The sequence below is a fragment of the Achromobacter spanius genome (assembly GCF_039673305.1).
Lineage (GTDB): Bacteria > Pseudomonadota > Gammaproteobacteria > Burkholderiales > Burkholderiaceae_B > Achromobacter > Achromobacter spanius_F.
Genome location: NZ_JBDJLJ010000009.1, coordinates 56,500 through 164,008, shown reverse-complemented (window position 1 = coordinate 164,008; position 107,509 = coordinate 56,500). Strand labels below are relative to the sequence as shown.

The window sequence follows — 107,509 nt, the reverse complement described above, 5'->3', positions numbered from 1 at the left end:
GGCTTCCCGACCCCCCGCGGCTCCAGCGCCCGGCCTTGGGGGGGGTTGGGGGGCCCCGCGGGGCTCCGCTTCCCCCCCCACGACAGGCAGGCGAGCAACGCAACAGGCATCCGGGAGGGCAAGGGGGTAGCGGTGGAGAGAGGCATGGTCTCGTCCTGCAAGAGGGAACAGGCCCTAGCGTATGCCTGGCACACACATGGCGGAAGACGCAGCATTTGCACTGAATACCTGCATGAAACGCCATGTCATGGCCTACCATCCGCGCCGCGCGCATGCTACGTTTGCCGCATGAATCCGCCCGACCTCAATCTGCTGATCACCCTGGACGCGCTGCTTGCGGAAGGCAGCGTGGCGCGCGCTGCCCGGCGTCTGCGACTTAGCCCGTCCGCCATGAGCCGCGCGCTGGCTCGCCTGCGCGAAACCACCGGAGACCCCTTGCTGGTGCGCGCCGGGCGCGGCCTTGTCCCCACGCCCCGGGCGCTGGAACTGCGCGACCGCGTCAGCGTGCTGCGACGGGAGGTGCAAGCCGTGCTGAGCCCGGCGCATGTCCTTGATCCTGCCCGCCTCGTGCGCACGTTCACGCTCCGGTCGAGCGACGGCTTCGCCGACACCTTCGGCCCCGCGCTGCTGGCCCGCATCGGCGAGCAAGCGCCCGGCGTGCGGCTGCGCTTCATTCAGAAAGCGGACAAAGACAGCGCCCCGCTGCGCGAAGGCGCGGTGGACCTGGAGACGGGTGTGGTGGGCGATTCCGCCAGCCCGGAGCTACGGACGCGCGCCCTGTTTCAAGACCGCTACATCGGCGCGATGCGCGCCGGCCATCCGCTGGGCAAGGCCAATGTCACGCTGGCGCGCTTTGTGGCAGGCCGCCACGCCCTGGTGTCGCGCCGCGGCCTGGACACAGGCCCCATCGACGACGCCCTGAAGCGGCTGGGACGCGAACGCGAGATCGCGACCATCGCCGGCGGCTTCTCGACCGCCCTGGCGCTGGCCAGGGGATCGGACCTGATCGCCACGGTGCCCGAACGGCACACCGGCGCCATGCGGGAGGGCATGCGCAGTTTCCCGCTGCCCTTCGCGATGCCGCCGTTCACGGTATCCATGATCTGGCACCCAAGAATGGACGGCGACACCGCCCATCGCTGGCTGCGAGGCTGTGTCATGCAGGCCTGTGGCAACCCTGCCGCCGAGTAGCCGGGGCTCTGCGCAGGCCCCGGCCCTGGCGAACCCTATTGCTTGGGCGCGCTGGCCACCAGCGCATCGAACTTCTTGTCCAGCTCCGCCAGCGAATCGCGGATGTGCGCCCGGCGCTCCTTGATCCACTTGTCCTGCGCGGCGAGCTGCTCGCGCGCCGCTTTGATCATGCGGTCCATTTCCTTGGGCTGCGGACCGCCGCTGGTGGCGCGGTTCTTCACGATGGCCACCGGGTCCAGCGTCGAGCGGAACTCGGCTTCGCTCATCGGCAGGTCGGTCCCGTACTTCGAACCCTTCATCGCGTCGGCATAGATGCGCCGCGCCTGGTCATACGGGAAGTCCAGCGGCTTGATGTTGTTGGACTTGGCGTACGACACGACCTCCGACGCGAAGTGGTGCCCCGCGCGGAACGGCAGCTTGTATTTATGCATCAGCACGTCGGCCAGTTCCTGCGACGCCGTCCAGTCGCTGTTCAGCTCTTCCAGCGCGCGTTCCGGGCTGATGACCATGGCCTTGAGCACGCGGTCCCAGCGCTTGAGCGCCGAGATGCCGCTGTCGACCATCGCCGAATTCTGCTTGACGTCCTTGGGGTCGCTCATGCCCGGCGTGATGTTGTGCGTCTGCAGGACGGGGCCCATGGCCAGCGTCACCGCCGTGGACGCGTCGCTGCGCGTGTCGTTGAGCAGGCCGGGATTGCGCTTCTGCGGCATGGCGCTGGACACGTAGGTGTTGCCGCCGCCTTCTTCCAGCAGGATCCACGGGCGCGACTGCGCGTACTGGGTCATCACGTCTTCGACGAAATTGCCGGTGCGCAGCGCGATGCTGGTCACGATGGATCCGACTTCCACCGGCTGGTCCATCGACGAGATCTGCGAAGCGTCGTAGGCGTTGTCCACCAGCGCCTCGAACCCCAGGTATTGCGCCATGCGCTTGCGGTCCAGCGGCCAGCTCGTGCCGTTCAGCACCGTGGTTCCCATGGGCGAGCGGTCGATGCGGACATAGGCTTCGCGGATGCGCTGGGCGTCGCGCGCCAGGCCCGCCGCCTGGCCCAGCAGATAGTGGCCATAGCTGTTGGGCTGCGCAGCCACCCCGTTCGTGTAGTTGGGCACAATGGTTCCGGCGTGCTTGGCCGCCAGCTCCACCAGCGTGGTCGACGTCGCGTTCAACTGGTCGGCCAGTTCCAGCAGCTTGTCGCGCAGGATGGCGCTGCGGTAGGTGGCGTGCATGTCCTGGCTGGAGCGGCCCGCGTGCAGCAGCGTGATGTCCTCGCCCGCGGCCTTGATCAGCAGGGGTTCGAAGGTAATGACGCTGGCCGGCCGCTTGGCGCCCGGCTGGTTGCCGTCGCTGATCACCTTGGCGACGCCGGCCGCCAGCCGGGGAGCCATGGACTTGTCCAGCAGGCCTTCGTCGGTGTTGATGACCGCCGTGGCCTTGTTCATTTCGCCGAGCCAGAAGAAGGGATCACGGGGCGGGGACTGCTGCGCGGTGGCGGCGTTCGCGGTCAGCGATAGCACCAGGGCGGCGCCCAGGGTGGGAAGAAACTGTCTCATGGCGTTCTCGTTATAGGGGTGGCCGGACAGTGTATCCACGCACCCCGCGCCGGGCCATCCTGTATTTCACGGATGCAGGCGCAAAAAAACCGGCCCCCGAGGAGGCCGGTCTTCTTCCTGCGGGGCAGGCGATGCGCTTAGAAGCGCCAGCTCACGTTCACGGTGCCGGTGTTCTGGCGGTTGCCGTCGCCGAACTGGCCGGAATAGGCCAGGCCGAGGGTGGCGTTCTTGCTCATCGCCAGGTCCACGCCCAGTTCCAGGACCGCCGCGTCGCGCGCCAGCGGGTTGCCGGCCACGGTGAAGGGCTGGCTGCCGTCGAACGACATCGTGGCTTCCGGATTGACGTCGCCGTAAGCGTGGCGCCATCCCAGCATGCCGCGCAGGCGGCCGGCCGTGTCCTTCACGTCGAACGTGGTCTGCGCACGCAGGCCCAGCGTCGTCGTGCCCACGTTGTTCGTGCTGCTCTTGCCGCTGAGCGCCGCGTCGCCGCCCGATTCCGAGAAACCGCGGGTGCGCAGGTCGCTGAAGTCCGCGCCGAAGAACGGTTCCAGCGTGATGCGGTCGGTCAGCGGGATCGCGTAGCCCACGTCGGTGAAGACCTGGCCGGTGCTGGCGCTGTAGTCGGCCTTGAGTTCCTGGCGCTCGCCCGCGGCGTTGATGTTGCGCTTGCTGTCGATGTCGTGCCAGGTGTAGGCCAGACCGGCGGTGAAGTTGATCTTGCCCGAGCCGGCCTCGAACGACTTGCCGCCGTACAGGATCGCGCTGTAGCTGTTCACGTCGGACTTCGCGGAACGATCGTCCACCGTGATGCGGCTGTCGGTGTAGCCGAACGCGCCGCCCAGGCGCCAGCCGTTGCCCACGCCGTGGTCGCCGCCGATGAAGATGCCGACGTCGCGTTCACGCGACTTGGCCACGTTGCCGTTGCCGTCCATGGAGCGCCAGTTGCCGAAGACCTGCGCCCACATCGGCTGCGCGGCCGAGCGCGGCAGCATGGACGCGTCGCCGCGGCCCACTTGCGCCGTCGGCGGGCCGGGGATGAAGCCGGCGTTCATGTTGGCGCGCAGTTGCGCCGTGGGCAGGCTGGCAACGTTGTTGCTGACGTTCTGCATCGCGGTCACGCTGCTGCCGAACGATTCGCCCGACAGGTCGGCGAACACGCCGGCCGGGGCGCCGTTGGGCAGGTTCATCACACGCGTGTACAGCGAGCTGGTCTTGGGCAGGGTTTGCACCGCGTTCGCCGCCGAACGCTGGTTGCTGGTCACGGCCAGGTCGGCGAATTCGATCGGACGGGTTTCGCCGCCAGTGTTGCCGGGGCTGGGCTTGGAATCCGGTTCGGTCGGCACTTGCTTCAGGTCTACCGTCAGCACCACGTCGTTGCCTTGATGGCTCAGGGTCGGCTGCAGATAGGCAAGGTTGCTGGACAGGCTGTCGAAGTGGCCGTTCAGATTGCCGGCGGACAGAATGGTGTAGCTGGTCGAGGGAGCATAAGTGCCGCCTTCACCCACGTGCACCACCGACCCCGCCAGATTCGCCGTGCCCGTGACGTTCACGCGATCGCTCTTGCCGTCAGGCGTGGCGTCGACCCGGTAGGTCGAGCCGGGGTTGAAGGTCAGGTCGCCGTTCACCGTCAAGGTGCCGATCTGCGGCGTGGTGGGGATAACCGCTACCATCGCGACCGGAGCCAGGCTTGCGCTCGCCATCATCACGTGGCCCGTCGACACCGCGGTGCCCGGCGACAGCGTCGCGCCCGATTCCAGCGTGGTCATGCCGACGTTGCCGGTGCCGGCCAGGGTGCCCTTGACCGTCAGCAGGCCGTTCAACTTCGTTCCGGAAAGCGTCAGCGTCTTGCCCTCGGCGACGTTCACGGCGCCGACCGTGATGGTGCCTTGGGGGGTGAAGTCGGTGTTGACGTTCAGCGTGCTGATGCCGCCGGAACTGGCCATGAGCCGGCTGTGCTGATTGTCGTCCCCGGTGATGGCGCCATAGACGGTGCCGCCGTCAAGGTTCAGCGTGGAAGTGCCAAGCAGGACATCGCCGAAAATCGTGCCGCTGTTGACGACCGTCATCGACAGGTTGGCGCCAGCGACGTCCACGGCAACGCCATCCATCTTGGACATGATGGTGCCATTGTTGACGATGCCGCCGTTCACCGTACCGCTGGAAACCACGATGCCGGCGTCGATGTTGCCGTTATTGACGATCTTGCCGACGACCGTGCTCGACGAGACCACTTCGATGCCAACGCCAGCGCTGTAGTCGCCCGTGATCCGGTATTCGTTGATGATGTCGCCAGTAACCGTGGCGCCATCCGAAAGGCTGATGCCAAAGGTTTTGCCAGTGAGCTGCCGGGTGGGCTGATTGATGATCGAACCGAAAATGGTCGACGTTTGCACCTTGATGCCGCCATACGGGCTCCAGGACCCTGCCGGCCACATCAGACCGTCATTGATGATGTTGCCATTGACCGTCGAATTGCCCACCACGTTGATAGAGGTATATCCCCCGATGTTTACGATGTCGCCGGGCTCCGATCCGTTGTGCAGGATGTAGTCGAGGCTCTGCGCGAAGGCAGTCGACGTGGCCAAGGGCGAAAAACTCAGGCTGAGCAAAACGGCAATGCGGGTAAGCGGAAAGCGGCGAGACATTTTGTATTGACCATGTAAATTTCGTTTCTGAAATGTACCGATCATTGCAATGCCAAACCTGAGCAAATCTGAGCGGTTTGTAAGATTTCCGACTTCGCGCTGTCAATTTCCGCACAATTCCCGCCAAAACCTATCTTTTACATCTATTTCCAGCAATTCTTGACTTCCCTTGGCCGGAAACAAAAAGACGCTTTTGCGCAACAATCACCCGCCGCCCGTGCGCGAGCTCTCTTAACCCCCTCCCTCCCCGGGAGACGTCGCTGCGCGTATCGTCGAACACGTCCGGACGTAAAAAAGGCCGGCCCCTACGGAGGCCGGCCTTCTTCCCGCGACGGGAGGGAAACGCTTAGAAGCGCCAGCTCACGTTCACGGTGCCGGTGTTCTGGCGGTTGCCGTCGCCGAACTGGCCCGAGTAGGCCAGGCCGAGGGTGGCGTTCTTGCTCATCGCCAGGTCCACGCCCAGTTCCAGGACCGCCGCGTCGCGCGCCAGCGGGTTGCCGGCCACGGTGAAGGGCTGGCTGCCGTCGAACGACATCGTGGCTTCCGGATTGACGTCGCCGTAAGCGTGGCGCCATCCCAGCATGCCGCGCACGCGGCCGGCGGTGTCCTTCACGTCGAACGTGGTCTGCGCGCGCAGGCCCAGCGTGGTCGTGCCCACATTGTTGGTGCTGCGCTTGCCGCTGAGCGCCGCGTCGCCGCCCGATTCCGAGAAACCGCGGGTGCGCAGGTCGCTGAAGTCCGCGCCGAAGAACGGTTCCAGCGTGACGCGGTCGGTCAGCGCAAACGCGTAGCCCACGTCGGTGAAGATCTGGCCGGTGCTGGCGCTGTAGTCGGCCTTGAGTTCCTGGCGCTCGCCCGCCGCGTTGATGTTGCGCTTGCTGTCGATGTCGTGCCAGGTGTAGGCCAGGCCGGCGGTGAAGTTGATCTTGCCCGAGCCGGCCTCGAACGACTTGCCGCCATACAGGATCGCGCTGTAGCTGTTCACATCGGACTTCGCGGAACGGTCATCCACCGTGATGCGGCTGTCGGTGTAGCCGAATGCGCCGCCCAGACGCCAGCCGTTGCCCACGCCGTGGTCGCCGCCGATAAAGATGCCGACGTCGCGCTCACGGGACTTGGCGACGTTGTCGTTGCCGTCCATGGAGCGCCAGTTGCCGAAGACCTGCGCCCACATCGGCTGCGCGGCCGAACGCGGCAGCATGGAGGCGTCGCCGCGGCCCACTTGCGCCGTGGGCGGGCCGGGGATAAAGCCGGCGTTCATGTTGGCGCGCAGTTGCGCGGTGGGCAGGCTGGCGACGTTGTTGCTGACGTTCTGCATCGCGGTCACGCTGCTGCCGAACGATTCGCCCGACAGATCGGCGAACACGCCAGCCGGGGCGCCGTTGGGCAGGTTGAGGACACGCGTGTATAGCGAGCTGGTCTTGGGCAGGGTCTGCACCGCGTTCGCCGCCGAACGCTGGTTGCCGGTCACGGCCAGGTCGGCGAACTCGATGGGGCGGGTCGCGCCGCCGGTGTTGTCCGTGGTGCCGGAATTGCCCGTGCTGCCGCCATTGTTGATGGGCTTGGAATCCGGTTCGATCGCCACCTGCTTCATGTCGACCGTCAGCACCACGCTATTGCCCTCTTGACTCAGCTTCGGTTGCAGATAGGCCAGGTCGCTCGACAGGCTGTCGAAATGGCCGTTCAGGCCGCCGTCCGCGGTCAGGATGGTGTAGCTGGTCGAGGCGGCGTACGAACCACCCGAGCCGATGTGCAGGACCGAACCCGCCAGATTGGCCGCGCCCATGGCATGCACGAAGTCGCTCTTGCCGTCGTGCGTGGCGTCGACGCGATAGGTCGAAGCAGAATCGAAGGTAAGGTCGCCGTTGATCGTCAAGGAGCCGACCGGCGTCTTGTTGGTGCCGGGCGACAGCGTCGAGCCCGCCAGCATCGTCGTCGGGCCCACGTCGCCGGAACCGGCCAGGGTGCCTTCGATCGACATCAGGCCCTTCACCTCGTACTTGGCCAGGGTGAGCGTCTTGTTCGCTGCGACGTTCAACTGGTTGACGGTGATCTTGGCGGTCGGCGCGAAGTCCGTGTTGACGTTCAGGATGCCGCTGCTGCCCGTAATGGCCCCCGTGATGGTGCCGCCGTTCAGATTCAGGGTCGACTCCCCCAGTTTCACGCCGCCCGCAATCGTGCCGGTATTGGTGATGACCAGCGGATACGTCGCGTTTCCGACATCCACCGCCACGTCGTCGATCTTGGGTTCGATGGTGCCGGTGTTCAGAATGCCACCCATCACCGAACCGCCGTCCACCACGATGCCGGCCTGGAGCGTGCCCGTGTTGACGATGCGGCCAGACACCACACCGCCGCCGGTGATTTGCACGCCCACGCCGGTTCCATAGCTGCCCGTGATACGGCCATCGTTCACGATGTCCTCGGTTACCCAGGCGTTGCTGAGGACACGGATGCCATAGTCTCCGGTCAGTTGGCTGCCGACCTGATTCACGATCGAGCCGTGCATCGTCGCGGAGTCCACCAGGATGCCTGCGCCGCCGGTGGACGATTTCCACAACGTGGCGGCGTTGATAACGTGACCGACCCGCATGGCGCCGTTGATGAGGCTGATTGACGAGTAGGCACCGGTGTTTTCGATGTTGCCGGCTATCGGCAAGTGGTGGTCGAGGATGCCATCTTGAACATAGTCCACACCGATTGCGAACGCTGAAGGCGTGGCCAGGGGCGAAAAACTCAGACTCAACAACAGGGCAATGCGGGTAAGCGGAAAGCGGCGAGACATTTTGTATTGTCCATGTAAATTTCGTTTCCGAAATGTACCGATCATTGTATCGTCAAACCTGAGCAAATCTGAGAGATTTGTAAGCCAGCACCAGAAAGGCGGACAAATACCAAAAGAAGCAGGATTTAAAGCGCTAAATTCCAGAAATTGAACGCGATCATCGAAAAGCAAGCAAGAAACAAATAGATGCTTTAACGCAACAATTGCCTTCCCAGAGATGTAAATCCCTACTCCAGCTTATCGCGCTCAGGCCGCGCGCCGGTGCGGCAGACTCAAGTTGAAGCACACCGGCTCATCCCCGCCTGCGGACGTCAGCGACACCGCCCCGCCAAGGCGCTCGGCAATCGAACTGACCAGATACAGGCCCAGGCCCGCCCCCGGATGGCGCAGCGCATTCTGTCCCCGATAATATTTCTGGAAAAGCCGCTCTTGTTCGGCCGGCACGATGTGACTGCCCGGGTTGGAGACGGCAATGAGCAGGAGCGCGCCTTCCGCGCGAACGTCCACGCGCACCGTCCCGCCATCGGCGCAATGCCGGTCCGCGTTGGCCAGCAGATTACGCAGTGCGATGCGCAGCATGCCCGCATCGCAGTCCAGGACATGCCTGTCCGGATCGGCCGGCTGGTAGTGGCACTGGACCCGACCAGGCGGATATTCGCCGGCCAGATCCGCCAGCAACGCTGGCAGATCGCATTGGGACAGGCGCAGCGCGGCCCGCGGTTCGCGCATGCGGTCATCGGTCAGGTATTCGTCCACCAGCGCCAGCAGCCGCGTCGCTGCGTTGCGGATGTTGGCGCAGCGCGCCAGGCTTTTCTCAAGCGGGGCAGCCAGATTGCGGCCAAGCTGCTGGGCCGACGTGGTGATGATCGCCAGCGGGGTGCGGAATTCGTGCGACACCATGGCCACGAAGTCGCGCTGTTCCTCGAAGACCCGACGCTCCTTGTCCAGCGACGTGCGCAGCTCGCCTTCCAGTTCCACGCGGCGCTCGATCTCGCTCTGCATTTCGGCCGTGCGCAACGCGACCTCGCGCTCCAGCCAATGGCTGTGCTGGCGCGCCAGGTCCGCCGCCAGATTGGCCTGCTGCAGTTCGCGGATGCGCCGCTGCCGCTCATAGCGCCCGACGATGAACAAGCTCAAAAGCAGCATGTGCAGCATCGTGCCCAGGGTGGACACGTACTCCGTGAAGGCATTGACCGGCAGGACGCCCAGGTTGCGCAGGAACGCGATCAGCACGCTCAGGTAGAACACCCCGAACGCCAGCGCGAAAAAGCGCGCGGGACGCCAGCCCCGCTTGAGCAGATACGCCCCCAGCACTGAAAAGCCGACGATCACCAACAGGGCCAGCGCCTGGACGGGCTGCATGCCCTGGCCGTAGCGCCCCGACACGACCAGCAGCCCGCAGACGATGGCGATGCCCCAGAACAGGCGCTCGAGCCAACGCACCGCCCGCGGATACAGCGCCGCCAGGTTCAGCTGGCGGAACGCGATACGCAGCGCGATGGGCAGGCTGATGCAGATGCCGACACCCAGCAGCCGGTCGCTCCACGCCACCGGCAGGCCCGTCAACTGCTGCACCAGCCCCAGCGACAGCACTTCGTTGAAGACGCAGTTGCCGATATAGGCCAGGAACAGCCCGCTCATCGGCGCCCGGGTGACCAGCCAGAAGGCGGCGTGCGCGCAGATCAGCAGCAGATAGAAGCCGAAGTACAGCCCGAACAGCAGCCCTTCGCGGCGCGACTGGTTGTCGAACGCCAATCGCTGCCAGACCTCCAGGCGCGTCGCCAGCGCATTCTTGCTCTGCAGGCGCACCAGGATGACGTACGCCCCCGGCTGCGGCGGATTGAACTGGATCACGGGGCTGCGGTAGTCCACCGGCCAGTCCCTGCGCGCCACGTCCTCGCCGCTGCGCCCCAGCAGCGTCCAGCCGGGCACGGCGCCCACCTCCCTGCTCACATACACCCGTACGTCGTCCAGCAGCGAATTGCTCAGGCGCAGCATCCAGCCGCCCTGCGGGATCTGGTCCACCTGCACCGGCAGCCGCAGCCAGACCGTGGCGGGCGTGAAGCCCGCGCTCAGGTTCGAGGGCAGCGCCATCCACCCGCTGGCGTTCGCCGCGCCAGCGGCGTCGAGCGAGCCGTCCGGATCGTTCAGGCGTTCCAGATGGCCCCCGGCGTCCTCGACGCGATCGCGGCCATCAAGACGCAACGGCTCGGCGCGCGCCTGTCCGGCCACCGCCAATACGCCAGCAAGCACACACGCCAGCAGCGCCAGCCACATGTTTGCCGTGGGGTAATATTTCCGTTTCATCCGTCGCATCAAGCCGCATTTCCCGTGCAACCCGGCAGATTACACCAGCCCCTCCGGCAGCATCGCGCAGGCATCCCATGCCTGAAGTGATCCTCCTCGAAGACGAACCCGTGCTGCGCCAGGAACTTGGCGAGTTTCTCGAAGAGCTGGGCTACGCCCCCGTGTGCGTATCCAGCCTGCAGGAGTTCGACCAGCGCTTCGACCCCGACCGCCATCACCTGGCCGTCATCGACATCGGCCTGCCCGACGGCTGCGGCCTGGACCTGATCCAGCGCCTGCGCCGCGACGGCCAGAAGGCGGGCATCGTCGTGTTCAGCGCGCGCCAGACCGGCGCCGACCGGATACAAGGCCTGGGCATGGGCGCCGACCACTACCTGGGCAAGGGCTGCGACCTGGACGAACTGGCCGCCACGCTGGCCGCGCTGGTGCGGCGCCTGGAGCTGCCGCAACCCGGCGCGAGTCCGGCGCCGAGCTGGCTGCTGGACATGGGCCCGCGCCGCCTGCATATTCCCGGCTCGCAAGCCATGCCGCTGTCGCAGCAGGACCTGACGGTGCTGCATTGCCTCATGAGCCAGCCCGGCGAAAACATCAGCCGCAGGCAGATCATCGAGGCCCTGGGCGCCGACTACCTGGACTACGACCAGCGCCGCCTGGACACGCAGATGCGCCGCCTGCGCCGCCGGGTGGAAGACCTGAGCGGACAGACGCTGCCCGTGAAGACGCTGCGCAGCAGCGGCTATTGCTTCTACCAGCCGGCGCAGGTCCGGGGCTGACAGGCTGCGCTACAGCGGCGCGGGCTCGCCCCGCAGCCGGATCTCGGCCACGGTAAGGTCGCCGCGCTGATCCAGCGAGAACTCATACCGGTCCGGATATCGCAACGCCAGGCGGCGGCAAAGATTGCCCAGGCCCCCGCCGCTTTCCACCAGATCGAAGGGCGCCTGCAGTTCGCCGGGATTGGTCACCTCGATAAGCAGCGCGTCGCCCTGCAGCCGGGTGCGGATGTGGATCACGAATCGCTCATGCTCGGATCGCATGCCGTGCTTGATCGCGTTTTCGGCCAGCCCCTGCAGCGTCATGTGCGGAATGTTGATCTTCAGGGTGGCCGGGTCGATCTGGCAGCGGCAATCCAGCTTTCTGTCAAAGCGCAGGGCCTGGATGCGGATATAGGCCTGCGCCGCTTCGATGTCTTCCTCTAGGCGGCACAGCCCCCGCCCGCGCCGGTCCAGCGAATAGCGCAGGTAGTCGGCCAGGCGGCGCGTCATCTCCTCCGCGACGTCGGGCCGGTCCCCGATCTCCGCGACGATGGTATTGAGCGAATTGAAGAGGAAATGAGGCTCCACCTGCCATTGCAGATGTTCCAGTTCCAGCTTCAGCGAACGGGTCTCGGCCTTCATTTTGTGCAGGCGTTCCGTGCGTGCCGCCAGTTCCGCCGACACGCCGAAGTAGATCAGCGTCCAGATGGACAGGATGCCCATGTAGTAGATGAAGCCCAGCCAGTACTGATTGCCGGGGATCTCGCGAATGCCGGACAGGAACAGATGATTGATGGCGTACGCGATCGAGGCCAGCAGGGCCGAGGCGCCCACGCACAACACGACCGAGCCCGCCAGCACCAGGACCGGCTCGCGGGGCCTGGCCGGCAGGCGTCCGTGCATCATGGCGGCCGCGCTGGTCAGGACGAAAGCCAGGGGCTCCAGCGCCAGCGTGAGCCAGAACGCCGCGACGGCATTGCCGAACACCGCCAGCCGGATGAAGTAGCCCACGAACGCCAGGAAAATCCAGCCCACCACCTGGGCGCGCCAGAAGCCGGGCGCGGATTCGCCCTGGCTGAGTTCCCGCCCGATCGATGTCGAAATCATGGATGCGCCATCCCAAGATGCCATGCCCTGGCGCCCGGCTTTCCGGACGCGGCGTATGGCCGTATATTTACCCGCGGACTGGACCGAAAGAATACACTCGCCAACCTTCCTACAAAGGCCCCATGCTGCGCGTGCTGATCATCGACGACGAAGCGCCGGCGCGGCGCTATCTGCGCCGCCTGCTCGAAGCCGCCCCCGCCGTTGACGTCGCGGGCGAGGCGTCCTCCGTCGAGCAGGCGCGCAGGCTGATCCGGGACCACAACCCGGACGCCATCTTCCTGGACATAGAACTGGCTTGCGGCACGGGCTTCGATCTTCTCGAAGGCCAGGACTGCGCGGCCTCCGTCGTGTTCGTCACCGCGCATGACGGCTACGCCGCGCGCGCCTTCGATGTCGAGGCCGTCGACTACCTGCTCAAGCCGGTCTCGCCGGAACGCCTTGCCCAGGCGCTCGCGCGGCTGCGGCCCAACACCAATGGCTACCTGTCCATGCGGACCCGGACGGGCACGCGCCTCATGAAAGTCCAGGAGCTGACCCTCGTGCAGGCCCAGGGCGACTACGTGCGCCTGTGCAGCGCCGCCCACGCGAACGAGCTGATGCACATCACGCTCAAGCGCCTGGCGGAACAACTGCCCTGCCCGCCCTTTTGCGCCTTGTCCCGCTCGGTCATCATCAATCTCGAACACGTGTCCCAGCTCGAGCAGCGGCCCGGCGCGCAAACCGAGGTCCTGTTCAACAACGGCGTCGAACCCATCACGCTGGGCCGCGTGGCGTCGCTGCGCCTGCGGCGCGCGCTGGCCTAGACGCGCCACGCCGGCGTTCAGAACGGCACCGAAACCTTCAGCGCCGCGCTGTTGCTGCGCACGTGCTGCGAGAACTGGCCTTCGTACTGCAGGCGGAAATCCACGGCGCCCGCCTTCATGACCTGCAGGCCCGCGCCGATCCTGCCCACGACATCGTCGATGGGAAGCGAGGTGTCGAACGAGCCCGTGCCCGCGGGCGCGCCGCGCAGCCGCGCGCTCGAGGCCCAGTCGTTCTGCGACAGGAAGGACGCGCCCGCGTACAGGAAGGGACGCAGCATCGCGCCGTTGCCCAGTTCCGCGCGGCCGCCGACTTCGATCATGGGCGACACGCCCATGATGAACTTGTCGCTGCTGTCCACCGACAAGGCCAGCGGATTGGACCCCGATTCCGTATAGCCCGGCATGCGGCTGTAGCTGAAGTCCAGGTCCACGTACGGCTTGACGTACAGCGTGCTGTAGGCAAACGTCCGGGCGGCGCGCAGCCGCGCATTGAAGCCGTAGACGTCGGGCCGGCTGGAGACGCTTTCCTGGTAGCCCGCGATGTCGATGTTGCGGTCCATGCTGTAGCCGCCGTAGCCGCCGCCCAGCGCGGCCGAGAACACCCATTGGCCTTCCTCGCGCTTGAGCACGATGCCCGCATAGCCGCTGTCTCCGGTGCCGCGGACGCTGCCGTCGCTCGCGCGCACGCGGCTGTTCTCATAGGCCATGGCGCCGCCAAGGAACCAGCCCGGGCTCACCTGGCGCTGCCCGCCAAACTGGTAGGTGACCGTGTCGTAATCGAAGCCCGACGTGCCGCGGCTGCCGTCCTGGCGGGTGCTGCGTCCGCTCACCTGCCCCCAGAAGCAATTCTGCTCGCCCGTCATCGCGTCGGCGCCGCCGAACGCGGGGCAGGACATCATGGCGCTGGTGAACTGGCCCAGGTTCGCCGCCGACTGCACCGCCGGCGCCAGGGTCACGCCCGGCGACAGGTTGGCGACGCTGTCGCGGTAGGCGCCGGCGCCCTGGCGCGAGGCCAGGTCCAACTGCGCGAAAAGCGGCGCCAGCGCGGAGTTTCCGCCCATGTCCCAGATGCGCTGCAGATGGCCCGCGACCTCGGTCTGGTTCGACTTCAGCGCCATGGACGGCGCATTGAAATCCGCCGACTCGACGCGGATGCGCGTGTCCTGCCCGGCCTGGCGCGTTTCATAGTTGAAGACCGGGCTGTCCACGGCCGTCAGCGCGCCCCGCACGTTGCCCTGCACGCTCAGCACGGCCAGTTCGCGACCGGGCAGCAGGGCCTGCGGCAGTACGTCCATGCCGCCCGCCAGACTGGCGTCGCCCTCGACGACCATGCGCGAGGACCGCAGCGCATCGAAGTCCACGTCGGCGCGCAGCACGCCGCTGCGCGACTGCGTCAGGTCGCCGCTGACAGTCAGCGTCTGGAACTGGCCGGGCCTGCCGATCACGATCAGCCCGTCGTTGCGGACATCGGCGTTGTAGGCGACGGCGTCGGTGGCCAGCGCGCCTGCGTGGTTGTTCAGTGTGCAGGCGCTGCCGCCGTCGGCATTGCTGCACAGGACGCTGCCCGCAAGCGTGCCGTAGTTGTCGATGTTCAGCACGTTGCCCAACGAGGCGCTTCCCAGTCCGTCGTAGCGCACCGCCACGCCCGACAAGGCGCCCAGCGAGCCCCCCTTATTCACGGTGAGCCGGTTTTCCTTGCCCGCTGCGATCCACACCCCGCTGCCCGATCCCGATCCGCCCTGCACCTGACCGTTGATCGTGACGATGGCCGGGCCCTCGTAGTAGCTGCCGCTGTTGCTCTGCGCGAAGATGCCGGCCGATCCCGCGCCCGTGGCCTGCAGCGTGCCCCATTGCTTGACCACCACGGCGCTGCTGGTGCCGCCGGCGCCGATGGCGCCCGCAAACCCGCCCTGCGGCCCGCCGGCCAGCCCTCCGCCCCCGCCGATCGACTGCGCGACGATGCCGTGCGCGTTGTCGCCGCGGGTTGTCAGGTTGCCGTTGAAAGAGACGCTGACCATCTCGCCCGACCCGCCGTCGGAATCGGGCGTGATCGACTGCCTGGCAAATCCCTGCCGATTGAACTGAATGGCCTGGGACACGTCGCCCACGATGCCGCCGCCCCCGCCGATGGACTGTGCGACGATGCCGTGCGCCCCGTCGCCGCTCGTCGTCACGGTGCCGCTGAGGTCCAGCGTGACATTCCATCCCGAGGGGCCGAAGCTGTCGGTCCGCTGGCTGCCCAGCTGGATTGCGCCCATGCCGCCTGCGCCGCCCGAGGTCGCGATGCCGCCGCCTCCGCCAATGGACTGCACGACGACGCCCATCGCCCGGTCGCCATAGGTGCTCAGATTCAGGCCGGTGGATACGTTGATGATGCCGCCGCTGCCGCTGCCCGTGGTGTTGCCCGCCGACATGCTGAACTGCTGGCTGCCGGGATTGGCTGCCGCGCCGGTGCTGCCGGCCATGGCGATGCCGCCACCGCCTCCGATCGACTGCACGACCATGCCGTAGGCGTTGTCGCCCTGGGTGACGATGTTGGCCCAGCTTCCGCTGGCGATGGTCACGGAACCGCCGTCGCCGTTCGTGCCGCCCAGCGTGATCTGGCCGCGCGCGCGGGGCGAGCCGGAACCGGCCATGCCGCCGCCGCCGCCGATCGACTGCACCACAATGCCCGCCGCGCCGTAGCCCGCGGTATTGAAGCTGTTGCCGCCGTCGTCGTTCAGCCAGGCCGTAATGTCGCCGCCCGCGCCGCCATTGCCCCCGCGTCCGCCCACCGCCAGCGTCACGTTGGACGTGGACACGCTGGACGACACCGTGGACGCGCCGCCCGCGCCGCCGCCGCCGCCGATGGACTGCAGGACGGCGGCATCGGCGTAGTCGCCGTAAGTCTGGGTGGAGGCGCCCAGCACGGCCGGCGCGCTGGCGCTGCCGATGGCCCCGCCGGCGCCGCCCGCCCCGCCGCTGCCGCCGACGTAGACATCGAATTTGTAGGTGGTGCCGGCGTCATCCACCGGCGACAGCGCGGACGTCGAGCCGCTGTCGCCGCCCACCGCGCCGCCCAGTCCGCCCGAGCCGCCGATGCTCTGCGCGAGCAGGCCGTCGGCATCGGCGCCGTAGGTGACGATCTTGCCGTCGCTGCTCAGGGCGAGCGCGCCGCCGTTGCCGCCCGCGCCCCCGCCGCGGCCGACCTGGACGGAACCCTCCAGATCGGTGCTGTCGTCTTCTTCCGACGCCTGCACCTGCAGGCCGACCTGCCCGCCCTGCGACGCGCCGCCCCCGCCCCCGATGGACTGCACCAGCGCGGCGCGCGCGCCGTCTCCGCGCGTGGTCACCGAGCTGGCCGCGTCAATGGACAGGCTGGCGGTGCCGCCGTCGCCGCCCGAACTCCCGGCGCCGCCCAGCGCGATCGTGATCGACACGTTGGCGTCCATGTTCGCGCTGCGCCCCGTGGCCGAGCCCACGCCGCCCGCGCCGCCGCCCCCGCCCACGCTCTGCACCAGGATGGCGTTGGCCGAATCGCCCGATGTGGCGATGCTGCTGCCCTTCATGACGAACGACGCCGCGTCGCCCGTGTTGCCCGCGCCGCCGCTGCCGCCCAGCGCCGACTGCAGAGACCCGCCGACGGATTCGCCGGTGCCGATCACGGTCGACGTGGCGGACGCGCTGCCGCCCACGCCGCCGCCCCCGCCGATGGATTGCACGATCACGCCCTGCGCGTTCGCGCCCTGCGTATCGATGACGGCATTGCTCAGCGTGGCCGAGGCCGTGGAGCCGGCGCCGCCCGCGCCGCCCGTGCCCCCCATGGCGAAGCTGACCGCCACGCCGAACGACGCCGACTCATCGGGCACGGCCACGGTCATCGCCTTGGCCACCGACGCGCCGCCGGCTCCGCCGCCGCCGCCCACCGATTGCACGATCACGCCATGCGCGTCGCTCGCCCCCGTCGTCACGGTGGCGTTGGACACGTTGGCTGCCGCCGTGCCGCCCGCGCCGCCGTCGCCGCCGGTGCCGCCCACGGCGACCGCCATGGAAAAGCCCGGACCCGCGTCATAGGCGGACGCGGCGCCGCCCGTGCCCCCGCCGCCGCCGATGGCCTGCGACACGATGCCGTAGGCATGGTCGCCATTGGTCTGGAGCAACAAGCCGTCCAGGCTGGCCATCGCGTAGCCCCCCGCGCCGCCGCCCCCCGCCGTGCCGCCGATGACCGCCACGCCGTTGGCGCCGCCGCCGTCGCCGCCGCCTCCGCCGATGGACTGCGCCAGGATGCCGATAGAGTCCGATCCGTAGGTGCTCAGGTTGCCGTTCTGGCTGACGCTCACCGTGCCGCCGGCCACCGCGCTGCCGCCGCCGCCCCCCAACGCCACCAGGCCCGCGCTGGGCCCCGCCGTTCCGCCGCCGCCGCCGATGGCCTGCGCAACGATCCCATGCGACGAGGCGCCGTAGGTCGTGATGGTGGACAGGCTGTCGATCTCGACCGTGCCGCTGGCCCCGCCGTTGCCGGCATCGGACCCGGCGTTGCCGAACATCTCGAAATTGCCCGACGTGGCGCCGCCAATGCCGCCCATCGACTGGGCCAGCATGCCGATCGAGTAATCACCCTGGGTCGTGATCGTGCCGCCGCTAACCGCGGCCAGGGGGTCGCCCGTCGTGATCTGCACCAGGCCGCCGGCGCCGCCAACGCCGGCGTTTTCGCCCTTGAAATCGATCAGGCCGCTGCTCTGGTTCACCCCGCCGCCCGTGCCTCCGTAGCTGCGCGCGGCAATGCCGTGCGACTGCAGGCCGTTGGTGGAAACGGTGCCGGCGTTCACCACGGCCTGGACGCTGCCGCCGTCGCCGCCATTGCCGCCATTGCTCTTGTCGTAGCCGACGCCGCCATTGCCGCCCTGGCTGATCACGCTGACCCCGGGCAGGTAATTGCCGCTGGTGGTCAGCGACGAGCCGTAGTTCAGGACGACGGCGGCCAAGGCAGTGCTGGTGCCGCCCGCGCCGCCGATTTCGCCGCTGGTGTTGGTCATGGTGAGCGGACCGGCGCCGCCGTCTCCACCCTGCCCGACCACTACGATGCCGCCGGACAGCGATGCCGCGGACGTCGGCGCCTGCACGGAATTGCTGGAGACCGATATCTGCCCGAAATTGACCGCGCCCACATAGCCGAACCCGCCGCCGGCCCCGCCGTTGTCGCTGCCATCGTTCGAAGCGTAGCCGGCGCCGCCCTGGCTGGTGGCGTATAGTCCGCGCACGCCGCCGGTCAGGGGATTGCTGGTCGACCCACCGGGGGCATCGACGGAGACCTGCACTGTCCCGCTGTTGACGGCCATTGTTACGCCGGTGGGCGTTGCGCCGCCGCCGACCCCGCCCAGGCCGTTTTCCCGACCGCCCGCGCCGCCGATGGATTCCGCCCCGACGCCCCAGGCGTAGCGGCCCGCGTTGCTGGACGACACGGTGACCGAACCGTTGTTGGTCACATAGACGATGTCGCTGTTGCCGCCATTGCCCCCGACCTGATCGCCGGTCGGATCGTCCATCTGGTTGCCGCCCGAGCCGCCGATGCTGGCCCCGTAGATGCCGACGCCGCCGTAGGGAAGCTGCTGCACCAGGACATCGCCGTTGTTGGCGATGTTGACCTGCGACCCGTTGCCGCCCCCGCCGCCGTTGCCGCCCCCGATGACCGTGTCGGGCGGCGTGCCGCCGGTGCCGCCCACCGACGCGCCATAGATGCCGAACTGCGCGCTGGCGTCGTCCCAGATGCCCGGCGCGGCGCCTTGCGCGGTTTCCGTGGGCGAACCGTTGGATTCCACCGATTGGTTGTTCGTGATGGTGATCAGCCCGCCCCAGCCGCCGAGGGTGCCGGTGTTGTCGCCGTCGGGCGATCCCGCGCCGCCCTGCAAGCGCACGAAGAGCGCCGCCTGCTGGGGATTGGGGCCCAGATAACCGTTGTTGACCACGATGTAGTTGCCGCCATAGCCGCCCGAGCCTGTGCCGCTGCCTGCGGGGCCGGTGTAGTCGATGGTCAGGTTGCCGCCATCCGAGGCGCCGACGGTGCACGTGGTGGCGGCAGTCGACGAGGTCGGCGGCGGGCAGTTGACATCGGCCACGGCGGCCTGCGCGAACAGGAGTCCGGCGGCGGTCGCCGACAGGGACGAAATCCGGCCCAGTTGCGGGCCGGTGGCGCGCAGGCCCTGCCCAAGCAAGTTCGCGACGCCCTTGCGGGCCGGCGCGGAGGCGGTCAGCTTCTTCATCTCTAATCCTTTGCGGGCCGACGGGTCGGCGACATCGAAGACGTATCGATTTTTATCGGCACGGCAAAGGGAGACTGCTTTTTTTCGACGAAACGTCGTTTTGACTCGGCAAAACGCGCTTGCGCGACTAGTGAGACATCAAATGTTCTATTTTTTATACAAATAAAGTAACAAAATAATCCTGACGCTCCGCCTCGAGGACGGCGGCCCGGCGCCGGCAGCAACCCGAAATCGCACTGCGGTTGCAGGTGGCGGTCCCAGCGCTCGCCCTTGCGTGCCCGCGCATTCAGGAAGAACGGCTGCCGCCCCGTCATGGAGCGGCTCCCTAACGGCAGACATCCAGACCGGCAAGACCGACGCCAGCCGCTACGCCCTGCGCAACACTGCCACCGCAGACCGCCCGAAAGTGGTCTGCCGCAGCTTGAAAATGCGGCCTGAAACGCCATGCCGCCTTGATCTAGACTCCTGCCTTGGCCCCGGCCCGCGCATTGGCCGGTCCCTTTCCCAAGCGTGGAGTGATTCATGAACACATCGCCGGCAGCCCTGCGCCCCGCCGATTTTCTCCTGCCGACCGTCGCGGCGCTCATCTCGGTGCTGGTCAACTACGGCGGCACCTTCGTGCTGGTGTTCCAGGCCGCTGAACTGGCGCGTCTGACGCCCGCCCAGACCGCCTCGTGGGTGTGGGCGGTGTCGGTCGGCGTGGGCGTCACGGGCGCGTGGCTGAGCTGGCGCTACAAGGCGCCGATCATCACGGCCTGGTCCACCCCGGGGGCCGCCTTTCTCGCCACCGTGATGCCGTTCACGCCTTACGGCGAGGTCATCGGCGCCTACCTCGTTTCCGCGCTGGGTTTCGTCGCGCTGGGCTTGTCCGGCGCCTTCGAAAAACTGGTCCGCATGATCCCCGGCGGCATCGCCGCGGGCCTGCTGGCCGGCATCCTGCTGCAGTTCGGCGTCGGCGCGTTCGGCGGCGCCAGCGCCGATCCGCTGCTGGTCATCATGCTGGTGGTGTCCTATGCGCTGCTTAAGCGGTTCACGTCCCGCTTCGCCGTGGTCGGCATCCTGGCCATCGGCCTGGCGCTGCTGATCGCGCAGGACCAAATCGACTTCTCGGCCGTACGTCTCAGCCTGGCCGCGCCCGTGTTCGAGATGCCCCGGTTTTCCCTGAATGCCCTGCTTGGCGTTGCGCTGCCGCTGTTCGTCATCACGCTAACCGGCCAGTACATGCCCGGCATGCTGGTGCTGCGCAATGACGGCTACAAGACCAGCGCCAGCCCGATCCTGGTCGCCACCGGCCTGGGGTCGCTGGTCATGGCCCCGTTCGGCGCGCATGCGTTCAACGTGGCGGCGATCACCGCGGCCATCTGCACCGGCAAGGACGCGCACGAAGACCCGCGCAAGCGCTACCTCGCGGGCCTGGCCTGCGGATGCTTCTACATCCTGGTGGGGACCTTCGGCGTCACGCTGGCCGCGCTGTTCATGGTGCTGCCCAAGGCGTTCATCACCACGCTCGCCGGGCTGGCCCTGCTGGGCGCCATCGGCGGCAGCCTCGCCAACGCAATGGCCGACGCGCGCACCCGCGAGACGGCGCTGATCACCTTCCTGGCGACCGCCGCGAACATCACCCTGCTTGGGGTGGGCGGGGCGTTCTGGGGGCTGGTCGCCGGCCTGACGGCGCACCTGCTGATCCACGGCGGCCACCGCACGCTGATCGGCGGCGCGCTCAAGCCCTAAGGCCGCTTCAGGGCATTGCGCAGCTGCAGCACCGCGGCTTCGATCTCGTGCCCGGCCAGGGCCGCGTAGCCCAGCAGCCAGCCCTGCACGCCGTCCTGGCCGGCGTACAGCCGGCTGAGACCGGGCAACGCCAGCCCGGCCGCCGCCGCCCGTCGGATGGTGTTTTCTTCCGACCATCCCGGCTCCAGCAGGCAGGGAATCTGAAGCCCGCCCGGCGGCCGGACCGCGACCGCGATGCCGGCAAGATGGCTGGCCACCGCATCCAGCAGGGTCTGCCTGCGCGACGCGTACAGCTTTCGCATGGCGCGGACGTGGGCGTTGTAGTGCCCGTCTTCCATGAAACGCGCCAGCGTCAGTTGCAGCGCCTGCGGCGTATGGCCGTCCATAATGCTGCGCGCGCGGGCGAATGCGTCGACCAGCGCCTGCGGCAAGGCCATGTACCCGATCCTGAGTCCCGGATAGAGGGTCTTGCTGAATGTGCCGATATACAAGGTCCGGTCGTGACCGTCCACGCCCTGCACGCAGGCGGTCGGCAGTCCGTCGTAATGGAATTCGCTGTCGTAGTCGTCTTCGATGATCCAGCCGCCCTTCTGGTCCGCCCAGCGCGTCAATTCCAGCCTGCGCGCCAGCGACAGGGTGGCGCCGGTGGGATACTGGTGCGACGGCGTCACGTAGACGCAGTTGGCGCCGCTGCGATCCGCCCGCAGCAGGTCCGTGCGTATGCCCTGTGCGTCCACGTCGATCGGCACCACCTGCGCCTGTGCGGCCTCGAACGCCTTCCTGGCGCCAAAGTAGCCGGGGTTCTCCATCAGGATGGGGCCGCCGGCGTCCACCAGCAACTGCGCGCACAGGAACAGCGCCTGGCGGGTGCTGCTCAGCACCAGGATCTGGCCGGCCGACACCCGAGCGCCGCGCTCCAGGTTCAAGTAGGCGGCAATCGCCCTGCGCAGCGGCTCCGTGCCCTGCGGATCGCCGTGCAGCAGCACATGGCCGCGATGGTCCTTCATCACCTGGCGCTGCAGGCGTTCCCAGATGTCCGTCGGAAAGGTTCGCGTCTCGGGCAGCCCCGTAGCGAACGCCCTGACCGCCTGCTGGTCGGCCACGCCGCCGCTGTCGTGGACCCCGCGGCCGCGCCGGCTCAGGCCCGGGTCCGCCGCCACGGCCGCGCGGGCCGCGTGCTGCGACCTTGCACGCCTGCGCCGCGCCCCCAGCAACTCGGCGCCCACCGTCTCGGACACGTAGCTGCCCGAGCCTTCGCGCCGCACAATGTAGCCGTCGCGATGCAGCTGGACATAGGCATTCTCGACGGTGTCGCGCGCCACGCCCAGCGAAGCTGCCAGGCCCCGTGTCGCCGGCAGCTTCATGCCGGGGCCCAGCGCGCCGTCCAGGATCAGCGCGCGCAACGCGCGCTGAATGCGCTGGTGCAGGTCCAGCGGCTGGAACTCGGCATCGCCCATCCGCATCTTCAGCGTGTCGAGTTGGAATGTGGTTGCCATGCGGTCTGCCTGAGGTATCGGAACTGCCCACATCGGGCAGTCCATATTACCCGGGCGCCGCGCGCCTGCCACGCAGCCCTCAGCCCAGATACTCCACGTTCCCGCACACCGAGATGCTCTGCCCGCTGATCATGGCGCCCTCGTCCGAGCACAGGAAGGCGACCTGGTTGGCCACATCCTCGGGGCTGGTCATGCGGCGCAGCGACACCTTTTCCACCAGCTGCTCGCGCATCTCGTCGTTGCTGACGCCGCCTGCCGCCGCCCGGGCGGCGATGATGCGCTCGACCCGATCGCCCGAGACAACGCCCGGCAGCACCGAATTGACGCGGATGTTCGACGGCCCCAGTTCCATCGCCCAGGTCTGCGTCAGGCCGGCCAGCCCGAACTTGCTGGCGCTGTAGGGTGTGCGCAGGGAAAAGCCCAGGCGTCCCGCGACGGAAGAAATATTGACGATGGATCCGCCGCCGGCGGCCCGCAGCAGCGGCGCCGCGCTGCGCGCGCACAGGAACGTGCCGGTCAGGTTGACGTCCAGCGTGTTCTGCCAGGCGTCCAGCGTCGTGTCCTCGAGGCGGCTGGTCGGGCCGGATACGCCCGCATTGTTGACCAGCACGTCCAGCGCGCCCCAGCGCCCGGCCAGCGCGGCGAACATTGCCAGCACCTGCGGCTCGTCCGACACGTCCGTCAGGCTGGCACTCAGGGCGGGCAGGCTTTCCCGCGCCGCCCGGAGCGCCTGTTCGTCCACGTCGCAGACATGCACGTCCGCGCCCGAGTCCAGGAACTTGCGCGCGATCGCAAGCCCGATGCCCTGCGCGCCCGCCGTGACCAGGACGCGCGCGCCCTTCAATGATTCGATCATGTCCTTCCCCGATGGATGGATTGCGCCGGCGCGGCCCGCGCCGCGCCGGCCGGGTGATGCATCAAAGCGCGAACTCGGGGCGAATGCCGCTCTTGAGCGGCAGGCCCATGATCTCGCGCGCTTCGGCAGGCGTGGCGGGCTCCATGTCCAGTTCACGGATGATGCGCACGATGCGCTCGGTCAGCTGCACGTTGGTGGCCAGCTCGCCGTGCCGGTAGTACAGGTTGTCTTCCAGCCCGACCCGCGCGTGGCCGCCCAGCAGCAGCGCGCTGATATTGGCCTCGAGCTGCGACGGCCCGATGCCGCTGACGCAGAAGACGCTGTTGCGCGGCAGCAGGTCCACCATCATCTGCAGGTGCCGCGGCGAGAACGGCATGGCGTTCTGGAAGTTGCGGTGCACGTTCATCACCAGGTTGATGAAATGCGGCCCCTCGTCCAGGTCCTCGTTGATGAGCGTCGTCACGTCCTGCAGGATGTGCGTGGGACTGAAGACCTCCCACTCGGGCTTGATGCCGCGCGCCTTCATGCCCGCCGCCAGTTCGCGCCCCTTGCTGAGCGGCGTGTTCATCAGGTATTCGCGGTCGCCGAAGGCCAGGTTCAGCGTGGTGGCGTCCAGGGTGCACATCTCGGCGCCGGCATCCATGCCCTTCAGGCGCTCTTGCCAGAGAATCTCCCAGGTGCCCGGCGACGTCTCCGCGACCATGTCGCCGTGCACGCCGCCCCCCGTCGAGTTGTTCAGGACGATGTCGCAGCGCTCGCGGATCAGCTGGTTCATCCGGCGATAGACCGAGGCGTCGCAGGTGGCCAGATCGTCCGGACGCCGCGCGTGCAGGGCCACCACGCTGGCGCCCGCGTTGTAGCAGCGGTAGACGTCTTCGGCGATCTCCGCGGGCTGCGTGGGCAGGTGCGGGTTCTGGCTTTTCAGCGCCATGCCCCCGGTCGGGGCGATGGTCACGATCACTTTGCGTTTGGCCATGAGGGCTCTCCTAGGATTTCCAGAGCGCGCAGCGGCTCTCGGACTGCTTCGTGAAGGCCTCGTTGCCATCGATGGCCTGCAGCACCGTGAAGTAGTCCCAGGGCTCCTTGGACTGTTCCGGCGACTTCACCTGCAGCAGGTACATGTCGTGCACCACGCGGCCGTCCGGGCGGACGACGCCGTCCCTGATGTACATGTCGTTCAGCTTGTTGCCGCGCAGATAGGCGAGCACCTTGTCGGCGTCGTCCGTGCCCGTGGCCTTGACCGCGCGCAGGTACTGCAGCGCCGCCGAATAGTCCGCCGCCTGCAGCGACGAAGGCATGGCCTGCCGTCGTTCGAAGAACTTGCGGGCCCAGGCGCGGGTGTCGTCCGACGCGTTCCAGTACCAGCTGTCGGTCAGGTACATGCCCTGCGCCGCCGGCAGCCCCATGGCGTGGATGTCGTTGATGAACATGATCATGCCGGCCAGCTTCATGGTCTTCGTGATGCCGAATTCATTGGCGGCCTTGATCGAATTCGTGGCGTCCGCGCCGGCGTTCGCCAGGGCCAGGATCTCGGCCTTGCTGCCCTGCGCCTGCAGCAGGAACGACGAGAAGTCGCTGGCGGCCAGCGGATGCTTCACCGAGCCCACGACCGTGCCGCCTCCCGTCTTGACGACGGTGGTCGTGTCGGCCTGAAGCGCGTGGCCGAACGCATAGTCGGCCGTCAGGAAATACCAGCTCTTGCCGCCCGCCTTGACCACGGCGGCGCCCGTGCCGCGGGCCTGCGCGACGGTGTCGTAGGCGTAGTTCAGGGTGTAGGGCGTGCATTGCTCGTTGGTCAGCGCCGGGGCGCCCGCGCCCACCACGATGATCGGCTTCTTCTTGTCGGCGGCCACCTTGGACATCGCCAGCGCGGTGCTGGAATTGGTGCCCCCGATCAGCATGTCCAGGCCGCGCTGGTCGAACCATTCGCGGGCCTTGGCCGAAGCCACATCCGCCTTGTTCTGGTGGTCGGCGGTCAGCAGTTCGATCTTCTTGCCGTTGATCTCGCCGCCCATCTCCTCGATCGCCATCTTGATGGCCTCCGCGCCGCCGGGGCCATCCGGTCCCGAGTACACGCCGGACATGTCGGTGATGAAGCCGATGCGGATGACATCGTCCGAAACCTGCGCCTGGGCGGCGGTGGCGTGCAGGAGCGTCATAGTCATACCGCAGGCGATCGCGGTGGCGGACATCATGCGTGGCATTGACAACATACCGGTCTCCTCTTATGGTTTTTGGCCCGAAGGGCGTCAATCATTCTGCGGCCCGGCCGCCCCTCGGACAGTCATCATGTTGACAAAGGCGCCTAGGGTTTACCTGGGCGGCATTCCGTAACCAGACAGGGGACGACCATGCGGGGACAGCCTGCCCTGGCGGGCAACGACGCGTCATGCGCGAGCCGGCGGCTCGCGCACTGCCCCGTGGACCGCATGCTGGACGTGGTGCCCTGGTACAAGGGCCTGCCGGAACTGGAGCGCAGCGTGGTCCGCTCGGAATTGCGCACGGTACAGCTTGCCGCCGGCGAATACCTGTTCCGCGCCGGCGCGCGCTCGCCCGGCTGGTATGGCGTGGTGGAAGGCCTGGTGAAGTGGTCGTCGCCCGGCACCGACGGCCGGACGCTGTCGCTGGCGGGATTCAGCACCGGAAGCTGGTTCGGCGAGGCCACCATGATCCGCCGCGAGCGCTTCGAATACGAAGTCGTGGCCCTGCGGCCCAGCCGCGTCGTGATCCTGCCCCGCGACACCTGCGAACGGCTGTGGAACAACAACATCGAATTCACCAAGGCGCTGATGACGCACCTGGCGCAGCGGGTGAACTGGCTGATGGGCTGCTACACCGGCAACGTGCTGCTCGACGTCGACACCACGGTGGCGCGCGCCGTCGCGGCGCAACTGGACGCCGAGGTCCACTCGGGCACCCAGGGACGCCTGAAGATCTCGCAAGAGGAAATCGCCAGCCTGTGCGGCGTGTCGCGCCAGCGCTGCAACGCCGCCCTGACCAAGCTGGCCCGCGCCGGGGTGCTGCAAACGCACTACGGCGGATTGACGGTGCTGGACCAGGATGCGCTGTACCGGTTTGCGAAAATCAGCATCGAGCCCACGGCGCAGCCCCGTTCCTGGCGCTAGTTCGGCATAATTGCTCCGCGCGGGGATCGGAATACCGCGCCCTTCGCAGAACTGTTCTGCATATCGACGGGGTAATCGCCAGGTCCGATAGAACTTATCATCGGCTTCTGAGATAACCCAAGGCCGGCCCCCAAACGCCGGCCGACCCGGCCGCCAGCGTCAAAAAACATAGAGTCCGGCCCGCGGAAGGCACGGACCTGCATGGCGGCGGGAATCTGGAGAGAGACAACAATGCACACGCTCACGCGCCGCGGCTTCATCGCGGCCGGCACCCTCATGATGCTTGCCCGGCCGCTGCGCGCCGCGCCCAAGCCCGTGACCATCATCGTTCCCTACGCAGCCGGCGGCCCCAACGACAACTTCGCGCGCCTGCTGGCCGAAGGCATGGGCGCGGAGCTGGGCCTGAATTTCATCGTGGAGAACAAGCCCGGCGCCAACGGCATCATCGGCGCCACCCAGGTCGCGCGCGCGCCCGCCGATGGCGGCACGCTGCTGATGGGCGGATCCGGACCCGTTTCCCTCAACATCCTGCTGCGCCCCAGCCTGAGGTACGGTTTCGACAGCTTCGAATCCGTGGCGATGATGTTCGACGGCCCGCTGACCATCACCGTCCCGTCGACGATCGGCGTGAACTCGATCGCCGACCTGGTCGCCTACGCCCGGCACGAAAAGCGCGCCCTGACCTATGGTTCCCTGGGACCGGGCAGCGTCACGGACCTGTACGGCCTGATCCTGTCCAAGGCGCTCGACATCCCCCTGACTGCCGTCCCCTACAAAAGCACGCCCACCAGCCTGATCGACCTGATCACGGGGCGCAACGATCTTTCCTACATGACGCCCATCGCGCTGGCGGACCACCAGAAGGCGGGCGCGGTCAAGATCCTGGCGCTCACGACGGACCAGCGCGACCCGGCGCTGCCCGAGGTCCCGTCCGTCGCCGAACTGGGCTATCCGCAGCTCAAGGCCAGCTACTGGACCGCCCTGCACGCGCCCAAGGGCACGCCCCCCGACATCATCCAGGCCTATTCGGCGGCCGCCATCAAGACGGTCCAGTCCGACAGCTTCCGCAAACTGCTGGCCACCAACGGACAGATCGAAAAGGCCGGCGGACCGCAGGCGCTGGAGGCGCAGCTCGAATCCGACCGCCAGTACTGGGGCAAGGTCATCAAGGAAAACCAGATCGTCCTGGACTGATGCGGCGTGCCGCCCCGAAAGCGGCGTCCGTACAAACAACACAGCCCGCCTATGGCGGGCTGTTTCGTTGATGGCGCACCGGGTTGCCGGCTACTGCAGCAGGGCCGGCGCGATGCGGTGCGTGGCCGCGTTGAAATTGATCACGGGCGGCGCCTCGCGGCAGGCGGTCCGGCGGATCTTGCCGACGATGAGGTCGTGCGTCCCCAGCATCTCGGTGCAGACGATATCGCATTCGATGCTGGCCAGCGCGTCCGGCAGGACGGGCGCGCCATGCTCGTTCATGACCCATCCGCCCTGGGCGAAGCGCGCCTCGCCCTGCGGCTTGCTCAGGAACGCCTGGATGACTTCGCCGTGGCCTTCGCCCAGGATGTTGGCGACGAATCGTCCATTGCGCAGCAACGGTTCGCGCGCCGACGAAGTCTGCTGCACGAAGAAGCCCACCATGGGCGGATCGGCCGAGATCGACGTCAGGCTGGACACGATCATGCCGGCGATCTGCTCGCCGTCGCCCGTGCTGACGGCGCTGATGCCAGCCGGCAGCGACCGCATCGCCGCCTTGAAGTCGTCGACGGACACCACTTCGTCGCGCTCGTTGACGACCATGTGCGCGCGGATCTCGCCCCGGTCATCGACCCAGCCGTGCCGCGCCGCGTAGTCCACCATCGCCGAGAAGCCGGCCTCCCACGCCGGGTCGCCCGCGTGCTGCGACAGGAATCGCAGCACCGACGGAGACAGCCGGACATGGCCCTCGTCCTCGCGCCGGCCGATCCGGGCGATGGCCCGCTCCAGGCGCTCGGCGGGCTGGGGGTCCGCCATGACATCCAGCCGGCGGAAATCCGCCGGGTCGCGCAGCGTGATCGCGCCGGCGTTGCTCAGGTAGATACGCATGTCGCCCTCCTTCAGGCAAGGACTGTCGAACTGCCGACTTCCTTGCGGATCGCGGGAATGATCTTGTCGCCCCAGAGCTCGATCTGCTTGAGCATCGTCTTCTGGTCGAAATCGCCCAGCTGGGTCTGCAGCGCGATGTGCTTGGGCCGCAGGATGCTGATTTCCTCGAGCATCTTGTCGATGACCTGGTTGACCGAACCCACCGGCAGGTTCTGGCGCAGCTGCTCGAACGTGGGATCGGTTTCCGACGGGACTTCCTTCACCATGTAGCCGTCGTCGCTCTGCGCTCGCCGGAACTTCAGGCTTTCCGAAATGCGGCGCTGGAAGCGCGCGCAATCCAGATAGGCATCGATCTCGGCCTTGTTGTCCGAGGCGTAGCCGCAGCGCAGGAAGCCGAACTTCACATCGCGGTCCAGGTCCTTGCCGTTGTCCTCGGCCACTTTTTCCAGCCTGCCGCGCAGTTCGGCGATCGCGTCATTGCCCTTGAGCAGCGCCGTCACGAAGAGGTTGTGGTTCTCGCGCACGCCGCGGCTCAGCGTCACCGGGTTGCCCGACGTGATCCACAGCGGCGGCATCGGATCCTGCACGCACCGCACCGCGATCGAACTGGGGGGAATCTTCAGGAACTTGCCGTCGTGCTCGAAGATCTTCTGCGTCAGGCCCTTGGGGATGACGTCGAGGAACTCGTTGAAGATGGCGCCCGAATCCTCGATCTTGACCCCGAAGCGATCGAACTCGAACTGCTGGTAGCCCGAACCGACGCCAAGTTCCAGGCGGCCGTTGGACACCGTATCCACGAAGCCGACTTCGGCCAGGAAGCGCGCCGGGTGATACAGCGGCAGGATGCACACCGCCGTGCCCAGCCGGATGCGCTTCGTCTTGGCCGCCGCATGCGCCACCGTCATCAGCGGCGAAGGCGACAGGGAATAGTTGTTGAAGTGGTGCTCGGCGTACCAGGCCGTGTCGAATCCGGCCTGCTCGGCCACCACCGTCTGCTCGATGGAGTTGTTGATGACTTGCGTGGAGGACTGGTGGTAACCTCGTTGCTGCGCCAGAATGAATACGCCGAATTCCATGGGGTCTCCTCAGTTATTTGCATGAATCCTTGAGGAAATTCTAGAGGCCGGTAGTCATGGGCTGGAATACAAGAAAAGCGGCGTTCTGTGCTGCATAAAGTGGAGGAATGATGGACAGACTGCGCGCAATGGAGCTCTTTCTGTCGATCTCGAAGACCGAGAGCTTCTCGGAAACCGCGCGCCAGTTCGGCATCTCGGCCACCTCGGTGTCGCGCATGATCACCGACTTCGAAAGCGAACTGAACGTCAAGCTCCTGCTGCGCTCGACGCGCCAGGTCGTGCTGACCGAAGCCGGCCAGGAATACGCCCGCCAGCTGGAAACCATCCTCTGGAACATCAACGAGGCGCACCGCAACATCACCGAGATCCGCGCCGCGCCCAAGGGCATCCTGCGCGTGCATTCACGCATGATGTTCGGCCTGGGCGTGCTGCCGCAACTGGTGGCCGCGTTCCGCGAGGCCTACCCCGAGATCCACATTGAACTGGTGCTGTCGGAAGCCAAGACCGACCTTCGGCGCAACAACTTCGACATCGATTTCCGCATCTCGCCGCCCGTCGAGGCCGGCCTGAAGCGGCGCATCCTGTTCAAGAGCGAACGCTACCTGGTGGCCTCGCCCGCGTACCTGGCGTCCCGGCAGATTCCCCTGCTGCCCGCCGATGTCGCGCAGCATGACTGCCTGGCGTACCTGCTGCCCGGCGACCAGTACTGCTGGCGCTTCAAGCAGGGCGACACCATCGAGGAAGTGCTGATCAAGCCCCGCCATGTCACCAACAATGGCGTGGCCCTGCTCGAGCTGGCGCGGTTGGGCGAAGGCATCGCCCTGCTGGACGACTACACCGTGCACCACGACATCGAGCGCGGCACGCTGGTCCGGCTGTGTCCGGACTACCGCGTCACCAACACGACGTTCGAGGAAGGCATGTACGCCACCATCCTCGATACCGCCATGATTCCGGTGAAGATCCGGCTGTTCCTGGATTTCGTCGCCTCGCACGTGTCGGGCGCCGAACTTCGGTTCGCGGCCTACGGCAAACCGGCGGCCGCCAGCGCGGACTGACTCAGGGGCGGATCGCGCAGCGCGCCCTGGGCGCGCCCGCATGGCCCGCGCCGCGTATCCGCAGCAGCGCGCCATCCAGCGGCCCGTCCGCCGACAGGCGCCCGCTGTCGCTGATCGACGTGACGTACAGGTCCGTCAGCCCCTCTCCGCCAAAGCACAAGGACGCGGGGTGCTTGACCGGCAGATCGATGCGCACGTCGAGCCTGCCTTCCTGGTCGAACCGCGCGACCGCGCCCGCATGGACCAGCGCGGTCCACAGGCCGCCCGCCTGGTCGAAGCAGCAGCCGTCCGGCGCCGAATCGAAGGCGCTGGTGTCGACGAAGACTTCCCGGTCCGACAAGCGCCCCTCGCCGTCGATCCGATAGCGATAGATCCGGCGCGCGGCGCTGTCGCAGACGTAAAAGCTTTCTCCGTCCGGATGCGGCGCCGGGCCGTTGACCACCCCCAGGCCCTGCGCGATCCGGTCGAGACGCCCGCGGGTGTCCAGGCGGTACAGGCCGCCCAGAGGCGGCTCGCCGTCTTCCCGGTAGATATGCATGGTGCCCGCCACGAAACTGCCGTCGGGCAAGGGCGCGCCGTCGTTCAGCCGCAGGTTGGGGTGGCTGTCCCCGATACCCGCGAGCGTGCGCAGGCTGCCATCGGCGGGCCGGTACAGCGCGAAGGTTTCTTTCAAGGCCACCACCAGTTCATCGTCGCCGTTGAGCGCGAAAGAGCCCAACGGGGCGGGCAACCGCCAGCTTTGCACGCTGCCCGAGTCCGGCGCCACGGCCAGGATCAGGCCCTTGCGGCAGTCCGCCATCCATAACAGTCCCCGCGCCGCGTCCCAGACCGGGCACTCGCCCAGCGCCGCGCGCACGTCGCCAATACGTTCGATCTGCATCCGCCGCCCGTCTCCGTCTCGTTCGTCTTTCAGACGATTTCGCCTCTCATGGTATCGGCTCGGGGCAGGCGCGAATATGCCGCTTTCATGCAGAACACAACCACCATTTTTGGCGTAGATCGCGCGCATACCCCCTCCCTAAAATCAAAAAAAATCCGGCGCCCCTGGCACGGATGGACGACAAGACGGGTCAATCCGGCCCCAGGAGACTTACGATGCAGCATGCCTTTGGCGCTATGCGCCCCCCTGTTTCTTTCCAGTCGAACGAGGTGCGGGCATGAGCGACACCCCCGTCAAGTTCGAGGTCAGCGAGGGCGTCGCCCTGGTCACGCTGAACAACGCGCCGGTCAACGCGCTGAACCGCAACATGCGCCGGCGCATCGTGGCGATCTTCGATGAAATCTCCGAGCGCGACGACATCCGCTGCGCCGTGCTGACCGGCAGCGGCAGCGTCTTCTGCGCCGGCGCCGACCTGAAGGACCGCCCCAACGCGGACATCGCCGGCGATTTCCTGGAGCACAACCGCATCACCCGCGAAACCGGCAACGCGATCAAGGAATGCGCCAAGCCCGTGATCGCGGCGGTCAACGGCGCGGCGCTCGGCGCGGGCCTGGGCCTCATGGCGGCCTGCGACATCATGTACGCCTCGGACAACGCCACCTTCGGCATGCCCGAGATCAATGTGGGACTGGCCGGCGGCGCGTCCATGCTGCGCACGCTGTTCGGGCGGTCCACGCTGCGCCGCATGTTCTATACCGGCCAGCGGCTCAGCGCGCACGACCTGCTGCGCCGCAACGTGCTGGAAGACGTGCTGCCGCCCGACCAGCTCCTGCCAGCGGCCCTGGCGCTGGCCCACGAGATCGCGTCGAAAGCCCCGCTGGCCGTCCTGTACGCCAAGCGCGCGGCCAACATGGTCGATCTCATGCCGCAGCGCGACGCCTACCGCTTCGAGCAGGACTTCACCATGGCGCTCGCCAAGACCGAGGACGCGCGCGAGGCCCGCATGGCGTTCCTGGAGAAGCGCCAGCCCCAGTTCAAGGGACGCTGAGCATGGCCGCAGAATCGCAACGCCCCGGCCTGGGGCTGGCCGCCTTTTTCGAGGCCCGCGGCATCGCCGTGGTGGGCGCGTCCGACGACATCACCAAGATCGGCGGCCGTCCGGTGCACATGCTGATCAAGCATGGCTATTGCGGCGCCGTCTATCCCATCAATCCCAAAGGTGGCGCCATCCAGGGCCTGCCCGCCTACGCCTCGGTGCGCGACACGCCGACCGCGCCGGAGCTGGCCATCCTGGCCGTGCCCGCCGCCGCGACGCCGGCCGCGCTGCGCGACTGCGCCGCGCGCGGCGTGAAGGCGGCGATCGTGCTGTCGGCCGGCTTCGTCGAGGCCGGCCCGCAAGGCGCGGCGCTGCAGGCCGAACTGGTGCGGATCGCCCGCGACAACGGCATGCGCATCCTCGGGCCCAACTGCCTGGGCACGGTCAACGTGGCCGAACGCCTGATCGGCTCGTTCTCCATCGCGCTGGAAGAAAACATGCCGCCCGTCGGCCATGTGGGCATCGTGTCCCAGTCCGGCAACGTGGGCAGCCACACCATGCAGAGCGTGGCGCGGCGCGGCATGGGCGTGAGCCGCTTCATCGCCACCGGCAACGAGGCGGACGTGGACGCCGCCGACGGCATTGCCGCGCTGGCCGAGGATCCGGACACGCGCATCATTCTCTGCTGCATGGAAACCTGCCGCGACGCCGGCAAGCTCATCGACGCGCTGCGCATGGCGCGCGAACGCGGCAAGCCCGTCATCATCCTGAAGATCGGCTCCACCGAGAAAGGCCAGGCCGCGGCGGCGTCCCACACGGGCGCCCTCACCGGCTCGGATGCGGTAATCGACGCGGTGTTCCGCCGCCACGGCGTGCTGCGCGTGCGCTCGGTCGAGGCCCTGATCGACATCGGACACGCCGCTTCGCTGCTGATGCCCGACCGCCTGCCCCGCAACGACGCGGTGACGCTCGTCGCCGCGTCCGGCGGGTTCGGCATCATGATGGCCGATGCGATGAGCGAAGCCGGCCTGGCCCTGCCCGCGCTGGCGCCCGACACGCAGCGCCGCATCCTCGAGGCCGTGCCCACCGCCAGCACCGGCAACCCGGTGGACGCCTCCGCGCAGATGTCCAGCCGCCCCGACATCCTGCTCAAGATGCTGAGCGCCCTGCTGGACGATCCTTCCGGCGGTTCGCTCGCGCTGTTCATGTCGCTGTCGCTCTACAACACCCGGCTGCGCGGCATCTACCTCGAAGCCTTGGCCCAGGTGCGCGCCAGCCATCCCGACCGTCTGCTCATGGTCATCAGCCAGGGGCCGGCCGACGCGGTGGAGCAGATCAACGCGCTGGGCATTCCGGTGTTCTCCAGCATCGACGCGGCCGCCACCGGCCTGGCAGGCCTGGTCACGCTGGGCCGCCTGCAGTCCGCGGACCACGCCCAAGCCCGCCCGTCCGCTGCCGAGCCCGTGGACCCGGCCGTGTTCCGCAACGAATTCCACGCCAAGCAGGCGCTGGGCAAGGCCGGCATCGACGTGCCCCGCGAAATCATCGCCCGCGACGCCGACGACGCGGCCCGCGCCGCCGAAGCCATCGGCTATCCCGTCGTGCTGAAGATCGCGTCCGAGGACGTCGCCCACAAGACCGAAGCTGGCGGCGTGCAGCTCAACCTGGACGACGCCGCAGCCGTGCGGCAGGCCCATGCGCAGATCCTGGCCAGCGTCGCGCGGCACGTCCCCGGCGCCCGCATCGACGGCGTGCTGGTCGCGCCGATGGTCCGCGGCGGCACGGAGATGATCGCCGGCATTTCGCAGGATCCAGTCTTCGGCCCCATCGTCATGGTCGGCATGGGCGGCATCTACGCCGAGGTGCTCAAGGACGTCGCGGTCCAGGCCGCCCCCGTGACCGAGGACGAGGCCGCCGCCATGATCCGCTCGCTGAAGATGTTTCCCATCCTGGACGGCGCGCGCGGCCAGGCCAAGGCCGATATCGCCGCCGCCGCGCGCAGCGTGGCGCGCCTGTCGGAATTTGCGTTCCGGCATCGCGACGACATCGCCGAGATCGACATGAATCCCATCCTGGTGCGGCCGCAGGGCCAGGGCGTCGTCGTGCTGGACGCCCTGATGATCCCCCGCGCCGCGCCCGCCCATTGAGGACAGACATGCAATTTGAACAACACGTGGCGGTGCCGGACCCGGCCGCCGGACCCGAGGCCTACCGCCAGCATGCGCGCACCTGGCTGCGCGCCAACCTGCCGGACTTCATGCGCGCCGACAGCCTGGAATGGCGCGCTCCCACGCTGGCCGAAAGCAGCGCCTGGGAAGCGGCGATGTACCAGGCGGGCCTGGCCGGCATGACCTGGCCCAAGGCCTATGGCGGCCATGGCCTGACGCTGCGCGAGCATCTGGCGGTGAACAAGGAAATCGGCGCGCTGCCGATGCCCGAGAGCGTGAGCTCGATCGGCAAGGAACTGGCCGGCCCCATCATCATGGCGGTGGGCACCGAGCAGCAGAAGCAGGACTTCCTGCCCGCCATCCTGGCGATGCGGCAATACTGGTGCCAGGGGTTCTCGGAACCCGACGCGGGATCCGACCTGGCGCGGCTGCGCACCAAGGCCGTCCAGGAAGACGGTCACTGGCGCATCAACGGCCAGAAGATCTGGACCAGCGGCGCGGCCAAGGCGCATTACTGCCTGCTGCTGACGCGCACGGGCACCGTGGCCGACAAGCACCGCGGCCTGCTGATGTTCGCGGTGCCGATGGACACGCCGGGCATCCGCGTCGTGCCCATCAAGTCGATCGACGGCAAGGAATCCTTCGCGGAAGTGTTCTTCGACGACGTGGTCGTGCCCGACAGCGCGCGCCTGGGCGCGCCCGACGAAGGCTGGAACGCCGCCATCCGCGTGCTGTCGATCGAACGTGCCACCAACCGCATGTACCGCCCCTGGCGCTTCGAATGCGAACTGCGCCAGCTCATCGCCGCCTGCAAATCCGACGCCCGGCTTGCCGCGGCCCTGGATGACGGCTACGTGCAGCGCCGCGTGGGCGACCTGGCCTGCGAGATCGACGGCATGAAGGGCCTGGTCGAACTCACGGTGGAACGCATGCTGCGCGGCGAGACCATCGGCGCGCGCGGCTCGCTGACCAAGCTGTACTGGTCCGAATGCCACCAGGCCTTCGCCGGCCTGGCGCTGTCGCTGCTGTCGCAGGTCGGCCCGCAATCCAGCCCCCTGGCCCGGCGGGCCCACAAGGCCTTCACCACGGCCTATCTCTTCTCGCGCGCCGAGACGATCTACGCCGGCACCACCGAAGTCCAGCTCGACGTCATCGCGCAGCGCGTCATGAATCTTCCCAAGGACCTGACATGAGCAACGAAGAACTGCGGCCCGAGGAATTCGCTCAGGCCGCCGAAGCGGCCATCGCCGACGCCCTGACCCGCCAGGACGCCCACGCCATGGTCCAGGTGCTGGCGCAGGCCGGCCTGTGCGGCGTGATGGCGGCCGAAGACGACGGCGGCCTGGATCTGGACCTGGCCTTTGCGCTGCCCATCGCGCACGCGGCCGGCCGCCTGCGCCTGCCCTTGCCGCTGGCCGAGCAGATCCTGCTCGCCCGCGCGCTTGCCGGCACGCCCCAGGCGGCGGCCCTGGCCGCGGGCGAACGCCTGGCCGCCATCGCCTGGCAAGGCAGCCTGCAGGCCGGACACGTCCGTCTGGACACCGGCCGCGCGGACTGGGTCCTGGTGGCCGACGGCGACGGCGCGGCACTTGTCGGCGCCAGCGCACTGCCGCGCGAAGAACAGGCCGCGCTGGATCCCGATCATCCGCAGACATGGATCGCGCTTGACGGCGCCCCCGTGCTCGCGCGCCTGGATAGCCGGTCCTGGACCGCCCTGCAGCGCCAGGCCCACCTGCTGCTGGCCGAATTCGCCAACGGCGCGGCCGAAGGCGCCCTGCAGGCGGCGGCGGACTACATGGCCACGCGCGTGCAGTTCGGCCGGCCGCTGTCGGCCAAGCAGGCCGTGCGCCACCTGCTGGCGCGCATGCGGCTGCTGCAGGACGTCTCCAGCGCCGCGATACGCCGCGCCAGCCATTGCGACGAATACGGCGGCCCGCGCGACACCCGGCCGGCACTGGCCGGCGCGCTCGCCAACGCCGCCTTCGTCATCGAGAAGGCCATCCACCTGCACGGCGGCATGGGCTTTACCTGGGAACTGCCGCTGCACCACGCGCTGCGTGCGGTGCGCAAGCTGGACGCGGCATTCGCCGGCCAGTCGCGCGACATCGGGCGCGCCTACATTCAATCGGTTTAGGAAGACACCATGCAACAAGATCTAGCGGGGCGCGTGGCGCTCGTCACCGGCGCGGGCGCCGGCATCGGCCGCGCCACGGCGCGCCTGCTCGCCGCGCGCGGCGCCACGGTCGGCATCAACGACCTCAAGCAGGAACTGGTGGACGAATCGGTGGCCGACATCGTCGCCGAAGGCGGCAAGGCCTTTCCCGTGGTCCAGAACGTGTCCACGCGCGAAGGCATCGGCCAGGCGGTAAGGCAGGCGGCCGAGCATGGCTCCCGCCTGGACATCCTGGTCAACAACGCGGCCTGGGTCCGCTACCAAAGCGTGCTCGAGATCCAGCCGGAGACGCTGGAGCGCATGCTGGATATCGGCTTCAAGGCGGTGATCTGGGGCATCCAGGCGGCCGCCGAGGTCATGGACCCCGAGCGCGGCGGCGCCATCGTCAACGTGGCGTCCACCGCGGCCCTCAAGTCCGCCCCGAATTCGATCGTGTACTCGGGCATCAAGTCCGGCGTCCTGGGCGTCACGCGCGCCGCGGCGGCCGAACTGGGCGCGCGCGGCATCCGCGTGAACGCGGTGTGCCCGTCGGCGGTGCCCACCGAAGGCACGCAGCGCAACCGCAATGCCGAGCGCGATGCGCGCCGCGTCGCCAGCACGCCCATGGGCCGCCTGGGCACGGTGGACGACGTGGCCGGCGCCATCGCCTTCCTGGCCAGCGACGAAGCCCGCTTCATCACGGCGCAGGCGCTGGTGGTGGACGGCGGCATCACCTTCACCACGCTCTGATGGATACCGTCCTGTTGACGGGCGCCGCCAGCGGCATCGGCCGGGCCACGGCGGTGCGGCTGGCGGGCCTGGGCCATCGCTGCGTCCTGGTGGACCGGAACGCGCCGGCGTTGCAGGCGCTGCACGCGGAACTGCCCGCGCATGCAGGGCAGGACCACCTTGTGCGCGCGGTCGACCTGACCGACGCGGACCAGATCGCCGCGCTGGCGGACGGCATGCCGCGGCTGGACGCCCTGCTCAACAACGCGGGGATGACCGACAGCAGCAACCGCCCCACCGTGGAGCAGGCGCCGGAGGACTGGCAGCGTCTGCTGGACCTGAACCTGCGCGCGCCCGCCCGTCTGGTGGAGACCCTGCGCGCGCGGCTTGCGCCCGGTGCGCGCGTCGTCAACGTCGCCTCCGGCGCCGGGCTGCGCGCCATTCCCTGGCGCGGGGGCTACAGTCCCAGCAAGGCCGGCCTGATCGCGCAGAGCCGCGCCCTGGCGCAAACTGATCCCGAACTCTGCGTCGCCGTGCTCTGCCCCGGCTATGTCCGCACGGAACTGGTGGCGGGCCTGATCGCTTCCGGCCGTCTCGATCCGGCCCGCGCGGTCGCCAAGATCCCGCTGGGCCGCCTGGCCGACCCCGAGGAGATCGCCTGCGCCCTGGCCTTTCTTGCCAGCAGCCACGCGGCGCCGCTGGCCGGCGGACTGCTGTGCGTGGACGGTGGATCTTCCGTCTTTGGCGGCAGCCAGACTTACGCGGCATCGGCTGGCGAATGCCGTGTTCCCCTCGATACGCCGCTGGCCCTGACCGTTCGCGGCGACTGGCCGTCGCCGATCGGCAATGACGTGCCCGACGGCTATCCCGCCGTGCTGGATGCGACCGTGCTGTCGAGCCCTCCGGGACAACGCCTGGCGGCCGTGCTGGAGGCCGCGCGCCGTTTCGGCGTTGACGGACCCGGCAGCCTGACCTTGCTGCTGCCCGGCGGCGCGGACCTGGCCTGGGACGACGCGGGCGATCACGCCGCGGCACGCATGCTGGTGGCCTCGCTCGCCTGCGAATGGGGGCCCGGCGCACGCCGCATCAACGCGGTCGAAGTCGCTCCCGGCACGACGCCCGAGGTGCTCGCGCCGCTGCTGCGCTTCGTCGCGGGCGCCCAGGCGCAATACCTGACGGGACAGACGCTATGCAGCCGCTGAACGACCTGGAGGCGATCAAGGCGCGCTTCATCGCCGCGCGCGGCTATTGGCGTCCGTGGACCGAGGCGCTGCTGCGCGGCAATCCGGCATTCCTGGTCCACTACGCCGATTACGCGGGCTATCCCGCCCGGACCGGCCCGCTCACGCCGCGCATGGTGGAACTGATCTACGTGGCGCTCGATGCATCGGCCACGCATCTCTACGAGGCGGGTCTCGCGACGCACCTGCGCCTGGCCCGCGAGGCCGGCGCCACCGACGCGGATATTTTCGGCGTGCTGCACCTGGTGACGTTGCAGGGGCTGAGCGCGGTGCTGAACGCCGCCGACCTGCTGCACGAGGCCGCGCCGCTGCCGGCGCTGGCCATGGGCGATCCCTTGCGCGCGCGCATCGCCGCGCTATGGCCCGAGCAGTCGGACAGCATGCTGCGCCTCGCGGCGCAGGATCCGGGCTACGTGGCTGTGCTGCTGGACTTTCTTGAGGGCGGCGCGCCGCCCGGCGGCCTGGACAACGCCGAGCGCCTGCTGGTGCGGATTGCCCTGCACGCCTGCTTCACCCATGGCGACATGGCCACCACCCGGGCGCTGATCGCCGAAGGCCTCGCACAGGGCCTGCCGCGTGCCGGCATCCTGCAGGCCATCCAGCTGGGCGCGCATCTGGCGGTGCACGGCGCGGCGCTGGGCGCGACCGTCCGCGCGCGGTCGGAACCGCCTTCTCAGTAGGCCTGGTTGGCGCGGCGTCAGACAGCAAGCCGGTCCAGCACCGACCACGACGCCCGCGCCTCGATCGCCTCGCCCGCGGCCAGGCACAGATCTTCCCTGAAGCGCCCCGCCGCCAGCTGCACCCCCACGGGCACGCCCGCCGACATGCCGACGGGCACCGACAGCCCCGGCAGACCCAGGATCGCGGTGGAAATGAGCGGACTCTGTGCGCGCAACATGCTTGCCATGGCGTCCTCGCCCTGCTGGTCCTCATCGATCCGGAAAGGCAGTTCGAACGACACCGGCATCAGCAGAACCGGATAGCGCTCGAAGAATTGGCCCCATTCCCGCAGGATGGTCGTGCGCATCGCCATCGCCTTGATGAAGCCATCCTTGTCCAGGCGCGGCGCGTGCGCCAGCATGCTGCGGTAGGCGCGCTGGATGGCCGCATCGCCCGCGCGCTCGATTTCACGGGCCATGGAACCCGACGCCTCGTTCATCAGCACGCTCAGCCAGAGACCGGCGGCCTCGGCGAATCGGGGCGGCTCCGCCTCTTCCACGTCGTATCCCGCATCCCGCAGCCACGCCGCGGACCGCAGCAGCGCGTCGTCCACCGCCGCATCGGCCTGGAACCCCGCCGCGCCGCGAAACAGCGCCACCCGCCTGCTGTCGCCCGGCCGCCGCAGGTCCAGCGGCGCGGGAGACCACCACGGGTCGCGCGAGTCGCCCGCCGCCATCGCCGCCAATCCCAGCCGCAGGTCGCCCACCGACCGGGCCAGGGGCCCCTGGGTCGCGGCCAACTGCGAGGCCACCGGACGCTCCGACAGCTGGCTGGCGTTGTAGCCCGGCACCCGCCCCTGCGACGGCCGAAGTCCCGCGACGCCGCAGGCATAGGCCGGATACCGGATCGATCCGCCCTGGTCGCTGCCATGCGCCAGCGGGCCGAGGCCCAGGGCGGCCGCCACGGCCGCGCCGCCGCTGGAGCCGCCGGGCGTGCGCGTCGCATCGAACGGATTCACCGTGCGTCCGTGCAGATCGTTGTCGGTGAACCAGCGCCACGAGAACGCGGGCACGTTGCTGCGGCCGATGACGACGGCGCCCGCCTTGATCCAGTTGTCGACGGCCGGATTGTTCTCGCTGGCCGTCAGGTCCCGATAGGCCGCCACCCCGTTGGTCGTCGCCGTGCCCGCCAGGTCCGCGTTGGCCTTGATCGTCACCGGCACGCCGTGCAGCATGCCCAGTTCCTGCCTGGCCAGCGCCGCGGCGTCGGCCGCGTCGGCGGCGCGCAGCGCCTGTCCGGCGTAGATTTCAGTCAGCGGATTGAACGCGGGATTGACCTGCCGCGCCCGGTCCAGGCAGCTCTGCACGGCCTCCCGGCTCGACACCTCGCGGTTGCGGATGGCGTTGGCAAGATCCTGCGCGCTCCAGCGCCAGAGTTCGTTCGTCATGATGTCTCCTTGTCGACAACAACGCGGTCAGTCGGCCGACGCCCCCGATTGCTTCACCATGGCCCCCCAGCGCGGAATCTCGGTCGCGATGAGGCTGGCGAACTGCTCGGGCGTGGACGGCGTGGCGTCCACCGACAGGGTTTCGTTCAGCTTGAGCACCGCCGGGTCCCGCAGCGCCTTCGCGATGGCGGCGTTGAGCTTGTCGATGACTGGCCTGGGCGCCCCCGCCGGCACCACGATGCCGCCCCATGACACCACCTCGAATCCCTTCAGCCCCGATTCGTCCAGCGTCGGCACGTCCGGCAGCACCGGCACGCGCTTCAGGCTGGTGGCGCCCAGCACCTTCACCTGCCCCGAGCGGATGAAAGGCAGCACGCCCGCCACGTTGTCGATCATCACGTCGAGCTGCCCGCCCGCGATGTCCACCACGGCCTGCTGGCCGCTCTTGTACGGCACGTGCAGCATGGTGGTGCCGGTTTCGCTCTTGAGCATTTCCCCGGCCAGGTGGGCGCTGGACCCGACGCCCAGCGACCCCACGCTGACCTTGCCCGGATGCTTCTTCGCGTACGCGACCAGCTCCTGCACATTGCTTGCGGGCAGGTCGTTGCGCGCGATCAGCACCAGCGCATTGCTGATGGCGAGGCTGACGGGCGCAAGGCTGCGCTGCGGGTCGTACGGCAGCTTCGCATACATGCTCTTGTTGATCGCCAGGGTCACCAGGTTGCCGAAGCCGATCGTATAGCCGTCCGGCGCCGAAGCGGCCAGCGCCTGCGTGCCGACGATGCCGCCGGCGCCGCCGCGGTTGTCCACGATCACGGGCTGGCCCAGTTCGCGGCCCAGCGCGTCGGCGATGGGGCGTAGCACCACGTCGGGGCCGGAGCCGGCGACATACGGCACGATGAGCTTGATGGGGCGTTCCGGCCATTCGGCGCGGGCCGCGCCGGCGCCCGTGGCGGCGCACAAGGCCAGCAGGAGCGATAAGGCGCGGCGGATACGGCAGGGGAAGATCGGCATGGCTTTCTCCTTGAGGGCTACGCGGGCTAGGGCCCGGTTTCTTGTCGCCGTCAAGATTAGGGATCGCCCGCGCTGCGGGGAAGGCTATATTTTTGTTAAGGTGACAACCGCTGGTTGTCAGCGTTGGAGCGCACGTGAAGGACCATCAACTCCGGGCGTGGCTGAAAGTGGCCGAACTGCGCAGCATCCGCGCCGCGGCGCGCAGCCTGCACCTGAGCCAGGCCGCGGTCACCAAGGCCATCAAGGAACTGGAAACCGAACTGGACGCGCCGCTCCTTACGCGCAGTTCGCGGGGCATCGCCATCACCGAATGCGGCGAACATCTGACGGTGCGCGCACGCCTGGCCCAGGCCCAGCTCACGCTGGCGCGCCAGGACATCCGCCAGTTGCTCAGCGGCGCCCAGGCCCGCGTGGCCGTCGGGGTCACCCCCATGGTGATGCTCAGCGTCCTGCCCGACGTCCTGAACGATTTCCGCGCCAGCATGCCCGCGGCCAGGGTCAAGGTCTCGGAAGGCCTGCTGGCGTCGGTCCAGCCCGCGCTGCGCAACGGCGCGCTGGATTTCGCGGTGGCCTCGCGCATGATGGACGGCGGCGGCGGGCACGAATTCGAATTCGAGGAACTGCGGCCCCTCGAATTCATGATCGCCTGCCGGCGCGGCCATCCGCTGGCGCGCGCCCGGCGCTGGGAAGACATCCGCGGCTGCGAATGGCTGCTCAACGTATCGGGCGGCAGTCACACCGAGGCCTTCCTGCAAGGCCTGCGCGATCACGGCCTGCCCGCGCCCGATCGCGTCATCGACTGCGATACCTTCGGCGTCATGTGGAGCCTGATGACCCGCAGCGACGCCCTCATCATCTGCCCCGCCGGCATGCTCAACGTCAAACCCTATGGCGACGAGGCCCGGCGCATCCGGGTGGACGTGCCCATGCCGATCGCCAGCGTCGGCATCATGACCCTGCAGGGCACGCCGCTGTCGCTCGCGGCGGCGACGATGGCGGACCTGTTCCGGCGGCGCGTGGCGCGGGCGACGCTGGACGGATAGGGCCGGAACCCGTCAATTTTCAGGGGCCGGATTGCTCGCTAATTTTTTGTATGCAAAAATATACAAAACAACGACGAGACAACCGTGCCCATCCCGAAGAGCAATTCGCAGGCCTTTGCCGCCTACAACGAGATCAAGCGCCGCATCCTGGCCGGCCTGTTCACGCCCAGCGACCGCCTGCGCGAAGTCGAAGTCGCCGACCTGCTCGAGATGGGCCGCACGCCGGTGCGCGAAGCCCTCAAGCGCATCCAGGACGAAGGGCTGATCACGCATGAGCCCGGCCGGGGCATGGTGGTCACCACGATGGACCAGCAGGAAGTCGGCGAGCTCTATTCCATGCGCGAAGTGCTGGAGGGCGCCGCAGCCGCCTTCGCCGCGCGCCATGCCACCGAAGCCGACGTGGCCAACATGCAGGCCATCCTGGACGAAGGCGACCACGGCGACCCCGTCGCGCAGAACCTGCGCTTCCATGAAGCCATCTACAGCGCCGCGCACAACCGCTATCTGATCCGCTCGCTGCAGTCGCTGACCGAAACCACCTACCTGCTCGGACGCAGCACGCTGAGCTCGCCCGACCGGGCCCATCGCTCCAATGAGGAGCACCAGGCCATCGTGGACGCCATCCGCGCCCGCGATCCGCAAGGCGCGCAAGACGCCGCTCAACACCACATTCACCAGGCCCTGCTGGAACGCCTAAAGATGCTGCGCCAGGGTTAGCGCGGCCGTCGATCGGAGACAAGTCGATGACGAAGTTCAACGTATCCCCGCAGCGTCTGCTGGCGGGGCTGGCCCTGCTGTTGCCCGCGCTTTGCGCGCCGGTCGCCGCGTCGGCCGACACCTACCCCAGCCGTCCCATCACCCTGGTGGTGCCCTTTGCGGCGGGCGGCGGCACGGACAGCATCGCGCGCGACATGGCGCGCACGCTGGCGGACAAGCTGGGCCAGACCGTCGTGGTGGAGAACCGCGGCGGCGGCGGCGGCTCGATCGGCGCCGCGCTGGTCGCCAACGCCCGTCCCGACGGCTACACGCTGCTCTTCGCCACGTCGACCTTCGTGACCAACGCCGCCGCCGGCATCAGCACCACCTATGACGTGCGCAAGTCCTTCGCGCCGATCGCGATGCTGGGCCGCGGCCCCTTGTTCGTGGTGACGGCCAAGGACCTGAAGCTGCAATCCATCGCGGATCTGCGCCAGCTGGCATCCAGGCCGGACGCCGACCTGAACTTCTGCTCGGCCGGCAACGGCAGCATCAACCACCTGGCCGGCGAACTGTTCAAGCAGAAGACCAGTGCCGCGATGACGCACGTGCCCTACAAGGGCAGCGGCCCCGCCACCGTCGACCTGCTGGCCGGACGTGTCCAGGTGTTCTTCGCCACCGTGCCCACCATTCTTTCGCAGGTGCGCGACCAGCGCGTGGACTTGCTGGCCGTCACCGGCAAGACGCGCTCGCCGTTGTTCCCGGACACGCCCACCGTCGCCGAAGCGGGCGTTCCCGATTTCGACATCACGACGTGGTGGGGCGTCCTGGCCCCCGCCGGCACGCCGCCCGAGGTCGTGGGCAAGCTGAACCAGACCATCAACGCCGCCGCGGCCGACGCGCTGGTCAGCGACCGCCTCAAGCACGAAGGCGCGCAGGCCATCAGCGGATCGCCCGAGGACTTCGGCCGCGCCCTCGCGGCCGAGCTGGAAATGTGGCAAGGCGTGGTCAAGAAATCCGGCATGGCGCTGGACTGAAGCGCCGGGCGCAAGAACACCAAGGAGACAGCATGCAGCACACCCCTCATCCCTTCAGCCCGGCGCGCCGCCGCCTTCTGCAAGGCGCGACGGCCACCCTGGCCTTGACCCTGGCCGGCGCCGCGCGCGCCGCGGACGCGTATCCGTCCAAGCCCGTGACGATGATCGTGCCCTACGCCCCCGGCGGACAGGGCGACGTCTTCGCGCGCATCCTCGCCGAGCGCCTGGGCACGGAGTTCAAGCAGAGCGTCATCGTCGAGAACCGCCCGGGCGCGTCCGGCGCGGTGGGTTCCCGGATCGTGCTGCGCGCCCCCGCCGACGGCTACACGCTGCTGCTGGGCCAGACGGGCGAAATCGCCGTCAACCCCTACGCCATGAAGGCGCTGGGCTACGACCCCCTGCGCGAATTCGCGCCGGTGATCCTGGTGGGCGACTCGCCGCTGGTGCTGGCCGTCCCGGAGAAATCCCCCTACGCCGACCTGGCCGCCCTGATCGCCGCCGCGCGCGCCAAGCCCGACGCCCTGGCCTATGCCTCGTCCGGCACCGCCACGCCCGGCCACCTGGCCGCGGCCGCGCTGGCGCTGGGCACGCAGACGCGCATGATCCACGCGCCGTACAAGGGCGCGGGCCAGGCCATGTCCGACCTGCTGGGCGGCCACGTCGACTTCTTCTTTTCCAGCGCATCGGCCGCCATGCCGCACATCAACAGCGGCCGGTTGCGGGCGCTGGCGGTATCCTCCAAGGAACGCCTCGGCATCCTGCCCAAGGTCCCGACCATCAGCGAGGCCGCCGTGCCGGATTTCCAGTTCAGCCTGTGGGGCGGCGTATTCGCGCCCGCGCAGACGCCTCCCGCCGTCGTCGAACTGTTGAACGCAAAGCTCAACGCCATCCTGGCCGAGCCCGCGATCAAGTCGCGGCTGGAAGGCGATGGCGCCGCGGTGCGCCCGAACACGTCGCAGGAATTCACCGCTTTCGTGCGCGGCGAGGCCGCGAAGTATCAACGCCTGGTGCAAGCCACCGGAATCCAGGTCGAGTAGGCCTGACCGATCAACCCAACAGGAAAAATCCCCATGAAAATCGTTGTACTCCCCGGCGACGGCATCGGCCCCGAAACCATGGCGGTCGCCGTCGACGTGCTGCAAGCCGCGTCGCGCCGCTTCGGCCTGGACCTTCAGTTCGACCACGACATCGCCGGGCACGACAGCCTGAAAAAGCACGGCGCCACGGTCACGCCCGCCCTGCTGGAAAAGGTCAAGGCCGCCGACGGCCTGATGCTGGGCCCCATGGCCACGTACGACTTCAAGGACGAGGCCCGCGGCGAGATCAACCCGTCGATGTACTTCCGCAAGAAGCTCGACCTGCACGCCAACATCCGCCCCGCGCGCACCTATCCGGGCATGCAGGCGCGGCTGGGCGAATTCGACCTGGTGGTGGTGCGCGAAAACACCGAAGGCTTCTACGCCGATCGCAACGTCGAATCCGGCGGCAGCGAAATGCTGATCACCCCCGACGTGGTGGTGTCCCTGCGCCGCATCACGCGCCAATGCTGCGAACGCATCGCCCGCACCGCCTTCGAACTGGCCATGACGCGCAACAAGCACGTGACGATGGTGCACAAGGCCAACGTGCTGAAGCTGGGCGACGGCATGTTCCTGGAAATGTGCCGCCAGGTCGCCCAGGAGTTCCCCGAGGTGCGCGTGGACGACGTCATCGTCGACGCAATGATGGCGCACGTCGTGCGCGCGCCGCAGCGCTACGACGTCGTCGTCACCACCAACATGTTCGGCGACATCCTGTCCGACCTGACCGCCGAACTGTCGGGCAGCCTGGGCCTGGGCGGCTCGCTGAACGCCGGCCGCGACTACGCGATGGGCCAGGCCGCGCACGGCTCGGCGCCCGATATCGCCGGCCAGAACATCGCCAATCCGATCTCGCTGATCCTGTCCGGCGCGATGCTGCTGAACTGGCACGGCCAGAAGACCGGCCAGCAGAAGTTCCTGCAAGCCGCCGCTGCCATCGAAGCCACCATCGCGGACACCATCCTGGCGCAGGAATGCACGCGCGACGTGGGCGGCAAGCTGGGCACGCGCGAAGCCGGCGCGGCGTTCGTCGCCCGCCTGCAGGCGGCCTGACCATGACCGCGGCGCCGCTGCCCGCCAACGCCTGCGACTGCCACGTGCACGTGGTGGCGCCGCAGGCCGACCATCCGATGCTGGCCGACCGGCACTACACGCCCGGCCCGGCATCGACCGCCGACCTGCAGGCGCACCTGGACCGGCTGGGCCTGGCCCATGCCGTGATCGTGCAGCCCAGCATCTACGGCACCGACAACGCCCTGCTGGTCGACAGCCTGCTCGCGCTCGATGGTGCCGCGCGCGGCGTGGCCGTCGTGGACGACGACGTCGCCGACACCGAACTGGCCCGTCTGCACGACGCGGGTGTGCGCGGCTTGCGCGTCAACCTGGAGAGCACCGGCGCCAGCGATGCGGCGACCGTCAGCCAGGCGCTGTCGGCCTGGGCCGGCCGACTTGCCGGCCAGGGCTGGCACCTCCAGGTCTACGCCTCGCTCGACGCCATCGCCGCGGCCGCGCCCGCGCTTGGCCGCCTGCCGGTGCCCGTGGTGCTGGACCACTTTGCGATGATCCCGGCGCACGTATCGCTGGACGATCCGCGCGTGGGGCAGGTGCTGGACCTGGTGGGCAACGGCAGCGCCTACGTCAAGTTGTCGGCGTCCTACCGGGTCTGCGGGAATCCGGACGACCCCGTCCAGGCCGCCCGCGTGACGGCCCTGGCGCGGACCATCGTCGGCCGCAATCCCGAGCGCGCGCTGTGGGCCAGCGACTGGCCGCACACCAACCGCGAACCGGGCAAGCGGCCCACGGAGGTCAGCGCCTACCGCGACGTTCCGGCGGCGCGCCTGCTGGGCGAACTGGACGCGTGGCTGCCGGACGCCGACCTGCGCCGGCAGGTGCTGGCGGCGAACCCGGCGGCGCTGTATGGTTTCTAGTCCTTGGCAGCGGGGGCTGCCTGTTGCGAGCAGGCGCGCAAGACAAGCTCACGCAGCCTTCGCTTCGATTTGCGCCGTCAGGGACGCAAAGACGGCCGCAACCAGCAATAGCGTCGCGCTCGCCAGGAAGGTGCTCTGATAGCCGCTGTGGTCGAACAGCATGCCGCCCGCGGTGGAGCCCAGCGCAATGGCCATCTGGACGACGGCCACCAGCAGGCCTCCACCGGCCTCGGCGTCATGAGGGAAGGTCTTGGCCACCCATGCCCACCACCCCACCGGCGCGGCAGTCGCAGTCAACCCCCAGACGCCCAGCAGCAGCGCGACGACGATCGGCATATCTCCGAAAACGATCAGCGCCACGGCAATCGCCGCCATCACGACGGGAATGGCCACAAGGGTCTGGTAGAAACCCCGCTTGAGAACACTGCCGATGAGGATGGTGCCGACAAGCCCGGCTATTCCGATCGCCAGCAACATGAGCGAGAGCGCCGGCACCTGCACGTGCGTCACCGTTTCCAGAAATGGCCTCACATAGGTGAACAGCGCGAACTGCCCCATGAAGAACAGGCTGCTGGCCGCCATGCCCACGGCGACATGACGACGCCTGAACAGCGCAAACACCTTGAAGAACTGGCCGACGCCCGCCGCGCGCACGCCTGCAGGCATCGAAGGCAGCGTGATCCATTGCCAGCCCAATGCGATCAGCGCCACCGGCACCAGGCACAGGAACGCGCCGCGCCAACCGATGACCGAGCCGAGGTACGCGCCCAGCGGCGCAGCCACCACCGTGGCGAGCGCGTTGCCGCCGTTCAGGATCGCCAGCGCGCGCGGCACCTGCGCAGCGGGAACCAGCCGGATGGCCGTGGCCGCCGACATCGACCAGAACCCGCCGATGACGACACCGATCAGCGCCCGGCCCAGCATATAGATGAAGTAGTTGCCTGCCAGCGCGACGATGGCGCCGGACAGCCCCATCGCCGCCGTCAACGCCATCAGCAGCGACTTGCGATTCAGGTTGCCCGCCAAAGCCGAGATGAAGAGGCTCGTCAAGACGGCAAACGCCCCCGAGATGGCAATGCCCTGCCCGGCCATGCCTTCCGTCACGTGCAGATCGGCCGCGATCGGCGTCAGCAGGCTGACGGGCAGGAACTCCGAGGCCACCAGCGCGAACGCGCACATGGACATGGCGAACACGCCGCTCCAGGAAGCCGGGCGCGCCTGGGCGCCGTGCTGGCCGTTCGCGCTTTCAATGGCAGTACTGGTCATTAATGATCTTCGATGAATCAAACAGGAGACGCCGCGCGCGCCCGTAAGGGGCGCACGCGGAATAGGGTCGTAACGCGGGGCCTGGATGCCTTATGCGGGCCTGGCCAGATGTTTCTGGAAGAAGGCGTCCAACTTGTCCCAGGGAATCAGGCCCACGCGGTCGTAAAGATCGACGTGACCCGCGCCCGGGACCCAGACCAGCTCCTTCGGCTCGGTCGCTCTTGCATAGGCGTCCTCGCTGAATTCCCTGGAATGCGCCTGGTCGCCCGTGATGAACATCAGCGGGCGTGGGGAAATCGATTCGATGTCGTTGAACGGATAGAAATTCACGAACCGGACTTCACTGGTCAGCATGCGGTTCTGCGTCTGCTCGAGCGTGCGGCCTGCGGGGATGGCGATGCCGCGCGATGTGCGGTAGAACTCCCAGAATTCGCGCGTGACCGGGTCCGCGTCCGCATCCAGGCGCACGGGCAGATAGTTCAGGAACTGCCCCTGGCCGGTCGTGAACTCGTCAAAGCGCTGCGCCGCCGCTTTCGCGAGCATCGCCTTGCGCTGCTCCAGCGACACGGAATGCTTCAGGCCGTTGCGCGTCACGGCGCCCATGTCATACATGCTGACCGTGGCGATCGCCTTCAGGCGTGGATCCATTTTGGCAGCGCTGATGGCAAAGCCGCCGCTGCCGCAAATGCCCAGCACGCCGATGCGATCGCGGTCCACCAGCCCGCCCGTGCCCAGATGGTCGACCGCGGCGCTGAAGGCTTCCGAATACATTTCCGGCGCAACCAGATTGCGCGGCTCGCCCTCGCTTTCTCCCCAGAAAGGCAGGTCGATGGCCAGCGTGACGAAACCCCTTTCCGCCAGCTTCTGGGCGTAGAGCATGGAACTCTGTTCCTTTACCGCGCCCATCGGATGGCCGACGATGATGGCGGGCGCCCGGCCGTTGCGGGCCAGCCCATTCGGCGTGACCAGATTGCCGGCCACCTGCATGCGGTACTGGGTCGTGAAGGTGACCCGCTGCACGGTCACCGTATCGCTCTTGTAGAAATTGTCGGCGTCGGTCGGGGCGTGGGATGCCTGCTGCGCATTTTCGCGGTAGTTGGCGCCGAAGGCGGGAGCCGCAGCGGCGGAAAGCAGGCCCAGCGCGGCGAGGCCGCCCCCGGCCGCCTTGATGAAGGTGCGACGGCTGTCATCCCCGGCGCTCCGGTCCTCGGTGGCGACGCTGCTGGAATCGAATATCTGGCTCATGACGGGAGTTCCCTTGAAAATCATGCCCAGATGTTGAAGGATCGCCGCCCGTCTGATTAGGGGGTGTAATCTTTATGCACCTGTGAAAAAAATTCAGCAATGACACACGCCAAAGTCAACGACCTGCAAGCCTTCCTGGCGGTCGCACGCGACCAGAGCTTCACGAAGGCCGCCGCGAAGCTGGGCGTCACGCCCTCCGCGCTCAGCCACACGCTGCGCGCGCTCGAGGAACGGCTGGGCGTGCGCCTGCTGGCGCGCACCACGCGCAATGTGGCCCCCACGGAAGCGGGCCAACGGCTGATGCTCGCCATCGCGCCGCTGTTCGACCAGATCGCCATCGAAGTCGACGCGCTGGGCGAACTGCGCGACAAACCCCGAGGCACCCTCCGCGTGACCTGCACGGACGATTCCATCGAACTGTGCCTGCGGCCCATGCTGGCGACGTTCCTGCAGGACTATCCGGACATTACCCTGGAGCTGTACGTCGACTACGGGTTCACCAACGTGGTCGAGGAACGCTTCGACGCAGGCATACGCCTGGGCGAAGCCATCAGCAAGGATATGATCGCCGTGCGCATCGGCCCCGATTGGCGCCTGGTGGTGGTAGGATCGCCTGCATATTTCGAGCGGCATCCGGCGCCCGCCACGCCACACGACCTGACCGGGCTGCCCTGTGTCAACATCCGGCACCGGCCGTCTGGCTCCGTCTACGCCTGGGAGTTCGCAAAAGACGGCCAGGCGTTTACCGTCAAGGTCGAAGGGCAGCTTGTCTTCAACAGCATCATGCATGTCCTCAATGCAGCCGTCGATGGAATAGGCCTGGCCTACATTCCGGCGCCGCTGGTGGCGCCCTACCTGGCGGACGGGCGGCTCAGGGAAGTGCTGGCGGACTGGTGCCCGACTTTCCAGGGCTTTCACCTGTACTACCCCAACAGGCGCCAGGCGTCCCCCGCTTTCACGGCATTTGTCGACGCATTGAAGTATCGCTGAGGAAACACGCCGCCAAAGGCCGCCGCCTGCGCGCGCGCGACCTGCCCGCCGCCAGGCATCAACCCAGATTCCGGAGTCTCTGCCTTGTTCCGCAGATTTGAAAACCAGCTCAACCCCTTCCCGCCCGAGAACCTGCCCCTGCCGCCAAAGGGCTTCTTCGCGTTCATCTGGTTCTGCACGCGCGGATCGCGCGGCTACATCGCCGCGCTGGCGGTGCTGAGCGCCGCGGTCTCCATCTACGAAGCGTGGCTGTTTGCCTTCCTGGGGCAGATCGTCGACCTGCTCGGCGTCTGGCACGCCGGCCAGCCCGCGTCGGCGCACGAGCGCCAGGTGCTGTGGGGCATCGGCCTCGTGCTGCTGGCCAGCATCGTCCTGGTCAGCCTGCGCACCCTGGTGCAGCACCAGATCCTCGCCATCAACCTGCCGCTGCGCCTGCGCTGGGACTTCCACCGCATGATGCTGCGGCAAAGCCTGTCGTTCTTCTCCGACGAATTCGCGGGCCGCGTCACCACCAAGGTCATGCAGACCGCGCTGGCCGTGCGCGAAGTCCTGCTCACCTTCTGCGAAATCGTGCTGGGCATCGCCGTCTATTTCTTCGCCATCGTCGCGCTGGCGGGCGGGTTCGACGCGCGCCTGATGCTGCCCTTCATCGCCTGGATGGCGCTGTACGGTTTGACCATGCTGTACTTCGTGCCGCGCCTGGGCAAGGTCAGCAAAGACCAGGCGCACGCACGTTCCTCCATGACCGGCCGCGTCACCGACGCCTATACCAACATCACCACCGTCAAGCTGTTCTCGCACACCAACCGCGAAGCCCGCTTCGCGCGCGCCGCCATGGAGGACTTCAAGGAGACCGGCTATCGTCAGATGCGCCTGGTCAGCCAGTTCGAAATCTTCAACCAGGTGCTGGCCACCTCGCTGATCTTCTCCGCGGGCGGGTACGCCCTGTGGCTGTGGCACGGCAGTGAAATCGGCACGGGCGCCGTCGCCGCGGTCACCGCCATGGCGCTGCGGGTCAACGGCATGTCGCACTGGATCATGTGGCAGATGACCTCCCTTTTCGAGAACATCGGCACCGTGCAGGACGGCATCGGCACCCTGACCCACCCGCCCAAAGTGCAGGACGCGCCCGATGCGGTTGCGCTGCGCGTCACGCGCGGCGAAGTCGAATTCGACAACGTCTTCTTCAACTACAACAACGAGCGCCAGGTGCTGGACGGCCTGAGCCTGACCGTGCGCCCCGGCGAAAAAATCGGCCTGGTCGGCCGCTCCGGCGCGGGCAAGTCCACGCTGATCAACCTGCTGCTGCGCTTCTACGACGTCGACCGCGGCACGATACGCATCGACGGGCAGGACATTTCCCGGGTCACCCAGGACAGCCTGCGCAGCGCCATCGGCATGGTCACGCAGGACACCTCGCTGCTGCACCGGTCCATCTGCGACAACATCGCCTACGGACGCCCCGACGCGGATCCGGCCGAAGTCCAGGCGGCCGCGGCCCGCGCGCAGGCCGACGAATTCATCCAGCAACTGAGCGACAACCACGGCAACCGCGGCTACGACACCCTGGTCGGCGAACGCGGCGTCAAGCTCTCGGGCGGCCAGCGCCAACGCATCGCCATTGCCCGCGTCATGCTCAAGAATGCGCCGATCCTGCTGCTGGACGAAGCCACCAGCGCGCTCGATTCGGAAGTGGAAGCGGCGATCCAGGAAAGCCTGGATGAAGTGATGGAAGGCAAGACAGTGATCGCGATCGCGCACCGGCTCTCGACAATCGCCGCGATGGACCGGCTTATCGTCATGGACGAAGGCCGCATCATCGAACAGGGCAGCCACGCGGAACTGCTGGAATTGGGCGGTGTCTATGCCCGTTTGTGGCGCCACCAGAGCGGCGGGTTCCTGGTCGAGGAACTCAGTCAGTAAATACAGCCCGCCCCAGACGGTCCAGGGAGTCAGATGGTTTCGCATATATGGGGTCTGCTGGCCGCCGCCGCGCTGGCGGCCAGCCTTTATGTCGGCGTCAAGCGGCCATTCCGGTTCAAGGACAACGGAACGGGGCCGGACTACCGGCCCTCCGCGGCGGTGTCGGGCGCGTTGATGACGGTTGCGCTGCTGGGCCTTGTCATCGCGTTTACCGTGGACTGACGTGAATCTCCCAGGCACGCCGGAGATAAATTTAGTTGCACTTTATTAGGGACGCAGTACAAGACCGATCGGATAATCCGGGCGCTATTCGAAAAGGATCTTTATTTTGAAGTTGAAAGCTGCACTCCTGATTTCCGCCCTCAATGCCCTTGCAATCGTCCCCGCCCACGCCGAGCCCCAACGCTCGGTCGACGCCCGGACCTTCGATATCGCCGGCGTCAAGACAGGCATGGGCTACGACGAAGCGGTCGCCGCCGCCGCCAGGAATTTTCACGTCGGCAAGAATGAAATCAAGGCGGGATACGCGACGAACAACCTCGTCACGAACACCAAGATGCCGATGAATTTCAGTTATGAAAAGGACGGGGTCAGGCTGGTGGTCCACTTCGAACCGCGCGTGACCGCCGACAACCAGGGTCCTTTGGCCGTGTCCCTGATCAGCTACGAAATGCCCTGGACCCCCGCCAACAAAGACGCCATGGGCCAGGCGGCTCTGGAAAAGTACGGCAGGCAGTCCAACTTTCCCAACAACCTGAATCTGGAGTGGTGCCAGAAGCCCAGTTCCAATCCGGGAATGGGCTGCTCGACCGACATGACGCAGGCAGTCTTGAAATACAGCGGAGTCAGCATTCAACTCCACGATCCGGCCTGGACCAATGCGCGGGTTGAGTTTGTCAATCGGTCGAACTCCAGGAAGCCCAGCTTTTAAGGCTGCGGGATTTCCGCCAACGAAGACTGCACATGCAACGACGCCTTCTGAATGCCTTGCTGATTGCCCTCATCGCCAGCTTCGGCGTCCTTGCGGACCCGGCGCACGCCCAGGCCCCATCGACGCCCACAGTGCAGTCTGCCGAAGGGCGCCCCTACGAGATCGCCGGCAGCGAGGTGTGGGACGTGCCCGACCCGGTCTCGGGCCGCGGCTACCAGGTCTTCGTTGCTTTGCCCCCGTCCTACGCGAAGCAGCCGCAACGGCGCTATCCCGTGCTGTATGTGACCGACGCCGATTACGCGTTCCCGATCATCCGCCAGTTGGGGCGGCGATTGAACGTCGAAGGCCCCCGGATCGAGGAATTCATCCTGGTCGGCCTGTCGTATGCGAAGGGCGAGGACGGCGGGGTCAGCCGCCAGCGCGACTACACGCCCACCCCGAACGGTCCAAGCACGGCACCCGCCAATGCAATCCACGGCCAGGCGCGCGCCTATCAAACGTATCTGCGCGATCAGGTAAAGCCATTCATCGCCGCCCGCTACCGGGCCGACCCTGCCAAGGCAATTTTTCTCGGCCACTCCTACGGCGCCCTGCTTGGAACTCAGATCCTCTTCACCGAACCCGGCCTGTTCAACGGCTATATCCTTGGCAGCCCGTCTCTCTGGTACGACAAGCGGCATGCCTTGAAGCTCGAAGCGCGCTACGCGACGCGACATCAGGACCTGACGGCGAACGTCTATCTTTATGTCGGCGCCTACGAGGCCCTGCGCAAGGGCGACCGGCGCTACAACCAGACCGTGGACATGGTCGCCGACAACCAGGCTCTGGAAACCGCATTGCAGAGCCGAAAGTATCCGGGCCTGAAGCTGAAGTCGGCGGTCCTGAACGACGAGGACCATCTCACCGTCGCGCCGCGCGGCTTCACGCAGGGCCTGAAATATCTGCTGAGCGTACGCTGAACCCGCGCAGGGAACGGACAAATCGTCCCGTCAATCGTGCGGGCGCGCAACGGATGGGCTCGCGCTAGATCGCGGGCCCCTTCAATTCGATCTGATTGCCGTCGGGATCGAAGCAATAGATCGACAGCCCCTCGCCTTCGGCGCCGTATCGCATCACGGCCTTGTCCGCGGCAATGCCGAAAGCGTGCAGATGCGCGAGGATGGCGGTTTCATCGAATGGGTCCACCCGCAGGCAAAAGTGGTCGACATTGCGTCGTTCTTTGCCGGGGGCTCCCCCGCCTGCGGCGCCCAAGGGGCCTTGCACGTCGACCAGATCGATCATGGATCCGCCCGCGCCCAGGTGGATCATGGCGTACTTGTCGTTCTTCTTCTTGATCGAACAGCCCAGCACCTTGGTATAAAAGTCCACGCTGCGCGCCAGGTCCTGCACCCTGAGCACGACATGATCCAAGTGCTTGATCTGAAATACCGGCATGATGCTCCTCCTGGGTCGAAATGGTGTCGGACCGGGCACAGCCCAGTCCGTCCGACACCGTAACGTCCCCAGGCGAATCAGACAAGATTCGTCCGGACGGCAGCGCGCTGGCCCGCTGCCGCTGATGCGCCGTCGGCGCGTCAGTTGGGTTTGATCGCCACCTTCAGCACGTTGTCGCGCTGGTGCGCAAACAGATCGTAGGCCTCGACAATGTCGTCGAGCTTGTACTGATGCGTGACCATCGCGCCAAGATCGACGCGACCGGACTGGATCACGTTCATCAGGCGGCGCATGCGCTCCTTGCCGCCCGGGCACAGCGCGGTGTTGATCTTGTGATCGCCCAACCCTGCGGCGAATGCGCTGACGGGGATCTTCAGGTCTTCGGAATACACCCCCAGGCTGGACAGCGTGCCGCCGGGCTTGAGCACGCGTAGCGCCGACTCGAAGGTGCTTTGCAGGCCCAGCGCTTCAATCGCCGAATCCGCCCCGCGTCCTCCGGTAAGGCGCATGACCTCGTCGACGACATCGCACTCACGGAAATTCAAGGTCACGTCCGCGCCCAGCGCGCGCGAGACCTCCAGGCGATGGGCGTTGCCGTCCACCGCGATGACGGTGGACGCGCCCAGCAGCCTGGCCCCGGCCGTGGCGCACAGGCCGATGGGGCCCTGCGCGAACACCACGACGATGTCGCCGATGCGGATGTTGGCGTTTTCCGCGCCCTTGAACCCGGTGGACATGATGTCCGGGCACATCAGCACCTGCTCGTCGGTCAGGCCGTCCGGCACCGGCGCCAGATTGGCCTGGGCATCCGGCACCAGCACATATTCGGCCTGGGTGCCGTCGATCTTGTTGCCGAAGCGCCAGCCGGCCGTGGCCTGGTAGCCATGGCAGCCGCAGAGGCCCTGCGCGGCAAGGTAACTGCCGTCCTGCGATGCGACGCCGTCCTGGGCCGCATACGAGTTGAAGTTCGGGCAGATCGCGCCGGCGATGACGCGTTGCCCCTCTTGGTACCCGGACACCGCGCTGCCCAGCTTTTCAATGACGCCGACGGGCTCGTGGCCGATGGTCAGTCCGGACGCCACGGGGTATTCGCCCTTGAGAATGTGGATATCGGTCCCGCAGATCGTGGTCGTGGTGATGCGGATGAGCGCATCATTGGGACCGACGTCGGGAATCGGCTTGTCGACGACGTCGATACGGCCCGGTTCAACAAAGACAGCGGCTTTCATCATCATGGCCATGAGAATCTCCTGGAAGCGCTCGACTGAGATTTTCCAGCGTACCGCGTCTGCGCGCCTCCCAGGCAATCCATTGTTTGCGCCATGTCAACGGCAATGGCTTTGCCCGGGGGTCGCGATGGCCTAGGGCCGGCCAGCCGCCGTGATCACGATCTCCACACGCCGGTTCTTGGCCCTGCCTTCGGGCGTCGCGTTGCTGGCGACCGGGCGCGCTTCGCCGAACCCCTGCGCCGAGATCGAGTTCGACGGCACGCCTTTGGAAATCAGGTAGCGCGCCACATTGTCCGCGCGGGCGGAGGACAGCTCGAGATTGGAGGGAAAGTGCGCCCTCAGTTCCGGCCCGATGGGCTCGTTATCGGTGAACCCCTGGACGACGACCTGTTTACCCTGCAGGTTGGAAAGCGTGGGCGCTATCTTGGCAAGCGTCTGCTCGCCTTTGGGACTGAGCCTCCACCCGCCTTCGGGAAAGAGGATCTGGTTCACCATGGTCACCTTCAACTCATTCTGCAGTTGCGTGATCTCCACCCGATCGCCGCTCAATTCGGTCGAGAGCTTCTGGTTGAGGGCGGAATACTCCGCTGCCAACTGCGCCTCCTTGTCGTAGGTCTGCTTTGTCACACAACCCGAAACCGCCAGCACCGCGCACAGCGCCAAGATAGTCTTGCGTAGCCTCATTGCGATCCTCCATCAGTTGTAAGCCAAAAGAATGAGGCGCAGCCTCGCTCCGGCTATGTAATATCCCAAGGCACATCACATCCGATTTCTGCCGGGCCAGAGGCGTAGGCAGGTTCTCGCAACCACATGCGAAGAATAGGCATAAGTGAATAACGTCACCACTCATATGACGCCAATCCTCGGCCGCCCAGACCGGAATTACGGCGCGCACGTGCCTGCGGTGAAATCGGTCATGGTATTGGCCGGGGTGTCCGGACTGGTAAGGGACGCTTTTGGGGACAGCGTCCTGCGCCAGGCCAAGCAGGCGGTGATGCTCGACATCGAAGCTATCGAGGGGCATGAGTGCTTCATCCCCCAGGTCATGGTGACCGATTTTCTCTGGGAAATTGAAAGGCGTTCCAAGGAAGTGAACCTGGGCCTGCTGGCAGCGCCCGTCCTTTCAGTGAAGAACTATGGAAGCTGGGGCAAATATATTCTTGCCGCCGACAGCCTGGGAGAAGCGCTGGCGCGGGCGGCGACGTCGCTGAACTTTCACAGCACGGGCGACAGGATGCAGATCGTGGTCGACGGGGCCATCGTCAGGATCTGCTTTGTTCATGCCACGCGCGGGCGTAGAGGCTATTCGCACGTTGCAAGCGGGACGGTGTCGGTAGTATGCAGCATATTGCGTGCCTACCTGGGCGCGGGCTTTCTGCCACATCGGGTTGAACTGGATGTCCCCCGCCCGCCGACCTGTACACACTTCGAAGATGCGTTTCGTTGCCCGGTCCTGTTCGACGCGCCCACGATAAGCATCTGCATCGACGCGCCGCTGTTGAAGCGCCAGGCGCCGGCGCGCGACCCGCCCGCCCTCATCACCATCGAGGACGTGGCGAGGTCGCTTTCCCAACCTGTCGGCTTGGGCAGTTACCTGGGCGTGGTCGCCTGGCACATTCGCGCCCAGGTCCAGGCCGGTGTCGTATCCATCGACAGTACCGCCAGGGCGATGGGCACCAGCGTGCGCACCCTGCAACGGATACTGCGCCGCGACAACGGCGTCGACTTTCGCGAGCTCGCCAACGCCGTCCGCCTGCGACGGGCCGAAGAGTTGCTTCGCGGAACCACCGTCTCCATTACGCAGATCGCCATGGACTTCGGTTATTCGTCGCCGGCCAACTTTTCCCGCGCGTTCAGGAAGGCAAGCGGCCTGGCTCCGCACGAGTACCGGCAGAAACTCCTGGTCAAGTAGCGCCGCCCCTGCCGCAGCGCCTTGAATCGGGCCGCATCTTCAAAAGCGTATCGTCAAGCCGGCCATCGGGCCTTGCAGCACCGCGTCGAACTTGAAGCTTCCCTGGCTGTAGTCCACGCCCACGGCGCGATAGCCGATGGCCGCCGAGACGTTCTTGCTGATGTTGTATCCCAGGCCCAGGCCCACGTCCCAATCCGCCTCGGCCCCGCCCGCGCCGACCAGGCCCCACCCCGTGATGTAGAACTTCTGGCTAAGCATGTAGTTTCCCCGCACGCCCACCAGGGCATCGACCCAGGTGGCGCCGTCGCTGCGTTTTCTGCCATTCAGGAATGCGCCGTTCAGCGTGACGTCCATGTCGACCGACCAGACCCGCAACCCCGCGACCACGTCCAACTGGTGCGGAGAGTTCTCCAGCACGGAATAGCCCACGCCAAGCAGGCCGGCAAAGGTCGACGTATTCACGTCCGCACTGGTGGCCAGGATGCCTCTCGGGGTGTCTCCCCGGGTGCCGATTTTTGTATAGATCAGGTCTCCAAAGATGCTGTAGCGCCCCTTGCGCGCATCGGCGATCAGCATGGCACCGAAGTCGAGGTCATCGAACAGCTTGTCGAAGTCCGCCTGAATGTCGATGACGGGCAGGCGACGTTCGGAAACCTTGCCGGATAGCCCCGCCGCCCAGAAGTAAGGCGTTACCGAAAAAGACCATTCCTCCTGCGCTGGACTGGACGCAGCGCCGGCGGCCCCGCTTTCGGCCGCGGCGCCGGGCGTCGCATAGGCCAGCCCGCAGATCAAGCAGCTTACGATCTTCTTCATTCGCACTCATCCGATGCGCGGACACGGGGGATGTCATCCGCCGTGTCCGCAGGATCCCGGCCGGTCAGCCTGGCGGTCGTCGATTGCCTGATCAGGTCGTCCGTCTTACCGGCGGTATGGTCCAGGAGCCGTTGATGATCGAAGGATCGCTTTCATTGGGCCAATAGAGCCTCATCATCAGGATGAACTTCCCTTTGGGCGCCGGCAACCAGTTCGACTCCAGATCGGGGCCCGGCGACTCGTTCTGAATGAACAGATCGATCGAGCCGTCCGCCTTCGCCTTCAGCGGCTGGCGGGCGCTGATGGAGTAGCGGTTCAGCGGGTTGTCCACAAAGAAATAATCCGCGTCGTACATCGTCAGCGACCAGAACCCGGCCACGGGCGGCGTAAGCCCCTTCCTGAACGTCAACACATACTTCTCGGATCCGTCGTACGCCCGCTTCACCATGCCGTTGTCGGACCTCAGGGAGGTCGGATAGATAGCGTCCTGCGGGCGGTTGGCGCCCAGCCCGATGGCCGTGATCAGGGCCCGCTGAAGATAGTTGGTGCCGTAAATCCCCGTCTTCGTGGTAAAGCCCCAGCCGTCGATGTCCTGGATGTCGCCGTCGCTATCCTTGAAATGGCCCATGATCCTTCCGAACGCGGCGGGCGGCACACGCTTGGCAAGATCGGCGTCGAACTTGCGCTTGTCGAAGTCCTTGCCGGGCACGATGCCGATCGACGCGAGCTTCTCCAGCATGGGAGCGTCCGCCGCGGAAGGAGGATTGCGTTTCAGCAGTTCGGCAAACAGCGAGAAGTACTCGATCGCGTCCATCCTGTTGACCTGTTCCCGAACCGACATCTTCATATCAATGGCGGGGTCCACCCGTCCCTTGGGCGCCTGCCAATCCTTTCCCCAGGCGCTGAGCGGACACAGCTTCACGTCGTCCTGAAGCTTGTGGACCTTTGCATAGTCTTCCGGCGTTCCCGCGCAGTAGATACGACCCAGCAGCCAGACGATGCTGGTGGGCGACTTGTACTGCGCCATGCCTTGCGGCACCTTGCCCTCCCATCCCGGCCCGGTCACCACGAAAGTCTGCGCCCCGGTGCCAGTCGTGCGCTTGCCGGGCACGTCGAAGACCGTGGTCCAGCCGTCCAGCATCGGGAACAAAGCGTACCGCTCCTGCATGTCCGGCAGGCTTACCACCCAGGGCTCATCGCCCACGTCGAAGAACGCCGTCGTGTAGAGCGTGTCGGCATTGGGCGCGGTCACGTCCCGGAATTTGGCGTCGGGATATTGCCGCAATTTGATCAGTTGCCCCATGGGCGCCCGGGTGCCCTTCGGCGCTTCCACGTTGGTAATGACCCTTCTGGTCAGTTCCATCGTGACAAGGGGATAGGCGTAGACATAGGCGCTGATCGCGGTCGTGAACTGGTCATCTGCCTCGGGCAGATCCGTCACAAGGCCTTCGGCGCCCGCCGATGAGGGCAGTGAGGCCGCCGCCAGCAAGGCAACGCCGGCAGTGTTGAACTTTCGACGTGATAGCTTCATTCGAATGCTCCGACAAATGAGGGGGGGTAAAGCTGATCGGGACAAACTTCAGAACGCATTTCCAAGCCGCGGGTTCGAATGGATTGCTCCGCCCATCCGACGTGAAGCCACGGCACGTTTCATCTACTTTTTTTCTGGATTCGTTCGCCGTTCCACGCGTCCAAGGGATGCGAACCGGGGCGCAATCGCTTGATGAAAAGACTAATGACGCCTTTGGTGCACCGCCACTCATTTTGCGCCAGGCGTGACAAGCGGAAGTCGCGCCCCACACACGGGCGGCGCAAGCGGATGCACTCCACGGGCACGATGGGCCGGCGGATCCAACCGGCAAATGTGGGGGTTTTCGCCAATCAGATTTGGCGTGAAATGAGTCGCGCCGCCGCGGGGCTTGTCGCTACGCTTCTTACGAGGGTGCGGCGACCGTCCCGAATCCTGAAACCCGCAAGCCTTGCCCGAACATACCCGGTTGTCCTGAACAGAGGATTGAATGCCATGCATATCAAAAAGCTGTTGGTGATGATGGTGCTGAGCGGCGTTGGCCTATCGGCGGCGGGAACGAGCTTGGCCCAGGATGCCATTGCATCGCCCGCGGCCAAGCAGATCGGCGTCGGCAAGCCTCAGATCGAACCGGCGCTCATCGTGCTCAACTCTCGCGGCGCCCAGTTGACGGACGGGAAACTCGTTCTGTCGGGCATCTCGGCGAATTCCATCATGTTCGCGGACAGACCCGTCCGAGCGGCAGGCCACGTGCTGACAACGCAGCTGCTTGAAGAATGGGCCTCCGGAAAAGACAGCTTTGCCGCCGATCCCCCCAACGCCACCGTTTCCGTCCTGAGCAAGAACGGAGCGGCCGTCGTTGACGCGGTGGTGACATTGAAGTCCCCAAAGCTCGAAGGCGATAACCTCGTTTTCGCGGTGGAGGTTCTGGAAGGCGACCTGGCGGGCGCGGAAGGCCCGGCATCGATCTTCATCGACATCATCGGCATGCCGTTTACGCCGTTGTCGTTCGCCGGGGTCGCGCGGCGCACCGCCTACCGCAGCGCCTGGTATGCAGGAGCGGCGGCCAGGCCCTATTACGCGCCCCCGCGCTGCGGCTACTACCCGTTGCCGCCCTGCTATTGAGACCGGGCCAAAGAGGCCAGGCCAGGGCATGGATGCCGTCCATTCCGGACGCACAATCGCTCCCGGCAGGCTGCCGGGGGCTGCCGAAATACCAGGGGAATCAGGGATGGAGCGGGTGAAGGGAATCGAACCCTCGTATGAAGCTTGGGAAGCTGCCGTTCTACCATTGAACTACACCCGCTCGGGTGTCGTGCCGCGGCCGTGAGCCGGGCAGAGCCGCGATTATAGCGCGGCTTTTTTCAGGTGGGGCAGCCAGGAACCGCCGCCCCTTTTTGACGCGATGCCGCCGGAATCAGTTCGCCGTGATGTTGGCGGCCTTGACCACCTTGCCCCAGCGGTCCAGCTCGGCCTGGGTATAGGCGCCCAATTCCTTCGGGCCCATGAAGATCGCCTCGGCGCCCTGCTCCGCGGCCTTCTTGCGGAACTCGTCGCTCTTCATGATCTTCTGGATTTCACCCGCGATCTTGTCGACCACGGGCGCCGGCGTGTCCTTGGGCGCGTACATGGCGAACCAGGACGAGACGATCAGGTCGGGGTAGCCGGCCTCGGCGGCCGTCGGCACGTCGGGCAGCGACGGCAGGCGGGTGTTGCCGGTGACGGCCAGGGCGCGCAGCTTGCCGGCGGCGATCTGGCCGAGGAGCGGCGGCGGCGTGGTGATGGTCATGTCCACGGCGCCGCCCAGCAGGTCGTTCAGCGCGGGGCCGGTGCCCTTGTACGGGATATGGGTGATCTGGGTGCCGGCCATCTGGTTCAGGAGTTCGGTGGCAACCTGCTGCAGCGAGCCGTTGCCGGACGAGGCGTAGTTCAGCTTGCCGGGGTTGGCCTTGGCGTACGCCACCAGTTCCTTGAGCGACTTGATGGGCAGGTCGGGACGCACCACCACCACTTGCGGGGCGGACAGCACGTTGGCGACCGGCGAGAAGTCCTTGATGGGATCCCAGCCCGCGGCGGGCGTGACGTGCGGGGTAATCACCTGGAAGCCCGAATACTGCAGCAGCAGCGTGTAGCCGTCGGGCTTGGCGCGGGCCACGGCCTGCGCCGCGATGCCGCCGGAGGCGCCGGGCTTGTTCTCGACGACGACGCTCTGGCCCAGCGCCACGCCCAGCGGCTGGGCGATGAGGCGGGCGGCGATGTCGGTGGTGCCGCCGGGCGCCGCGGACACGATCAGCGTGACGGGGCGGTTGGGAAAGTCGGCCTGCGCGCTGGCGGCGCCAGCGGCAAGGGTCAGGGCAATGGCAGCGCTGGCGCGCAGGGCGAAGGGCAGGCGGGATGAGGCCATGCGTTGTCTCCTGGATATTGTTATCTATGGGGTGGTGTCGGGTACTGCGGGCACTTCAGATGACGCGGCCGCTGCGGATATTCCAGCGACCGCGTGCAAATTCGATACGTCGGCGAACGCGGGTCCGTTCAGACGGGTCAACGCGTCAGGCATTGGCCGCCGGAAACCGCTCGGCCAGCCATGCCGGCGGCGCATGCAAGGCCAGCCGCGGCCCCGCTTGCAGCAAGGCATTGGACAGGTCCCGCTGCACCAGCGCGGGCAAGCCGCGCACGATGGCCAGCAAGGGCTCCAGCGACACGCCGGTCTCCACGCCCATGCAGGCGAACATATGGACCAGTTCCTCGGTGTTGACGTTGCCGCTGGCGCCGGGCGCATACGGACATCCGCCCAGCCCGCCGGCGGCGGCGTCAAAGCGCGTGATGCCGGTCTGCCAGGCCGCGATGGCGTTGGCCAGCGCCATGCCGCGCGTGTTGTGCAGGTGCACGGTCAGCGCGGCGCCAGGCAGGCGCGTCGCGGCCTGCTCGCACAGGCCGGCGACCTGCGTCGGAAACGCCATGCCGGTGGTGTCGCACAGCGTGATGCCGGCCGCGCCCGCGTCGACCAGACGCGCGGCCAGGTCCAGCACCGTGTCCGCGGGCACCTCGCCGTCGAACGGACAGCCGAAGGCGGTCGACAGGGATACATTGCAGGGCGCGCCGGCCTTGGCCGCGGCGGCGAGCACCTGGGACAGCTCGGCGAACGACTGCTCGCGGGTCATGCGCAGGTTGGCGCGGTTGTGCGTTTCGCTGCAGGACATGACCAGATTCATCTCGTCGGTACCGGCCTCCAGCGCGCGCTCCAGCCCGCGGACGTTGGGCACCAGCGCGGTATAGATGACGCCGGGACGGCGGCGGATGCGGCGCATGACGTCGACCGCGTCCGCCAGGGCGGGTATGGCCTTGGGCGAAGTGAAGCTGGTGACTTCGATGCGGGCAAAGCCGCAGTCGGACAAGGCGTCGACGAAGGCGACCTTGTCGTCGGTGGGCACCATGGCTTTTTCGATCTGCAGGCCGTCGCGCGGACCGACCTCGTTGATCTCGATGCGGGCGGGTCCGTGGTTCATGCGATGACTCCCTTGGCGCGCAGCGCGGCGCGCTGCTCATCGGTCAGGCCCGCGGACGCGAGCACGGCGTCGGTGTGTTCGCCCAGCGTGGGCGCGCGTTCGCGCACCGCGCCGGGATTGGACGACAGGTAGGGGAAGACGGCGGGCATTTCGACCTGCACGCCCGCCGCCGACTCGATCGACGTGATGGCGTTGCGGGCGCGGTAGTGCGGATCCTTGGCGATGTCGGCGACCGAATAGATGCGGCCGGCGGGCACGCCCGCTTCCAGCATCGCGGCCAGCACGTCGTCAATGTCGCGCTGCTGCGTCCACGCGCCGATGGCGGCGTCGATCTCGGCAACGCGCCGGGCGCGGCCGTCGTTGTGCGCCAGCGCCGGGTCCTGGCCCAGGTCATCGCGGCCGATGCGCGCCATCAGGCGGGTGTAGATGGCGTCGCCGTTGCCGGCGATGAGCACGTAGCCGTCCTGGCACGGATAAGCGTTGGACGGGGCGATGCCGGGCAGCGACGCGCCGGCGGGCTCGCGCACCGCGCCAAACACGGAATACTCGGGCAGCAGGCTCTCGCTGAGATTGAAGAGGCTCTCGTAGAGCGCGGTGTCGATCACCTGCCCCACGCCGCCGCGCGCATCGCGCTGGTACAGCGCCATCATCACGCCCAGCGCGCCGTGCAGGCCGGCGATGGTGTCGCCCAGCGACAGGCCGGCGCGCACCGGCGCGCGGCCGGGCTCGCCGTTCAGGTAGCGCAGGCCCGCCATGGCCTCGCCGATGGCGGCAAAGCCCGGCTCCCGCGCCTTGGGACCGGTCTGGCCGTAGCCCGAAATGCGCAGCATGATGAGGCGCGGATTCAACTCATGCAGGGCTTCCCACGACAGCCCCCACTTTTCCAGGGTGCCGGGGCGGAAGTTCTCGATCAGCACATCGGCTTCGCGCGCCAGGAGGCGCACGATGTCCTGGCCTTCCTGCTGCCGCAGGTCGACGCAGACCGACTGCTTGTTGCGCGACTGGGCTTCCCACCACACCGAGGTGCCCTCGTGCAGCAGGCGCCACTTGCGCAGGGGGTCGCCCTGGCCGGGCGGCTCGATCTTGATGACCTGCGCGCCAAAGTCCGCCAGGGTCTTGGCCGCGAAAGGCCCCGCAATGAGTTGCCCCAGTTCCAGCACACGAATGCCGGCAAGAATCTGCCCTGCCATATCGCCTCCCAGGCGTGTCCAACCGTATTGATGGACGGCAGTGTGCGCGCAAAGCGCCCGGCAGCGGAATGGACAATCGGGGAAAGGGGCATTCCCGGAACGAGAAACCCCGGGCAAACCCGCCCTCAGTCTTCGCCGCGCAGATGGGCCAGCAGCAGGCGCGCGGCCACGGTCAGGGTGTCGGCGTCGCGCACGCCCAAGAGCAGCCAGCGGCGCGCCCATTCATCGGTCAGCGGAATCAGGCGGATGGGCATGGAGCGCGCGTGCGGCTCGGCGGCGATGCGCGGCAGGATGCCCACGCCGCGGGTGGCGGCCACCATGCGGCAGATGGCGTCGAAACTGCGCACCTGGATGCGCAGCCGCATCGCGCGGCCCATGCGGCCGCTTTCTTCGGACAGGCGGGTCGCCAGGGACGTCGCGGGCGGCAGGCCGACGTAGTCGTACGCCAGCGTGTCGGCGAAGGCCACCTGCGGTTCGGCGGCCAGCGGATGGCGCTGCGGCACGATCAGCACCAGTTCGTCCAGCCGGTACGGAAAGGTGGCCAGACCGTCGGCAGGCGTGCGGTCGGCGAACACGCCGATGTCGGCGCGGTTTTCCAGCACCGCGGTGACGATGTCGCTGCTGTTCTGCTCTTCCAGATCGATGCGCACGGCGGGATGCTCGTCCATGAAGGCGGCCAGGTCCTCGGGCAGGAACTGCGTCAGGGACGAGGTATTGGCGGCGATGCGCACCTGCCCGCGCACGCCCTGCGCAAAGTCCGACAGGGCGCCCGCCATCTGCTCCACTTCCTGCAGCACGCGCAGCGCGTGCACCAGGCAGGCCTGGCCGGCGTCGGTCAGTTCCACTCCGGCGGCGTTGCGGTACAGCAGGGGGCTGCCCAGCGCCGCTTCCAGGTCGGAGATGCGCTTGCTGGCCGCGCCCACCGCCAGATGCGACTGGCGCGCGCCCGCCGAGATGCTCCCCTGGCGCGCCACGGAAACAAACAGGGCAAGCGTGACGAGATCGATGCGGGCAAAGTTCATGAAAAGGGCCTACGGCGCAAAGGGGGCCGGGGCTGAAACTATAGCCGGAGCCTACCGGGATAAATCCGTCCCTATTTTAGTCCCTATGGCCGACTCCACGCCCCCGGACCTGCCACTACAATTCGGGCTATGAATACGAACAGCCCCGCGAACAACCCCGCGGACACGCCCGCGAATCCGCCCGTGACTCCCTCCGCAACGCCCGCCGCCGACGCCGCGCCCGCCCCCGTTTCCCCGGAAACCCAGGCCGCGCTGGCCAGCACCGCCCACGCGCCCAACAGCCCGGGCGCCACCCACATCCGCAGTTTCGTGCATCGCCGCGGCCATATCACCCAGGGCCAATTGGCCGCGCTGGAACGCCTGATGGGCCAGTGGTCCATCCCCTACGCCCCGCGCCGCCTGGACCCGGCCGCCGCCTTCGGGCGGCAGGCGCCGACCGTGCTGGAAATCGGCTTCGGCATGGGCGAGACCACCGAAAAGATCGCGCTGGCCCGCCCGGACGACAATTTCCTGGGCGTGGAAGTCTTCAACGCGGGCGTGGGATCCCTGCTGCGCCGCATCGAGGATTCCAGCATCCAGAATCTGCGTATCATCCAGCACGACGCCGTGGAAGTGGTGCGCGACATGATCGCTCCCGATTCCCTGGCTGGCGTGCACATCTATTTTCCGGATCCGTGGCCCAAGAAGCGCCACCACAAGCGCCGCCTGATCCAGCCCGCCTTCATTTCGCTGCTGGCCAGCCGCATCGCGCCGGGTGGCTATATCCACTGCGCCACCGACTGGGAAGATTACGCGGTGCAGATGCTGGAAGTGCTGGGCGGCGAGCCGCAACTGAAGAACACCGCGGACGGCTATGCGCCCCGCCCCGATTACCGCCCCCTGACCAAATTCGAGACACGCGGCCTGCGCCTGGGCCACGGCGTCTGGGACCTGATCTTCAAGCGAGTCGCCTGATGCTCTATCCGCCGATCGAACCCTACCGCCAAGGCATGCTGGACACCGGAGACGGCCACCAGATCTATTGGGAAATGTGCGGCAACCCCAACGGGAAGCCCGCCGTATTCCTGCATGGCGGGCCCGGCAGCGGCTGCTCGCCCGTGCACCGCCAGCTGTTCGATCCGCAACGCTACAACGTGCTGCTGTTCGACCAGCGCGGCTGCGGCCGTTCGCTGCCGCACGCCAGCCTGGACAACAACACCACCTGGCACCTGGTCGCCGACATCGAGCGCCTGCGCACCGAAGTCATGGGCGCCGAGCAATGGCTGGTGTTCGGCGGATCGTGGGGCTCGACGCTAGGGCTGGCCTACTCCGAAACGCATCCCACGCACACCAGCGAACTGGTGCTGCGCGGCATCTTCGGCCTGCGCCGCGCCGAGATCCAGTGGTTCTACCAGGAAGGCGCGTCGTGGCTGTTCCCCGACCGCTGGGAAGAGTACCTGGCGCCGATCCCCGAAGACGAACGCGGCGACCTGGTCACGGCCTATCACAAGCGCCTGACGGGCGATGACCCCGCCGAACAGCTGCGCGCCGCCAAGGCCTGGAGCAAATGGGAAGACAGCACGATCACGCTGCTGCCCAGCCCGCGCCATCAGCAAAGCCACGCGGCCGACCGCGCCGCGCTGGCCTTCGCGCGCATCGAGAACCACTATTTCTTCAACGCGGGCTTCATGGAAGAAGGCCAGCTGATCCGCGACGCGCACAAGCTGCGCGGCATCCCCGGCACCATCGTGCAGGGCCGCTACGACGTCTGCACGCCCGCGCGCACCGCATGGGACCTGCATCGCGCGTGGCCCGAAGCGCATTTCCATCTGGTGCCCGACGCCGGCCACGCCTTTGACGAACCCGGCACGCTGGCGCGCCTGATCGCCGCCACCGACGCCTACGCAAAACAGTGAGGAGAGACCTGTCATGCACATCACCCTGAACGGAGACGCCCGCGAGTTCCCGCTGGACACCACGGTGAACGAACTGCTCGAAACCCTGGGCTACGCCGGCAAGCGCGTGGCCGTGGAACGCAACGGCGAAATCGTGCCCAAGAGCCTGCATGCGCAAACCGCGTTGTCGGATGGCGACCAAATCGAAATCGTGGTCGCCGTGGGCGGAGGCTGACGCCTGCATTTGCGGCGCATCCGCGCCCCGACGCAACGCAAAAAAAGGCCGCTGACAACAGCGGCCTTTTTGCATGCAGCCCCCCGTACGAGAGGGCGTAAACCCACGGATACCAACGCCCTTCGAAGTAGCCAGCAATGTTGCGTAGTCTGGCAAGAGGCTAGCAACCTGTTACACGTTAACCCCTCGTCGCCCGGCGAATGTGCGAGTCATAATCGTTCCTGCTGGCGTCCTACCGTTGTCCTGTTGCTGTTCTGGCGTTGCACATTGCCCATCCGGGCAGAGGAGGCATCATGAACACTGCGGTCATCATCAATCTGATCATCCAGCTTGTCGCCGGCGCAGCCGGGGGCAATGGACTGGGCAAAATGCTCCAGCAGTTCAACCTGGGCACCGCGGGCAACACCATCGCGGGCGCCATCGGCGGCCTGGCGGGCGGATCCTGGCTGGCCCCGATGATTACCGCCGGCGCCGGTGCGCTCGCCGCGGGCAATACGGGTCTCGATCTTTCCGCGATCGCAAGCAGCGTGGTCGGCGGCGGCATTGGCGGCGCCGTGCTTACGCTGATTGCCGGCATCGTGAAAAAAATGCTTGTGGGCCGCGCGCCCTGACTGTGCCAGGTTTTCTCACCGCAACATCGATAAAGGAAACACTATGGGTCTGCTCAATTTCATCAAGGACGTTGGAGAAAAGCTCTTCGGCGCCAGCGAGGCCAAGGCCGCGACGGCGGACGAACTGAAGAAAGAGCTCGATAAGCACGGCCTGAACGCGGATGGCCTGCAAATCTCGGTGGACGGCGACAAGGTCACGGTCGCGGGCGAGGCGCTGAGCACGGAAGACGCCGAGAAGATTTCGCTGGCGCTGGGCAACACCGTGGGCGTGGCCGCAGTGGACAATCAGCTGAAGGTCAAGCAGGCCACGCCCGAAGCCAAGATGTACACGGTGCAAAAGGGCGACAACCTGTGGAAGATCGCCGAGGCGCAATATGGCAAGGGCCAGGGCGCCAAGAACACGCTGATCTTCGAAGCCAACAAGCCCATGCTGACCAGCCCCGACAAGATCTATCCCGGCCAGGTCCTGCGCATCCCGCCGCTGTCGTAAGCGGCCCCCATGCGGACAACCCGGAGAACACCCATGCGTTTTCCGGTTTGTGTCGCGGCGCGGCGCCCCCTGCCTGCCGCGATTGCTTGGCCAGACGCAATGTCTGGCCATTTTTTTTGAGTGATGGCCGGGGCGGCGCTGGTGGGAGGGGTAAGCCAGAGAGGGAAGAGCCGGCGCTGGTGGGAAGGTGTCTGACACCCTTGTGGCACAACCGTGGACTGGAGAGCATCTCGCGCGGGTGTCAGACACCGCACGAAGGCGGGGCACAGCCCCCTCGGGGGGCAGCAAGCGAGCGAAGCGAGTGCGGCGTGGGGGCCATGACTACAGCGTGGGGGCCTCTTCTACTACTTCATCCCGAACCGGCCCAGCCCCTTCATGCCGCCCATGGCGCGCATCATCTTCGCCATGCCGCCCTTCTTCATCTGCTTCATCATGCCCTGCATCTGTTCGAACTGGGCCAGCAGGCGATTGACCTCCTGGACCGGCACGCCGGAGCCGGCGGCGATGCGGCGCTTGCGCGAGGCCTTGATCAGTTCGGGCTTGGCGCGCTCGGCGGCGGTCATGGAGTTCAGGATGCCTTCGGTGCGGCGCAGCTGCTTTTCAGCCTGGCCGCCCTGCAGCTGGCCCGCGGCCTGCTGGAACTGGGCCGGCAGCTTTTCAAGCAGCGAGCCCATGTCGCCCAGCTTCTTCACCTGGCCGAGCTGGTCGCGGAAGTCGTTGAGGTCGAACTTGTTGCCCGACTTGATCTTCGAAGCCAGCTTCTGCGCTTCGGCGATGTCGATGTTCTTCTGCGCCTGCTCGACGAGCGACACGATGTCGCCCATGCCCAGCACGCGCTGCGCCATGCGGTCGGGGTAGAAGGGCTCCAGGCCGTCCAGCTTTTCGGACACGCCGACGAACTTGAGCGGCTTGCCGGTAACGTGGCGCACCGACAGGGCCGCGCCGCCGCGGGCGTCGCCGTCCAGCTTGGTCAGCACCACGCCGGTCAGGGGCAGCGCGTCCGCGAAGGCGCGCGCGGTGTTGACCGCGTCCTGGCCCTGCATGGCGTCCACCACGAACAGCGTTTCCACCGGCTTGACCAGGTCATGGAGCGCGCGGATTTCGCGCATCATGGCCTCGTCGATGCCCAGGCGGCCGGCCGTATCCAGGATCAGCACGTCATAGTGGTGGCGGCGGGCGTGGTCCATCGCGCCGCGCGCGATGTCTTCGGGCTTCTGGCTGGGGTCGGACGGCAGGAAGTCCACGCCGACCTGCGCGGCGACGGTCTTCAGCTGGTCGATAGCGGCCGGACGGTAGACGTCGGCGGACACCACCAGCACCTTCTTCTTGCCGGTCTTGCGGCCGTGCTGCGTATGCTGGCCTTCGGAGAGCCAGCGCGCCAGCTTGCCGGTGGTGGTGGTCTTGCCGGCGCCCTGCAGGCCCGCCATGAGGATGACGGCGGGCGGCTGCACCGCCAGCGACAGCTCGTTGGAGTCGGCGCCCAGGTCGCCGCCCATCAGGGCGGTCAGTTCTTTGTGGACGACGCCCACCAGGGCCTGGCCGGGGCTGAGGCTGCCGGCGACTTCTTCGCCCAGCGCCTTGTCCTTCACACGCGCGACGAACTCGCGCACGACGGGCAGCGCCACGTCGGCTTCCAGCAGCGCCATGCGCACTTCGCGCAGCATCTCCTGGGTGTTGGCCTCGGTCAGGCGGGCTTCCCCGCGCAGCGTCTTGACGACGCGCGACAGGCGTTGAGTTAGGTTATCGAGCATGAGAGGCGTTTCCGCTTAAACTAGTTGATTGAACGGTGGCCGCAGGCGCGGATTCTGCGCTTTCGGGTGGCATGCACCCCAAGGCCCCATCCAGACAACGGTTTCTATGTCACTAGGCATTGTATTTCACACGGCGGCTGCCTTGGCGTACGCGGTGCTCGGGGGGTCGCTCTGGATCCGCCTGGCCGGCGCCGGGGAAGTGGAACAGACCGGCAAAATCGCCCGTCTGTGCCTGCTGGGAGCCCTGGTTCTCCATGGAATCGGGCTGCAACAATCGATGCTGGGCGCCCAGCATCTGTTCATCGGGTGGGCGCTGGCCCTGTCCGCGGCCATCTGGCTGGGCATGGTGGTCTTCTGGCTGGAAAGCCTGCTGGTGCGCATCGACGGCCTGCAACTGCTGCTCCTGCCCGCCGCCGCCATCGCCAGCGGCCTGGCCGCCCTGTTTCCGCAGGGGCAATTCGTGCCCCACGCCCAGGATCCCTGGCTGCGCGCGCATCTGCTCATCGCCCTGGCCGCCTATGGCCTGATCACCATCGCCGCCCTGCACGCCATGATGATGGCCCTGCTGGACCGCCACCTGCACCGCCCCCTGGACGCCCCCGCCGAGCGCAGCATCGTCGGGCGCGTGCTGGACTCCCAGCCGCCGCTGCTGGTGCAGGAACAGCTGCTGTTCCGCATCATCTGGATCGGCTTCATCGTGCTGACGCTGGCCGTGGGGTCGGGTTCGATCGCATCCATGAAGCTCACGGGCAAGATCCTCCCGTTCGACCACAAGACCGTCTTCACCCTGCTGTCCTGGCTGACCTTCGGCGTGCTGCTGGCGGGACGGCACATCTGGGGCTGGCGCGGCCGCGTCGCGCTGCGCTGGACCCTGACCGGTTTTGGTTTTTTGATTCTGGCGTACACCGGCAGCCGGTTCGTGCTGGAAATGATTCTGCATCGAGGCTGACGTGGGCAAGTTGCTGTTCTGGATCGTTCTGATCATCCTGGTGCTGTTCGTCGCCCGCATCGCCGGCCGCATGGCCGCCCAGCGCCAGCCCGGCGCGAAATCCGGCCCGGGCAGGAAACAGGCCCCCGCTCAGCCCAAGCCGCTGGAATCCATGGTGCGCTGCGCGCACTGCGGCATCCACCTGCCCCGTTCCGAGGCCCTGCTGCAGAACGGCCAGACCTGGTGCAGCGCCGACCACGCGCGCCTGGGACCGGCCAAGCACTGAGCCTGGCGCGGCCGCTTTGCGCCGGCCGGCGCACAAGACGGTCCGCCGGCTAGGGCAACGCGTGGGCGCACGGCATAATGCATGTCGGAATCCTCACGTGCTCCCTTCCTATGCCCTTGCTTCTGGATCGACATGGCTGGCTGGCGCCGGCTTCGGGCGTTTCCCTCCTGCCCTCGCCCAACTGCGACGCCCGCCCCGCCGGCGCGCAGGTGTCCCTATTGGTGCTGCACAACATCAGCCTGCCGCCGGGACAATTCGGCGGCCCCGAGGTCGCCGGCCTGTTCCTGAACACGCTGGATTACGGCTCGCACCCGTGGCTGGAACGCCTGCGGGGCCTGCGCGTATCGGCGCACTTCTTCATCCGCCGCAACGGCCGCATCGTCCAGTTCGTCTCCACCGAGCGGCGCGCCTGGCATGCCGGCGTGTCGCGCTTTGCGGGCCGCGAGCGCTGCAACGATTTTTCCCTGGGCATTGAACTGGAAGGCACTGACACCCTGGCCTACACTGACGAGCAATACACGGCGCTGCGCAGGCTGACGCCGGTGCTGCGCGCCCGCTACCCCCTGGTTGCCGCCTGGGGACACGAACACATCGCCCCGGGCCGCAAGACCGACCCCGGGTCCGCCTTCGACTGGACGCGCTTTGCGCGCGACAGCGGTTTTGCACGGCGGCAGTTGCCGCCCGTCTGACACTTACAAGGATTGGCTATGTTGAAGATCTGGGGACGCCTGACTTCCGTCAACGTTCAGAAAGTGATGCTGGCCGTGCGCGAGCTGGCCCTGCCGCACACCTTTGTCCAGGCCGGCGGCCCGTTCGGCGTGGTCGACACGGCCGACTACGCCGCCAGGCTCAACCCCAACCGCCTGGTCCCCGTCATCGACGACGGCGGCTTCGTGCTGTGGGAATCGAACGCCATCGTGCGCTACCTGGCCGCGCGCTACGGCGTGGGCACGCTGTGGCCCGAAGACGTCTGCCTGCGCGCCGACGCCGACCGCTGGATGGACTGGCAGGCCACCGAATGGCAGCCCGCCATGGGCCCGGCCTTCCTGGGCCTCATCCGCACGCCCGAAGACAAGCGCGACAAAGCCGCGATCGAAAACTCCATCAAGCGTTCGAATGCGCGCGCCGTGATCCTGGACCAGGCCCTGAAAGGCCGCGAGTTCATCGCGGGCCGCCACCTGACCATGGGCGACATCGCCCTGGTCAGTTCCGCGCACCGCTGGCTGGCGCTGCCGATCGAGCGCCCCGATACGCCGGCGCTGTCGGCCTGGTACCGCCGCGTCATGATGCGCCCGGCGCCGCAGGGCGTGCTGACGCTGCCGCTGGAATAAGCCCGCGGCCTATTCCACCCAAGGCGTCTGCGCCCAGATCTGGCGCAGGCGCGCGTCGTCGCCCTTCAACCGCTCCTGCCACTGCGGCCCGTCCACGTAGTCCATCTCTGTGAACTGCTGCTTCATCTGGGCCTGGAATTCCGGATTGGCGGCCACCTTGCCCAGCGCGCGGCGCAGCTTGTCGGCCACCTCGGCGGGCAGGTCCTTGGGCGCGACGATGCCGCGTTCCGACGCAAACACCAGGTTCACGCCCAGCTCCTTGAACGTCGGCACGTCCGGCCCCAGCGGCGAGCGCTTGTCGCTGGCCTGCGCCAGCACCCGCATGTTCTTGCCGTTATAGGGCATGACCTCGCCCAGGTTCAGGCCGCCGATGACCGTGTGACCGCCCAGCACCGAACTGCGCAGCGGCCCCGCGCCGTTGTAGGGCACGTGATTCAGCTTCGTGCCGGTCAGGGACTGGAACAGCACCAGCGCCAGATGGTCGTCGGTGCCCACGCCCGTCGACCCGTAGCTGACGGCATCGGGCCGTTCCTTGGCCGCCGCGATCAGCGCTTCCAGCGTTTTATAGGGACTGTCGCTGGCCACGCTGAAGGCGCTGGGGTCGCGCACCAGGTTGGCCAGATAGGTGAAGTCGCCGCCCGTGAAGCCCGCCTTGCGCTCGATCGGCAGGGACACCAGGCCCGGCATGTTCGTCATCGCCAGCGTGTAGCCGTCAGGCTTGGCGCGCGCCACGTAGGACAGCGCGATGGCGCTGGACGCGCCCGGCTTGTTCTGCACCACGACGGTCGTGCCCAGCTCCTTTTCCAGGAAGACCGCCAGCGAACGGGCCGTCAGGTCCGTGCCGCCGCCGGGCGCAAAGCCCACCACCAGTTCGATGGGTCGGTCGGGCCACGCCCACGCGGGCAGCGCGGCGCACAGGCCCGCGACGGACAGCGCGGCGCGCGCGAGGGTCTTGCACGATAAGAACATTTTTTTGTCTCCAGACGATGGGTATGTGATCGGGCCGAACGGCCGTCAAGAAAAAGGCGCGGCGCGCAAGGGCAAGGCGCCATCCGCCTCCGCGGACAGCACCTTGCCGGGATTCATCAGCCCTTGCGGGTCCAGGGCGCGCTTGATCCTGCGCATCAGGTCCAGTTCCACGGCGCTCTTGTAGCGCTGCAGGTCCTGCACGCGGCGCTGGCCAATGCCCTGCTCGGCGCTGATGGAACCGCCGGCCTCATGCACGCGGTCATGGACCAGCCGCTGGATATCCGCTTCCCGCGCGCCGTCCGGCGGCAGCAGGTTGTAGTGAAGATTGCCATCGCCCAGATGGCCGAATACGCGCATCGCCACGCCGGGAAAGACCGCGGCCAGCGCGTCGTCGGTGGCCTGCACGAACGCCGGAATGCGCGACGCGGGCAGCGAGATGTCGTGCTTGACGCACGCCTTGGCCTGGGCAAGCGCCAGCGTGATGCTTTCGCGCAGATGCCAGAACGCGGCGCTTTGCGCGCCGGACACCGACACCGCCGCGTCCAGCGCCTCGCCCGCCTCCAGCGCGGCGGCCAGCACGGCCTCGAGGCGTTCCTGTGCATGCTGCTCATCCTCGCTGTCCGACACTTCCAGCAAGGCGCACCAGGCGTCGCCCGGCAGATCGGCGAACGGCAGGCGCTGCTGCGGAAACGCCCGGACCACGTCGTGCATGCAAGGCGCCGACATGACCTCGAAGGCGGTCAGCGCCGCGCCGAAGCCCGCGCGGGCGCGCTGCAGCAGTTGCAGCGCCTGCGGCAAGCCGGGCACCGCGATCAGCGCCGTGCGCTGCGCGCGCGGCAGGGGAAAGAGCTTGAGCACCGCGGCCGTGATGACGCCCAGCGTGCCTTCGCTGCCGATATACAGGTCGCGCAGGTCGTAGCCGGTGTTGTCCTTGCGCAGGCCGCGCAAGCCGTCCCAGACCTCGCCCTGCGGCGTGACGACTTCCAGGCCCAGCGCAAGCTCGCGCGCATTGCCGTAGCGCAGCACCTGCGTGCCGCCGGCATTGGTGGCCAGGTTGCCGCCGATGGTGCAGCTTCCCTGCGCGCCCAGCGACAGCGGGAACAGGCGGCCGGCCTGGCGCGCGGCCTCCTGCACCGCCTGCAGCACGCAGCCGGCCTCGACGGTGATCGTGTCGTTGTCCAGGTCCACGGCGCGCACGCGGTTCATGCGCGCCAGCGACAGCACCACGGCCGAGGCGCTGGCGTCGGGCGTCGCGGCGGCCACCTGGCCGGTATTGCCGCCCTGCGGCACCACGGGCACGCCAGCGGCCGCGCACAAGCGCACCACCTGCGCGACCTCGCCGCTGTCGCCCGGACGCAGCACAGCAAGCGCCCGGCCGGTGACCGTCCGGCGCCAGTCGGTCAGGTAAGGCTCGGCGTCCGCGCCCGTCAGCACGTTCGCCTCGCCCAGGCAGGCCATCAGCTCCGCCAGCAGCGCGGCCCGCGTCATGCCTGCATCTCCCAGTCGGGCACCGGCGTGCGCAGCCGGCCGCTGCGCAGGAATTCCGTCACGTTGTCGTAGACCAGTTCCGCCATGGCCGCGCGCGTCTCGCGCGTGGCGCTGCCCACATGCGGCATCAGCGACACCTGGTCCAGTTCCGCGAACTCGGCGGCGTCCGTGGGCTCCTGCTCCAGCACGTCCAGCCCGGCGCCGCCCAGTTCGCCCGCGCGCAGCGCGGCCAGCGCGGCGGCCTGGTCCACCACGCTGCCGCGCGCGATATTGACCAGGATGCCTTGCGGACCCAGCGCGCGGATGACTTCCGCATTCACGAGATGCCGCGTGGCGGCGCCGCCCACGCAGGCAATGACCAGGAAATCGGCCCAGGCGGCCAGGTCCGTCAGCGATGCTTCGTACCCGTACGAGGACTGCGGCCTGGGACTGCGGTTGTGATAGCGCACTTGCATGTCGAATCCCGCGCCCCGGCGCGCGATGGCCTCTCCGATGCGGCCCAGCCCCAGGATGCCCAGCCGCTTGCCCGACACCCGGGTCGCAACCGGGAACTGCCCCAGGGCGCGCCATTGACCCGTCTTGACGTAGCGGTCGCCAACGGCCGTGCGCCGCGCGGCCGACAGCAGCAGCGCCCACGCCAGGTCGGCAACGCAATCGTCCAGCACATCGGGCGTGACGCTGACTTGGATGCCGCGCTCGGCGGCCGCGCGCAGGTCCAGCGTGTCGTGGCCGACGCCCCAGCTGCACACCGCCTGAAGGTCGGGCAGCGCATCGAACATGGACCGCGTGAAGCCGTGGCGCACCGAGGTCACGGCCACGCGCAGGCCACGCAATTCGTCGCCGAACGCAGCCAGGCCGCGAGGATCGCGCCAGGCCTGCAGAACGCGGCAACTGGCCGCCAGCCGTTCATCGAACCGCGGACCCAGCGAGGCCACCTGCACCACATCGTAGGCGGCAGTCACGCACGGCCTCCGGGGCTGGCGGGGATGTAGTTCGCGGCCGCGGCGGCCTCGGCGAACGACAGGCCGTCGCGGATGCCGCGCTCCACCCGTTCGTCCACTTCCAGCGCTTCCCGCGCGGCCGCCAGCACCTCTTCCAGCCGCGCGCGCGGCACGACGACCAGGCCGGTATCGTCGCCGACCACCAGATCGCCTTCCGCCACCCGCACGCCGCCTATCGTCACCGGTTCGCCCATGGCCTGCAGCCGCAGCCGCGTCTTGCCGGTCAGGGGCGTGACGTGGCGGCTGGCGAGCCACAGCCCGGTCGCCTGGATCTCGTCGACGTCGCGGCAGGCGCCGTCGATCACCACGGCGGTGGCCTGACGCCGGAAAGCCGCCAGCGAGGCGATGCCGCCGAAGGTGGAGATGCAGGTCCCGCCCGCGTCCACCATCAGCACGCGCCCCGGCCCCGTGGCGGCGACCAGCCGGCCCACGGCGAAGTCGGCGCGGTCGAAATCCCCCAGCCCGCCCCAGACATGGCGCGCAGTCGCGGCAAAGCCGGCGATGCGCCCCTGCCCGCCCCGGCGCGCGATGCCCTGCACCACGCCCGCAATGCCCAGCGTGTCCATGGCGTCGGCCCAGGTGCTGGTGCCGATGGCGGCGCAGCGCGCCAGCAGGTCTTGATCGGTATTGCTCATCGTGTGTGTACTCCCGTCGGAAAGGCCCGTGCGGCCGGTCAGTCGATCTGCGCGCCCGAGAGCTTGACGCCCTCGGCCCAGCGCTGCGCCTCATCATTGATGAATGCCTGGAACTGCTGCGGCGAGCTGTTGTTCACGTCCCCGCCCATGTCCTGCAGCTTCTTGGTCATTTCGGGCGTGGCGACGATCTTGGCGACGTCCTGGTAGATCTTCTGGCGCAGGTCGGCGGGCATGGTGGACGGCGCGAACAGGCCGAACCAGGTGGCCGCCTCGAAGTTCTTCATGCCCGCTTCCGCCATGGTGGGCACCTGCGCAATGGCGTCGACGCGGCGCGGATGCGCCAGCGCGATCGCCTTGAGCTTGCCCGACTGGATGTGCGGCAACGCCGCCGACAACGTAACGAACGCCATCTGCACCTGGCCGCCGATCAGGTCGGTCAGCATGGGCGCGTCGCCGCGGTACGGCACATGCACCAGCTTGATCCCCGCCTTGGCCTTGAAGAGCTCGCCCGTCAGGTGCTGCGGCGTGCCGTTGCCGGTGGAGGCCATGCTCAGCCCCTGAGGCGCCGCCTTGGCGTAGGCGATCAGTTCGTCCAGGTTCTTGACCGGCAGCGACGGCGCCGTCACCAGCACCAGCGGAATGGTTGACGTGAGCGTCAGCGGCGCGAAATCCTTCAGGGGGTCGTAGTTCAGCTTCTTGTACAGACTGGCGCTGATGGTGTGCGCCGCCGTCGTCATGTAGAGCGTGTAGCCGTCGCCGGGCGACCGCGCCACGGCTTCGGCGGCCACGGTGGTGCCCGCCCCCGGGCGGTTATTGATGATGACCTGCTGGCCCCACGCGGCCGGCAACTTCTCCGCGATCAGGCGCGCGATGACGTCCGTGGCGCCGCCGGGCGGGTATGGCACGACCAGCGTCACGGGCTTGTCGGGATAGCCCGCGGCAAGCGCGGTCCCCGCGCCCAGCGCCAGTCCCATGGCGATGAATACGCCGGCAATACAGTTGCGCTTCTTCATTGTCCTGTCTCCTGTGGATGTTGTTGTCGTGACTACTGAAGTACGTACTCGGCCTCGAGCATGGGCTGGCCCGTCGGATCCAACACCCAGCCGGGCGGCTTGGGCTTGTCGTTGCGCCGATGGACCTTGGCCTTGTCGGCCGCGACGGTGATGGGGGTGGGCATGTCCGGCGCGAACGGCCGACTGCATCCCGCGAGCGTCGCGAATGCCAGCGGATTGGCGCGCGGCGCCACGCCTGCGGCCGGCAACAGGGATGCAATCTTCATGGTCATGTCTCCTCGTGTGCGCATCGCGTCCGCTTTCTGTCGTGCGGACGCTGATGCCTTTCACTGCCTTGCCCCGGCGCTCTGCGGCGCCGTGTGGCGGGTTCCGCCTGCGCACAGGCGGAACTTGCGGTTTAACCGGCTTCCTGCGCTTCACGCCAGGCCAGCAGCCGGCTCACGCCTTCCGCCATGCTGACCTTGGGCTGCCACCCGATGTGCTGGCCCGCCAGATCGTGCGGAATATGGAACGCGCCGCCCGACGTGAGCCGCACGGTGCCGGGCGGGTCCGGCTTGATCTCCGGCTGCAGATCGCTCTTGCAGTAATCCAGCACCAGCCGCACCAGTTCGCCCGTGGTGATGGGCGCGGGGCCGGACACGTTCACCGCCACGTCGGTGGCCGTGCTCTGGAAGGCCGCCACATTGGCGCGCGCCACGTCCGAGACGTGCACGAAGTGCTTGGTGTCGGTGCCGTCGCCCGGCAGCACGGGGCGCTCGCCCTTGCGCACGCGGTCGTAGGTTTCCATGATGTACAGCGAATTGGCCGCGCGGTAATGCTGCCGTTCGCCGTAGACCGTCGAGTAGCGCAGCACCACATAGTCCAGCCCGGCCTTCTGGTGGTACTGGCGGCAAAGCTGTTCGCCCATGATCTTGGACGCGCCGTACAGGATGGCGGCCGGCGGCGCGCCCACCGAGTGGAACGGGCCATTCTCGACCAGCGCGCCGGCAATCCCGGTGCCATAGCCGTAGACGGCGTTGGACGACGCGAAGACGATCTTTTTCACTTTGTTGGCGCGGCAGGCTTCCAGCATGTTCTGCGCGCCGCGGATGTTCACGTCCACCGCCTGCCACGGCGTCTGCGCAAAGCCCAGCGTCATGTACGCCGCCAGGTGCAGCACGCCGTCCACGCCTTCGGTGGCCGCCAGCAGGTCGGGCAGGCGCATCAGGTCGCCGCGCACGACTTTGACGCGCGGATTGTCCTGCAGGTGGGCGATGGCCTCGGGCGTGCCGAAGGCAAAGTTGTCCAGCAGGATCACTTCCTTCGCGCCGGCCGCCAGCAGCGCGTCGGCGGTGTGCGAACCCACCAGGCTGGCCGCGCCGGCGATCAGGATGCGGGAGTCGGCCAAGGACAGCGCCGCGCCTTTCTTTTCAGTCGTCATGTTTGTTCAAAGTCCCAATGGTTTGTCGTGCATGCCCCAGTACAGGCTCTTGACCTGGCTGTAGAGGCGCAGGCCGTGCAGGCCTTTCTCGCGCCCGATGCCGCTGGCCTTGAAGCCGCCGAAGGGGGTCGCGATATGCGATTGCTTGTAGGTGTTGATCCAGATGGAGCCGGCTTCGATCTCGCGCGCCACACGCCAGGCGCGGGCGTAATCGCCCGTCCACATGCCCGCGGCCAAGCCGAAGGCCGTGTCGTTGGCCTGCCGGATGACGTCGTCCTCGTCCTCGAACGGCAGCGCCACCAGCACCGGACCGAAGATCTCTTCCTGGCAGACGCGCGCGCCGTTGCCCAGGCCGTCGATCACGGTGGGCAGATAGAACCAGCCGTTGGCCAGTTCGGCCTGCGTGGGCGCCGCGCCGCCGACCAGCACGCGGCCGCCCTCGGCGCGGCCGATGTCCACGTAGCCCGCGACCTTGTCGCGATGCGCGCGCGACACCAGCGGGCCCATCTGCGTGGCCGGATCGTCGGGCAAGCCGACGCGGACCTGGCGCGTGCGCTCCACCAGCGTATCCATGAAGCGCTTGTAGATGGACTTCTGCACGAACAGGCGCGAACCCGCCACGCAGCTCTGGCCCGCCGAGCCGAAGATGCCCGACACCACGCCGGCCACGGCGCGGTCCAGGTCGGCATCGTCGAACACGATGTGCGGCGATTTGCCGCCCAGTTCCAATCCCACCGGGATCAGGCGCTGGCCGGCGATGCCGCCGATGGCGCGGCCGGTTTCGGTGCCGCCCGTGAACGACACCATGCGCACGCCGGGATGCTTGACCAGCGCCGCGCCCACGTCTTCGCCGTGGCCGGGCAATACGGTCAGCAGGCCTTCCGGCAGGCCGGCTTCGGCGCAGATGCGGGCCAGCTCCAGCGCAAGCTGCGGCGTTTCCTCGGACGGCTTGATCAGCACGGCGTTGCCGGCGGCCAGCGCGGGCGCGGCCTTCTGCGCCTCGTTCATGATGGGCGAATTCCACGGCGTGATGGCGGCGATCACGCCGAAGGGCTCGGCCAGGGCCATCGAGAAGTACTCGCCGCGCGGCGAGGTCATCTCGTTCTGCCAGGTCTCGCACACGGCCGCGTAGTAGCGGAAATGCCCGGCCGCGCTGTCGACCATGTTCAGGCATTCCTTCCATGGCTTGCCGCTGTCCAGCATCTGCAGGCGGGCCAGCGGCTCGCGTTCGGCGGACAGGCGCCGGCCTATCTCATACAGCGTGGCCGCGCGCTGGTCCGGACGCAGCTTGCGCCAGGGCTTGTGCTGCCAGGCGTCCCAGGCGATGGCGACCGCCGTGTCCACGTCCTGCGGGAGGGCGCGCGTGACGATGCCGGCAATGCTGCCGTCGGCCGGGTTGATGGAGGTGATGACGGCGTCGCCGTCTTGGCTCAGGCGCCAGTTGGCGCCCAGCCGGAAGGGCTTGTGGCTTGATGCGTCCATAACGTCTTGGAATCCGGAGGGGCTTCGGTAGACGTCATCATCGGCCGGTCGATTATTAGACACAAATAGATATTTATCCAATATTCTTAGCCTATGGCTATCAATATCAAATACCGGCCCCTCAAGGCCTTTCTCCTGGCGGTGGACACGGGCTCGTTCACGCACGCGGCCAATCACCTGGGCGTGACGCAACCGTCTTTCACGGCGCTGATCCAGGACCTGGAGGAAGTGCTGGGCCTGCGCCTGTTCGAACGCACCACGCGCAGCATCAGCCTGACCTCCGCCGGCCAGGATTTCTATGCGCGCGTGCAGCGGCCGATCGCCGACCTGGAGGAGGCCTATCGCAGCCTGGCGGACCTGGCCGCGGTGCGGCGCGGCAACGTCGCGCTGGGCGCCCTGCCGTCCACCGCGCTGAGCCTGCTGCCCGCCGCGACGGGCACGCTGCGCCAGGCCCATCCCGCCCTGAAGGTGCGCGTGGTGGAGGCGCACAACGACGAACTGGTGGCCCTGCTGCGCACCAACCAGATCGAATTCGCGGTGGCCGCGCAGGCCGAACCGGCGTCAGACCTGATTTTCACGCCGCTGGGCGAGGACTGCTTCTGCGCGGTCTACCCCGCCGGCCACCCGCTGGGCGACGCGCCCGGCATGCTGCATTGGCGCGATGTGCTGCGCTACGACCTGATCCTGCTGTCGCAGGGTTCCCATGCGCGCCAGCAGTTCGACCGCGCGGTGCGCGACGAGGCCGACGCGCCCGCCACCGCGCTGCGCTACGACGTGACCCACATGGGAACGGCCGCGGGCATGGTGCGGCAAGGATTGGGGGTAAGCGTGCTGCCCCGGCTGGCGCTGCCGGAACTGAACCTGTCCGGGCTGCGCTGCACGCCGCTGGGCGACGCATCGGCGCGCCGCTACATCGGCCTTTTGCATCGGCGCGACCGTTCGCTGTCGCCGGCCGCGCAGGCCCTGGTCGCGCAACTGGAAAGGGCCATGGCGGACATCCAGCAGCGGCTGCTGCCATTGCCGCCGCTCACGGCCGATAACTGAAGGGCATTGTCGCGCGCGATAGGACATGAGGCGTCACGGATGGATTCGTAAGGATCGTTGAGACGCCATCGCGCCAGCCTGTTTCCGAGAATTGTCAGGCTGTTCCTGACACAAAATAAGATTCTTCTCATATCCGAAGATCGGTAGGTATGCCCTAATGGCGGCGCATTCCATGCGCGTCCCTTGCCATCCCCTATTCGCGGCGGACGCATTCCCCTTTAGGCGGACTGGACGCTCACCGCGCGGCGGGCGAAGGCCTGTCGTCGCCGGGAGCACGTCATGCCTTCTCAATCCGATCTGCGCTTCACCTTTGCTGCGGGAAGCGAGTCCTTCGAAGTGGTCGAGTTCACTTTGCAGGAAGGGCTTTCGCTGGCCTTCCTGCTGCAAGTGGACTTGGCCAGCGCCAATCCCGCCATCGACTTCGGCAAGGTGCTGGACCACGCCGCCCTGCTCACCATCTGGCACGGCAACACGCCCGTGCGCTACGTGCACGGCGCTGTGTCCTCCTTCGTTCAGGGCGAGACGGGCTTTCGCCGCACGCGCTACTCCGCCGTCGTCGAGCCGCGCCTGGCGCGCCTGAAACTCAGCGCCGACTGGCGCATCTTCCAGTCCCTCACCGTCCCGCAAATCGCCTTGGTGGTGCTCAGGGCGCATGGCCTCACCCAGGACTACGAGCAGCGCAATACTACCAAGCACCGGCCGCGCGAGTACTGCGTGCAGGCCGGCGACACCGATTACCAATTCGTCGAGCGCATCATGCGCGAAGAGGGCTTCTTCTATTCCTTTCGCCACAGCGCCGAGGGTCACCAACTCGTCCACAGCGACCGTCTGTTCATACACGGCCGCGTGGGCGACGAGCCCGTGCAATACAACCCCACGCCCGGCGGCGACCAGCCCCAGCCCGCGCTGCGCCGCTTCGCCTACGCCGAAAACGTGCGCACCGCGCGCCAGACCCAGCGCGACTACACCTTCCACCACCCTCGCTATACCCACCAGCACAGCCGCGACGGGCAGGACCTGGACCACCAGGGACGCCGTTACGAACGCTATGACTACCCCGCGCGCGCCAAGTTCGACGAGACCGGAAAACCCTTCGCCGAGAACCGCCTGCGCGGCCGCCGCCGCGATGCGCGCATCGCGCAAGTCGAGGGCGATGACCCGAGGCTGCAGCCGGGCATCTCGTTCACGCTGGCCGGCCACCCGCGCGAGGACATGAACCGCGGCTGGCGCCCCGTACGCATGGTCCACCGCGGCACGCAGCACACCAGCCAGGCCGAGGACAGCGCCCAGGCGCAGGTCGGCATCCACTACCACTACGACGCCGAACTGGTTCCGGACGACGCCGAGTGGCGTGCGGAACCGCTGCCCAGGCCGCGCATCGAGGGGCCGCAGAACGCCATCGTGGTCGGCCCCCCCAACGAGGAAATCCATACCGACGAGTACGGCCGGGTCAAGGTCCAGTTCCCCTGGGACCGCCAGGGCAAGCAGGATGAATACAGTTCCTGCTGGATTCGCGTGTCGCAAAACATCGCCGGCGCCACCTGGGGACACATGGCCATCCCACGCGTCGGCCAGGAAGTCATCGTCTCCTATTTCGACGGGGATCCGGACCAGCCGGTCATCACCGGCCGCGTGTATAACCGCTTGCAGTTGCCGCCCTATGAGCTGCCGAGATTCAAAGACTTGGCAACGGTCAGGAGCAAGGAACACAAAGGCAATCAAGCGAGTGAACTAAGGCTGGATGACACTCCGTCTCAAATCAGCGCCGCGCTGATGAACGATCATGGCGCCAGCCACCTGCACCTGGGCTACCTCACCCATCCCCGCCCCAACGGCGGCGCCCCGCGCGGCGAAGGCTTCGAACTGCGCACGGATTTGCATGGTGCGCTACGCGCTGCGCAAGGCTTGCTTTTGACTACTGAGACGCAAGCCAATGCCCAGGGGGGCCAGCTTGACCGCACTGCAATCGTTGCCGTTCTGGAGGCGGCACTACACCTGGCGCGCAGCCTGGGCAACTATGCGGGCGAGCATCAGGGCATGGCCCATGATCACGAGCCGCGCCAAGCCTTGACCGAATCGGTACGAGACCTCGGCCAGGGCGCCAATGACCAGGCCAAGGGCATTGGCGAAAGCACTGAGCCGATCATGGCCCTCTCCGCAGCAGCCGGAATCGCAGCCGGAACGCCCCGCTCCATCGCCTTTGGCGCGGGCGAGCATCTGGATGCCGCCGCCCAGCGAAATCTGCAGCTGACGGCGGGCGAGCGCGTCGTCGTGAACGCCGGCGACGGCCTCGGCACCTTCGCGCAGCGCGGGGATATGCGCCATATCGCCCATATGGGCCAACTGCTTTTACAGGCCCAACACAACAATATCCACATCGAAGCGGAAAAAAGCGTGGAGGTTCGCGCTAACAACAACCATGTCACGTTGTCCGCCGAGGAACACATCACCCTGCTGTGCGGTGGAGCCTATATCAAGATGGCGGGGGGCAACATCGAAATGGGCATGCCCGGTGCCTTCACTGTCAAGGCGACGAACCACAGTTTCAAGGGGCCTGGAACGATGGTGCCCACGCTCGGCAAGTTCTCCGGCCTGCCCGGTCCCTTTCAGGAGTACTTCGTATTGCGCGACGCGAGCACAAACGAGGTCCTGCCAAACCAGGCCTACGAGATTGTGCGTGCCAGCGGCGGCATCGTGCGTGGGCGCACCGACGATCACGGCCGTACGCAAGTCGTCACCAGCGACACAAGAGAACCCCTGGAAATCTCGGCCATACCGGATCCGGATGACCTCTTGCATCTGAATGCCAGCTACTGGGATGGCGCTGGCGACTATTCGCTGGATTTTCTGCGCAACCCCGCCAAGGAGAAAGGCTGAACCATGGCCCCCCAAACACCACGTACCGGGCCAAAAAACCCGGGGGCAAGTACCCGAGGCTCCACCAAACCTGATGCTTCAGGCCAAGTGCTGCCCGTGACCAACCCGCTTGACCTTTGGTACCTGTGCGAGAAGGCACGCTATGCCAGCGCCAATCCGTACAGGCGTTCTGGCGACGAGGCCCCCATGTATCAACGCACCGTCGCGCTGCTGATTCGGGCAGACAACGAACTCTTTGAATATCGCTGGCCTTATTGCGCCGAAGTGGGCTACGACATGACCAAGACGCCGCCGGCTCCCATCATGAGCAAAAAGCATCCGCATCGGCCGAGCGCCTTTCCGCTATCTCAATACAAGCGGATCAGCAGCCACCACTTTCCGCAGTACAGCAGTCTTGAGGTCATTGTGGACGTATTGAGCCTAGATGAGCTTGAGAAAATGATTCCAGTGCCGTTGCCGTCGAACGCCGATAAAGGCATCTGGCAGGATGTTCAGAAGGTGGGAAAGGGGTTGCTGCGGATTCCTGATGTGGTGAGGGTCATCAACCATACGACGAGGGGTAATCCGCAATACAGCCAGCCCAACCTCGCTGGCGTAATTGAAATGAAGTTTGGAGGAGACTCACTATCTGAAGAGCAGGCAAAGGCCTATGAGCGTATTGCGGGCGATAAATTCAAGTTTCGATTGCTTCATGCCGGCCGGTGCGACAGAGCCGACAGGCGCCAGCGTCGAGAATGGATGACTGCTGCGCAGAAGGAACCCGTCTACAAACCCGTGTCGCAGGCACTTTCCCTCCCTTTGCGAGCTTCAGCCGATCCACACGGTTTGATCGTCGGGCTGATTGATGCAGAGCATCAGGCTGCCCGACGAGTCCTGGAAGTCAGTCCACCGCCTTCGGGAACCCCCGTGATGAGTGCCAGCCCTGATATGCGAGAGGCGAATGCTCGGGCTGCGCGGGCACACGCACAAATTGAAATGACGCTTGCGGCTCCGTTCTTCATTGTGGGTGCCGCAGGCATTGGCACTGACATGGCCACCGTTGCAGGGGGCAGTGCTGCGATCTCCGGGTCAACGTTGACCGCTAGCGCCGGCCCACGAGTGGTGCACTACGGCCGCCTTGTCGCCTGGGGCCGTTTCATCGGAGGGACAAGTGCGGCGGGAACCACTGTGACTTATGCCCAATCGGAAGACGGAAGCTCCGCCCCCGTACTGCGTCCCGAACTTCAACGTCAATGGGACGCCTATCAGGAGTGGGAGGCCAGTCAACGTTATCAACCGCGTACGGAACAGCTGTATCTGTTCTGGCCCGATGCACCGGAAACTACAAGATGACTGATTTCTTCAGCCAGTTCGACGCCGAACGCTGGACTTTCACCTTCATGGATGAGGACGACAATACGCTACCCGTCCAACAGGTCGGAATTGTGGCCATCTTTAGTCTGATGGATGCCTACCTTCCAGTTCGCCGCAAGGGCATTGCCGATGCGTTCTCTCTGTACCATGAACTCTACGGCGATAGGCTCATGGGGGGGTACAGGGAAGATAAGCGCATGATCGTTCGCCCTTTCTCCAAGATGGGCTTTGAAGCCTATCGAGACTACATTGTGAATTCCAGCCCCATGGATGTTGTCGAGTTCAAATGTATGTCTCGGCTAGGCTTGGGACATGTAAGCGATTACGCATTCAGCGTCTACTCGCCTGCTGGCTGGTTTGAGAGCGTGCACAAAACGTTTACTACGGTCCGACTTTACTTGCCTATCGAGGAAATTCGAGGCGTAGGAAAAGCAAGATTTGAGAGCTTTCTGCTGAAGTGTTGTGCCCTGCTTCGCCCCCTCCACGGTGCCGCAGGCTTAGGCATTCAGCAGTGCCACGATTCCGAAGACTACGAGACCATCGAATACGAAATTGCTTGGGCCTATAGGGGTATCGATATCTGCGGAGCAACGGGCAATGAAGCATGGCGCGAGGGTTACTGCAATCTCAACTGGTATACCTTCCTGGCCCATCATTGGGTTGCCACCCTGGGCACGCCCGAGGAGTTGAAGACCAAGCTCAACGACGACCGCATTGCGCTCCTTCCCTACGAATGGGGCACCGCCATCCGGGCAGGCGATTGGCCGGCGCTTGGCAAAGCCCAGACAGACCCGCGACCCGAGCTGTACGTGAAGGTCAACAACGCCATCCGCGCGTTGCGGGTGCAGGACATCGGTTCGCTGCACTACGGCTCCATCGCGGGCGAAGTGCGCTTCAATCCGCTGACCAGCAACCTATGGTTGCGCCGTTTCGATACCCCGCAGGAAATCAAAGACGTGATCGACGAGTCTGGCAAGGTCAAGACCAGCGAGCGCCACTTTCTGCGCATGCCGTCGGGCACGCCCTGCCCCTGGCCAGGCATCTGGATATGCGAAGAGGAACCCTCGCAAGGAAGGCAGCGGTTCATGCACAACGATCCGTTGCCGGAAGTGAACGGAAGAGCGGTTACCTGGCGCCTGGTCCAAGCGCTGTAGGAAGGGAGGCGAACAGGAGCTGGCAGTCATCCGCAAAGGCGGCAGCCTGATCGCCATTGACTCGAAAGGAAGCGTTGGCGGCCAGGTTTCAGCCGCGCTCCACCTTCCAGCCCAGTTCCGCGGAAATTCCCGCCGCCGCGCCCTGCACGACGGGGACCATCTCGCGCATGCGGTCCAGCGACATGTACGGCACGGTGCTGGACACGCTGATCGCAGCCACGATGCCGCTGGACGCATCGCGCACGGGCGCGGCGACGCAACGGATCGAGGGCTCGTTGTCTTCCAGGTCAAAGGCGATGCCCTGCGCGGCGTAGTCGCGCATGCGGTCGCGGAACGCCTCCCAGCCCTGCAGGCCGCCCGGCGCGCGCGACGACACCGGCGCGCCGACGCGATGCAGCGCTTTCCATTGCGGCTCTTCGGCATCGAGCAGCAGCGCCTTGCCCACGCCCGTGGCGGCCAGCGGCATGCGGTGCCCCACGCGCGAACGCATTTCGAGCCCCTTCTTGCCCGGGATCTTTTCCAGGTAGAGCACTTCGTTGTTGTCGCGCACGGCCAGGTGGATGGTGTCGCCCGTCAGGTCGGCCAGGCTGTCCAGATAGGGACGCGCCAGCGTCGCCATCGGGAAGGCCTCGCGCGCCTGGAAACCCAGTTCGATCAGCTTCGGGCCCAGCACGTAGCCCACGCCGGGCAAGGCGCGCAGATAGCGTTCCTGCACCAGGCAGCTGGCCAACCGGTGCGTGGTGCTGCGCGCCACGCCGATGCGCGCGCAGATTTCCTTGAGGTCGCGCGCGCCATCGGCGACGGCCTGCACCACGGCCAGGCCGCGCATCAGCGTCTGCGTGCCGGCGGGCGCGGCGGAATCGGGGTCCAGGGTGGGCGGTTGATCGGGATTCGGGGAAGTGGCGGTCATGAAATTGAAGCGGTGAGGCGGCAGGGTCCAGGCGCAAGCATACCCGGCGCCGCACGCCGGAATGCCCGGAAACACGGGATATCCGGGCCGCAGCGGCGCGTCTGCGTTCGCTGCCCGACCCGATTTTATTCCCTGTATGTGGGATTTAATTCTATATTTTGAGATTTTTCAAGCGCTGATCTAGAATTTTTCGCATCGCCCGCGCCGCGCCTCCAAGCGGCCCGCGGGCTTCAGACAACAACGACCGCGACATCCGCCCGCACCGCGCCCACCCGGCGCGACGCGGGGCAACCGGATACGCGGCCAGAGACGAGACAGACTCTGATGACTACCGGATCGCCCGCCCGTGCGGCTCTTATCGCGCTGGACTGGGGCACCTCTTCGCTGCGCGCGTATCGCCTGGACGCCACGGGCCGCACGCTCGACACGCGCCATCTGCCCTGGGGCATCATGCGCCTGCCCCAACCGTTGCAGGACGGCGCCGCCACCACCGCGCTGTCCGGCTTCGAGCTGGCTTTTGAACAGGCCTGCGGCGACTGGCTGCGCGCCGAACCCGGCCTGCCCGTGATCGCCTGCGGCATGGTCGGCAGCGCCCAGGGCTGGAAGGAAGCCGCCTACCTGGACGTGCCCGTGGACCTGGAACGCATCGGCACGCTGCTGACCGTCGTGGACCGCGAGGGCGCCACGCCCGTCCACATCGTCCCCGGCCTGATCCAGCGCCATGACCTGCCCAACGTGATGCGCGGCGAAGAAACGCAGGTCTTCGGCGTGATGTACGACCAGGCCGGCGGCGACGCCGAGAGCGTGCTGATCGGCCTGCCCGGCACGCACTCCAAGTGGGTCAACGCCCGCCGCGGCCGCGTCACCCACTTCGATACCTTCATGACCGGCGAGGTCTACGCGGCGCTGCGCGGCCACACCATCCTGGGCCGCACCATGGCGGACGCCGCCAGCGCCGACATGGCCGCCTTCGAGCGCGGCGTGAAGGTCGCCGGCGCCCCGGCCGGCCGCGCGGGCGTGCTGTCCACCATCTTCAGCACGCGCGCGCTGGGCCTGACCGGCGAGCTGGCGTCCGAGTCGCAAGCCGACTACCTGTCCGGCCTGCTGATCGGCCATGAAATCGCGGCGCTTGCCGACATGCTGCGCCAGCAGGGCGAACTGCCCCGCATCGTGCTCTGCGGCGAACCCGCGCTGTGCCGGCGCTACATCCTGGCCATGGAGCATTACGGCCTGGGCACGCCCGAACAGGCGCAGAACGCCACCGAACGCGGCCTGTGGCACCTGGCCGTCTGCGGCGGACTCGTCTCCGCCTCCACCCCGATCTCCGCCTAGGAACACTCGATGAACCACACCGGTCTGCAAACCGCCATGGCCCACTGCGGCCTGATCGCCATCCTGCGCGGCATCACGCCCGCCGAAGCGGAACCCGTCGGCCAGGCGCTGTACGACGCGGGCTTTCGCCTGATCGAAGTGCCGCTGAATTCGCCCGATCCGCTGGACAGCATCCGCGCCATGCGCGCGGCGCTGCCCACCGATTGCCTGATCGGCGCGGGCACCGTCCTCAATCCCGACGACTGCGCCCGCATCCAGCAGGCGGGCGGCGAGCTCATCGTCATGCCGCACAGCGACGCGGCCGTGATCCGCGCCGCCAAGAAGCTGGGCATGGCGTCCTGCCCCGGCGTGGCCACGCCCACCGAAGCCTTTGCCGCGCTGGCCGCCGGCGCCGACGTGCTGAAGATGTTCCCGGCCGAACAGCTGGGCCCCGTCGTGCTCAAGGCCTGGCGCGCCGTGATGCGCCCGCCGATCGCGCTGGTTCCCGTGGGCGGCATCACGCCCGACAACCTTTCCATTTATGCCCAGGCGGGCGCCAGCGGCTTCGGCCTGGGTTCCGCCTTGTACAAACCCGGCCTGTCGGCCGCCGACGTCGGCCAGAATGCGCGCGCTTTCGTCGCCGCCTGGCAAAGCGCTTTTTCCGCCCAGGAGACACAAGCATGAAGATCACCAAGCTCACCACCTACATCGTGCCGCCCCGGTGGTGCTTCCTGAAGATTGAAACGGACGAAGGCATCGTCGGCTGGGGCGAACCCGTCGTCGAGGGCCGCGCGCATTCGGTGGCCGCCGCCGTCGAAGAACTGTCCGACTACCTGATCGGCAAAGACCCCCGCAACATCGAAGACCACTGGACGGTCCTGTACCGCGGCGGCTTCTACCGCGGCGGCGCCATCCACATGAGCGCGCTGGCCGGCATCGACCAGGCCCTGTGGGACATCAAGGGCAAGCACCTGGGCGTGCCCGTGTCGCAGCTGCTGGGCGGCAACGTGCGCGACCGCATCCGCGTGTACTCGTGGATCGGCGGCGACCGTCCTGCCGACACCGCCGCAGCCGCCAAGAGCGCCGTCGAGCGCGGCTTCACCGCCGTGAAGATGAACGGCACCGAAGAGCTGCAGTACATCGACTCGTTCGACAAGGTGGAAAAGTGCCTGGAGAACGTGGCCGCCGTGCGCGACGCCGTCGGCCCCAACGTGGGCATCGGCGTGGACTTCCACGGCCGCGTCCACAAGCCCATGGCCAAGGTGCTGATGAAGGAGCTGGACCCGTTCAAGCTCATGTTCATCGAAGAGCCCGTGCTGAGCGAACACTATGAAGCGCTGAAGGAACTGGCCCCGCTGACGTCCACGCCGATCGCGCTGGGCGAGCGCCTGTTCTCGCGCTGGGACTTCAAGCGCGTGCTGTCCGAAGGCTATGTGGACATCATCCAGCCCGATCCGTCGCACGCCGGCGGCATCACCGAAACCCGCAAGATCGCCGCCATGGCCGAGGCCTATGACGTCGCGCTGGCGCTGCATTGCCCGCTGGGCCCCATCGCGCTGGCCACCTGCCTGCAGATCGACGCCGGCTGCTACAACGCCTTCATCCAGGAACAAAGCCTGGGCATCCACTACAACGCCGCCAACGACCTGCTGGACTACGTCAGCAACCGCGAGGTCTTCGCCTACGAAGACGGCATGGTCGCGATTCCGCAGGGCCCTGGCCTGGGCATCGAGGTCAACGAAGAGTACGTCAAGGAACGCGCCGCAGTCGGCCACCGCTGGCGCAACCCCATCTGGCGCCACGCCGACGGCAGCTTCGCCGAATGGTAAGCCGATAAAAGAGAGAGGAGACCCCCTTGTCCACCGCTACCCACGCCGGCCTGCAAAGCGGCCAGCGGCCCAGCCGCAGCCGCTACATCATCATGGTGATGCTGTTCATCACCGTCGTCATCAACTACCTGGACCGCAGCAACCTGTCCATCGCCGCCCCCGCCCTCAAGGACGAGTTCGGCCTGGACACCTGGCATGAAGGCCTGATCCTTTCGGCCTTCGGCTGGACCTACGCCGCCATGCAGATCCCCGGCGGGTGGCTGGTGGACCGCGTGTCCCCCCGCGTGCTGTACGCGGCCGCGCTGATCCTGTGGTCCGCGGCGACGTTCTTCATGGGCTTTGCCGGCAGCTTCATCATCCTGTTCGTGCTGCGCCTGGCCGTGGGCGCGCTGGAGGCCCCCGCCTACCCCATCAACAACCGTGTCGTCACCACGTGGTTCCCGGAACGCGAACGCGCCACCGCCATCGGCTTCTATACGTCCGGCCAGTTCGTCGGCCTGGCGTTCCTGACGCCGGTGCTGGCCTGGCTGCAGCACCACTACGGCTGGCACATGGTGTTCGTCAGCACCGGTCTGCTGGGCATCGTCTGGGGCGTGCTGTGGTTCATGATCTACCGCGAACCGCGCCAGTTCAAGGGCGCCAACGCGGCGGAAATCGAACTGATCCAGCAAGGCGGCGGCGTCGTGGACCTGGACACGCGCGCCCGCGAAAAGAAGGCTCCCTTCAACTGGAACGACCTGGGGCTGGTCATGTCCAAGCGCAAGCTGTGGGGCGTGTACCTGGGCCAGTTCTGCCTGACGTCCACGCTGTGGTTCTTCCTGACCTGGTTCCCCACCTACCTGGTCAAGTACCGCGGCATGGACTTCATCAAGTCCGGCTTCCTGGCATCCGTGCCGTTCCTGGCCGCCTTCATCGGCGTGCTGTGCTCGGGCGTGCTGTCCGACTTCCTGATCCGCCGCGGCGCCACCGTCGGCGTGGCGCGCAAGCTGCCCATCATCCTGGGCCTCTTGATCTCCACGTCCATGATCGGCGCGAACTTCACGGACTCCACGCCGTGGGTGATCTTCTTCCTGGCCCTGGCATTCTTCGGCAACGGGCTGGCGTCGATCACCTGGTCGCTCGTGTCCACGCTGGCGCCCGTGCGCCTGCTGGGCCTGACGGGCGGCGTGTTCAACTTCGTCGGCAACCTGTCGTCGATCTGCACGCCCATCGTGATCGGCTACCTGGTGTCCAAGGACAGCTTCGCGCCGGCCATCGTGTACGTGTCGTCGCTGGCCCTGCTGGGCGCGCTGTCGTACATCCTGCTGGTGGGCAAGGTGGAGCGGATCGAAGCTTGATGGCCCGGCCGGGAAACACCACCCGGGCTCGCTGATCTGACAGGAGGGGCGTCCAATCGGACGCCCCTTTTCTTTGGGGAGCATCCGCCTCCGGCCGTGACCACAGGCCAGGCTGATTATCGTCCCCATATTGACAACCAGTTTCCATTCTTGGAAACTGGTTGTCATGAGCCGATCAAGAACCTCCTCCCTTCCCGAGTTCCCCGCCGATGTCGCGGCGCTCACCGAACTGACGCTGACGGTCTTTCGCACGCATGGCGCCCTGCTGCAATGGGGCGACAAGCTGGTCGAACCCCTGGGCCTGACCAGCGCGCGCTGGCAGATGCTGGGCGCTCTTGCGCTGGCCGGCCAGCCACTCACCGCGCCCCAGGTCGGGCAGGCCATGGGCGTGACGCGCCAAGGTGCGCAGAAGCAGTTGAACCTGCTGGCCGAAACCGGCCTGGTCAGCTCGCAGGCCAATCCCGCCCATCGGCGGTCTCCCCTGTATGCGCTGACGCCGCGCGGACGCCAGCTCTATCTGAAAGCCGAAAAGCTCTGGGCCGCCGAAGCCGCCCAACTCGCAAGCCGCGTTTCGCCTGCGCAGGTCCGGACCGCCCAGGCCACCCTCGACGCGATGCAGGGCCACCTGAACCCCGCGCCTCCCCTGGAACCATCATGAAATCGAAACTGCATGCCATCGCCGGCACGGTCGCCCTGCTGTGCATCGCCGCATTCTGGACGTCGACGCTGGCGTCCGAACTTTTCCTGAGCCAGTCCGCGGTGGTCGCGGTCAAAAACGGAATACTCACGGCGATGTGGGTGTTGATCCCGGCCATGGCGATGACCGGCGCCAGCGGCTTTTCGCTGGCCGCCGGACGCACGGGGCGCCTGCTGGACGTGAAAAAGCGCCGCATGCGCATCGTGGCGGCCAATGGGCTGCTGGTGCTGCTGCCCTGTGCAATCGCCCTGGCGCGCATGGCCGGCGCGGGGCAATTCGATGGCTGGTTCTATGCGGTGCAGGGAGTGGAACTGGCCGCCGGCGCCGTCAATGTCGGTTTACTCGGGCTGAACATGCGCGACGGGCTGCGGCTTGCGCGCAAGCCGCATTCGCGGCAGCAATCGCTGGCTTAGGGATGCCGGCAGGGTGCGGCGGCAATCCTCGGAAGAGGCCGCCGCCTGACCCGCGCGTCAGAACTGCCAGCGCACGTTCACATTAGCCGAGTGCTCCCGGCTGCCGCTGGCGTATTGCCCGGAATACCCCAGGCCCAGCGTGGCCGTCCGGGCGATCGCCATTTCCGCCCCCACCTCCACCAGCGCCGCGTCGCGGCCGATGGGCGCGCCGGCAACCGTGAACGGCTGGCCGGCATCGAACGCCATGACCGACTCGGGCTTCACGTCGCCGAACACGTGGCGCCAGCCCACGGTGCCGAACACCCTGCCCTGGCGGCCGGCGGCATCAAAGCCCTGGGCCGCGCGCAGGCCCAAGGTGGCGTGCGTCTGCTGTGTGCTGCCGGACTCGCCGGACAGGGCGGCAGCGCCGCCGGACTCCGAGAACCCGCGGGTGCGCAGATCGCTCCAGACCAGGCCCGCGAACGGCTCCAGCGTGGTGCGTTCGGCCAATTTCCAGGCATAGGCCAGTTCGGTGAAGACCTGCCCGGTGCTGGCGCCGTAGTCCGCCGTCAGCGCCGGCGTCTGGCTGCTGGCGTAGCGCCGCGTCGAGATGTCGTGCCACGTGTAGCCCGCGCCCGCCAGGAATTGCCAGGCGCCGGGGCCGGCGGCAAAGGACTTGCCGCCATAGACCAGCGCGCTGTAGCTGGACACGTCCGCCTGCGAGGACCGTTCGTCGACCCGGGCCTTGCTGTCGGTGTAGCCCAGCGCGCCGCCGACGCGCCAGCCGGCGCCCACGGCATGGTCTGCGCCCACGAACAGCCCGCCGACGTGCTGGCGGATGCGCGCGGCATTGCCGTCGCCATCGATGGTCTGCCAGTTGCCCACGACCTCCGCCCAGGCCGGCAAGGTACCCGACAGCGGCATTTCCGCGGTCGACACCGGCGCATCGGATGCGCCCGCGGCGGCCGTCGGACTGCCTGCCCGCGCATTCGCCCGCAGGTTCGCGCGCAGCTTGGCCAACGGCGTGGCGCGCGTCTGGGTTGCCGATTGCAGCAGCGTGTTGGACACGCTGGCATGCACTTCGCCCGACAGGCTGTCGAACACATCTTCGGTCTGGCCTTGCGCCAGCGTCGCCACGTACTGGCGCAGCGCGCTGTCGGTGCCCATGCTGTCCAGCGCGCCGGCCACGGCACGCTGGTTGGGCGTGCTGGCGCCGGTGGGAAACGCGCGCGTCTGCAGCAAGCCCAGCTTCACGTCCGTGGCGCTGTAGGAAAGCGTGGGATCCAGGAAGGCATAGTTCGACGTCACGCTCTCGAACTGGCCCTGGACCGAATTGGCGCTGAGTATGGTGTAGCTGAGATTGGGAGTGAAATTTCCGTCCGGCCCCACGTGCAGCACCGAACCCGCCAGGCGCGCGATGCCGTTCACCACGACGCGGTCGCTCTCGGCGGACGCCGGCGCGGCTTCGACGCGGTAAGTCGATCCGGGTGCAAAGGTCAGGTCGCCATTGACCGTCAGCGTGCCGATGGAATTGCCGGGGCTCAGGGTCGACCCGCTGGCCAGCGTGGTCGATCCCACCGCGCCCGAGCCGCCCAGCGTGGCGCCTGCGCCCACGCTCACCGGGCCGGCCAGCGCGCCATTGACCTTGAGCGATCCGCCCGACACGGTCGTCAGGCCCGCGTTGCTGCTGTTGCCGGTCAGGATCACGTCTCCGGACAGGATGTTGACCTGTCCATTGCCCTGAATGCTGCCACCGTAGGTCAGTGCCGGACCGACGAAGTTGAACAGCAGTTCGCCATTGCCCGCGCCGAACCGCAGCACCGGGGCGTTCAGCACGCCGGCTGGCGCCGCGCCGAAATCCGCCGGCGTACCCAGGACCAGCGTGCCCTTGGACCCGGCTGCGTTTGCGATCACGACCTCGCTGGCATTCAGCGCGCCGCCGAACATCAGCAGCAGCCGGCCTTCGCCCCCGTCGCCCACGGTCACCGGGCCGGCCGACGTCCAGTTCGATCCGTCGCCCGTAATCGTCACGTTGCCGTAGGCGCCCGCCAGCCTGCCCAGCGCGCCATTCAAGCTGGATAACCGGCCGCCATCGGCGATGCCCACCGCGCCCCGACCGCCGTTGCCATTTCCGACAATGAAGACGCCACTGTTGTCCCAGGAGGAGCCCACCCCGCCAATCGACGCAGTACCCTCGCTGCCCGACATGCCCCCCACGACGCCGGACGTGCCGCTCAGCGTCGCGCTGTCCGAAATCGTGAGCGTGGCGTTGCCCAGGCTGCCGACCTGGACAGGACCCGAGCTGGTCCAGGATGAGCCCGGACCCGACAGGAAGATGGATCCGGAAGCGCCCGGATTCTCGCCGGCAATGACCCCGCCGCTCTGCACACGCCCTGCATTGCTGATCGCGACCATGCCGACCGCGTTGCGGCCGACACTGAGCGGCATCGCCGAATCCACGCTCGACCCAAGCCCGTCGACCTGCAGGGAGCCCGAAGCCAGCGCCGCATCGCCCAGTACGAGCTGGTGAGCGGTCAGCGTTGCGCCCGCCAGCACGCGCACCGAACCGCGCGCGCTGGTGCTGGCCGGACCGAGCGAGTCCCCGCCCACCTGCAGGGTGGTGGCCTGCAGGGTCGAACCGGCGTCGGACACCAGGATATCGCCCTGGGCATCACCGCCGCTGCCCGCGACCAGCGTGCCCGCCTGCACCACGCCCCCATTGCGGATCGACAGCCAGCCGGCGCCGAGCTCGCCGACATACAGGCTCGACAGCGCCTCGAGCCGGTTGCCCGGGCCCGTTACCGTAACCGTTCCCGTGCTTCCCGCACCCAGGGCGATCGTTCCGCTCATCGTGTTCCAGACGTTGCCGGACCCGAGTCCGCCCACGACCGCGGTCCCGCTGGACCCGGTGGCATTGCCCAGCACGAAGCTGCCGGTGGTCAGGGATCCGCCCGGCAGGAAGACCAGCGCCCCGGCGCCGGTATTGCCCACCCGCAACGACCCCGCCTCCCGCACACCGTCCAATTGGACGGTGCCGACATCGACGTAGGCGTCGTCCGCGATCCCGGGCACGGCGCCGGACCAATTCGCAGGGAATCCCCAATAATCTCCGCCGCCTCCGCCTATCCAGGTGACGGTCGCGGCCGACGCGGAAGGCGAGCCCAGTCCGGCCGCCGCAATGGCGATGGCCGCGGACAGCGGACGCAGGGGAAAGGCGGGAATCACATGTGACAGGCGCATCAGGTTCATTCTTGGCTTCCAGTTCGAGGGGCGCCTGTGCGTTCGCTCCCGCAGTCTGCGCTGCGGCGCTCATCGCACGTTCCGGCGACGGCGCGGATCGGCAGGCTTTCCGGCAGTCTTCGTGCGAGCTTGGTCCGACAGCAATGCAATCGGTGCGGCGGACTGCGGAAATCGGCCGCGGAAATGCGTGCTTGCAGCCGCGGCGGAGGGGAGTATATGGATTTGCGCGCGCCTGAAGCTGAGCAAAGATGAGCGCGAATGCTGAGCAAAGCTGAGCACCAATTCGGGGCAAGAATGAACGCGCGCGTCGGGCATTCCAGCGCGACAGCGCCTAAAAAATGTGCGCAGACAGGAATCAAGTCTGGTTAAACTGGCCGCCGCCCTATCCGGGTACGTTGCTACCGGTGCCCTAATACCAGACAGGAACCCTCATGTCCGCCCCGCCGCCCGCCGACTTGATGCCGATGCTTTTGGACGCTGTCTGCGTCGTGACCGAGTCCGGCGTCTTCCTGAGCGTGACGGGGGCCTGTGAACAGATCTTCGGCTACACGCCGCAGGAAATGGTGGGCCGCCAGATGATGGACCTGATCTACGAGCCCGACCGTTCGTCCACGGTGGCCGCAGTCGACAGGCTCATGAGCGGCAAGCTGCAATACGACTTCGAGAACCGCTACGTGCGCAAGGACGGCCGGGTCGTGCGCATCATGTGGTCCGCACGCTGGTATCCCGAGAAACAGATACGCGTGGCCGTGGCGCGGAACGTCACCGAACGGCAGGCCGATGGCTCGGCCACGGTGCCCGAACCCATGCCGTGGCAACTTTGCTATTCCCCGCCGAGCCTCGTGCCTCCCGGCGCACCGCCCATCCCCTTGTCCCACCAGGACTACACCGTCCTGGCCACGCTTGCCGCCCACGACCAGGGCGCCAGCCGCAAGGCCATCGTGGAAGCGCTAGGCAAGGATTACTGGACCTACGACCGGCGCAGCCTGGACACGCAGATGCGCCGCCTGCGCCGAAAGGTGGAGCAGGCCTGCGACCGCAAGCTGCCGGTCGCGACGCTCAGGGGAATGGGGTACCGGTTCTACGATCCGATCGAATGCAGGCAGCGCGGCGAGGCGCCGCGGGCTCTCGGGTCGCCTGCCTCACATGGGCTGTAGATCGACTTCCTTGGCGATCTTGCCGAAGGCTTCCAGGTCCCCCTTCACACGCGCCGTGGTGTCGGCCGGCGTGGAAGCGCGCGGGATCATGGCCAGATCCAGCAACCGCTGCTTCATTTCGGGCTTGGCGAATTCCCGCGCGATAGCTTGCTGTATCTTTTCGACGATCGCATCCGGCGTGCCCTTTGGCGCAGCCAGGCCGAACCAGGCCACGGCGGAGAAGCCCGGCATGCCGGCCTGAGGCGCGGTTGGCACATCCGGCAATGCAGCCACGCGCTCCGGATTGGTGACAAACAGCGGCCGCACCTTGCCCGCCTTGATGAAAGGCGTCTGCACACCGGTGTTGTCCAGCACGGCGTCGATGTGGCCGCCCAGCAGATCGTTCATCGCCGGGCTGCTCCCCTTGTAGGGCACGATGTTGATCTGTATGCCCGCCGCGCGGGCAAACATGAGTTGCGTAAGGTGCTGCTGGGTGCCAAGGCCGGCATTGCCGAACGTGATCTTGTTGGGATTGCGGCGGCCATAGTCGATGAATTCCTGCAGCGTCTTGGCGGGGAACTCATTGTTCGTCACCACGACGAACGGCAGGTCCACCAGCACCGTGATCTGCTTGAAATCCTCCAGCGGCTTGTATCGCAGTTTGTAGACGTATGGGTTGACGGCCATCGTGCCGCTGGCGGTCAGGGCCAGGGTATAGCCGTCAGGTTCCGCACGGGCAACGTGCTCGGTGCCCAGCACACCGCCCGCGCCAGGCTTGGCCTCGACAATGACGGGCTGGCCCAGCTCGCTCTGCACCGCCTGGGCCGCGAAACGCGCCAGCATGTCGGCCGACCCGCCCGTGGCATAAGGCAGGACGATCGTGATCGGCTTGCTGGGATAGTTGTCCGCGGCTGCGGCGGATGAGGCTGCGAAGGCGGCCACACAGGCGGTCAGAAACTTCAGCTTCTTTATCATCGATTGATTACCCAAGTTGCGGAGGAACTGCCAGGAACCCGGGCAAGGTTAAGCGGTCCCGCGTTATATGACCAATCAACAATTAAAATAAAACATCATCAACGCTGCTGATAACCAATTAGGGTAAACGTGCTTGACGCCATCGACCTGAACCTGCTGCGCATATTCGACGCCGTGATGACCGAGCGCAATGTCACGCGGGCGGCATACACCCTGCATATGACGCAGCCGGCGGTCAGCAACGCCATCAACCGGCTGCGCCTGACGCTGAAGGATCCGCTATTCGTCAAGGTGCAAGGCGGCGTCCTGCCCACCCAGCGCGCCGAATTGCTCTGGCCCCCCATCCGCGACGCGCTGGCCCGCATCGCCGAGACCCTGGAGCGCAATGAGTTCGACCCCGCTCGCTCGGAGGCCGTCTTCCGCCTGGCGATGTCCGACTACGTGGCCGACCAGGTCATCCGGCCGCTGTTCGTCGAACAGCAGGCGGTGGCGCCCAATATCCGAATCCACCTGCACCCCTATTCGCTTGACAACACGACCTCGTTGCTGGAAAAGGGCGAAGTCGATATGGCAGCGGGCGTGTACTCGAACTTCGGCTCGTCGCTACGCACCCTGCCGCTTGAAACCCTGACCTACGTCTGCGCGATGCGCAAGGGCCATCCGCTGCTGTCCTTGCCGCGCTTCACACTGGACGACTTCCTGCGTGCGCGCCATCTGGTGGTAAGCCTGCTGGGCACGGCGGCCCTGATCGATCACGAATTGGCCGCCCACGGCTACAAGCGCAACGCAGTACTGACAATCAACCAGTTCGCGCTCGCCCCGCGCCTGCTCGCCGAGACCGACCTGATCTGCGTGGTGCCGGTCAATGCCGTGCGCAACAGCCCACACAGCCACCAACTGGAGGCCATCGAGGCCCCCTTTCCGCTGATCCCCCGCACGGTCAACCTGATTTGGCACGAGCGCTCGGACAACCTGCCCTCACACCGCTGGCTTCGCGAGGAAATCCTCAAGGTGTGCAAGGCGCAGGGCATGATGTTCGACCCGGCGCAAGGGACCGAGTCGCACGCTTATTGAATCCCATCGTCATTCATATAACTGATAACTATCAATGCAATTCTTTGATTAGATCGAATGACCGCCCGTCGATAAGATTCTGGTCACCCTAGCTTCGGCGCATGTCCGCGCCGGCTTCCTGGAGACCAGCGTTGACCCAGATCGCATCCCCCACCGGCGAGCGCCGTTTCCGCGTCGGCTTTGACGTGGGCGGCACCTTCACTGACTTCACTCTCCTGGCCGAGCACAGCGGCGCGCTGTCCTACTTCAAGGTGCCGTCGACGCCACACGACCCGTCAGAGGCAATCCAGAGCGGCCTCGCCCATCTGATGCGCGAGCACGAGATCGCCGGCGACGAACTGGTCCACGTGGGCCACGGCACCACGGTGGCCACCAATATGGTGATCGAGCGCCGCGGCGCGCGCTGCGCGCTGGTCACCACGCGCGGCTTTCGCGACGTGCTGGAGATTGGCCGGCAAACCCGCCCGCATCTGTACGACTACAACGTCATCAAGCCGGCGCCGCTGGCGCCGCGCGAGTGGCGATTCGAGATCAGCGAACGCATGACAGCGGACGGTTCCGTGCTGCAGGCACTGAATGAGGACGAGGTCATCGCGGTCGCGCGGCAACTCGCCGACGCGAAGGTCGAAGCGGTTGCCATCTGCTTCATGCACAGCTATCGCAACGACGCCCACGAACGCCGCACGCGCGAAATCCTGGCCGAGTATCTTCCGGATGCCTACCTCAGCGTTTCCAGCGAAATACTGCCGGAGTTCCGCGAGTATGAACGCATGTCGACCACGGCCCTGAACGCCTATGTGGGCCCACGCATGGCGTCGTACATGCGAAACCTGGTCGGTTCGGTGCAGGCAATGGGCGTGCGCGTGCCTCCCACCACCGTGCATTCCAACGGGGGGCTGATGTCGGTCGAGTCGGTGCTGACCGCGCCGGTGCGGACATGCGTGTCCGGCCCTGCTGCCGGCGTGATCGGCGCAGCCGAGCTCGGGCAGGCCGCCGGTTTTCACAACCTGATCACTTTCGACGTCGGCGGCACCAGCACGGACGTATCGCTGGTGGCCGAACTACAGCCGCTATTCACCTCCAGCCGGCTGGTGGCCGACTACCCCGTCAAGACCCAGATGGTCGACGTACACGTCATCGGCGCGGGTGGCGGCAGCATCGCACGCATCGACGACGCTGGCGCATTGAAGGTGGGCCCGCAAAGCGCCGGCGCAGTACCGGGCCCCATCGCCTACAACCGGGGCGGTACGACCGTCACCCTGACGGACGCGCACGTCGCGCTCGGCCGCCTGAATCCCGTGGCGCTGCTTGAAGGCCGCATGGCTGTGCATGCCGAACGCGCCTGCGCCGCGCTTCAGGCCCAAGTGGCCGACCCGCTGGGCATCAGCCTTGAAGAAGCGGCCTATGGCATTTTGCGGATCGCCAACTCAAACATGGCTCGGGCGGTACGCGCGGTCTCCACCGAACGCGGCCATGACATCCGCAAGTTCGCCTTGTGCGCCTTCGGCGGCGCGGGCGGCCTGCACGCGGCCGAACTGGCGCGCGACTGCGGCATCGGCACGCTGTTGATTCCGCAGGAGCCCGGCACCATGTGCGCGCGCGGCATCCTGCTGTCGGACATATCGATGGACTTCGTACAGACGCTGATGGCCAACGCGAATGAACAGGGCTGGCAGGCAGTGCAGCAGGCGCTGGACGCACTGGGCAGCAAAGCGCGCGCGTGGCTGACGGACGAAGGCGTGGAGGATTCCGCCCAGCGCCTGTCGGCCGTCATCGACGCGCGCTACCAGGGCCAGAATTTCGAGATCCCCGTGCCGCTGGACGGCATGCACCTCATGCCGCTGACCGACTTCGTCGCGGCCTTCAGCGCGGCCCACATTCGCGAATATGGCTACGACGCAGCCGGCCGCGCGGTCGAGATCGTCAACTGCCGTGTCCGGGCAGTGGGGGTGGTGCCGCGCGCGCCGATCGCACGCGTTCCTGGCGGCGCCAGCCTCGCGGGCGCGATAAAGGAGCATCGGGCCGTGTACTTCGAAGGCGCCGGATGGACCGACACCCCCATCTATCGCCGCGCCCTGCTTCCGGCAGGCGTCCCGATCGACGGGCCTTCCGTCATCGAGGAGATGAGTTCGACCACCGTGATCCTGCCCGGCCAGCAAGCGCGCGCGGACGACTACGGCAACCTCGTCGTCAACCTCAACCCCTAAGGCAGACCGACATGACCACTGCAATGACTGCAGCCGCCGAGACCGACGCGTTCGACCCCATTGAAATGGAGGTTTTCAGCAACCGACTGCTGTCCATCACCGAAGAAATGGGCAACACGCTGATTCGCTCCTCGTTTTCCAGCAACATCAAAGAGCGCAAGGACTGCTCCGTGGCGCTGTTCGACGCCGCCGGCCGACTGGTGGCGCAGGCCGCCCACGTGCCGGTGCACCTGGGATCGCTGTCGGGCGGGATCGACGCCGTGCTGCGCCGTTACGGCGCGGTCGGCATCCGCCCCGGCGATGCATTCCTGTGCAACGACGCCTACCTGGCCGGCGGCACCCACGCACCGGATATCACCGTCGTATCACCCATCTTCTGCGAAGGCGTACTGCGCTTTTTCGCCGCCAACATCGGCCACCATACCGACGTGGGCGGCGCCGTGCCAGGATCAACCTCACATCACCTCAAGACCGTCTGGGAGGAAGGCATCCGCCTGCCAGCCATGCGTATCGTTCGCCAGGGCGAGCTGGACCTGGACCTGCTGGAGATGATCGCGCACAACACGCGGGAACCCGACAACCGCATGCACGATATCCGCGCCCAGATCGCCACCAACGACAAGGGCGCTCGCCTGATGCTCGAGCTGGTGAGCCAAGCCGGCCTGGACACGGTGCTGTCCGCCATCGATGGCATCCTGCGCTACACAGAACGGCGGCTGCGCAACCGCATCGCCCAGCTTCCGACCGGCTGCGTTTCGTTCACGGAACGCATGGACGATGACGGCATGGGAGGCGAACCGGTGGTGATCCAGGCCAACGTGCAGGCGCGCGACGGCCAACTGCACGTGGACTTCACCGGCACCGGCAAGCAGGCGCGCGGCGCCTTCAACCTGCCGGCCAGCGCACTCAACGCCAGCGTGTACTTCGCGGTCAAGGCTATGCTCGACCCTGAACTGATGCCGAACAACGGGCTCTTCCAGCCCATTACCATCAGTGCGCCCGAAGGCACGATCACCAATCCGGTGTTTCCCGCCGCCGTGGGCGCGCGCGTCACCACCGCGCAGCGCGTGGCGGGCACCGTAATCGGGGCCCTGGGCCAACTGCTGCCCCCCGGCCGTGCGATGGCGTCGTCCAATGATGTCATGCCTTCCATGCTGTTCTCCGGTCCCATGCGCGACGGGAAAGGGACTTTCGTCTACCTGGAGACCCTGGGAGGCGGCGCCGGCGGGCGTGCCCAGGGCGACGGCATGGACGGCATCCAGGTCAATGTCACCAACACGTCCAACCTGCCCGCCGAGGCGCTGGAAATCGAGTATCCGCTGCTGGTCGACGAATATGCCCTGGTGAACGACACCGGCGGCGCAGGCCAGTACCGCGGCGGCATGGGCATCGCGCGCCAGATCCGCTCGCTGCACGACCAATTGGCTTGCACCATCCGCTGCGACGCTGCGCTGTTCGGCGCGGCTGGGCTCGATGGTGGCCTGACGGGCGGCACTTCGCGCCTCATCCAGAATCCTGGACGCGCGGACGAGCAGCGGCTGGCTAACAAGATTTCGGGCCACGCCCTGCCGGCAGGCTTCTCGGTGCGCCTGGAAACTCCCGGCGGCGGCGGCTATGGGATGCCCACCGAGCGCGCCTTGGCCGACATCCGTCGCGACGTCGTCGGCGGCAAGGTGAGCCGTGCCGCCGCGGAGCGCGACTACGGACGCGAGCGCGTAGCCCTTGCTCTTGAACAGGAAAGCACATGAGCCGTCCCGCATCCGCCGTACCGCGCAGCGGCGGCGACGTCCTGATCGCGCAATTGCAGGCGTTTGGCGTGCGGCGCGTGTTCATGGTTCCCGGCGAGAGCTTCCTGCCCTGCATCGACGCGCTATACGCGCGACGCGATGCAATCGAGTCCATCGTCTGCCGCCAGGAAGGCGGCGCGGCCTACATGGCCGAGGCGCACGGCAAGCTGACTGGCCAACCCGGCATCTGTTTCGTGTCGCGTGGCCCCGGCGCCACCAACGCGGCTATCGGCGTGCATACCGCCCGCGAAGACTCCACTCCCATGATCCTGTTCATTGGCCAGGTCGGCAGCGACACGGTGGATCGCCAGTGCTTCCAGGAAGTGGACTACCGCGCGATGTACGCCCCGCTGGCGAAATGGGCAGCGCAAATCGATCGCGCCGACCGTATCCCGGAGTACCTGGCGCGCGCCTGGGCAATCGCCACCAGCGGGCGCCCGGGCCCGGTCGTGCTGGCGCTGCCCGAGGACATGCTGGCCGACCTGACCTGCGCGCCGCTGGCTGTTCCGTACTGCGCGCCGCAAGCCAGCCCCACGTCCGGCGACATGCAGCAACTGCAGCAACTGATCGAATCCGCGGCCAAGCCGTTGCTCCTGCTTGGAGGTTCGCGCTGGACGGAGGCGGCTCGCTCAGCGGTGCGCGACTTCGCCCTTCGCTTCGACCTGCCGGTCGCCACCGCCTGGCGGCGGTTGGAGCTGTTCGACAATGAGCACCCGAACTTCGTCGGCCAGGTCAGCGCCAGCATGCCCGCGCACCAGAAACAGGTTGTCATGGACAGCGACCTCGTCATCGCGCTGGGTACGCGCCTGTGCGAGCCGACCACCATCAACTACGAATGGCTGGCTTCGCCCACGCCGCGCCAGACCCTGGTGCACATCCACCCCGACGCCAACGAGATCGGCCGGCTTTGCACACCGACGCTCGGAATCGTTGCCAGCATGGCCGGCTTTGCCCAGGCGGCGGCGGGCGTCGCCCCCACGCCGGGCTGGCGGCCGCAGCGCAGAGGCGCGCACGCCACGGGCCCGGCTCCCGTGCTGCCGCCCACTCCCGGCCCGCTGGACTTGAACGCGGCCGCCCGCCATGTCGCGGCCACCCTGCCCCCGCGCGCCTGCGTCACCGTCGGCGCAGGCAACTACGCGTTGTATGCCCATCGGCATATCGCCTTCAAAGGGCTGGGCAGCCAGCTTGCGCCGGCCGTCGGCGCCATGGGCTATGGCCTGCCGGCAGCCATTGCCGCCAAGCTGGAGAATCGCGACGCCCCGGTCATCTGCTTTGCCGGCGACGGCTGCTTCCAGATGACCCTGCAGGAGGTCGCTACTGCCGTGCAGCACCGGCTGGGCATTGTCATCCTGGTGTTCAACAATGGGCTGTACGGCACCATCCGGCTGCACCAGGAACGCGCTTTTCCGGGCCGCGCGTTGACCACAACCCTGGTCAACCCGGACTTCGCCCAACTGGCGCAAAGCTATGGCGCCTTTGGACAGCGCGTCGCGTCCACCAAAGACTTTGCGCCGGCCTATGACGCCGCGCTCGCGTATGCCCACAAGCAGCGCCTGCCCGCAATCCTGGATCTGGTGTACGACGCCGACATCATCCTGCCTGACCGCACGCTGTCGCAGTTGCGAGCCGAGCAGGCACGCGTTGCTGAGCTGCGCGCATGACGCCCCTGCTGCGTCGCGCCGCGCCGCTTTCAGGCCCGGACCTGCGCCTGACCTGGAACGGCCAGCCGATTTCCGCTCAGCCTGGGGACACCGTCCTGACCGCGCTGCT

Annotated in this window: 91 protein-coding genes and 1 tRNA gene (1 of these 92 cut by a window edge); 52 read left to right on the top strand and 40 right to left on the bottom strand. The window is 67.2% G+C overall.

All coding sequences use genetic code 11. The features are described from left to right. Window positions 1-288: 288 nt before the first annotated feature. Window positions 289-1,191 carry a LysR family transcriptional regulator gene (locus tag ABE485_RS11055; RefSeq protein WP_346515343.1) on the top strand — a complete coding sequence of 301 codons (903 nt, stop codon included), beginning with the start codon at window positions 289-291 and terminating at the stop codon, window positions 1,189-1,191. A gap of 35 nt (window positions 1,192-1,226) precedes the next feature. Here ABE485_RS11055 and ABE485_RS11050 read toward each other — a convergent pair whose 3' ends face one another. From ABE485_RS11050 to ABE485_RS11035, 4 genes are all read right to left on the bottom strand, one after another. After that, a complete protein-coding gene (locus ABE485_RS11050) occupies window positions 1,227-2,741 on the bottom strand; it encodes an argininosuccinate lyase (protein WP_346515342.1) in 1,515 nt (504 codons plus the stop codon). 137 nt (window positions 2,742-2,878) lie between these two features. Further along, window positions 2,879-5,326 carry an autotransporter domain-containing protein gene (locus ABE485_RS11045; RefSeq protein ID WP_346515341.1) on the bottom strand — a complete coding sequence of 816 codons (2,448 nt, stop codon included), beginning with the start codon at window positions 5,324-5,326 and terminating at the stop codon, window positions 2,879-2,881. A 406-nt stretch (window positions 5,327-5,732) separates the two neighbouring features. Next, window positions 5,733-8,081, bottom strand: a complete 2,349-nt coding sequence (locus tag ABE485_RS11040) for an autotransporter domain-containing protein (protein ID WP_346515340.1) — start codon at window positions 8,079-8,081, stop codon at window positions 5,733-5,735. Between the two features lie 336 nt (window positions 8,082-8,417). Next, on the bottom strand, window positions 8,418-10,478 hold the full coding sequence (locus ABE485_RS11035; protein ID WP_346515339.1) for a sensor histidine kinase: 2,061 nt from the start codon (window positions 10,476-10,478) through the stop codon (window positions 8,418-8,420). Window positions 10,479-10,555: 77 nt separating this feature from the next. On the opposite strand from ABE485_RS11035, the gene ABE485_RS11030 reads away from it, so the two are divergent. Next, window positions 10,556-11,251, top strand: a complete 696-nt coding sequence (locus tag ABE485_RS11030) for a response regulator transcription factor (RefSeq protein WP_346515338.1) — start codon at window positions 10,556-10,558, stop codon at window positions 11,249-11,251. A 9-nt stretch (window positions 11,252-11,260) separates the two neighbouring features. Here the strand turns inward: ABE485_RS11030 and ABE485_RS11025 are convergent, their stop codons facing one another. Beyond that, on the bottom strand, window positions 11,261-12,337 hold the full coding sequence (locus ABE485_RS11025; RefSeq protein ID WP_346515337.1) for a sensor histidine kinase: 1,077 nt from the start codon (window positions 12,335-12,337) through the stop codon (window positions 11,261-11,263). Between the two features lie 122 nt (window positions 12,338-12,459). Between ABE485_RS11025 and ABE485_RS11020 the strand changes: the two genes are divergently transcribed. Next, window positions 12,460-13,140, top strand: coding sequence for a LytR/AlgR family response regulator transcription factor (locus ABE485_RS11020; RefSeq protein ID WP_346515336.1), 681 nt, complete (start codon window positions 12,460-12,462; stop codon window positions 13,138-13,140). Between the two features lie 17 nt (window positions 13,141-13,157). Here the strand turns inward: ABE485_RS11020 and ABE485_RS11015 are convergent, their stop codons facing one another. Then, the gene (locus ABE485_RS11015) at window positions 13,158-19,379 is read right to left on the bottom strand and encodes an autotransporter outer membrane beta-barrel domain-containing protein (protein WP_346515335.1); all 6,222 of its coding nucleotides are present in this window, start codon (window positions 19,377-19,379) and stop codon (window positions 13,158-13,160) included. Window positions 19,380-19,381: 2 nt separating this feature from the next. Further along, window positions 19,382-19,693, bottom strand: a complete 312-nt coding sequence (locus ABE485_RS11010; protein ID WP_346515334.1) for a hypothetical protein — start codon at window positions 19,691-19,693, stop codon at window positions 19,382-19,384. A gap of 208 nt (window positions 19,694-19,901) precedes the next feature. Between ABE485_RS11010 and ABE485_RS11005 the strand changes: the two genes are divergently transcribed. Then, window positions 19,902-21,110: a benzoate/H(+) symporter BenE family transporter gene (locus tag ABE485_RS11005; RefSeq protein WP_346515333.1), complete on the top strand. Its 1,209-nt coding sequence runs from the start codon at window positions 19,902-19,904 to the stop codon at window positions 21,108-21,110. On the opposite strand, the gene ABE485_RS11000 is transcribed toward ABE485_RS11005, so the two are convergent. The 4 genes from ABE485_RS11000 to ABE485_RS10985 form a co-directional block, all read right to left on the bottom strand. Further along, entirely contained in the window at window positions 21,107-22,606 is a 1,500-nt protein-coding gene (locus ABE485_RS11000; protein WP_346515332.1) for a PLP-dependent aminotransferase family protein, read from the bottom strand. The genes ABE485_RS11005 and ABE485_RS11000 overlap by 4 nt on opposite strands. Before the next feature lie 79 nt (window positions 22,607-22,685). Next, a complete protein-coding gene (locus ABE485_RS10995; protein WP_346515331.1) occupies window positions 22,686-23,462 on the bottom strand; it encodes an SDR family oxidoreductase in 777 nt (258 codons plus the stop codon). 61 nt (window positions 23,463-23,523) lie between these two features. After that, the gene (locus ABE485_RS10990) at window positions 23,524-24,438 is read right to left on the bottom strand and encodes a 3-keto-5-aminohexanoate cleavage protein (protein ID WP_346515330.1); all 915 of its coding nucleotides are present in this window, start codon (window positions 24,436-24,438) and stop codon (window positions 23,524-23,526) included. Window positions 24,439-24,448: 10 nt separating this feature from the next. Beyond that, entirely contained in the window at window positions 24,449-25,666 is a 1,218-nt protein-coding gene (locus ABE485_RS10985) for an ABC transporter substrate-binding protein (RefSeq protein WP_346515347.1), read from the bottom strand. 147 nt (window positions 25,667-25,813) lie between these two features. Here ABE485_RS10985 and ABE485_RS10980 point away from each other — a divergent pair, with 147 nt between their 5' ends. Continuing rightward, on the top strand, window positions 25,814-26,587 hold the full coding sequence (locus tag ABE485_RS10980; RefSeq protein ID WP_346515329.1) for a Crp/Fnr family transcriptional regulator: 774 nt from the start codon (window positions 25,814-25,816) through the stop codon (window positions 26,585-26,587). 231 nt (window positions 26,588-26,818) lie between these two features. Next, window positions 26,819-27,781 (top strand): tripartite tricarboxylate transporter substrate binding protein, encoded by a 963-nt coding sequence (locus ABE485_RS10975; RefSeq protein WP_346515328.1) that lies wholly within the window; start codon window positions 26,819-26,821, stop codon window positions 27,779-27,781. Window positions 27,782-27,871: 90 nt separating this feature from the next. Here the strand turns inward: ABE485_RS10975 and ABE485_RS10970 are convergent, their stop codons facing one another. After that, window positions 27,872-28,669, bottom strand: a complete 798-nt coding sequence (locus ABE485_RS10970; RefSeq protein WP_346515327.1) for a flavin reductase family protein — start codon at window positions 28,667-28,669, stop codon at window positions 27,872-27,874. An 11-nt stretch (window positions 28,670-28,680) separates the two neighbouring features. Further along, window positions 28,681-29,745 (bottom strand): LLM class flavin-dependent oxidoreductase, encoded by a 1,065-nt coding sequence (locus ABE485_RS10965; RefSeq protein ID WP_346515326.1) that lies wholly within the window; start codon window positions 29,743-29,745, stop codon window positions 28,681-28,683. Between the two features lie 110 nt (window positions 29,746-29,855). Here ABE485_RS10965 and ABE485_RS10960 point away from each other — a divergent pair, with 110 nt between their 5' ends. Next, complete coding sequence (locus ABE485_RS10960) at window positions 29,856-30,803, top strand: LysR family transcriptional regulator (protein WP_346515346.1); 948 nt, start codon at window positions 29,856-29,858, stop codon at window positions 30,801-30,803. A gap of 1 nt (window position 30,804) precedes the next feature. Here ABE485_RS10960 and ABE485_RS10955 read toward each other — a convergent pair whose 3' ends face one another. After that, a complete protein-coding gene (locus ABE485_RS10955; protein WP_346515325.1) occupies window positions 30,805-31,683 on the bottom strand; it encodes an SMP-30/gluconolactonase/LRE family protein in 879 nt (292 codons plus the stop codon). Between the two features lie 277 nt (window positions 31,684-31,960). Between ABE485_RS10955 and ABE485_RS10950 the strand changes: the two genes are divergently transcribed. The 7 genes from ABE485_RS10950 to ABE485_RS10920 are packed head-to-tail and all read left to right on the top strand — an operon-like array spanning window position 31,961 to window position 39,689. Next, on the top strand, window positions 31,961-32,731 hold the full coding sequence (locus tag ABE485_RS10950; RefSeq protein ID WP_346515324.1) for an enoyl-CoA hydratase/isomerase family protein: 771 nt from the start codon (window positions 31,961-31,963) through the stop codon (window positions 32,729-32,731). Between the two features lie 2 nt (window positions 32,732-32,733). Next, window positions 32,734-34,866, top strand: a complete 2,133-nt coding sequence (locus ABE485_RS10945) for an acetate--CoA ligase family protein (RefSeq protein ID WP_346515323.1) — start codon at window positions 32,734-32,736, stop codon at window positions 34,864-34,866. An 8-nt stretch (window positions 34,867-34,874) separates the two neighbouring features. Beyond that, entirely contained in the window at window positions 34,875-36,080 is a 1,206-nt protein-coding gene (locus tag ABE485_RS10940) for an acyl-CoA dehydrogenase family protein (RefSeq protein WP_346515322.1), read from the top strand. Next, window positions 36,077-37,021 carry an acyl-CoA dehydrogenase gene (locus ABE485_RS10935; RefSeq protein WP_346515321.1) on the top strand — a complete coding sequence of 315 codons (945 nt, stop codon included), beginning with the start codon at window positions 36,077-36,079 and terminating at the stop codon, window positions 37,019-37,021. Before ABE485_RS10940 ends, ABE485_RS10935 begins: the two co-directional genes overlap by 4 nt. A gap of 9 nt (window positions 37,022-37,030) precedes the next feature. Continuing rightward, window positions 37,031-37,789: an SDR family NAD(P)-dependent oxidoreductase gene (locus tag ABE485_RS10930; RefSeq protein WP_346515320.1), complete on the top strand. Its 759-nt coding sequence runs from the start codon at window positions 37,031-37,033 to the stop codon at window positions 37,787-37,789. Continuing rightward, window positions 37,789-38,970, top strand: coding sequence for an SDR family NAD(P)-dependent oxidoreductase (locus ABE485_RS10925; protein ID WP_346515319.1), 1,182 nt, complete (start codon window positions 37,789-37,791; stop codon window positions 38,968-38,970). The genes ABE485_RS10930 and ABE485_RS10925 overlap by 1 nt, the downstream gene beginning before the upstream one ends. Further along, a complete protein-coding gene (locus ABE485_RS10920; protein ID WP_346515318.1) occupies window positions 38,958-39,689 on the top strand; it encodes a carboxymuconolactone decarboxylase family protein in 732 nt (243 codons plus the stop codon). The genes ABE485_RS10925 and ABE485_RS10920 overlap by 13 nt, the downstream gene beginning before the upstream one ends. Window positions 39,690-39,706: 17 nt before the next feature. Here the strand turns inward: ABE485_RS10920 and ABE485_RS10915 are convergent, their stop codons facing one another. Continuing rightward, window positions 39,707-41,116, bottom strand: a complete 1,410-nt coding sequence (locus ABE485_RS10915; protein ID WP_346515317.1) for an amidase family protein — start codon at window positions 41,114-41,116, stop codon at window positions 39,707-39,709. A 27-nt stretch (window positions 41,117-41,143) separates the two neighbouring features. Continuing rightward, the gene (locus tag ABE485_RS10910; protein WP_346515316.1) at window positions 41,144-42,130 is read right to left on the bottom strand and encodes a Bug family tripartite tricarboxylate transporter substrate binding protein; all 987 of its coding nucleotides are present in this window, start codon (window positions 42,128-42,130) and stop codon (window positions 41,144-41,146) included. A gap of 134 nt (window positions 42,131-42,264) precedes the next feature. Between ABE485_RS10910 and ABE485_RS10905 the strand changes: the two genes are divergently transcribed. The 6 genes from ABE485_RS10905 (at window position 42,265) to ABE485_RS10880 (ending at window position 47,913) form a co-directional block, all read left to right on the top strand. Next, entirely contained in the window at window positions 42,265-43,173 is a 909-nt protein-coding gene (locus tag ABE485_RS10905; RefSeq protein WP_346515315.1) for a LysR substrate-binding domain-containing protein, read from the top strand. 84 nt (window positions 43,174-43,257) lie between these two features. Then, window positions 43,258-43,890, top strand: a complete 633-nt coding sequence (locus ABE485_RS10900; RefSeq protein WP_346515314.1) for a GntR family transcriptional regulator — start codon at window positions 43,258-43,260, stop codon at window positions 43,888-43,890. Window positions 43,891-43,916: 26 nt separating this feature from the next. Further along, window positions 43,917-44,906 (top strand): tripartite tricarboxylate transporter substrate binding protein, encoded by a 990-nt coding sequence (locus ABE485_RS10895; protein ID WP_346515313.1) that lies wholly within the window; start codon window positions 43,917-43,919, stop codon window positions 44,904-44,906. A gap of 32 nt (window positions 44,907-44,938) precedes the next feature. Next, entirely contained in the window at window positions 44,939-45,943 is a 1,005-nt protein-coding gene (locus ABE485_RS10890; protein ID WP_346515312.1) for a Bug family tripartite tricarboxylate transporter substrate binding protein, read from the top strand. Between the two features lie 33 nt (window positions 45,944-45,976). Beyond that, complete coding sequence (locus tag ABE485_RS10885) at window positions 45,977-47,038, top strand: isocitrate/isopropylmalate dehydrogenase family protein (RefSeq protein WP_346515311.1); 1,062 nt, start codon at window positions 45,977-45,979, stop codon at window positions 47,036-47,038. 2 nt (window positions 47,039-47,040) lie between these two features. Then, window positions 47,041-47,913 carry an amidohydrolase family protein gene (locus tag ABE485_RS10880; RefSeq protein WP_346515310.1) on the top strand — a complete coding sequence of 291 codons (873 nt, stop codon included), beginning with the start codon at window positions 47,041-47,043 and terminating at the stop codon, window positions 47,911-47,913. Window positions 47,914-47,961: 48 nt separating this feature from the next. Here ABE485_RS10880 and ABE485_RS10875 read toward each other — a convergent pair whose 3' ends face one another. Both ABE485_RS10875 and ABE485_RS10870 read right to left on the bottom strand, forming a co-directional pair. After that, window positions 47,962-49,179, bottom strand: coding sequence for an MFS transporter (locus ABE485_RS10875; protein WP_346515309.1), 1,218 nt, complete (start codon window positions 49,177-49,179; stop codon window positions 47,962-47,964). A gap of 90 nt (window positions 49,180-49,269) precedes the next feature. Beyond that, window positions 49,270-50,424: an alpha/beta hydrolase gene (locus ABE485_RS10870; protein WP_346515308.1), complete on the bottom strand. Its 1,155-nt coding sequence runs from the start codon at window positions 50,422-50,424 to the stop codon at window positions 49,270-49,272. Window positions 50,425-50,523: 99 nt separating this feature from the next. On the opposite strand from ABE485_RS10870, the gene ABE485_RS10865 reads away from it, so the two are divergent. The 5 genes from ABE485_RS10865 to ABE485_RS10845 all read left to right on the top strand — a co-directional run bounded on the left by ABE485_RS10865 (window position 50,524) and on the right by ABE485_RS10845 (window position 55,227). Next, complete coding sequence (locus tag ABE485_RS10865; protein ID WP_346515307.1) at window positions 50,524-51,414, top strand: LysR family transcriptional regulator; 891 nt, start codon at window positions 50,524-50,526, stop codon at window positions 51,412-51,414. Window positions 51,415-51,498: 84 nt separating this feature from the next. Next, window positions 51,499-53,337: an ABC transporter ATP-binding protein gene (locus tag ABE485_RS10860; RefSeq protein WP_346515306.1), complete on the top strand. Its 1,839-nt coding sequence runs from the start codon at window positions 51,499-51,501 to the stop codon at window positions 53,335-53,337. Window positions 53,338-53,370: 33 nt separating this feature from the next. After that, entirely contained in the window at window positions 53,371-53,559 is a 189-nt protein-coding gene (locus ABE485_RS10855) for a hypothetical protein (RefSeq protein WP_346515305.1), read from the top strand. 106 nt (window positions 53,560-53,665) lie between these two features. After that, the gene (locus tag ABE485_RS10850) at window positions 53,666-54,268 is read left to right on the top strand and encodes a hypothetical protein (protein WP_346515304.1); all 603 of its coding nucleotides are present in this window, start codon (window positions 53,666-53,668) and stop codon (window positions 54,266-54,268) included. Between the two features lie 32 nt (window positions 54,269-54,300). Next, window positions 54,301-55,227: an alpha/beta hydrolase gene (locus ABE485_RS10845; RefSeq protein WP_346515303.1), complete on the top strand. Its 927-nt coding sequence runs from the start codon at window positions 54,301-54,303 to the stop codon at window positions 55,225-55,227. A 64-nt stretch (window positions 55,228-55,291) separates the two neighbouring features. Here the strand turns inward: ABE485_RS10845 and ABE485_RS10840 are convergent, their stop codons facing one another. From ABE485_RS10840 to ABE485_RS10830, 3 genes are all read right to left on the bottom strand, one after another. Then, window positions 55,292-55,702 carry a VOC family protein gene (locus tag ABE485_RS10840; protein WP_346515302.1) on the bottom strand — a complete coding sequence of 137 codons (411 nt, stop codon included), beginning with the start codon at window positions 55,700-55,702 and terminating at the stop codon, window positions 55,292-55,294. A gap of 140 nt (window positions 55,703-55,842) precedes the next feature. Continuing rightward, window positions 55,843-56,943 (bottom strand): NAD(P)-dependent alcohol dehydrogenase, encoded by a 1,101-nt coding sequence (locus ABE485_RS10835; protein ID WP_346515301.1) that lies wholly within the window; start codon window positions 56,941-56,943, stop codon window positions 55,843-55,845. 120 nt (window positions 56,944-57,063) lie between these two features. After that, complete coding sequence (locus ABE485_RS10830) at window positions 57,064-57,615, bottom strand: OmpA/MotB family protein (protein ID WP_346515300.1); 552 nt, start codon at window positions 57,613-57,615, stop codon at window positions 57,064-57,066. A gap of 145 nt (window positions 57,616-57,760) precedes the next feature. On the opposite strand from ABE485_RS10830, the gene ABE485_RS10825 reads away from it, so the two are divergent. Next, window positions 57,761-58,843, top strand: a complete 1,083-nt coding sequence (locus ABE485_RS10825) for a helix-turn-helix domain-containing protein (RefSeq protein WP_346515299.1) — start codon at window positions 57,761-57,763, stop codon at window positions 58,841-58,843. A gap of 39 nt (window positions 58,844-58,882) precedes the next feature. Here the strand turns inward: ABE485_RS10825 and ABE485_RS10820 are convergent, their stop codons facing one another. Both ABE485_RS10820 and ABE485_RS10815 read right to left on the bottom strand, forming a co-directional pair. Further along, window positions 58,883-59,656 carry a hypothetical protein gene (locus tag ABE485_RS10820; protein ID WP_346515298.1) on the bottom strand — a complete coding sequence of 258 codons (774 nt, stop codon included), beginning with the start codon at window positions 59,654-59,656 and terminating at the stop codon, window positions 58,883-58,885. A gap of 91 nt (window positions 59,657-59,747) precedes the next feature. Further along, complete coding sequence (locus ABE485_RS10815; protein ID WP_346515297.1) at window positions 59,748-61,187, bottom strand: DUF1254 domain-containing protein; 1,440 nt, start codon at window positions 61,185-61,187, stop codon at window positions 59,748-59,750. A 492-nt stretch (window positions 61,188-61,679) separates the two neighbouring features. Here ABE485_RS10815 and ABE485_RS10810 point away from each other — a divergent pair, with 492 nt between their 5' ends. Continuing rightward, entirely contained in the window at window positions 61,680-62,309 is a 630-nt protein-coding gene (locus ABE485_RS10810; RefSeq protein ID WP_346515296.1) for a hypothetical protein, read from the top strand. 107 nt (window positions 62,310-62,416) lie between these two features. Here ABE485_RS10810 and ABE485_RS10805 read toward each other — a convergent pair. The 5 genes from ABE485_RS10805 to ABE485_RS10785 form a co-directional block, all read right to left on the bottom strand. Continuing rightward, window positions 62,417-62,490, bottom strand: a tRNA-Gly gene (locus ABE485_RS10805). A gap of 111 nt (window positions 62,491-62,601) precedes the next feature. After that, the gene (locus ABE485_RS10800; protein ID WP_346515295.1) at window positions 62,602-63,588 is read right to left on the bottom strand and encodes a Bug family tripartite tricarboxylate transporter substrate binding protein; all 987 of its coding nucleotides are present in this window, start codon (window positions 63,586-63,588) and stop codon (window positions 62,602-62,604) included. A gap of 145 nt (window positions 63,589-63,733) precedes the next feature. After that, window positions 63,734-64,690 (bottom strand): hydroxymethylglutaryl-CoA lyase, encoded by a 957-nt coding sequence (locus ABE485_RS10795; RefSeq protein WP_346515294.1) that lies wholly within the window; start codon window positions 64,688-64,690, stop codon window positions 63,734-63,736. After that, complete coding sequence (locus tag ABE485_RS10790) at window positions 64,687-65,880, bottom strand: CaiB/BaiF CoA transferase family protein (RefSeq protein WP_346515293.1); 1,194 nt, start codon at window positions 65,878-65,880, stop codon at window positions 64,687-64,689. The genes ABE485_RS10795 and ABE485_RS10790 overlap by 4 nt, the downstream gene beginning before the upstream one ends. 125 nt (window positions 65,881-66,005) lie before the next feature. Further along, entirely contained in the window at window positions 66,006-66,902 is an 897-nt protein-coding gene (locus ABE485_RS10785) for a LysR substrate-binding domain-containing protein (RefSeq protein ID WP_346515292.1), read from the bottom strand. A gap of 129 nt (window positions 66,903-67,031) precedes the next feature. Between ABE485_RS10785 and trmB the strand changes: the two genes are divergently transcribed. From trmB to lysM, 5 genes are all read left to right on the top strand, one after another. Continuing rightward, complete coding sequence (gene trmB, locus ABE485_RS10780; protein ID WP_346515291.1) at window positions 67,032-67,856, top strand: tRNA (guanosine(46)-N7)-methyltransferase TrmB; 825 nt, start codon at window positions 67,032-67,034, stop codon at window positions 67,854-67,856. Further along, window positions 67,856-68,797, top strand: coding sequence for a prolyl aminopeptidase (gene pip, locus ABE485_RS10775; protein ID WP_346515290.1), 942 nt, complete (start codon window positions 67,856-67,858; stop codon window positions 68,795-68,797). The genes trmB and pip overlap by 1 nt, the downstream gene beginning before the upstream one ends. A gap of 13 nt (window positions 68,798-68,810) precedes the next feature. Continuing rightward, a complete protein-coding gene (gene thiS / locus ABE485_RS10770; RefSeq protein ID WP_346515289.1) occupies window positions 68,811-69,011 on the top strand; it encodes a sulfur carrier protein ThiS in 201 nt (66 codons plus the stop codon). Between the two features lie 293 nt (window positions 69,012-69,304). Beyond that, entirely contained in the window at window positions 69,305-69,622 is a 318-nt protein-coding gene (locus tag ABE485_RS10765) for a hypothetical protein (RefSeq protein ID WP_346515288.1), read from the top strand. Between the two features lie 43 nt (window positions 69,623-69,665). After that, entirely contained in the window at window positions 69,666-70,112 is a 447-nt protein-coding gene (gene lysM, locus ABE485_RS10760) for a peptidoglycan-binding protein LysM (RefSeq protein WP_313623483.1), read from the top strand. A 344-nt stretch (window positions 70,113-70,456) separates the two neighbouring features. Here the strand turns inward: lysM and ffh are convergent, their stop codons facing one another. Continuing rightward, window positions 70,457-71,863 carry a signal recognition particle protein gene (gene ffh, locus ABE485_RS10755; protein ID WP_346515287.1) on the bottom strand — a complete coding sequence of 469 codons (1,407 nt, stop codon included), beginning with the start codon at window positions 71,861-71,863 and terminating at the stop codon, window positions 70,457-70,459. Between the two features lie 106 nt (window positions 71,864-71,969). On the opposite strand from ffh, the gene ABE485_RS10750 reads away from it, so the two are divergent. The 4 genes from ABE485_RS10750 (at window position 71,970) to ABE485_RS10735 (ending at window position 74,408) form a co-directional block, all read left to right on the top strand. Beyond that, a complete protein-coding gene (locus tag ABE485_RS10750) occupies window positions 71,970-72,812 on the top strand; it encodes a cytochrome C assembly family protein (protein WP_346515286.1) in 843 nt (280 codons plus the stop codon). Between the two features lies 1 nt (window position 72,813). Next, window positions 72,814-73,077, top strand: coding sequence for a PP0621 family protein (locus tag ABE485_RS10745; protein ID WP_346515285.1), 264 nt, complete (start codon window positions 72,814-72,816; stop codon window positions 73,075-73,077). A 110-nt stretch (window positions 73,078-73,187) separates the two neighbouring features. Further along, entirely contained in the window at window positions 73,188-73,766 is a 579-nt protein-coding gene (gene ampD / locus ABE485_RS10740; protein ID WP_346515284.1) for a 1,6-anhydro-N-acetylmuramyl-L-alanine amidase AmpD, read from the top strand. An 18-nt stretch (window positions 73,767-73,784) separates the two neighbouring features. Then, window positions 73,785-74,408: a glutathione S-transferase family protein gene (locus ABE485_RS10735; protein WP_346515283.1), complete on the top strand. Its 624-nt coding sequence runs from the start codon at window positions 73,785-73,787 to the stop codon at window positions 74,406-74,408. Window positions 74,409-74,417: 9 nt separating this feature from the next. Here ABE485_RS10735 and ABE485_RS10730 read toward each other — a convergent pair whose 3' ends face one another. The 8 genes from ABE485_RS10730 to ABE485_RS10695 all read right to left on the bottom strand — a co-directional run bounded on the left by ABE485_RS10730 (window position 74,418) and on the right by ABE485_RS10695 (window position 82,416). After that, window positions 74,418-75,377, bottom strand: coding sequence for a tripartite tricarboxylate transporter substrate binding protein (locus ABE485_RS10730; protein ID WP_346515282.1), 960 nt, complete (start codon window positions 75,375-75,377; stop codon window positions 74,418-74,420). A gap of 45 nt (window positions 75,378-75,422) precedes the next feature. Next, window positions 75,423-76,865, bottom strand: coding sequence for an FAD-binding oxidoreductase (locus ABE485_RS10725; protein ID WP_346515281.1), 1,443 nt, complete (start codon window positions 76,863-76,865; stop codon window positions 75,423-75,425). After that, window positions 76,862-77,827, bottom strand: coding sequence for a 2-hydroxyacid dehydrogenase (locus ABE485_RS10720; protein WP_346515280.1), 966 nt, complete (start codon window positions 77,825-77,827; stop codon window positions 76,862-76,864). The genes ABE485_RS10725 and ABE485_RS10720 overlap by 4 nt, the downstream gene beginning before the upstream one ends. Continuing rightward, the gene (locus tag ABE485_RS10715; RefSeq protein ID WP_346515279.1) at window positions 77,824-78,501 is read right to left on the bottom strand and encodes an RraA family protein; all 678 of its coding nucleotides are present in this window, start codon (window positions 78,499-78,501) and stop codon (window positions 77,824-77,826) included. The genes ABE485_RS10720 and ABE485_RS10715 overlap by 4 nt, the downstream gene beginning before the upstream one ends. A gap of 38 nt (window positions 78,502-78,539) precedes the next feature. Next, window positions 78,540-79,514: a tripartite tricarboxylate transporter substrate binding protein gene (locus ABE485_RS10710; protein ID WP_346515278.1), complete on the bottom strand. Its 975-nt coding sequence runs from the start codon at window positions 79,512-79,514 to the stop codon at window positions 78,540-78,542. Between the two features lie 32 nt (window positions 79,515-79,546). Further along, window positions 79,547-79,780, bottom strand: a complete 234-nt coding sequence (locus ABE485_RS10705; RefSeq protein ID WP_346515277.1) for a hypothetical protein — start codon at window positions 79,778-79,780, stop codon at window positions 79,547-79,549. A 131-nt stretch (window positions 79,781-79,911) separates the two neighbouring features. Beyond that, complete coding sequence (locus ABE485_RS10700; RefSeq protein ID WP_346515276.1) at window positions 79,912-80,934, bottom strand: NAD-dependent epimerase/dehydratase family protein; 1,023 nt, start codon at window positions 80,932-80,934, stop codon at window positions 79,912-79,914. A gap of 6 nt (window positions 80,935-80,940) precedes the next feature. Continuing rightward, entirely contained in the window at window positions 80,941-82,416 is a 1,476-nt protein-coding gene (locus tag ABE485_RS10695) for an aldehyde dehydrogenase (protein WP_346515275.1), read from the bottom strand. Window positions 82,417-82,509: 93 nt separating this feature from the next. Here ABE485_RS10695 and ABE485_RS10690 point away from each other — a divergent pair, with 93 nt between their 5' ends. The 4 genes from ABE485_RS10690 to ABE485_RS10675 all read left to right on the top strand — a co-directional run bounded on the left by ABE485_RS10690 (window position 82,510) and on the right by ABE485_RS10675 (window position 88,844). After that, window positions 82,510-83,460, top strand: coding sequence for a LysR family transcriptional regulator (locus tag ABE485_RS10690; RefSeq protein ID WP_346515274.1), 951 nt, complete (start codon window positions 82,510-82,512; stop codon window positions 83,458-83,460). 279 nt (window positions 83,461-83,739) lie between these two features. Further along, window positions 83,740-86,337, top strand: a complete 2,598-nt coding sequence (locus tag ABE485_RS10685) for a type VI secretion system Vgr family protein (RefSeq protein WP_346515273.1) — start codon at window positions 83,740-83,742, stop codon at window positions 86,335-86,337. 186 nt (window positions 86,338-86,523) lie between these two features. Then, window positions 86,524-87,669: a VRR-NUC domain-containing protein gene (locus tag ABE485_RS10680; RefSeq protein ID WP_346515272.1), complete on the top strand. Its 1,146-nt coding sequence runs from the start codon at window positions 86,524-86,526 to the stop codon at window positions 87,667-87,669. Beyond that, a complete protein-coding gene (locus ABE485_RS10675; protein ID WP_346515271.1) occupies window positions 87,666-88,844 on the top strand; it encodes a type VI immunity family protein in 1,179 nt (392 codons plus the stop codon). The genes ABE485_RS10680 and ABE485_RS10675 overlap by 4 nt, the downstream gene beginning before the upstream one ends. An 88-nt stretch (window positions 88,845-88,932) precedes the next feature. Here the strand turns inward: ABE485_RS10675 and ABE485_RS10670 are convergent, their stop codons facing one another. After that, complete coding sequence (locus ABE485_RS10670; RefSeq protein WP_346515270.1) at window positions 88,933-89,754, bottom strand: IclR family transcriptional regulator; 822 nt, start codon at window positions 89,752-89,754, stop codon at window positions 88,933-88,935. Window positions 89,755-90,078: 324 nt separating this feature from the next. On the opposite strand from ABE485_RS10670, the gene ABE485_RS10665 reads away from it, so the two are divergent. The 6 genes from ABE485_RS10665 (at window position 90,079) to ABE485_RS10640 (ending at window position 95,341) form a co-directional block, all read left to right on the top strand. Continuing rightward, window positions 90,079-91,086, top strand: a complete 1,008-nt coding sequence (locus ABE485_RS10665) for a 2-dehydro-3-deoxygalactonokinase (RefSeq protein WP_346515269.1) — start codon at window positions 90,079-90,081, stop codon at window positions 91,084-91,086. A gap of 9 nt (window positions 91,087-91,095) precedes the next feature. Next, window positions 91,096-91,749 (top strand): 2-dehydro-3-deoxy-6-phosphogalactonate aldolase, encoded by a 654-nt coding sequence (locus ABE485_RS10660; protein WP_346515268.1) that lies wholly within the window; start codon window positions 91,096-91,098, stop codon window positions 91,747-91,749. Next, window positions 91,746-92,894, top strand: coding sequence for a galactonate dehydratase (gene dgoD, locus ABE485_RS10655; RefSeq protein WP_056559450.1), 1,149 nt, complete (start codon window positions 91,746-91,748; stop codon window positions 92,892-92,894). The genes ABE485_RS10660 and dgoD overlap by 4 nt, the downstream gene beginning before the upstream one ends. A 26-nt stretch (window positions 92,895-92,920) precedes the next feature. Continuing rightward, window positions 92,921-94,231 (top strand): MFS transporter, encoded by a 1,311-nt coding sequence (locus ABE485_RS10650; RefSeq protein WP_346515267.1) that lies wholly within the window; start codon window positions 92,921-92,923, stop codon window positions 94,229-94,231. A gap of 166 nt (window positions 94,232-94,397) precedes the next feature. Continuing rightward, window positions 94,398-94,889: a MarR family winged helix-turn-helix transcriptional regulator gene (locus ABE485_RS10645; RefSeq protein ID WP_346515266.1), complete on the top strand. Its 492-nt coding sequence runs from the start codon at window positions 94,398-94,400 to the stop codon at window positions 94,887-94,889. Further along, the gene (locus tag ABE485_RS10640; RefSeq protein ID WP_346515265.1) at window positions 94,886-95,341 is read left to right on the top strand and encodes a hypothetical protein; all 456 of its coding nucleotides are present in this window, start codon (window positions 94,886-94,888) and stop codon (window positions 95,339-95,341) included. Before ABE485_RS10645 ends, ABE485_RS10640 begins: the two co-directional genes overlap by 4 nt. Window positions 95,342-95,398: 57 nt before the next feature. Here the strand turns inward: ABE485_RS10640 and ABE485_RS10635 are convergent, their stop codons facing one another. Continuing rightward, window positions 95,399-98,569 (bottom strand): autotransporter outer membrane beta-barrel domain-containing protein, encoded by a 3,171-nt coding sequence (locus tag ABE485_RS10635; RefSeq protein WP_346515264.1) that lies wholly within the window; start codon window positions 98,567-98,569, stop codon window positions 95,399-95,401. Window positions 98,570-98,991: 422 nt separating this feature from the next. Between ABE485_RS10635 and ABE485_RS10630 the strand changes: the two genes are divergently transcribed. Continuing rightward, the gene (locus tag ABE485_RS10630) at window positions 98,992-99,717 is read left to right on the top strand and encodes a PAS domain S-box protein (RefSeq protein ID WP_346515263.1); all 726 of its coding nucleotides are present in this window, start codon (window positions 98,992-98,994) and stop codon (window positions 99,715-99,717) included. Here the strand turns inward: ABE485_RS10630 and ABE485_RS10625 are convergent. Next, the gene (locus tag ABE485_RS10625) at window positions 99,703-100,671 is read right to left on the bottom strand and encodes a Bug family tripartite tricarboxylate transporter substrate binding protein (protein WP_346515262.1); all 969 of its coding nucleotides are present in this window, start codon (window positions 100,669-100,671) and stop codon (window positions 99,703-99,705) included. The genes ABE485_RS10630 and ABE485_RS10625 overlap by 15 nt on opposite strands. A gap of 129 nt (window positions 100,672-100,800) precedes the next feature. Between ABE485_RS10625 and ABE485_RS10620 the strand changes: the two genes are divergently transcribed. From ABE485_RS10620 to ABE485_RS10600, 5 genes are all read left to right on the top strand, one after another. Continuing rightward, window positions 100,801-101,745 (top strand): LysR family transcriptional regulator, encoded by a 945-nt coding sequence (locus ABE485_RS10620; RefSeq protein WP_346515261.1) that lies wholly within the window; start codon window positions 100,801-100,803, stop codon window positions 101,743-101,745. A 131-nt stretch (window positions 101,746-101,876) separates the two neighbouring features. After that, entirely contained in the window at window positions 101,877-103,952 is a 2,076-nt protein-coding gene (locus tag ABE485_RS10615; protein ID WP_346515260.1) for a hydantoinase/oxoprolinase family protein, read from the top strand. Window positions 103,953-103,963: 11 nt separating this feature from the next. Beyond that, on the top strand, window positions 103,964-105,700 hold the full coding sequence (locus ABE485_RS10610) for a hydantoinase B/oxoprolinase family protein (RefSeq protein WP_346515259.1): 1,737 nt from the start codon (window positions 103,964-103,966) through the stop codon (window positions 105,698-105,700). After that, window positions 105,697-107,400 (top strand): thiamine pyrophosphate-dependent enzyme, encoded by a 1,704-nt coding sequence (locus tag ABE485_RS10605; protein WP_346515258.1) that lies wholly within the window; start codon window positions 105,697-105,699, stop codon window positions 107,398-107,400. The genes ABE485_RS10610 and ABE485_RS10605 overlap by 4 nt, the downstream gene beginning before the upstream one ends. Continuing rightward, a protein-coding gene (locus ABE485_RS10600; RefSeq protein WP_346515257.1) for a (2Fe-2S)-binding protein crosses the window boundary here: on the top strand, window positions 107,397-107,509 show its beginning. The gene runs 184 nt beyond the window's last position; the window shows 113 of its 297 coding nt (coding positions 1-113); its start codon is at window positions 107,397-107,399; the stop codon falls past the right edge of the window. Before ABE485_RS10605 ends, ABE485_RS10600 begins: the two co-directional genes overlap by 4 nt.

What these genes read in the sequence shown, in the direction of transcription:
- ABE485_RS11055 (WP_346515343.1), top strand. Translation starts at nt 289, where the DNA reads ATGAATCCGCCCGACCTCAATCTGCTGATCACCCTGGACGCGCTGCTT.
- ABE485_RS11050 (WP_346515342.1), bottom strand. Translation starts at nt 2,741, where the DNA reads ATGAGACAGTTTCTTCCCACCCTGGGCGCCGCCCTGGTGCTATCGCTG.
- ABE485_RS11035 (WP_346515339.1), bottom strand. Translation starts at nt 10,478, where the DNA reads ATGAAACGGAAATATTACCCCACGGCAAACATGTGGCTGGCGCTGCTG.
- ABE485_RS11030 (WP_346515338.1), top strand. Translation starts at nt 10,556, where the DNA reads ATGCCTGAAGTGATCCTCCTCGAAGACGAACCCGTGCTGCGCCAGGAA.
- ABE485_RS11025 (WP_346515337.1), bottom strand. Translation starts at nt 12,337, where the DNA reads ATGATTTCGACATCGATCGGGCGGGAACTCAGCCAGGGCGAATCCGCG.
- ABE485_RS11020 (WP_346515336.1), top strand. Translation starts at nt 12,460, where the DNA reads ATGCTGCGCGTGCTGATCATCGACGACGAAGCGCCGGCGCGGCGCTAT.
- ABE485_RS11015 (WP_346515335.1), bottom strand. Translation starts at nt 19,379, where the DNA reads ATGAAGAAGCTGACCGCCTCCGCGCCGGCCCGCAAGGGCGTCGCGAAC.
- ABE485_RS11010 (WP_346515334.1), bottom strand. Translation starts at nt 19,693, where the DNA reads ATGACGGGGCGGCAGCCGTTCTTCCTGAATGCGCGGGCACGCAAGGGC.
- ABE485_RS11005 (WP_346515333.1), top strand. Translation starts at nt 19,902, where the DNA reads ATGAACACATCGCCGGCAGCCCTGCGCCCCGCCGATTTTCTCCTGCCG.
- ABE485_RS11000 (WP_346515332.1), bottom strand. Translation starts at nt 22,606, where the DNA reads ATGGCAACCACATTCCAACTCGACACGCTGAAGATGCGGATGGGCGAT.
- ABE485_RS10995 (WP_346515331.1), bottom strand. Translation starts at nt 23,462, where the DNA reads ATGATCGAATCATTGAAGGGCGCGCGCGTCCTGGTCACGGCGGGCGCG.
- ABE485_RS10990 (WP_346515330.1), bottom strand. Translation starts at nt 24,438, where the DNA reads ATGGCCAAACGCAAAGTGATCGTGACCATCGCCCCGACCGGGGGCATG.
- ABE485_RS10985 (WP_346515347.1), bottom strand. Translation starts at nt 25,666, where the DNA reads ATGCCACGCATGATGTCCGCCACCGCGATCGCCTGCGGTATGACTATG.
- ABE485_RS10980 (WP_346515329.1), top strand. Translation starts at nt 25,814, where the DNA reads ATGCGGGGACAGCCTGCCCTGGCGGGCAACGACGCGTCATGCGCGAGC.
- ABE485_RS10975 (WP_346515328.1), top strand. Translation starts at nt 26,819, where the DNA reads ATGCACACGCTCACGCGCCGCGGCTTCATCGCGGCCGGCACCCTCATG.
- ABE485_RS10970 (WP_346515327.1), bottom strand. Translation starts at nt 28,669, where the DNA reads ATGCGTATCTACCTGAGCAACGCCGGCGCGATCACGCTGCGCGACCCG.
- ABE485_RS10965 (WP_346515326.1), bottom strand. Translation starts at nt 29,745, where the DNA reads ATGGAATTCGGCGTATTCATTCTGGCGCAGCAACGAGGTTACCACCAG.
- ABE485_RS10960 (WP_346515346.1), top strand. Translation starts at nt 29,856, where the DNA reads ATGGACAGACTGCGCGCAATGGAGCTCTTTCTGTCGATCTCGAAGACC.
- ABE485_RS10955 (WP_346515325.1), bottom strand. Translation starts at nt 31,683, where the DNA reads ATGCAGATCGAACGTATTGGCGACGTGCGCGCGGCGCTGGGCGAGTGC.
- ABE485_RS10950 (WP_346515324.1), top strand. Translation starts at nt 31,961, where the DNA reads ATGAGCGACACCCCCGTCAAGTTCGAGGTCAGCGAGGGCGTCGCCCTG.
- ABE485_RS10945 (WP_346515323.1), top strand. Translation starts at nt 32,734, where the DNA reads ATGGCCGCAGAATCGCAACGCCCCGGCCTGGGGCTGGCCGCCTTTTTC.
- ABE485_RS10940 (WP_346515322.1), top strand. Translation starts at nt 34,875, where the DNA reads ATGCAATTTGAACAACACGTGGCGGTGCCGGACCCGGCCGCCGGACCC.
- ABE485_RS10935 (WP_346515321.1), top strand. Translation starts at nt 36,077, where the DNA reads ATGAGCAACGAAGAACTGCGGCCCGAGGAATTCGCTCAGGCCGCCGAA.
- ABE485_RS10930 (WP_346515320.1), top strand. Translation starts at nt 37,031, where the DNA reads ATGCAACAAGATCTAGCGGGGCGCGTGGCGCTCGTCACCGGCGCGGGC.
- ABE485_RS10925 (WP_346515319.1), top strand. Translation starts at nt 37,789, where the DNA reads ATGGATACCGTCCTGTTGACGGGCGCCGCCAGCGGCATCGGCCGGGCC.
- ABE485_RS10920 (WP_346515318.1), top strand. Translation starts at nt 38,958, where the DNA reads ATGCAGCCGCTGAACGACCTGGAGGCGATCAAGGCGCGCTTCATCGCC.
- ABE485_RS10915 (WP_346515317.1), bottom strand. Translation starts at nt 41,116, where the DNA reads ATGACGAACGAACTCTGGCGCTGGAGCGCGCAGGATCTTGCCAACGCC.
- ABE485_RS10910 (WP_346515316.1), bottom strand. Translation starts at nt 42,130, where the DNA reads ATGCCGATCTTCCCCTGCCGTATCCGCCGCGCCTTATCGCTCCTGCTG.
- ABE485_RS10895 (WP_346515313.1), top strand. Translation starts at nt 43,917, where the DNA reads ATGACGAAGTTCAACGTATCCCCGCAGCGTCTGCTGGCGGGGCTGGCC.
- ABE485_RS10890 (WP_346515312.1), top strand. Translation starts at nt 44,939, where the DNA reads ATGCAGCACACCCCTCATCCCTTCAGCCCGGCGCGCCGCCGCCTTCTG.
- ABE485_RS10885 (WP_346515311.1), top strand. Translation starts at nt 45,977, where the DNA reads ATGAAAATCGTTGTACTCCCCGGCGACGGCATCGGCCCCGAAACCATG.
- ABE485_RS10880 (WP_346515310.1), top strand. Translation starts at nt 47,041, where the DNA reads ATGACCGCGGCGCCGCTGCCCGCCAACGCCTGCGACTGCCACGTGCAC.
- ABE485_RS10875 (WP_346515309.1), bottom strand. Translation starts at nt 49,179, where the DNA reads ATGACCAGTACTGCCATTGAAAGCGCGAACGGCCAGCACGGCGCCCAG.
- ABE485_RS10870 (WP_346515308.1), bottom strand. Translation starts at nt 50,424, where the DNA reads ATGAGCCAGATATTCGATTCCAGCAGCGTCGCCACCGAGGACCGGAGC.
- ABE485_RS10865 (WP_346515307.1), top strand. Translation starts at nt 50,524, where the DNA reads ATGACACACGCCAAAGTCAACGACCTGCAAGCCTTCCTGGCGGTCGCA.
- ABE485_RS10855 (WP_346515305.1), top strand. Translation starts at nt 53,371, where the DNA reads ATGGTTTCGCATATATGGGGTCTGCTGGCCGCCGCCGCGCTGGCGGCC.
- ABE485_RS10845 (WP_346515303.1), top strand. Translation starts at nt 54,301, where the DNA reads ATGCAACGACGCCTTCTGAATGCCTTGCTGATTGCCCTCATCGCCAGC.
- ABE485_RS10840 (WP_346515302.1), bottom strand. Translation starts at nt 55,702, where the DNA reads ATGCCGGTATTTCAGATCAAGCACTTGGATCATGTCGTGCTCAGGGTG.
- ABE485_RS10835 (WP_346515301.1), bottom strand. Translation starts at nt 56,943, where the DNA reads ATGGCCATGATGATGAAAGCCGCTGTCTTTGTTGAACCGGGCCGTATC.
- ABE485_RS10830 (WP_346515300.1), bottom strand. Translation starts at nt 57,615, where the DNA reads ATGAGGCTACGCAAGACTATCTTGGCGCTGTGCGCGGTGCTGGCGGTT.
- ABE485_RS10820 (WP_346515298.1), bottom strand. Translation starts at nt 59,656, where the DNA reads ATGAAGAAGATCGTAAGCTGCTTGATCTGCGGGCTGGCCTATGCGACG.
- ABE485_RS10815 (WP_346515297.1), bottom strand. Translation starts at nt 61,187, where the DNA reads ATGAAGCTATCACGTCGAAAGTTCAACACTGCCGGCGTTGCCTTGCTG.
- ABE485_RS10810 (WP_346515296.1), top strand. Translation starts at nt 61,680, where the DNA reads ATGCATATCAAAAAGCTGTTGGTGATGATGGTGCTGAGCGGCGTTGGC.
- ABE485_RS10800 (WP_346515295.1), bottom strand. Translation starts at nt 63,588, where the DNA reads ATGGCCTCATCCCGCCTGCCCTTCGCCCTGCGCGCCAGCGCTGCCATT.
- ABE485_RS10795 (WP_346515294.1), bottom strand. Translation starts at nt 64,690, where the DNA reads ATGAACCACGGACCCGCCCGCATCGAGATCAACGAGGTCGGTCCGCGC.
- ABE485_RS10790 (WP_346515293.1), bottom strand. Translation starts at nt 65,880, where the DNA reads ATGGCAGGGCAGATTCTTGCCGGCATTCGTGTGCTGGAACTGGGGCAA.
- ABE485_RS10785 (WP_346515292.1), bottom strand. Translation starts at nt 66,902, where the DNA reads ATGAACTTTGCCCGCATCGATCTCGTCACGCTTGCCCTGTTTGTTTCC.
- trmB (WP_346515291.1), top strand. Translation starts at nt 67,032, where the DNA reads ATGAATACGAACAGCCCCGCGAACAACCCCGCGGACACGCCCGCGAAT.
- pip (WP_346515290.1), top strand. Translation starts at nt 67,856, where the DNA reads ATGCTCTATCCGCCGATCGAACCCTACCGCCAAGGCATGCTGGACACC.
- thiS (WP_346515289.1), top strand. Translation starts at nt 68,811, where the DNA reads ATGCACATCACCCTGAACGGAGACGCCCGCGAGTTCCCGCTGGACACC.
- ABE485_RS10765 (WP_346515288.1), top strand. Translation starts at nt 69,305, where the DNA reads ATGAACACTGCGGTCATCATCAATCTGATCATCCAGCTTGTCGCCGGC.
- lysM (WP_313623483.1), top strand. Translation starts at nt 69,666, where the DNA reads ATGGGTCTGCTCAATTTCATCAAGGACGTTGGAGAAAAGCTCTTCGGC.
- ffh (WP_346515287.1), bottom strand. Translation starts at nt 71,863, where the DNA reads ATGCTCGATAACCTAACTCAACGCCTGTCGCGCGTCGTCAAGACGCTG.
- ABE485_RS10750 (WP_346515286.1), top strand. Translation starts at nt 71,970, where the DNA reads ATGTCACTAGGCATTGTATTTCACACGGCGGCTGCCTTGGCGTACGCG.
- ampD (WP_346515284.1), top strand. Translation starts at nt 73,188, where the DNA reads ATGCCCTTGCTTCTGGATCGACATGGCTGGCTGGCGCCGGCTTCGGGC.
- ABE485_RS10735 (WP_346515283.1), top strand. Translation starts at nt 73,785, where the DNA reads ATGTTGAAGATCTGGGGACGCCTGACTTCCGTCAACGTTCAGAAAGTG.
- ABE485_RS10730 (WP_346515282.1), bottom strand. Translation starts at nt 75,377, where the DNA reads ATGTTCTTATCGTGCAAGACCCTCGCGCGCGCCGCGCTGTCCGTCGCG.
- ABE485_RS10725 (WP_346515281.1), bottom strand. Translation starts at nt 76,865, where the DNA reads ATGACGCGGGCCGCGCTGCTGGCGGAGCTGATGGCCTGCCTGGGCGAG.
- ABE485_RS10715 (WP_346515279.1), bottom strand. Translation starts at nt 78,501, where the DNA reads ATGAGCAATACCGATCAAGACCTGCTGGCGCGCTGCGCCGCCATCGGC.
- ABE485_RS10710 (WP_346515278.1), bottom strand. Translation starts at nt 79,514, where the DNA reads ATGAAGAAGCGCAACTGTATTGCCGGCGTATTCATCGCCATGGGACTG.
- ABE485_RS10705 (WP_346515277.1), bottom strand. Translation starts at nt 79,780, where the DNA reads ATGAAGATTGCATCCCTGTTGCCGGCCGCAGGCGTGGCGCCGCGCGCC.
- ABE485_RS10700 (WP_346515276.1), bottom strand. Translation starts at nt 80,934, where the DNA reads ATGACGACTGAAAAGAAAGGCGCGGCGCTGTCCTTGGCCGACTCCCGC.
- ABE485_RS10695 (WP_346515275.1), bottom strand. Translation starts at nt 82,416, where the DNA reads ATGGACGCATCAAGCCACAAGCCCTTCCGGCTGGGCGCCAACTGGCGC.
- ABE485_RS10690 (WP_346515274.1), top strand. Translation starts at nt 82,510, where the DNA reads ATGGCTATCAATATCAAATACCGGCCCCTCAAGGCCTTTCTCCTGGCG.
- ABE485_RS10685 (WP_346515273.1), top strand. Translation starts at nt 83,740, where the DNA reads ATGCCTTCTCAATCCGATCTGCGCTTCACCTTTGCTGCGGGAAGCGAG.
- ABE485_RS10680 (WP_346515272.1), top strand. Translation starts at nt 86,524, where the DNA reads ATGTATCAACGCACCGTCGCGCTGCTGATTCGGGCAGACAACGAACTC.
- ABE485_RS10675 (WP_346515271.1), top strand. Translation starts at nt 87,666, where the DNA reads ATGACTGATTTCTTCAGCCAGTTCGACGCCGAACGCTGGACTTTCACC.
- ABE485_RS10670 (WP_346515270.1), bottom strand. Translation starts at nt 89,754, where the DNA reads ATGACCGCCACTTCCCCGAATCCCGATCAACCGCCCACCCTGGACCCC.
- ABE485_RS10665 (WP_346515269.1), top strand. Translation starts at nt 90,079, where the DNA reads ATGACTACCGGATCGCCCGCCCGTGCGGCTCTTATCGCGCTGGACTGG.
- ABE485_RS10660 (WP_346515268.1), top strand. Translation starts at nt 91,096, where the DNA reads ATGAACCACACCGGTCTGCAAACCGCCATGGCCCACTGCGGCCTGATC.
- dgoD (WP_056559450.1), top strand. Translation starts at nt 91,746, where the DNA reads ATGAAGATCACCAAGCTCACCACCTACATCGTGCCGCCCCGGTGGTGC.
- ABE485_RS10645 (WP_346515266.1), top strand. Translation starts at nt 94,398, where the DNA reads ATGAGCCGATCAAGAACCTCCTCCCTTCCCGAGTTCCCCGCCGATGTC.
- ABE485_RS10640 (WP_346515265.1), top strand. Translation starts at nt 94,886, where the DNA reads ATGAAATCGAAACTGCATGCCATCGCCGGCACGGTCGCCCTGCTGTGC.
- ABE485_RS10635 (WP_346515264.1), bottom strand. Translation starts at nt 98,569, where the DNA reads ATGAACCTGATGCGCCTGTCACATGTGATTCCCGCCTTTCCCCTGCGT.
- ABE485_RS10630 (WP_346515263.1), top strand. Translation starts at nt 98,992, where the DNA reads ATGTCCGCCCCGCCGCCCGCCGACTTGATGCCGATGCTTTTGGACGCT.
- ABE485_RS10625 (WP_346515262.1), bottom strand. Translation starts at nt 100,671, where the DNA reads ATGATAAAGAAGCTGAAGTTTCTGACCGCCTGTGTGGCCGCCTTCGCA.
- ABE485_RS10610 (WP_346515259.1), top strand. Translation starts at nt 103,964, where the DNA reads ATGACCACTGCAATGACTGCAGCCGCCGAGACCGACGCGTTCGACCCC.
- ABE485_RS10605 (WP_346515258.1), top strand. Translation starts at nt 105,697, where the DNA reads ATGAGCCGTCCCGCATCCGCCGTACCGCGCAGCGGCGGCGACGTCCTG.